Genomic DNA, 115,343 nt, shown 5'->3' with positions numbered 1-115,343 from the left:
GCGCCGTGGGGTCGGTGGGCGACTGGCCGTGCTTGGCGGACAGGATGATCGTGGTGCGGTCGGTGAGGTGCTGCTTGGCCAGCTCGGCGGTCAGCGAGCCGATCTCACTGTTGACCGAGTCGAGGGCGCTGGACAGCAGCGGACCCGGCGTGCCGTCGGCGAGGTAGCCACCGGCCGGCAGCTTCTGCGCGGTGGACACGGTCTGGAAGTTCAGACCGAAGACCGCCGGCGTGCCGACGCGGGTCGCTCCACTGTGGTCGTAGCCGTCGATCTCGTTGCGCACGGCCAATACCTTGTAGTGGTCGTACTGCCGGGTGGCGTTGTTGTCGGTGGTCCAGTCGCCGGACCCGACGTTGCTGTTGATCTCCGGCGTGAACAGGTCCTGGATGCCGGTGCCGGACGGGCCGTTCAGGATCGCGTAGGCCGGGTGCTTGTCCGACCACGCGGTGCGCAGACCGGCGGCGCGGGCGACCTCGAAGACGGTGTTGACCTTGAGATACTGGTTGGGCTGCACCGGTTTGCACGTCGCCGGGTCCACCGGCAGCGCGGACGGCTGGATCAACGCCTGCGGCTGGCCGGTCATGCCGAGGATGGAGTTCGGCAGGCCGGCCAGCCCCTGCCCGGCGTCCAGCGCGGTCTTGTCCTTGTCCAGGTCCTCGGTCAGGTCGACCTCGGCCCCCGGCTTCGCGCCCGCGCAGGTGGTGGTGCCGGCCGGCAGCAGCGCGTGGTTGTACGTGGCGTCGTAGTAGATGCCGGTGGTGGCCGGGTCGCCGCCGGTGAGCTGGCCGACCATGCCTGGGAAGGAGTCGGACGGCACCGGGGTCTTCGCATGCGAGTAGTCGACACCGTCCCGCGTCAGCTTGGCCAACGCGGAATTCGGGTGTTGACGCACATACCAGGCCAGATCGGTGGCGTGCAGGCCGTCCACGGAGATCAGCAGCACGTGCCGGTCCCGGGGCGCCGCCGTCGCCGGCGCGACCGAGGCCGCGAGCAGGCTGACCGCCGCCGCGACCACCAAGGGCGTTCTGTGCATACGTCGCACTCCCATCGTCAACTACTACAGTGGCGTAGAAGTTCTAGACGACGATGGTGTCCCCGAGCTGAACGCGACGTGAACCGGCCCTGGCTGTCCTCAGCGCTGGACATCTCGCTTGGTGACGGCCAGATACCCGACGATGGCCACGATGAGGGCGGTCAGCACCAGGCTCACCGGTCCGCTGCCCAGACCCGCGCCGCCGACGTCGGTGGGCTTGCCCAGCCAGTCGGCCACCGAAGCGCCCAGCGGCCGGGTGACCACGTAGGCGAACCAGAAGCAGAAGATCGGGTTCCAGTGCCCCCAGCGGTAACCGGCGGCGGGGATGGCGATCACCACCGCGAACAGGGCGATCGACCCCGCGTAGCCCAGGTTCAGGGTGACGGCCGTCAGGTCGCCGGCGGCGGTGCCCAGCGCGAAGGTGGCCACCACGGCGGCCCAATAGAACATCTCGCGACGCCACGTGTCGATGGTGTGCACCGACAACGTGCGCTCCACCCGGAACCACACCACATACACCACAAGCAGGGCGATTCCGTACAGCGCGGTGGAAAGCACATAGGGCACGCCAAATCCCACATGCAGCACGTCGGCGGCCATCGTGCCGAACACACCCACCATCGCCACCGCGAACCAGTAGGCCCAGGCCCGGTAACGCCGCATCGCGAACTGCACCACCAGCGACGCCACGAAGGCGACGAAGCCCAACAGCACGGCGGGCACCGGCGCGAGCGTGTTCACCAGGTAGTCCGAAGAGGATTCGCCCAACGCGGTCGACAGCGCCTTGGCGATCCAGAAGAACGCGGTGAGCTCCGGCACGCGCAGGGCGCGGACCGATCTGCCGTGTGGCGCGAGGTCGCCCGACACGGTGGAATTCTGTGACATACCGTTCCTTTTCGACTGGTTCAGGCCTGACGCTGCCTGGAACGCCACAGTTCCAGGCCGATCGGGACGAGCGACACCACGACGATCAGCGCGATGACCGGCAGCAGGTACTGGTCGATGCCGGGGATGACGGCCCCGAGGGCGTAGCCGGCGAGGGTCACGCCGACCGTCCACAGCAGACCGCCGAGCACCTGCCACAGCGTGAACGTCCTGGTGGGCACGGAAAGGATGCCAGCCAGCGGGTTCAGCACGGTGCGGACGATCGGGATGAACCGGGCCAACACGATGGCCCGGCCGTGGCCGTAGCGCTGGAACAGCTCCTCCGCGCGCACGACTCCCTTGGCCAGGTGCGGATTGCGGCTGCGGGCCAACAGCGCTCGGCCGCCACGCCGGCCGATCTCGAAGCCGACCTGAGCCCCGGCCAGCGCGCCGACGACGGCGGCGAGCAACGACAGCGGTAGCGACAGGTGCCCGGTGGCGCACAGCACTCCGGCGGTGAACAGCAGCGAGTCGCCGGGCAGGAAGAACCCGACTAGCAGGCCGGTTTCGGCGAAGGTGACGATCAGAATGCCCAGCACGCCGAGGCTGCTCAGCCAGAACGAGGCGGACAGGAACTCCAGACTCACGAGCGACTCCACTGTGGACGGACGTGTTCACGGGCGAGGAGGACCACTCCGACGACGGCCACGATTCCGCACGCGGCAAGGGTGATCGCGGTGGAGCGGTGCAGGCTGCTGGCCTCGCCGAGCAGGCCGAGCCCGACACCGACGCCGAGCATGGGGTCGACCACGGTCTGGCAGGCGATCACGACTTGCGGCGGCCCGGCGGCGTAGGCGTGCTGCACGAACCACAGGCCGACCGGCAGCGCGGCGAGCAGTCCGACCACCGCGATCGGGTGTAGGTAGCCGACGGCGATGGTGTGCACGTACACGGAAACCAGTCCGTAGGCCATGCCGGCCGCCGCCGCGTAGGCAAGGCAGCGGACCCGACCGCCGGTGACCGCGCCGATCGCTCCGAGCGCGGCAACGCCGACCGCGGTCACCATGCCGGCCCGCACATCGGCGGCCGCCGACAGGGGCGGCATCGCGGTTCGCTGTGCCGCCAACAGCACGAAGATCCCGACGCCAAGGGTGCTGGCGGCCACCGCGAGCCAGGTCGACGGGGTCAGCCGGCCGCCGGTGGAACGGACGGCGAGCACGGTGGTCAGGGCGATCGCGACCGTGCCGACCGGCTGGATCACGGTCAGCGGCGCGAGCCCCAGGGCGCAGGCGTGCAGGCCGGCGCCGAGCCCGGTGAGGCCGAAACCGGACAGCCAGCGCGGGGCCCGCACCATCCGCAGCCAGCCGGACAGGCGCAGGCCGTCGGCGTCCACAGCGGTGCGGACGGCCGCCTGCTGCAGCCAGGCGGCGAGCGCGAAGCAGCACGCGCCGGCCGCGGCGAGGGCGATGGCCAGCCAGGTCACGGAGAGGTTCCTCTACAGTCGTGTAGTAGACGGCGTCAATCTACTACAATGGTGTAGGAGGTGAGTGATGTCCCGTCGGACCAAGGGTGGCCTGGAACGAGAGATCCACGCCGTGCTCGCGGCGGCCGGGGAGTCGATGACCCCGGCGCGGGTGCGGGACGTCCTCGGCGGCGACCTCGCCTACACCACGGTGCTGACCGTGCTCTCCCGGCTGTACGACAAGGGGGAGATCACCCGCGAGCCGTCCGGCCGCGGCTACGCGTACTCCGCGCCGTACGACGCGGCCGGGCTCACCGCCCGTCGCATGGCCGTGCTCCTCGGTGACGAGGACGTGGACCGGGCCACGGTGCTGACCCGGTTCGTCGACGGGCTCAGCCCCGGCGACGAGGACCTGCTCCGCAGTCTGCTGGAACGATGACGGTCTCGGCCCTGGCCGCGCTCGCGGCGATGTTGGTGTTCACGGCGGTCGCCCCGTGGCTCGGCGACCGCCTGCCGCCGGCGATCGGCGCGTGGGCGCTGGTGGCCGGGAGCGTCATCGTGGCCGGCTCGACCGGGCTCGTGCTGGCGGTGCTCGCCCTGACCTGGCTCGGACAGGCGCCCGTGGTTGCCTGGCTGGCCGAATGGTCGCCGAGTGAGCTCGGTGCCACCAACCCGGTGCCGGACTTCGTCGGTGTCGGCTGTTCGGTGCTGCTGGTTGTCGTCGGACTCCGGCTGCTGGTCCGGGTGATCCGCCGTGGCCGGGCGATGGTCGATGTCCGCCGGGCCAATCGCGGTGCGGCGGCCACGGTGGTCGTGGTGGACAGCGACCGGCCCGATGCCTTCGCCACGCCCTCGCCGGGCGGGCTGATCGTGGTGACCTCGGCGCTGTTGGCGGCGCTGACGCCGGCCGAGCAACGGGTGGTGATCGCCCACGAGCGGGCGCACCTGCGGCACGGGCACGCCTGGCTGTTGCTGCTGGCCGACCTGGCCGAGGCGGTGAACCCCCTGCTGCGAAACACTTTCGACGTCGTCCGGCACGCCGTCGAACGCTGGGCCGACGAGGATGCCGCCCAGCGGACCGGGGACCGCCGCCTCGTCGCCCGGACCGTCGCCCGCGTCGCATTGCTGAGGCACGACAACAAAAACCGGCCGCTGACTCCGGCGGCGACCGGCGGTCAGGTGCCCCGCCGGGTCCGTGCGTTGCTGTCGCCAAGCCCCGGATCTCGCCCCTGGCTGGTCGCGGTGATCGCGATGGTGGTGGTGTGCAGCGCCGTGGCCACGGTCGCCGTGGAGCGGACCGGCGACAGTCTCTTCGATCAGGTGGCCACGGTCCAGGACCACTGATCCTCGCCACGGTGGGCGGATCAGGCAAGGACCGGCCCGGATGATTCTATTGTTTCCGCAGGTCAACGTGGTTTTGTTGAGTGGTCGACAGATCGCCGCTGAGGAGAATCCACGATGATCGCCACCCACGGTTTCAGTGCCACCATCACCGCTCACCCCGGCCAGGGCGACGCCCTGGTCAAGCTGTTGCTCGGCGCACCCTCCCTGCCGCACGAGGACTGCGTCGTCTTCCTGGTCAGCCGCTCGGCCGGCAACCCGGACCTGATCCACGTCGTCGAGGGCTGGACCAGCCAGGAGGCGCACAGCCGGTTCTTCGCCACCGAGCCCGCTCAGGAGTTGGTCGCGCGGCTCCAGCCGCTGGTCGCCGACTCGTCCCCGTACACCGACTTCGTGCCCGTCGGCGGCAAGGCCGCGTTCTGAGACCGGCCCCAGCGAAAAGGAATCCGCCGATGTCCCGTCCCGCCCTCGACCCCGAGCTGAGCGCGCTGCTCGCCACCATTCCGCTCCGGTCGGAGCTCAGCCGCGAGGTGCTGCCCGAGATCCGCCCGTACTCGTCGATGCCGGTCGCCGCCGTGCTCGACGGCCGGGAGGTCGACCACCGCGAACTGACCATCGCCACCCCGGACAACCCGCGACTGCCGCTGTCGGTCTTCACGCCCGCTCAAGCCACGGGCACGGCAGCCCCATGCGTCTACTGGATTCACGGCGGCGGCATGGTCATGGGCGATCGCTTCGCGCAGATCGACATTCCGTTCGACTGGCTCGATGCGTTCGGCGCGATCGTCGTCTCCGTGGACTACCGGCTGGCGCCGGAGTTCAGCGGCGCCAGCCTGGTCGAGGACTGCTACCACGGTCTGGTCTGGATCGCCGAGCACGCCGACGAGTTGGGCATCGATCCAGATCGCGTCATCGTCGCCGGCACCAGCGCCGGCGGTGGCCTCGCCGCCGGGACAGTCCTGTTGGCCCGCGACCGCGGCGGCCCGGCCATCGCCGCCCAGGTGTTGGTCTGCCCGATGCTCGACCACCGCAACAACAGCGCCTCAAGTCGCCAGTATTCCGGCGATCCTGGCGTCTGGACGCGGGAGATGAACGAATTCGGCTGGCGGTCGGTGCTCGGCGACACGAGCGACACGGACGTCTCCGGCTACGTCTCGCCGGCCAGGGCCGAGGATGTCTCGGGTCTGCCCACCACGTACATCGACGTCGGCACGGCCGAGGTCTTCCGGGACGAGGACGTCGCGTACGCCAGCCGGATCTGGGCCGCCGGCGGTCAGGCCGAACTGCACGTGTGGGCCGGCGGCTGCCACGGATTCGACGCAATGTACCCGAAAGCGCGGCTGTCCGAGGCGGCCCGGCGCACGCGCACCGAATGGCTGGGCCGAGTGCTCGGGGCAGTTGCCGACACACGGCTGACGTGAACGCTCGCGGATGGCGGTTCACCCGTGCGCCGCAGCCCGATCGCTTCTGGAACCGTGACTGTTGCGGCACACTCGATGGGGTTCGGCCGCTCTCGAAGGGGAACGGGCGGCTGTGACGGGGCGTTCGGGGGACGGACGCCTGACCTCGCCAACGGGGGTTGGGGGAAGCGTCACATGCGCGTGGAGTCACGAAGACCGGCAGCGCCGGAACTGTTGCGCCTGTTCGTGGTGACGGGCATCCGGCTGTACCGGGAGGGATTGGCCGAGATCCTGGCCCGGCTGCCGGACATCGAGGAGGTCGGCACCGCGCAGGACGGCCGCGAGGGGCTGGCCGGCGTGTCCCGGTTCCGGCCGCACATCGTGCTGCTGGACATGTCGCTGCTGGACAGCCTGGAGACGGCGCGGGCGATGGCCCGCGGCACACCGTCGGTGAAGGTGGTCGCGCTGGCCGTGCCGGAGACCCAGTCGCACGTGCTGGCCTGCGCGGAGGCGGGAATCGCCGGCTACGTCCCGCGTGAGGGCTCGCTGGGCGACCTGGTGACGACGGTTCGGCACGTCGCCAAGGGCGAGGCGGTGTGCTCGCCGCTCATCGTCGCCGGGCTGCTGCGCCGGGTCGCCGTGCTGTCGGATCGCGAGCACGTGCGGCCGACCGCGCGGCTGACCGAGCGTGAACGGGAGATCGTCGACCTGATCGCCCTGGGCATGGCCAACCGCGAGATCGCCCGGCAGTTGGGCATCGAGCTGTGCACGGTCAAGAACCACGTGCACAACATCCTGGAGAAGCTCGGCGCGCGGCACCGCAAGGAGGTGGCCGCGCTGACCCATTCCTGGGTCTAGAAGATCCGGACACCGCAGCGGCCCGCGTCCACCGGACGCGGGCCGCTGCCTTGTGTTTCGCCCGTTGGGGCAGGTCCGGATCCCCGGCGACGGCAGGGGATCCGGCGCGGGAGGATCCGGATCCCCTGATCCCCGAACGGATCCCGGTGTTCATTGCCGCCGGCCCGGCCCGTCGGGCTCACTGGGTGGACACACCTGGGGAAGGGGCGGGATGGCGAGAGGGTCGCGCGTTGCGCTGATGTCCTGTTCCGGCGTGCTGGGCGGGGTGATCCGGGAGCTGCTGGCCCGGCAGCCCGACGTCGAGGTGGTCCGGGACCTGCCGCCCGGCCAGGAGCACCGGCTGGCCGAGGAGCTGCGGCGGTCCCGGCCGGACGTCGTGGTGTGGCACCTGGACGACGACCGGATGCTGGCCGAGCACCCCGAGTACTTCGGCGTGGACCACACCACCTCGGTGCTCGCGGTCTACGGCGACAGCGGCACCGGCTCCCTGTGGCAGCTCCGACCGCAGCGCGCCGAGCTGGGCGAGCTCGGCCCGAGCACGTTGGTCGCCGCGGTCCGGGCGGCGGGCCGGGCATGAGCGAGCTTGCGAGCGAATCATTCAGCACTGTGTGGTCGCGAATGCGGCCGCCGAGCGCCAGCGAGGCGACGTCATGAGTGGGTATCTGGCGCTGAACACCGTGAGCCGGTCGCTGCGCCGGATCCTGGCCGCCGCCTACGAGGCCGATCCGATGGTGAACTCGTTGGTCAACGGCGAGAACGGGATCGTGTTCAGCAATCCGACCGAGACCGCGCGCGACCCGTCCAAGCACCTGTCGCTGTGGCTGTACCGGATCACCGAGAACGAGTTCATGAAGAACATCCCGGCGGTCGCCGAGCCCAACCGCAACCAGAGCCGGCCGTCGCCGCTCGCGCTGGACCTGTCCTACCTGGTCACGCCGTTCACCAGCTCCGGCGAGAACGACCAGGTGCTGATCGGCAAGACGATGCAGGTGTTGCACGACAACAGCAGCGTGTACGTCCGCGACCAGCTCAACGCGGTGATCGACGAGGTGCGGGTGGTGTTCTGCCGGCTGCCGCTGGAGGAGGTCACCCGGATCTGGGAGGCGTTGCAGGAGCCGTACCGGCTGTCGGTCTGCTACCTGGTGCGGGTGTTCCGGGTCGACAGCACGACGCTGGACGAGAGCGCGCCGGTGCTGGACATCACCACCGGTGAGGCGGCGGTGGCCGGATGACCGAGTACCGGACCCTCACCGCGGCCAGGGTGTTCGACGTCGTCGACGGCTTCGCGCGGCAGCGGGGCCTGGCCGGGGCCCGTCCCCGGCTGATCAGCCCGGTGCGCATCTTCCTGCTGGCCGACCACACTCCCGGCGCGCAGCGCACTTTCGCCGAGCCGCCGGAGCTGGTGCTGGCCAGCACCGCGCACGGCTACACCGTCAACTTCGGGCTGTTGAGCCAGCCTGACGGCCGTCAGCAGAAGACGGCGTTCGGCGCCGGTCCGTACCTGCTGCGGGTGCGCGCGGACCACTACCAGGTCGCCGACTTCGACAACGTGTTCCTGCCGGCGACCCACGACCAGCCCGAGCCGTTCGAGATGGTGCTGGAGGCCGGTTACAGCTACCCGTTCCCGACCGCGAGCACACCGCCGCCGGTGCAGATCGGCGGCACGGTGAGCACCGCCTTGGCGTTGTTGCGCGGAGCCACCCTGCACCCGGACGGCTCCGGTGTCGTGGACGCCGTGGTGACGGCCCCGGGCGCGACCTCGTACCGCACGGACACGGACGGGCAGTGGGTGCTGGTGTTCGCCGACGGCGTGCCCGCCACCGACCTGGTCACCGTCACGATCACCGCCCCCGGCGCGGATCCCGTTGCCATACCGGATGTTCCCGTCACGCCGGCGGGCGAGGCGGTGCTGCCGCAGACCGCGGTGCGCGGGCGGATCCGGGCCGCCGGGGTCGATCCGCGCAAGGTCGTCGTCTCGGTCGGCGGCGTGGCGGCCGGCGTCCGGGCCGACGGCGTGTGGGCCTTCTACTTCCCGCCGACGCAGCCGGCGACGACGGTGACCGTCACCGCGACCCTGCCCGACGGCCGCACCCAGTCCGCCACGGGCGTGGCCGTCGCGCCCCGGACCACCACGACCGTGCCCGACTTCAGCTTTCCCAGACCCGACCACAGCCTGAGGAGTACCGATGCCTGAGTACCTCGCTCCCGGCATTTATGTCGAGGAGGTCCGCGGCGACGTCGTGCCCATCCAGGGGGTGAGCACGAGCACGGCCGGTTTCGTCGGGCTGACCCAGCGGGGTCCGACCCAGGCGGTGCTGATCACCTCCTGGCCGGAGTTCCTGCGCTGGTACGGAGATCCGCTCGACCCGGCGCAGTCCGCGCTCCCGCTGTCGGCGCAGGGCTTCTTCGCCAACGGCGGCCAGCGGGTGTTCGTCGCGCGGATCACCCGCTCCGACGCCACCTCGGCGAGCCTGGAACTGGCCGCCGCGGGCGCGCGGCCGACGATCACCGTACTCGGCCCGGGCGCCTGGGCCAACACCGTGCAGGTGCAGGTCAGCGCGGCGACCCGGGACCCGAACCGGTTCCGGCTGCGGATCAGCTACGGCACGGTGACCGAGGACTTCGACGAGCTCTCGGCCGACCCCAAGGACTCCCGCTTCGCGCGCAGCGTCGTGAACACCGGCTCGCACGCGGTGAAACTGTCCTGGCCGGCCGGCGAGACGCCGTCGGCGCCGACTCACGTGGCCGCGACCCCGTTGGCCGGCGGCAGCGACGGGACCGCCGACCTGACCGCGGACTCCTTCATCGGCGACCCCGCCGTCCCGCCGGACCAGCTCAAGGGGCTGTCGGCGCTGGCCGCGGTGGACGACGTGGCGATCCTGGCCGTGCCGGACGCGGTCAACGGCGCGCTGCTGGGCGCGGCCGAGCAGAACCTGTTGCAGTCGGCGATCATCGAGCAGTGCGAGACGCTGCGTGACCGCGTCGCGGTGCTGGACGTGCCGGCCGGCGCCGGCAACATCGAGACCAATCCCGGCGCCTACCTGACGCAGCGGTCCAACTACGCCGCCATCTACTACCCGCACCTGCGGGTGATCGACCCGCGCAGCCGGGTCACCGTGCTGGTGCCGCCCAGCGGCTTCGTCGCCGGCATCTACGCGTTCAACGACGTCACCCGCGGCGTGCACAAGGCCCCGGCCAACTACGAGGTGCAGGGCATCCTCACCGCGGACCTGACGCCGACCGAGGGGCCGCTGGAGTTCCCGGTCACCAAGGGCGCACAGGACGTGCTCAACCCGTTCGGCATCAACGCCTTCCGGGACTTCCGCTCGGCCGGGCGGGGCATCCGGCTGTGGGGCGCGCGGACCATCTCGGACGACCCCGAGTGGGTCTACGTGAACGTGCGGCGGCTGTTCAACTTCGTCGAGAAGTCGGTCGACCGCGGCCTGCAGTGGCTGGTCTTCGAGCCCAACGCCGAGCCGACCTGGGCCCGGGTCCGCCGCACCATCGAGACCTTCCTGGAGCAGGTCTGGCGGGACGGCGCGCTGATGGGCGCCACCCGCGAGGAGGCGTTCTTCGTGCGCTGCGACCGCACCACGATGTCCACCGACGACATCCTCAACGGCCGGCTGATCTGCCTGATCGGGCTGGCCGCGGTGCGTCCGGCCGAGTTCGTGATCCTGCGCTTCTCCCAGTTCACCGCCGAGGCCACCAGCTGATCCAGGAGACGTGACCGATGCCCAACACCGGCGTGCGGCAGGATCCCTTCGCCGCGTTCAACTTCACCCTCGACATCGACGGCCTGGACGGTGTGCACGGCTTCTCCGAGTGCACCGGGGCCAACACCGAGCAGGACGTCATCGAGTACCGCGAGGGCTCGATGGACATCACCGTGACCAAGATCCCCGGGCTGAAGAAGTTCGGCGACATCACGCTCAAGCGCGGCTACACCACCAGCCGCGACCTGTGGGAGTGGCGCAAGACCGCGATGGACGGCAAGGTGGTGCGCCGCGGCGGGCACCTCATCCTCAACGACGAGGCCGGCAAGCCGGCGCTGCGCTGGACGTTCACCAACGCCTGGGCCAAGAAGTACTCGGCGCCGACGTTCAACGCCAAGACCAACGAGGTCGCCGTCGAGGAGCTGGTGTTGGCCGTGGAGGGCCTCACCCTGGACCAGCAGGCGTCGTGACCTCGCCGCGCACCGCCCCGCTCAGCTCCTACCGGACCCCCGGGGTCCGGCTGGAGTGGCTGGACGCCGCCCCGCAGGCGCGCACCCTGGTGCGCACCGACATCGCCGGCTTCGTCGGGGTCGCCGAGCGCGGCCCGCTGCACCAGGCGGTCGCCGTCGAGGGCTGGGACCAGTTCCGGGGCGTGTTCGGCGAACACCTGCCGGCCGCCTACCTGGCGTATGCCGTGGAAGGGTTCTACGCCAACGGGGGCAGCCGCTGCTGGGTCGTCCGCGTCGCGGACCCGGCCACGGCCGGCACGGCGACGGTGACGCTGCTGGACGCCCAGGGCGGTCCGGTGCTGGCGCTGGCCGCGACCAGCCCGGGGATGTGGGGCGAGCAGGTGAGCTGCCGGGTGGACAACGCCGGCGGCGGCCTGTTCACGCTGACGCTGCGGCTCGGCGCCGTGACCGAGGTGTGGCGCAACCTCGCGCCGGTGCCGAACCCGGTGGTGGGCCGCGATCCGGTGGCGCTGCTGGACGATCCGAACGCCGGCTCCCGGCTCGTCACGGTGTCCTGGCCGCCGAACGCGTCGGGCCACTCGCCGGTGCCGGGTCCGCTGGTGCTGACCGGTGGGGCGGATGGGTTGGCCACGCTGACCACCGAGCACTTCATCGGCGCCGACCATCCGTGGGGACTGTCCGCATTGGACACGATCGACGAGGTCGCGCTGGTGGTGCAGCCGGATCTGTGGGCACGGCCGGTGTCAGTGACACGGCGTCCGACCACGCCCACGCCGCCGTGCGGTGATCTGTCGGCCACCACTGGGGATTCGCCGCCGGTGGTGGACCCGACGGCCCGGCCGCCCTTCACTCCGGACGAGGTTGCCGAGGTCCAGGCGGCGATGATCGCGCACTGCGAGCGGCACCACGACCGGGTCACGCTGCTGGACTCCCCGCAGGATCCGCTGACCAGCCCGGCCGACGCAGTGGCGTGGCGCAACCAGTTCGACTCGTCCTTCGGGGCGCTGTACTACCCGTGGCTGCTGGTGGTCGACCCGCTCTCGCCGGACGCCGACGTGACGGCCGTCCCGCCCAGCGGGCACGTCGCCGGCGTCTGCGCGCGGGTCGACACGACGGTCGGCGTGCACAAGCCGCCGGCCAACGAGCTGGTCGAGCTACCGGTGGACACGGTGTCCACTGTGGACGACATCGCGCACGGTGATCTCAACGACGGCGGGGTGAACGCGATCCGGGTCCAGCGCGGCATCCGGGTGCTGGGCGACCGGACCGTGACCCGGTCCGACCCGGAATGGCTCTACCTCAACGTTCGGCGGCTGGTGCTGGCGCTGGAGGAGCAGATCCTCAGCGACACGGCCTGGACGGTGTTCGAGCCCAACGGCCCGGCGTTGCAGACCGAGCTGGACCGGGTGATCCGCAGTCTGCTGGAACAGGTGTGGCGCAACGGGATGCTGGCCGGGGCGACCAAGGACCAGGCGTTCTCGGTGCGGTGCGACGCCTCGGTCAACCCGCCGGCCGACCTCGCCGTCGGCAAGTTCACCTGCCTGATCGGGCTGAACCCGCCGCCACCGGCGGAGTTCGTGGTGATCCGGGTGATCCGCACGCCGACCGGGATGTCGGTGGACACGGAGTCGGGAGGCTGACATGGCGGAGGTGGCGCGGCGGACCGACCCGTTCCTCGGGTTCCGGTTCGAGGTGCGGGTGGACGACCTGCCGCTCGGCGGGTTCAGCGAGATCGGCGGACTTCAGTTGGAGACCGAGGTGTTCGACTATCCCGAGGGCGGCCTGAACACCGTGCTGCACAAGCTTCCGGTGCGCACCAAGCAGACCAACCTCCAGCTGAAGCGGGGCCTCGCCGACCGCTCGCTGTGGGCCTGGCACGCGGAGCTGGCCGGCGGGACCGTCAACCGCCGCAGCGGGTCCATCCTGCTGCACGACCCGAGCGGCGAGCAGGTGGTGGCTCAGTGGCAGTTCCGCCGGGCCTACCCGGTGAAGTGGGTGGGGCCGGCGCTGAACGCGACCCAGAACCAGGTCGCGGTGGAGACGATCGAACTGGTCCACGAGGGCCTCGAGATGATGGGGTGAGCCGGCAGTGCCGATGCACATCGACAATCTCACCAGCCGCGTGCACGTCAACACCGGCGAGCTGCCGTTCACCGAGGAGCAGCTGACCCGGCTGGTGGAGCTGGTGGCCGCCCGGCTGGCCACCGCCCGCCGGCAGGCCGAGTCCACGGCCGCGGCGACCGAGCTGCGCCGTTCCGCCACCCCGCCGAGCCCGATCGTGGAGTGACGATGGCGCTGACCAAGATCCGCATCGAGATCCTCGACAAGTCCACTGTGGACGTCGGCAAGGGTCTGCTGGACCACTTCGAGGTCCAGTTCAACCCGACCGAGTACACGCGGACCAAGGGCGCGCAGATCGCCGAGATCGGCATTCCCGGGATCGACTCGCCGGTGCTGCAGTTCGTCCGCGGCCAGGACGAGCGGCTGACCCTGGACCTGCTGTTCGACACCACCGACGGCGGCATGGGGGAGGACGCCCCGGACGTCACCACCCAGACCCGGCAGGTGTACCAGCTGGTCAAGATCCAGCCGGCCACGCACGCCCCGCCGCGGTTCCGGGTGAGCTGGGGCTCGCTGTCGTTCACCGCGATCGCCGAGCAGATCCAGCAGAAGTTCACCCTGTTCAGCCCGGCCGGAACCCCGTTGCGGGCCACGGTTTCGCTCACCCTGCGCGAGTACAAGACGCTGGAGGAGCAGCTCCAGGAGCTCAAGCTCCAGTCGCCCGACCACACCAAGGCCCGCGTCGTGCGGCGCGGCGACACGCTGTCGGACATCGCCGCCGCCGAGTACGGCGACCCGGCCAAGTGGCGGGTGTTGGCCGACCGCAACCACGTCTCCGACCCGCGCCGGCCCCGGCCGGGCAGCACGCTGGAGATCCCGCCGCTCACCCCGGGCGGGAGCGCGCCATGACCCAGGCCGTGCCGATCTACCCGGGCCAGGACTTCTACGTGCCGGCGTTCGAGGTGAACCCGCCCAACCGGCGGCTGCCGCAGGACGTGCTGCACGACGTGATCAGCGTGACCTACACCGACGACATCACCAAGATCGACAGCTTCGAGCTGACCGTGAACAACTGGGACGCCGCCGCCCGGGACTTCAAGTACAGCAACGGATCCACCTTCCTGCCCGGGCAGCAGCTGGAGCTGTGGCTCGGCTACCGTGGCAAGAACCCGCTGCGCCGGCTGATGACCGGCGAGATCACCTCGCTGCAGCCCAACTTCCCGTCCGAGGGCCAGCCGACGCTGGTGGTCAGCGCGCTCAACGTGCTGCACCGCTTCCGCGGCAAGCAGCGCACCCAGGCCTACCAGAACCTGACCGACAGCCAGATCGCCCAGCAGATCGGCGGCCTGCTGCACGTGGACGTGCACACCCAGCCGCTGGGCGAACGGCCCTACCCGTACCTGTTGCAGGACAACCAGTACGACATCATCTTCCTGGCCGAGCGGGCCCGGCGGATCGGCTACGAGCTGTGGGTCGAGGAGGACCAGACCACCGGCAAACCGGTGCTGCACTTCGAGCCGTCGGAGAACCTCAAGCGGGTCACCTATCGGCTGAGCTGGGGCAAGTCGCTGGTGGAGTTCCAGCCGACGCTGACCACCGCGCAGCAGGTCGGCACGGTGACCGTGCGGGCCTGGGACCGCCGCCAGAAGAAGATGATCACCGGCTCCGCCACCCGGCCCGGCGGCGGCCAGGACGCCGACGTGGACCAGGCGTTCAACCAGCGCGAGGAGATCACCAGCGTGGTCGTGGCCGACCAGGCCGAGGCCGACCGGATCGCCCGCGACCGGCTGCGCGACATCACCCACGAGATGGTCACCGGCACCGGCTCCACGGTCGGGCTGCCCGACCTGCGCGCCGGCCGCCGGGTGACCATCGACGGCCTGGGCCGCCGGTTCGACGGCGACTACTTCGTCACCGGCACCAAGCACACCTTCGACGACTCGGGCTACGTGACCACGTTCGACTGCCGGCGTGACGACTAGGAGCCACCGCGATGACCGCTGATTCCGCCACCTCGACCCGCACCGGGCTGCTGGTCGGCGTCGTGACCGACCTCGACGACCCGGACAAGCTGGCCCGGGTCCGGGTCAGCTTTCCCGAACTCGGCGGGGTGCAGAGCGACTGGGCCGGCCTGGTCACGCTGATGGCCGGCGACAAGCGGGGGTCGCTGTTCCGCCCGGAGAAGGGCGACGAGGTGATCGTCGGCTTCCTCCAGGGCGACATGCGGGCCCCGTACGTGCTCGGCGGTGTCTGGAACCAGCCCGAGCCGCCGCCGCCCGACGACGGCAAGCCGACCGAGAACAACTGGCGGTTCTTCACCTCGCGCAGCGGACACGTGCTCCGGTTCGACGACACCAAGGGCGCGGAGAAGATCGAGGTGATCGACAAGGACGGCAAGCGCAGAGTCGTGCTGGACAGCGCCAACAGCAAGATCACCGTCAGCGCCGACGAAGGCGATGTGGAAGTCGACGCGCCGAACGGGACGATCAAGTTGTCCGGCCGCAGCATCGAGCTGCACGCCACCACGACCCTGTCGCTGACCGCGGACCAGGGCCTGACCATCAGCGGCAAGACCGTGGACATCAACTAGGGGAAGGCGATGGGACAGCCAGCAGCCAAGCAGGGCGACCGGATCACCGCCACGGACACGCACCTGGTCCAGACCGGCAACGTGACCACGCCGACGCCGTTCCCGTTCAACGGGATCCTCGACGGCGCCCTGTCCACGAACGTCCGGATCAACGGGCGGTTCGCGGCGACGGTCGACAGCACGGCGACGAACACGCCGCCGCACATTCCGGCGAGCGGCACCTTCGTCAAGCCGCCGAGCAACCAGGGGCGCGTGATCACCGGCAGCCTCACCGTGCGGATCAACGGCAAACCGGCCGCCCGTAACGGGGACACCGCGTTGACCTGTAACGACCCCGTCGACCTCCCGGTCGGCACGGTGGTCGCCACCGGCCTGGTCAGGATCGGGGGATAGCCGTGACGGATCCCGCTTTTCTGGGCACCGGCCTGGCTTTCCCGGTGCGGCCGGACCCGACCCGGGCGCTGCCGACCGCGTCCGGCGCGGAGAAGGTGCGGCAGAGTATCTGGCTGATCCTGGCCACCGCGCCGGGGGAGCGGCGGATGCGGCCGGACTTCGGCTGCGGCATCCACGACCTGGTGTTCCAGGCCAACACACAGGCCCTGCACACCACCGTCACCGAGCGGGTCCGCACGGCACTGCTGACCTGGGAGCCGCGCATCGACGTGCTCGACGTGACGGTCGAGGCGCCCGCCGACGCCACCAACTTCCTGCTGATCCGCATCTCCTACCGGATCAGGGCCAACAACACCGCGGACAACCTGGTCTACCCGTTCTTCCTGACCGAGGGCACAGGGGGCTGAGATGGCACTGGAAGTCCCGAACCTGGACAGCCGCACGTTCGACCAGCTGGTGGCCGAGGCGCGCCGGCGGATCATCCGCTTCACGCCGGACTGGACCGACTTCAACCCCAGCGATCCCGGCGTCACCCTGGTCGAACTGTTCGCCTGGCTGACCGAGATCATGCTGTACGAGCTCAACCGCGTGCCCGACCTCACCTACGTGAAGTTCCTGGACCTGTTGGGGCTGACCCAGAGCCCGGCCAGTCCCGCCGTCGCGGACGTGACGTTCAAGCCCACCTCCACGGCGGTCGGCGTGGTCGTGCCCGCGCTCTCCCAGGTCTCCGCCACCGGCCCGACCGGCGCGCCGCTGATCTTCGAGACCGACCAGGCGGTGGCGCTCGTCCCGTACCAGCTGACCGACATCGTGGTGGACGACGGCTCGACCTTCACCCCGGTCGCGGCCGGCCAGCCGTTCCGGCCACTGGGCTGGATTCCCCAGCCGGGCAACGCGTTGTACCTCGGGTTCACGCCGACCAAGCCGGAGCTGCCGGGCCAGTTCCCGGACCAGCTGCGCCTGTTGGCCACCCTGCCCGCGGCCGCGCTGGCCGGCGTGCCGCAGGAGGCTGGCAAGGCGGTACGGCCGCCGCTGCCGCCGGTGAGCCTGGTCTGGGAGTACCTGCCGCGCGACGACGCCCCGCGCTGGGCGCGGCTCAACGTCTTCGCTGACGACAGTGCTTCCTTTACGGCGCAGGGTTACATCACATTCGCCGGCCCTACCCAGATCGCCGCCGCGCACGCCGCCGATGTCGCCGATCCGCGGTACTGGCTGCGGGTGCGCCTGGTCAGCGGCCGGTACGCCGCCGGCCACGAACCGGAGATCGACGCCATCACCCCGAACACCACCACGGCCCGCAATCTCGCCACGGTCACCGACGAACTGCTCGGCATCAGCGAGGCCCACCCGGACCAGACCTTCCAACTCCGGCAGACGCCGGTCGCGGTCGGGAGCCTGAATCTGGAGGTGCGCGAGGACACCGGGCAGCCCACGAGCGCACAGTGGACAGAGGTGTCGGACTTCCTGTCGTCCGGGCCGGCGGACACTGTGTACACAGTGGACAGCAGCACCGGCACGGTGACCTTCGGCGACGGGGTTCGTGGCCTGATCCCGGCTGTGGACGCGGAGATCGTCGCGGTGTCGTACCGCTTCGGCGGTGGCGCGGCCGGCAACGTGCCGGCCGGGGCGATCTCGACGTTGCTGGGGACGCTGCCGGGCGTGGACTCGGTCACCAACAACCGGGCGGCCGCCGGCGGAAGCGAGCAGCAGAGCCTGGACGATCTGAAGCGGGACGCGCCGGCGCTGTTGCGGCACCAGCAGCGGGCCGTGACCGCCGCCGACTACGCGGCGCTGGCCAAGCAGGTCGGCGGCGTGGCCGATGCGATCGCGCTCCCGTTGACCCATCCCGACCACCCCGGCGTGCAGGTCGCGGGCACCGTCACCGTGGTTATCGTGGCCGACACCGACGACGATCCGCCGGCGCCGAGTGGCGAGCTGATCGCCGGCGTGTGCCGTTACCTCGACCAGTTCCGCCTGATCGCCACGGAGTTGTTCGTCGCCGGGCCGGTGTTCGTGCCGATCTCCGTGCACGCGGCGGTGACCGCCGACCCGTACGCGGCCGCCGACGCGGTGGCGGCCGGTGCGCAGCAGGCCCTGAAGGATTTCCTTGCGCCGCTGCACGTCGCCGCCGACGGCTCCCGGTTCGCGCAGTTCACCGACCAGTTCCGGCCCACCAGCTTGTACGGGGTGCTGCTCGCCGTGCCCGGGGTGCTCGCGGTGACGGAGTTGGAGATCACGGTGAACGGTCGCGTGCAGGACGACCCGCGTGTGGCGGTGGATCTGCCGGCCGGCGGCCTCACCACCTCCGGCACGCACCGCATCGACGTGACGCCGGACAGCGGCTCGTCGGCGCAGGAGGGACGGTAGTGGTGCGACCCCAGGGACCGACCCATTGGCTGCTCGACAGCCGAACTGGTTGGCGGACAACGACTGCGGACGGCGTGGCCGTCGGCACTGACCTGCGGCTGGCCACGACGCCGTCCGGTCCGCTCGGGCTCGCCGCCGAGGACGGCAGCCTCGGCGGACTCGTGCTGCCGACCGGATTCGCTCTGTCGGCCGACGACATCCTCTACCTGCTCGACCCCAACGGCGTTGTCGTGCGGCGGTTCGACCCGCGGCGGCAGGAGTTCGTGGCGGTGCTGGGGGATGCGCCGGCACACGACGTCACGGCGCTCGGCGAGGTGGTCAACATCGCCATCACCGGCCGCTTGCTGTACGTGGCCGACCGTCGGCACCGCCGCGTGCTCGTCTACGGCCTCCCGCAACTGAATCTCACCTACGTCTGGCACCGCGACTGGGACCTGGCCGACGTTCGTTCCGACGGCACCGCAACATATCTGCTGGACCGCAAACACGGGGCCGTGTGGCGGCACTGCCCGCACGAGGACGAGCCGCAGCTCGTGCTCACCAACGCCGAGTTGGCCGGGCAGGCCACCAAGGTTTCCGTGGACACCTCCGGGCTGATCTACCTGTACGCGCCGGAGGTTCTGCACCGCAGCGACGGTGCCGAGTTCACCGATCCCGGCCAGCTGCGGAGCCGCTTCGTCGCGCCGGCGCTGCGGCTGGTTTCGGGTGTGTTCGTGCTGCCAGAGGGGTTGACACTCCAGTGTGGACGCCACGCCGAGCCGGACCGTGAAGGAGACGTGGCCGAGCCGGCCTCTGTCGCGCCGACCGGACCGGCGTTCGACCGCACAGGGCAGCCGGTGCCACCGCCGAGGGCGAGCCGAGGCCCGGTGCCGTACGTGAAGACCGGCGAGTGGACCAGCGCGGTGCTGGACAGCCGGATCTACCGCTGCGTCTGGGATCGCGTGCGGCTGGACCTGTCGGCGCTGCCGGCCGGCACGTCCGTCGAGGCGGAAACCACGACCTCGGACGACCCGACGCCGGCCGACTGGACGTCGCTCGGCTCGGAGACCGGTCAGGCACACGCGCCGGGCACGCCACCCGAGGCCGAAGTCGTGGACTGGCCGGTGCGCAGCCGGCCCGGCCGCTACCTGACGGTCCGGCTCCGGCTGTCCGGCCCCGGCCGCGCGACTCCCATGGTGAGCGCGCTGCGGGTGCACTACCCGCGATCGTCCTATCTGGAGTTCCTGCCCGCGATCTACGGCGCCGACCAGGACAGCAAGGACTTCCTGGAACGATTCCTGGGCTCGATGCAGGTCGAGTGGGACGGGCTGGCGGCCCGGATCGCCGACCTGCCGGCGTTCGCGGACCCGAAGGCGGTCCCGGCCGGTGCGGCGCTGCGGTTCCTGGCCGGCTGGCTGGGCGTGCCGCTGGACCAACGCTGGACCGCCGACCAGCAGCGTTCCTGGCTGCTGGCCAGCCTTTCCGTGCTGCGCCGGCGGGGCACGCCCGAGGCGCTGCGGGCCATGCTGTCCGCGCTGATGGCCATCCTGACCGGGATCGACCCCAGTGCGGTCGGCCTTCCCGCGCTGGTGGAGGGATTCCGCACCCGTGACCGGTTGGAGCTGGGCCAGCCCGACAACGCACCGGCCCCGTTGTGGAGCCCGGACGTGGTGGCCCGGCTGCGGCTCGGCTCGTACGCGCGGGTCGGCCAGGCGCGGCTGGTGTCCACCGGCGACCCGGCCCACGACTTCTTCACCACCACGGCCGACAGCTTCCGGGTGTACCTGCCGTCCAGTTGGGTGCGCACCGCCGAGGACGAGCGGGCCGTGCACCGGCTGCTGACCGCGGAGCGGCCGGCCACCAGCCAGTACCAGTTGTGCCTCGTCGAGCCCCGGCTGCGGGTGGCCGCGCAGGCCACGGTGGGGCTGGACACCGTCGTCGGCGCGGTGCCCAGCGCGCGACTGGCCTGCCGGCACGACGACACCACGCCGCCAAGCCGCCCGCCGCGCCACCGGCTCGGCCTGGACACGGTGCTGGCGTCCGCACAGCCGCATCGCCCCGTCCGGGTCGGACCCGGGACCCGCATCGGGGCCGGAACCGGGATCAGGTGAGGAGCCAACGGATGTCAGCACAAACGTGCGGGTGCCGGGACCACTGTGGACACGTGGTGGTGGAACGCAACCGCTACTTCACCGGGAAGTTCATGGCCGCGCGGGACTTCGCGGCCGACACGGAGTACCTGCTCGACCGGCACCGGCTGCACAACCGGCTGCTGCACGGCTGGGGCATCGTGTGCGGGCTGGAGGTGTGCCGGCACCCGCGCCCGGAGTGCGCCAAGACCTGGGTGGTGGTCACGCCCGGCCTGGCGCTGGACTGCCACGGGCGGGAACTGGTGCTGCAGCGGGAGATCGCCTTCGAGCTCCCGCAGCGGTCGGACCCGTTCCTGCTGTGCGTCCGGTTCCACGAGGAGCAGATCGAGCCGGTGCCGTCGCTGTTCGCCGAGGGCGCCTGCGACCCGCACCACCGGGAGTTCAACCGGTTCCGCGACGGGGTGGAGCTGGTCGTCGCCGACGTGACGCCCGGGTGCTGGCCGGTCGACGACTGCGGCTGTCACCACTCCGACTCCGACGAGGAATCGGGGTCGGAGGAAGCCGAGCAGCACCACCACGGTCACGGTTGCGGTTGCCACCAGTGCCACGAGCAGTGCCTGGAGCCCCGCTGCCCGTGCGGTGACCTGGTGCCGCTGGCCAGGGTGATTCCCTTGGAGGGCGGTGGATTCGAGCTCGACTTCGACGGCCGCCGGGTGCAGCCGCCGCCACCGGCGCTGCTCACCCACATCACCCACGTGAACTGGAAGCACGGCGGTTGCCTGACGCTGAAGGAGATCCGCGAGGAACTGCACGGCGAGTTGCGGATTTGCTTCGACCGCCCGCTGCGGGAGTCCCACGGTCTCGCCCGCGGAGTGAACCCGCAGACCTTCGTGGTCCAGTACTCGACCGGTCCGGCCGAAGGCATGGAGTTCCTGCCCTATCCCGAGGATTCGCCGCCGCGGCTGGAGGATCCCTGCACGGCCGTGTTCACCATCGACGAGGCCTACATCGCCGAGCACGGCCGGCGCAGCCTGCACGACGTGGTGATCTCCGTGTCGCTGCGCTGCGACTTCATCCAGGACTGCCGCGGCGTGCCGGTCGACGGCAACCACCTGCGCGGCCGGCTGCCCTCGGGCGACGGTGTCCAAGGTGGACTGTTCGAGAGCTGGTTCGAGGTCCGCGACGAGGACCACGACGACCGGAAGGCGGAGTCATGACCGGCACCCTCAGCAAGCCGTGCTGCTGCCCGCAGCCGTGCGGCCAGCAGTCGTGCGAGCTGCGGGCCCTGGTCCGGCCGCGGTTCTTCTGCGGCCAGCTGCTCACCGACCAGGACCTGTCCGAGCTCACCGCTTGGGTGCTGGACCGCCGCCGGCTCGGCCGGTACCGGGACGGCTGGGGCGTGGTGTGCGGCCTCGATGTGGACATCGACACCTCGGCCACGGGCAGCGTGGTCGTCCAGCCCGGCTACGCGGTCAGCTCGTGCGGCGAGGACATCGTGCTGCCGACGGCGACCTCGTTCGACGTGACCTCGTGCTGCCCCGAGCTGAGCACGCCGTGTGGCACACCGTCGGGCCAGCCGCCGACCGCGTGCGTCGTCGATCTCGGTGTCTCCTACCGGGAAGTGGGCGAGGACCCGGTGCTGGCGCTGGGCCGGAGCGCCTGCGGCGAGACCGGCGAGTGCGAGGACAGCCGCACGCTGGAGTCGTTCCAGTTGGTGTGCAAGGAAGTCGTCGACGGCGCCGAGCCGCCCACGCCCGGCTGGACGCAGTGGGAGTCGGCCTATCGCGACGCTGTCGACATCGTGACCCAGGCCATCGCCGAGGGCCTGCCCGGCCAGGCCACTGCGGCGGCTCTCGCCTCGTGGCTGCGGGATCGGCTGCGCGAGCGTCCCCTTCGCCACTTCGGCTTCGTCGCCGACTGGCTGGGCCAGTGCGACGGCCCCCACCCGCCGCGCTTCGAGGAACTGGTGTTCTGGATCGCACAGGACCGGATCCTGTCCGTGCTGGACGGCGGCTGCCCGCCCGGCTGCGCCGGGGATGCCGTGCCGCTCGCCCGGATCTGGCTCTCCGCCGTGCCGGACGCGACCGGGGTGCCGCGCTGGGTGGTCAAGACCATCGACCCGGTCTCGCCGTTCCGGCACGAGTTCGGGCCGACCGCCTGGCCCGCCCCGTTCGCCCAGCTCAACCTCGGCCGGGTGGTCTGGCACCGGCTGGAGCAGGCCCGGCTCGACCTGCGCGGGCTCGGCGTGCCGGTGACCGGCGTGCAGGAGTGGAGTCCGTCCAGTGTGGACGATGTCCGGGCGATGATCGGCGACCCGCCGCTGGTGGACGGCGACAGCTCGGTGTGGCTGCGCTACGTCATGACGCCGTCGGACACCCATCTGCCGGGATGGCGGGTGGTGGGCTTCGCACCGCCGAAGGGCGGCGACACCAAGTCCGCGGACCAGGCCTCGACCACCCAGGCGGCGGAGCCCAGCAGCGCTCCCACCACCGAGCCGGCTGGCCAGAGCGCGACTCCCACCAGTGAGCCCACGACCTCGGACAACGCCCCGACCAGCCCCGCTCCGACCAGCCCTGCTCCGACCAGCCCTGCGGCGATCGTTGGCCGTCGGCCTGCGACGGTGCGCGTCCGACCGGCCCCCAAGCCGGTGGCGCGGCGTGTGGTGACGTCGTCGTGAGCCAGCCGGACCTGGTCCGCCCGCGCTACCGGGAAGGCCAACAACTCAGCGTCGACGACCTGGTGGCCGAGCAGGACCACCTGATCGCCACCCGCCGCCGGCACGACATCACCAGCCACAGCTGGGGAATCGCCCACGGCCTGACGCTGTCCGCCCAGGCCTCGGGTCTGGTCATCGCGCCGGGCTACGCGGTCGACTCCCTCGGCCGGCCGCTGGTGGTGCCGGATCCACTGCGGCTGCGGTGGACCGACCTGCCGAGCGGTCCGGACAGTCTGGACATCTCGCTGCAATACGAGGAAGAGGAGGTCGCGGACCGCGTCACCGAGGGCGTCGGCGTGCTGGTGGTGGCCGGCGGCGTCGGCCCGACGGCGGCGGTGTTCCTTGGCCGGCTGGTCCGCAGCTCGGGCACACCGCCATACGTGCCAGCGGAAAGCCAACTGACCTACCTCGACGCCGAAGGCGGATCGGTAACCGCGCAGACCGGAACCGAACTCGCACTCGGCGCCGATCCGCTGCTGTCCGTGCGGATCCCCGATGACACCGGGACTCCGGTTCAGCGGCTGGCCGTCACGGCGGCCGGACGCACGGTCGTCGACGGCACGCTGGAAACGCCGGACGTGAACCTGACCGAGGACCAGGCGTTGCGATTCGGCAACCCGGTGCCCGAGCCGCAACAGGCGTGGCCATGGCGTTGGTACCAAACGGAGCTGCTGGCCGACGGCGTGGTGACCGGCCGGCAGCTGCGCGTCGAGGTCGGCGCGCCGAAGCCGACGGACGTGCCGGACTGGTACCGCTTCGCCGTCAGCAACGGAACCGGGCTCCCGCCGCTCGCCGTCGACGCGGGCGGCACGGCCACGGTCGGCGGCGACCTCAAGGTGCAGGGGCCGCTGGTGCTCGGGCCGCTGAGCGCCGACCCCGACGACCCGCGCCTGAACAGCGCCCTGCTGGGCACCTGGCTGAACGCCGTCGACCAGGGCAGCCGGGCGGTGGACCAGCGGTTCAGCGGCGACCTGTTCGACACCGCCTCGCTCACCGTCACGCTGACCGCCCTCGTCTCGCCCGAGCCCCCGCCGGCCACACAACCACCGGCGACTCAGCCCGCGACCGTGCCGCCGCCGACCACGCCGACGTTCGACTACGCGGTCAAGATCGCCGACAACTCGACCCGGCAGATCAGCAACACCACCGTGGTCGCGATGACCACGGTGAACGGCGACCGGACCACCGAGGTGCTGCTCAGGATCCCGTCGCTGGCCCCCGGCGCGAGCCAGCAGCTCACCAAGAGCGTCACCCTGCCCGGCGCCGGCGCGACCGTGCGGGTCGAGGTCTTCGCGCTGGGGCTGCTGCCCGGCGGGCGGATCACGCTCGGCGCGGCCGACCTGGACTGGCAGGACACCACCACAATCCCCTGATCACCGGAGGTGACCGTGGACGCGGACCGGATCGTCCGGGTGCGGTACTTCGACCGCCAGTTCCTGCGCCCGCAGGACTTCACCGACGAGCAGTCCTACCACGTCGCGATGCGGCGGCGGCACGACATCGCCGGGCACAGCTGGGGCATCGTGCACGGGCTGGCGCTCGGCACGGCCACCGGCGCCCTCGCCGTCGAGCCCGGCCTCGCGGTCGACGGCTACGGCCGGGAGGTCGTGGTGATCCAGCGGATGAGCGTGCCCGCGCTGCCGCCCGCGCCGGTGACGGGGGAGACCGCGTACGACGTCTGGCTGGTCTACGACCGGATCGGCTCGGATGTCGCGCCCGCCGGCTACGCGGCCTGCGGCGCCGATGCGACGGCCTTCTACCGCTGGCAGGAGCTGCCGCGGCTGATCGTCAGCGAGGCTGACGATGCCGTCGACGCGACCCACCCGCCGGGCGTGCCGGACGGTGATCTCGCGTTCGGGCCGGAGCGCACCGCGCCCGAGGAGGACCATCCGTGGCCGGTGCTGCTCGGGCGGGTTCGCCGAACCGGGGCGGCCGGCTCGGTCACCGTGGACGGGTCGGGACGGCGATACGCGGGCCTGGTCGCGTCGTCGGTGGCCCATCCGAACGGCACGGTCCATCTCGATCTCGGTCCGACCGCCGTCGGCGACCAGAACCGGTTGGCGCTGCGCGGGCCGGGTGACCTTTTCGACATTGCCGCAGACGGCACGACCACCACGCACGGCGGCCTCACCGTGCAGGGGGAGTTGCGCATCGACGACGGAGCGCTGAGCTTCCCGGCCGCGTCCTCGGCCCCGGTCGCCAACCCACAGCCGTGGCAGCTCTACGGGACGAAGGAGGGCGACCAGCGCGAGCTGCGGGTGGAACTGCCGCCGGGCAAGGAGAACTCGCTGGTCGTCGGGACCTGGTCGGACCAGAACGTGTTCACGCCGTGCCTGACCGTCGGCGGCGACAACACGGTGACCGTGCACGGCACGCTGAACGTCGTCGGCAAGATCATCACGTCCGGCGCCGTGCAGGCGCAGGCCGCGGACCAGGCCACACGGTCGCTGACCACCGGCACCATGCTGAGCGGCTTCAGCAGCGCCGCCGGCGTGGCGGCCCGGCTGTACCGGCCGCAGTCGACGTCGACGGCCGGCGCGGTCGCGGTGGCCCTGGCCGCCGACCCGGATCTGTTGCAGGAGGTGGCGAACCTGCTGCGGCAGAACTTCCCGCCGGCCGCGACCACGCTCACCCAGCACCTGACCGCGGAGGGCTGAGCCATGGACGGCAGCATCGCCGAGCTGAGTTGCGAGTACCTCACGCGCGGTGTCGCGGCGACAGCCGCCGCCGGGCGCCTGGACACGGTGGCCCGTCTGGAACTGCCGGCGCTGCTCGGCACGATGCTCGATGCCGTCTACGGCGATGCCGAAACAGTGTGGGTGCTGCGCGACGTGCGGGCCGAGTTCGCCTTGCGTGCCGACAGCCCGGATGCCGCGCGGCACTGGGCTGCGGCGCTGGCGACCGCTGTCGTCACCGCTGTCGCCGAAGATCCCGGCGACGGCGTGAATCTCGTGCAGTTCGACGACGAAGCCGATTATGTGGCCCGCTACCTCGCCGATCACGTTCGCGGGGAAGCCGCACGGCACTGGTATTTCCGCGCGTTCGAACCGTGGCACGAGCGGCCGTCCGGCGAGGCTGTGCTGGGGCTGCTCCTCGATCGGCCGATGATGCCGGTGTTGGCGGCGCTGTGTCGGCACGAGCGGCTGCTGGAGGTGTTGAACGCGGTGTCCGACGACGAACTGGCCGAGCTGGTCGCCCGGGCCACGGTGGTCCCGTCGGCCGGCGACGACGTTTCCGGCTTGTGGCCGCTGATCGTCGCTGCGGTGCATGTCGCCGACACCTGGTCGCTGTGGGCCGCCGACCCGATGTCCACTGTGGACGTGGCTCGGGTGTGGCGTTCGCGACCAGTGCCCGACTGGCGGAGTCCGGCCGCGTTGACCGTGGTGGTCGTGGACATCCTGCGCTACCTGACCGGACGGGGCGAACTTCTCCGTCCGTCCGGACCGCCCCCGGCGGAACTGCGCGCACACTTCGACTGGCTGGACCTCCCACTGCTGGCCAGCGGTCTGACCGTCGGTATCGTCGCGAACGGCCGTGAGCGCGTGATCTCGGATGCGGTGCAGGAAATGCTGGCCGGCACTCAGTGGCTGCGTGCCGCGGTGTTGACCGCCGGACCGGGGCCGCGGGCGGCGCTCCTGGTCCGCGCCGCGCTCGCCGCGGAACGTCCGGAATGGACGGATGACCGCCTGGTCGAGTCCGTGGTGGCCCGTCTGACCGGGACTGGAGCTCTGGATCGGGAGCCGGTGGAGTTCGAGGAAAGCCCTTGTGCCGGACTGTTGTTGCTGCTCCGTGCGGTCGCCGATCTGCGGCTGCCGGCGGTGCTCGCCCGGGCCGGCCAGTCCGACGCGTTGCCGGCGGCATTGCTGGCGGTGGCGTCGTGGTTGACCGGTGCGTCGCCCGATGACCCGGCCGTGCGGGCGTTTGCCGGCCTGCGAACGACCGCTCCCCACGAGGAATTGGCCTGGACGGCCGTCGAGTGTGATGCCGTGCGTGCCGAACTGGTGGCGGCCGTGCAGGCACAGCGCATGGACGAATTGGACCCGTGTGAGGATGTGGTGGAGTTGATGGCCGTCGCGGTGCTGCGGGCCTGGGCCCGCTGGCTCGGCCGGTTCGCCGCGTCCAGCACCGGCTACCTGCTGGCCAACTTCGTCCAGCGACCGGGCCGAATCCGTTGGACGGACCGGGAAATCACCGTCGAGCTGGTGCCACGGCCACTGGACGTGGTCGTGACGATGGCCGGTTACGACCGCCCGCTGGAGGCCGTGTCGTGGCTGGGCGGCCGGACCGTGACGTATCGGATGGACTTCTCATGACCGGATACCCAGACAGCGCCGCCCACCTCACCGACGAACTCGCCCGGGTGGACCTGTTGGTGCGTGCCCAGGTCGAGTGGTTCCGCGCGGACATCGGGGCCACCAAGCCGGGTGACCAATGGGGGCTGCCGAGCATCGCGGAGACGGAGATCGACCGTTACCTCGCCTTGCCGTTCGGTGTGGTGGAAGTGCCGGCCGTTGTGCAGGAGCACATCGAGGCCGCCGCGCGGGCGCTGGAGCTCATCGACGCGACCGTCGACGAGAGCGCGGTTCCCTTGCGGTTACCAGCGTTCTGCGCACGTTTCGGGCTGGATCGCCGTGAGCTGGACGTGCTGCTGCTCTGTCTGTTGTCGCATGTGGACTCCCGTCGTCGGCGGCTGTTCGGCTACCTGCTCGACAACGCCACCGCGTCCGCGCCGACTGTCGATCTCGCGTTGCGGATCGTGGAGTCATCCCACCGAGACGGAATCTTCGCCGCCTCGGCGCCGCTGATCCGGCACCACCTCGTGGACATCGGCCCGGCGGGGGAGTTGCGGATCGATCCCCGGATCGTCGGGCACCTGCTCGGCGACGACACCGTCGACGACCGGCTGGCCGGCATGCTGACCGTCGACGAACCCTTTGCCGGGCTGGACGAACTGGTACTCGCCGCCGACCATCGCGACGAACTCCGTGGACTCGCCGGCTGGCTGCGCTCGCGCCCCGAAGGCGCGGTGGTTTTCCTGCACGGACCATACGGATCGGGTCGGCGCAGCATCGCGACCGCGCTCTGCGCCGACGCCCGGCTGCCCATGATGCTGGTCGACGTACGGGCCGCGCTGCGTGGTTCATGGCCGCTCGTGGTCGACCTGTGTCACCGTGAGGCCCTGCTGCGCAACGCCGTGGTCTGCTGGCTCGGTGCGGACCGGTTGCTGGAGGACGAACACGCCGAACAGTGGACGACCCTGGTCGAGGCCATCGACCGGTTCCCCGGCCGCACGCTGATCACCAGCTCGACCCCGTGGGATCCGGCCGGTGTCGTGTCGAGCGGCCGTTTCGTGCGCATAGACCTCGCCGCGCCGAATTTCGCGCAGCGGCAGCGATTGTGGCTGGCCCTGCTGCCGCCGGACGCCGCGTTCGAGCCGCCCCGGCCGCGCCGCGAGCACCTCGCCGACCTACTCGCCAACACGTTTCAGCTGACCGCCGGTCAGCTGGTGGACTCCATCGGCAGCGCCATCGGCGTGGCCCGGCTGCGTGATCCAGCCGTGCCGAGGCTGCGCGCCGACGACCTGTTCGAGGGCTGCCGGCGGCAGTCCGGTCGGCGGCTGGTGGCGTTCGCCCGGCGTATCGAGCCGCGCACCGAACTGGGCTTCGACGACCTCGTGCTGCCCGACCCGAACCGTCGGCAGCTGGAGGAGTTGCGGGCCCGGATCGGCTTGCGCGGCAAGGTGTACGGGGAGCTCGGCTTCGACCGTCGGCTCAGCCTCGGGCGTGGTGTGGTGGCGATGTTCACCGGCGGGTCCGGCACCGGCAAGACGATGGCCGCCGAGCTGCTGGCCCGCGAGCAGGGCGCCGATCTGTACAAAGTGGACCTGTCCGCGGTGGCCAGCAAGTACGTGGGGGAGACCGAGAAGAACCTGGACCGGGTGTTCGCCGACGCCGAGCGGTCCAACGCCATGGTGTTCTTCGACGAGGCCGACGCCCTGTTCGCCAAGCGCGGTGAGGTCAAGGAGGCGCGGGACCGCTGGGCCAACGTCGAGATGGCGTTCCTGCTGCAACGCGTCGAGGAGTTCCGCGGCGTCGTCGTGCTCGCGTCCAATCTGCGGCAGAACATTGACACCGCGTTCCTGCGCCGGCTGCACGCCGTGGTCGACTTCCCCGCGCCCGACGCCGACGCCCGCCTGCGGATCTGGCAGGGCATGTTCCCCGCCGGCATGCGCTATCCCGACGGCGACGAGCTCGCCGAACTGGCCGCCCGGTTCCCGATGTCCGGCGGCAGCATCAAGAACATCGTGCTCGACGCCGCCTTCCGCGCCCTGCGCTCCGATCCCGCCGCCTCCGCCGTGGGCGTGCGCGACCTGGTGATCTCCGTCGGCCGCGAGTACCAGAAACTCGGCCTGCCCGTCACTCCCGGCGAGTTCGGCCGGCCCTTCTACGGCTGGGTGGAGCGCGAACTGCTCGCCGGCAACGGAGGTTGGTGAGAGGTCATGGGTGACGAGAAGACTCAGGTCCAGGCCGGCGACAAGAAGCAGGACAAGCCCCCCGCCCCGACCGTCCAGCCGCCCGCCCCCGAACAGCACACCGGCCCCGCCCGCGACCACGCTGGTGACAAGAAGTCCGCTGACGACAAGAAACCCACCGACAAGTCCGCGACCCCCGCCGGCCAGGCCGCCGCCCTCCAACAGTCCGTCGGCAACCAGCAGACCAACCGCCTGCTACGGGCCACCCGCGACCCCGCCGCCGACAAGCACCCCGCCGGTGTCCCCGTCAGCCACCCCGAGGACGCCGCCGAGAAGGAGGCCGAGGCCGTCGCCAAGAAGGTCACCGGCGACCAGCCCGCCCACCCCCACGACCACGCCGGTCCCGCCCCCGGCGACCCCACCAAGATCGTCGGCGACCCCAGCACCGTGCACGGCGACCCCGACGTCGTCCACCGCACCATCGCCGCCCACGACCAGCCCACCAAGCCCCCGGCCGCCACCCCGCACACCGCCGCCGCGCCGAACACCACGACTGCGCCTCACACCACCAACACGCCGAACACTGCCACCGCCCCACACACCGCCACCGCCCCACACACCGCTGCCGCCCCGCACACCACCGGCACCGCCCCGCACACCACGAGCGCGCCGCATCCCGTCGCGCCCACCCACCCCCCCCCCGCCGGCCCCGCTGCCGCGTCGATCCTCGACCACCCCGGCCCCGGGCAGCCCATTCCCCAGCCCACCCGTGGCACCCTCGAAGCCAGGCTCAAGGCCGACCTCAGCCACGTCGTCGTGCACCACGACGCCCAGTCCGACACCGCAGTCCGCGCCCTGCACGCCCGTGCTGTCACCCGTGGCGACCACATCTTCCTGGCCAGCGACGCCTCCCCGTACGACCTGGCCCTGATGGCCCACGAGGTCACCCACGTCCTCAAGCACCAGGGCCACACCGTGCACCGCCAGGCCCGCGCCGGGACCGCCGCGACCGGCAAACTCGAGCCGCCGCAGTCCGGTTCGACGAAGCCGACGCTGGTCATCGACAGCATCCCGGTGCCGGACATCAAGTTCGCCTGGACCAGAGCGCAGAAGCCGCTGACCACACGCACCGGCGAAGCGCGCAGCACGCAGCAGCTCTCGGCTTGGCGCGGCAGTGTCAAGACCGGCGCCGAGGCCAGGGTCAAGGACACGCTCAAGCCGCTCAAGGCGCTCGTCGTCGACGGCAAGGAGGTCTACTACTTCAAGCTGAAGAGGGCGCCGGACCTGTACGTCTTCGGCGACGAGCGGAGCCTGACCGAGGACGCGATCCGCCCGCACTGGAGCAAGGACGGCGCGTACGCCGTCTTCCAGATCGACCACAAGCTGGAGTACCAGCTCGGCGGGGACGACAAGACCCCGGCCGACAACCTGTGGCTGCTGGAGGCGGCGGCCAACGGCAGTTCCGGCTCGTCCATCAAGGCCGCCATCAACGCCGCGGTGGAGTCGGTGCTCGCGATCGAACGGGCACGCGGCACCGCGGTGGCCGCCAATGTGGACGAGGCCCGCAGCCAGTACGTGGTGAAGATCAACGACGTCACCGGCGGCCTGGCGATCTCCGGCCAGCCCAACGTGAGCTGGGACGTCGACCAGGTCTCGGTGAAGGGGGAGCAGCTCAAGGCGCTGGAACCGATGACCGCCGAGGACGTCACCAAGGCCGGGCTGCGCGGCTCGCCCGCGGAACTGGTGATCTACCTGTCCGGCACCGGCAAGGGCATCCGACGGGTGCCCTGGGGTGTCGCCAGCGGGGAGAAGACGTACTCGACGCCGGATCCGAACTTCTTCTACCGGACTCCGTTCCTGCTCACCAGGATCCAGTGGGATCGGGCCAAGGGCGGCAAGATCTTCGGCCACGGCTTCCGCAACAACAACTTCGTGACCTCCGAGGAACTGGACTTCGCCATCACGCCGCGCATCGGCATCGAGTTCGGCGGCCAGATCTCGGAGGAGGCGGTGCTGCAGGGCGTCAGCAAGAAGCTGAAGGCACGCGGCTTCAGCCCGCTGGAGTTCGACACCGCCGAAATGGTCGACAACGTCGGCATCGTCGCCCGCGGGCGGCTGCTGCCGACCGTGCCGCTGATCGCCAAGCTGGCCATCGACACCGTGCTGTCGGGCGACGAGCTGCGGCTGGAGCGGACGTTCGCGCCCAACGACCTGCCGGCCCCGGCGCCGTTCGTGATCACCGGGTCGAGCCTGACCATCTTCGCCGGCACCAAGGGCCTCGGCGCCCGCGGCGACCTCCGGTTCCAGCTCGCGCAGCTGGCCCACGGCCAGGTGACCGGGAAGGTCTCCGGCGAGGGCTTCGCGCTGGACGGCAAGCTGGACTTCGACACGTCCCTGTTCGACCCGGCGGCCCTGGACTTCCACTACCACAAGCTCGGCGCGGACTACGAGTGGGGCATCGGGGGAGTGCTGGGCATCGGCGGCAACAAGGTGCCCGGCGTGCAGCGGGCCACCATCCAGGCCAGCTACCAGAACGGCCGGTTCGCCGCCGCGGGCGACGCCAAGCTGAGCGTGCCCGGCCTGGAGAGCGGCACGCTCCAGGTCAGCTACGGCGATCGGGAAGGCATCTCGATCGGCGGCACGTTCGGCCTGTCGCCGACGATCCCGGGCATCGCCGGCGGCAGCGTGTCCGCGACGGTCAGCAAGCAACCGCCGACCAACAAGTGGCAGCTCACCGCCAGCGGCACCGCCCGGCCGAAGATCCCCGGCGTGGACACGACGTTGACCGCCTCCTACGCGGACGGCGTGTTCACCATCGAGGGCCAGGCCGCCTACGCCCGTGGCATGCTGTCCGGCTCGGTCCTGGTCGGCGCCACCAACCGGCCCATCGACCCACAGGGCCGGCCGTCCGGTTCGCCGCGGCCGAACGCGCCGCTGCGGCTGTACGGCGGCGGCACGCTGGCCCTCCGCATCACGCCATGGCTGCAGGGCACCGTCGGTGTGCGCCTGCAACCCGACGGCAGCGTCCAGCTCATGGGCAAGGTCGCCCTGCCGGACTCGATCAACCTGTTCGACGCCAAGGAGGTCAACAAGCAGCTGTTCTCGATCGGGTTGGACATCCCGATCGTCGGCGTCGCCGTCGCCGGGCAGCGGATCGGCATCTTCGCCACCATCCAGGGTGGGCTGGAGGCGTCCGCCGGTGTCGGTCCCGGCCAGCTGCGCCAGCTCGGCCTGGAGGTGCAGTACAACCCGGAGCACGAGGACCAGACCTCGATCACCGGCGGGGCCCAGCTCTACATCCCGGCGCACGCGGGCCTGCGGCTGTTCGTGCGCGGCGCGCTCGGCGCGGGCATCCCGGTGGTCAGCGCCGAGGCCGGTCTCGAGGTCGGCGGCCAGCTCGGGATCGAGGGCGCGGTGCAGGCCTCGGTCACGGTGAACTGGACCCCGAAGCGCGGCTTGGTGATCGACGCCGAGGCGTCCCTGTCGGCCGAGCCGAAGTTCCGCTTCGACATCAACGGCTACGTCAAGGTCAGCGCGGACCTGTTCATCACCACCATCAACCTGTACGAGAAGCACTGGCAGCTGGCCGCCGTGGAGTACGGCTCCGGCCTGCGGCTCGGGATTCGCGCACCGATCCACTACGAGCAGGGCAAACCGTTCACGTTCTCGCTGTCCGACGTGCAGTTCGACCTGCCCAAGGTGGATCCCAAGCAGATCCTCACCGACCTGGTGCACAAGATCGCCTGAGCCCGAGGAGGCCAGCCATGGAAGCGTCCACTCTCGACCTCGCCGTGCTGCAACACCTGCGTGGTGACCTGGACGGGGCCGAGGAGGGCTACCGGTCCGTGCTCGCGGAGTCGCCGGACAACCCGACCGCGCTGAACAACCTCGGCTTCGTGGCCGCGCAGTCGGGTCGGTACGCCGAGGCCGCGGGGCTGTACGAGCGGTCCATCGCGATCGAGGACCGCGCCACCGCTCGCCTCAATCTGGGCAACGTCCGGGCGGCGATGGGCGACTTGGAGGGCGGGATCGCCGAGCTCACCCGGGCCACCGAACTCGCGCCCAGTGACGCCACCGCGTTCGACAATCTCGGGCAGCTGTTGCTGTTGCAGGGACGGCCCGGGGAGGCGGAAGCCGCCTGGCGGCAGGCCGTCGCGTTGGACGACACCGTCAGGCTGCGCACGGCACTCGGCACCGCCGTCGCCGCGGCCGGACGGCTCGGCGAGGCGGCTGCCGCCCTGCACCACGCACTGGAGCTGGACGACAGTTACGCGCCGGCCTGGTCGCAGCTCGGGGCGGTGTTGTTGCTGCGTGGCGATCTCGCCTCCGCGTGTGGCGCTCTCGGCAACGCCAAGCAGCTCGACCCCGAGGACGTCGGGACCAGGCGTCACCTCGCGCTGGCGCTGATGTCGTTGGGCCACAACGATGACGCCGCGGCAGAACTCGCCGAACTGGTCCGGCTCGCGCCATCCGACGCCAACGCCCGAGTGGACCTGGCCGTGCTGCACCTGGCCGGCCGCCGGCCCGCGCCGGCCCTCACACAGCTCGACCGCGCGCTCGAACTCGACGCCACCGACCGGCGCGCGTCACTGCACCGCGCCCTTGCGTTGCGGGAGCTGGGACGGGAGACCGAGGCCGACGAGCTGTTGGGGCTGATCGCGGGCGGCGATGACGAGTACGGCGACCGTGCGCGGAGCCTGTTGCCAGGGTCGACCGATGCCTAGGAGAAGTGGCCGATCAGGTGGTAGGTCGACTGGGCGGCCAGCTCGCCCAGTCGTTCGATCCGCTCGCGGTGCGCCGCCTCGGAGAAGTCCACCATGATCGGGATCGGGCCCTCGTGCAGCGCCCGGGCCACCTGCACGCCGTAGATCGCGTCGTACTGCGGTTCCTGGCTCATCATGTTGCCGCGCACGATCTCCAGTCCCGGGGTGATCGCCGCGGCGCCGTCCGGGTCGTCGAGGAAGTTCTGCTCGTCGTCCTCGTCCCAGTACATGTCCTCCTCCTCGCGGAGCGTGACCACCACTCCGTAGCCGACCATACCGCCGGCGAGCGGGCCGCAGGCCGTCAGATGCATGGCGACCTCGTCGGCGAGCTCGTGATGGGGCGCGGCCAGATCGCTGATGGCCGCCCACGGCAGCGTTCGGGCGTTTTCCAACGCCGCCACCACGTCCTCGCGGCGGAACGGCTCCGACCCGTAGGTGTCCGCCCGCCGGACCAACAGGCCTACCGCGCACGGGGCGGTGGCCTGCTCCGCGATCGGCACCCCCGTGTCGGTGAAGTCGCCCGCGGGCAGCACGACCAGCGGCTGCTGCAGCTCGGCCGCCAGTTGGTCCACAGCGGCACAGAGCCGTTCGAACGCGCCGTCCGGGAACGCGCCGTTCAACCGTCTCCCGGCGACCAGGAAAGCCTCGCTGTCACTGGTGAACGTCAGATCCTTGGAGTTCATCCCCAACTCCTTCGGCTTGGCGGGCGGCCCATCGTAGTCATGCCGGCACGGTCCGTGGGTCGATCGGACAAGTCCACAGTGGATGCTGTCGGACCCGGACCGTCCAGGTAGTTTCCCCAGCTCGTGGCGCTAACGGAACTGGGCGGTGCCGCGACTAGCAGGGTGCCGGGATTCCCACCGCAAGGCCCGGTGGCCCGTGTGGTCCCTCCGTCATCCCCGCACGGAGGGACCACACGGCGCAAGGGGTGGACGCCGTCGGCCAGGCGGCGTCAGGGGCCTTCCGGGTCGGTGAGGTCGCGGTCGGCCCAGAACGGGGCGACCAGCGTACGCAGGTCGTCGGCGCCGACGCGGTCAAGCAGGCCGACGGCGGCGAGGTTCTGGTCCAGCTGCTCGACGCTGGTGGCGCCGAACAGCGTGGTGGTGTTGGCGGGGTGGGTGAGGGTGAAGGCCAAACACAGCTGGGCCGGGGTGGCGCCGATGCTGTCGGCGGCCTTGCGGATGTCGTCGGCGGAGTCGACGATGCGGCGCAGCACCGGGTCGATCGAGTCGGGCAGCGGAGCCCGGCCCTTGCCGAGCAGGCGGCCGCCCTCGAACACGTCGGAGGACTCCAGGGAAACGCCGAGCTCGTCGAAGACCTTGGCGAAGGGCGCACCATCCACAACGGACCGGCGCGCCACGTTGTGCACCAACTGGGCCAGCGCCGGCCCGGGCAGGCCAGTGGCGGCGGCGTGGCCGTGCACCTCGCGGATGGTGGTCGCGGACCAGTTGTTCACACCCCAGTGCCGGATCAGCCCGGCGGCCCGCAGCTCGGCCAGCTCCGACACGATGGCGCGCAGGTCGACGGCGTGCCGGATCTCGCCGAGGACAACCAGGTCGGCGTGCTCGACGCCGGCCCGGAACAGGGCGTTCTCCAGCTGGGCGCGCAAGCTTTCCGCCGGGTATTCCTCCAGCCACAGTTTGGCCGAGAACAGATAGTCGTCCCGGCGCAGGCCGGCCGCGCGGACCATCGCGGAGAACAGGACGTCGGTGAACACCGGCGGTCGTTCGGGAGTGCCGTACACGCCGACGTCGAACAGGGTGATGCCGGCGTCGATGGCCCGGCGCAGCAAACGCACCGCATCCGGGAAGTGCATTCGGTCGTAGGTGTGCCACGAGCCGAGCGCGAGGATGCCGGTGGTCGGGCCGTCGCGGCCGATTCGGCGGCGGGGCAGGTCGGTCAAGGAATGCCTCCAGTCGGGTGAGCGGCGGTGCGCCACCGTCCATCGAACCACGTGTCGTTGGCCACGTCCTGAGCGGAGTTTCCGATTATGTCATTGACGGCGCGGCGCGACGGAAGACACACCCCTAGCGCGTTGGGGCAAACAATAGGGGTGTGTTGCGTGCAGGATTGTCGGTTGGGTCACGAAAACAATCGATCGCAGGTGATGTGAGAACTTTCAACAATTCGCGTGACAACAACCGGCGGGTGGCGACTGGGGAAATTCTCACGGTGATCGCTGGTAGATTTCCCGGGGCTTTTGGGGGAACCAATCAACGGGAAAGGTGACGAGGTGACGCGTGTTCGCACGGGCCGAGCTGGCTGATATCAGCGATCTGCTCCAGCTGTACCGCAGGGTGTACGGGCGGAGCTACGCGTTGCCGCTGGGCACCGATCCCGAGGTGATGGCGGCCGAGATCCGGTCGGACAGCACGATCTGGTTGGTGGCACGGGATCCGGCGACCAACCACCTGATGGCCTCGATCATGGCCACGGTCGACCCCGCCGACCGGATGGGCAAGCTGCAGGGCCTGGTCGTCGACCCCGAGCACCGGCGCGGCGGCGTCGCCCACGACGCGGTCGGCACGCTCGCCGACATGGTGCTGGACCAGGGGCTGGCCGACTCGGTGTACGGGACCGCCCGCACCACGTCGACCGCGCCACAGCGGATCTGCCAGCGCAACGGCTTCCACGCCATGGGCATCTTTCCCAACCTGCGCAAGGCCGACCGGCACGAGACCATGGTGCTGCTCACCCGTTACCGCGACGGCGTGCTCGACCAGCGGCACTCGGTCGAGCGGGTGCCGGCCGAACTGGCCGGCCTGATCGAAGCCGTCGACCAGCAGATCCCTTGGCCACGCCGGCCGGTGATCGCCGACGGGCCGGCGACCCGGCCGGTCCCCGGATCGACGCGCTCGGTGGTGGAACTGGTGGACGCGCCGCGGTTCGTGCTCGGCCGGTTCGACGAGATGGTCACCGACCCGGTGCGCCGGTTCTACCCGTTCCACACGCCCAACGTGATGCTCACCGACACCGAGGCCGGCTACGAGCTCTACGCCCACCTGAGCCGCGGCGACGGCTACTGCACGCTGGTCGGCGCCGCGCCGACGCCGATGGCGGTGGCCGCGCACCTGGACCAGATCATCGCGCAGCTCAACAACTTCGGCGCGTACTACGTCGAGTCGCTGGTGCCGATGGACGCGTTCGAGGAGCTGACCGCGTTGCTGGGCAACGGTTTCCTGCCGGTGGCGGCCTATCCGGCGATGCGCCGCGACGGCGAGCTGTTCCGCGACTACGTGGTGATGGCGCGGACCATGCAGCCGCTGGACTTCCGCGGCCTGGCCATCGACAACGCGTTCCGGCCGTTCACCGAGCAGTACATCGACCTCTGGAAACAGCAGTACCTCAACACACACGGAGTTTTCCGGTGAACCGCTTCCTCGGGCCGGTCACGGTGCCCGATCCGACCGCCCTGGCCGACGTGCAGCGACTGTGCGACGTCGCCGACGGCTACACCCATGACGACGAGCTGTTCCTGCGCGCCATGAACGAGTCGAACGCCTGGCACGCCGAGCGTTCGCCGTTCTTCGCCTCGCTGTACGGCGACCGCGGGCCGATCGGCGACCTGCGCGAGCAGCCGTTCGTGCACGCCAACTTCTTCAAGATGCACCAGGCGGCGTCGATCGCCGACGCCGACGTTCGGGCACATATGACCTCCTCCGGCACCACCGGCCAGAAGTCGCAGATGTCCTTCGACGACTGGACTCTCGGCGCGGGCCGGCGCATGGTCGCCCGGCTGTTCGAGCACAACGGCTGGATCAGCGACGAGCCGGTGAACTACCTGCTCTACTACTACCAGCCGCAACCAGACCTGAACTTGGGCACCGCCGCGACCGGCCAGCTGACCTGCCAGTTCGCGCCGGCCAACACGACCGAGTACGGCCTGCCCAACACTGGGTCCGGCCACGAGTTCGACCCGTTCGGCGCCATCCGCGCGCTGCTGCGCTACGCCGCCGAGGGCCTGCCCGTGCGGATCTTCGGCTTCCCCTCGTTCCTGGCCTTCACCCTGGATCGGATGCGGGCCACCGGCGTACCCACGATCGAGCTGCCGCCGGGCTCGTTGGTGATGCTGGGCGGCGGCTGGAAGGGCAACACGGACAAGCAGATCGGCAAGCCCGAGCTGTACAGGCGGATCCACGAGCAGCTGGGCATCGCCGAAGACCGGATCCGGGACAGCTTCGGGTCGGTCGAGCACTCGGTGCCCTACTTCGAGTGCGCCAACCACAGCATGCACGTGCCGAGTTGGTCGCGGGTGCTGATCCGGTCGGTGCGCACGCTGGAACCGTTGCCGTACGGGAAGAAGGGCTACCTCCAGTTCCTCTCGCCCTACATCACCTCGGCGCCGGCGCAGAGCGTGCTGATGGGTGACCTGGCTTCGCTGCACCCGGCCGACGAGTGCGGCTGCGGCCTGGCCACGCCGTGGTTCGCGGTGCACGGACGGGCCGGGGTCAGCCGCAACCGCAGCTGCGCGATCGCCGCGGCCGAGATGCTCAAGGGACGGTCGTAATGCATTACTGGCAGGGTGAATGGGTCGACGACGAGGCGGCCGACAAGCGGCTGGACACACTGGCCGACTGCGCGCAGCGGGTGCTGGCCGGTCCGCCGCCCGGCCCGCTGGCCGTGCTGAACGCCTGTGACCGGCTCGGCCGTGAGCTGCGGGATCCGGCATCGCCGGTGCGGGAGCGGCTGATGGCGCGGCTGCGCGAGTGGGATCTGCCCGAGGACGAGGTGCAGCGCACCTTCACCGATCTCGCGGCCGCACTGGACCGGGAAGCCTTGGAGCGCAAGGTGTTGCGCGAGCTGGGCGATCTGGATCCGGCCCGGCTGGTCCGGTTCGACCTGCGTGAGCCGGTGTTCGAGGCGTGGGTGCCGGTCGGGCTGCTGGTCCACTTCGCGCCGGGCAACGCCCCGGCCGCTGGGGCTTTGAGCGCGCTGGAGGGTCTGCTGGCCGGCAACCTCAACGTGGTCAAGGCCAGTGGCGACGACTCGTCGTTCACCGGCGAGCTGTTGGCGGCGCTGGCCGAACAGGACGTGACCGGCACGCTCGCCGAGCGGCTGATCGTGCTGCGCTGTCCGTCGAGCCGGCGGGACTGGCTGCTCAGGATGTGCGAGCCGGCCGACGCCGCCGCCGCGTGGGGCGGTGAGGAGGCGATCGCCGCCGTCGCCGAACTGCTGCCCGCCGGCTGCCGGTTGGTTGACTGGGGTCCGAAGCTCTCCTTCGCCTACCTGACCGCCGACACCTGGTCCGACGGCGAGACGCTGGCGGCCGTCGCCGCCGACGTGTGCCGGCTGGACCAGCAGGCGTGCTCCAGTCCGCAGGTCGTGTACCTGGACACCGCCGACGAGGCCGAGGTTTTCGCCGTCGCCGAGCGGTTCGCGGCCGTGCTGGCCGAGGTCGGGGCGAAGACGCAGCCGCGTGAGCCCAGCCAGCAGGAGTGGGCGGAGATCACCAACACCGTTGTGGTGACCGACCTTGAGCAGCATCTGGGACTGACCAAGGTGATTGTGGATCCGGACGGTGGCTGGCGGGTGCTCGCCGACACCCGGTCGGCGCTGCGGGCCTCGCCGCTGTACCGGACGGTGTGGGTGAAGCCGTTGCCACGCGAGAAGATCGCCGCAGTGCTGCGGCCCATGCGGCGGTATCTCCAGACGGTCGGCCTGGCGGCGAATAGGCCGGACACCGCGGCGTTGGCGCGGCTGCTGGTCGGGGTCGGCGCGCAGCGGATCACCGTGCCCGGCGAGATGCTGTCCAGCTACCACGGTGAGCCGCATGACGGCGTGTACGCGTTGCAGCGCTACAGCCGCCGGGTCGATGTCCAGCTGGACGAGCGGTTCCATACCGACGCATGTCTCGACGACCTGATCGGTGCGCGCGAACTGCTCGCGCCACGGGTTCCGATCACCGGCAAGGGCGAGTTCGAGCAACTGCAAGGTGATCTGAGCCGCGCCGACGTGTTCTTCCACAGCGGTGGCAGCTCCGGCGCGCCGAAGCTGTCCGCGTTCAGTTGGGACGACTACCACGAGCACATGCGGTTCGGGGCCGAAGGGCTGCTGGCCGCCGGCCTGGACCCACGGACCGACCGCGTGATGAACCTGTTCTACGCCGGTCACCTCTACGGCGGGTTCACCAGCTTCTTCTCCACGCTGGAGGTCATGGGGGCCAAGCAGTTCCCGATGGGCGCCCAGCCGGCCGCCCAGCTGGAGGTCGCCCGGTCCATTGTGGACCACAGGGTGGACACTCTGGTCGGTATGCCCAGCAACCTGTTCGGATTGTTCATCGAGGGGGCCGAGATCCTGGGCGCCTACCGGGGCGTGCGCAAGATATTCTACGGCGGCGAGCACTTCAGCCAGCGGCAGCGCGAGGTGCTGACCGAGCAGTTCGGCGTCGAGGTGATCCGCTCCGCGGTCTACGGCAGCGTTGACGGCGGGCCGCTGGGCTATCAGTGCGAGCACTCGCCCAACCGGGTGCACCACCTGTTCACCGGCGTGCACACGCTGGAGATCGTGGACGCCGAACGGGACGAGCCGGTCGGGCCGGGCCAGACCGGGCGACTGGTGTTCACCGCGCACACCCGGCGCGGGCAGCGGCTGGACCGCTACGAGATCGGCGACCTTGGCCGCTGGCTGGCCGAGCCCTGCCCGTGCGGGCGGCGCACACCCCGGTTCGAGCTGCTGGGCCGGACTGGCGACGTGTTCCGGATCGGCCCGAACTTCCTGAACTACCGCCGGTTTGTCGCGGTGGCCGAGGACTTCGGCTACACCGGCGCCTTGCAGATCGTGCTCGGCGAGAACGGGGGCCGCGAGCGCCTGACCATCCGGCTGGAGCAGGGCCACGCGCCCGAGGACGCCGTCGACCGGTTCTTCGCCGGCTACGAGGACCTGCGCACGATGCTCGACCTGACCGACGTGGTGTCGGTGCACGTGCAACCGTTGCCGGTCAACGAGTTCGACCACGCCGCCAGCAGTGGAAAGCTGCGCGCGGTCGTCGACACCAGAACGAGGAACATCTGATGGCCCACCAGTCGTTGTCCGAACTCGTCGCGTTCGCGCGGGCGAACTCCCCGTTCTACCGGGAGCTCTACGCCGGGCTGCCGGCGGACGTGGACGACCTGACCGAGCTGCCGCTGATCGACCACGGGGCGTTCTGGGCCGCGAACACCGTGCACGGCAACACCTTGCGGACCGGGCCGCACACCGACGGCATCGTGTTCAAGACCGGCGGGACCACCAGCGCGCCGCGGATCTCGGTCTACACCAGGCCGGAGTGGCGCGAGATGGCCACCACCTTCGCCAGCGGCCTGCCCGCAGCCGGCGTCCGGTCCGGTGACCGCGTGGCCAACCTGTTCTACGCCGGCGAGCTGTACTCCAGCTTCGTCTTCACCCTCAACCTGTTCCAGGTCGCGCCGGTCGACACCGTGCAGCTGCCCATCGCCGGCGGGGCGGCCCCGGAGTTCGTCGTGCTGGCCCTGACCGAGTTCCGCGCCACCGTGCTCGCCGCCCCACCCACCTCGCTCTGCCAGTTGGCCCAACACGTTCGGGACACCGTCGGCTGGCTGCCCGATGTCCGGGTCGTCCTGTTCAGTGGCGAGGCCTTCTACGGCGACCAGCGGGCCCTGCTGGCGGCGGCGTTCCCCAACTCCTCCGTCCGGTCCATCGGCTACGCCAGTGTTGACGGCGGCATCCTCGCCGCCCCCGTCACCAACGAGCCCGATTCCCGCGTGCACCAGGCTTTCGCCCCGTCCCGCCTGCTGGAGATCCTCGACCTCCAGACCGGCGCGCCGATCACCACCCCCGGCCGGGCCGGCCGTGTCGTCGTCACCGACCTCGTCCGCCGCCTCCAGCCCGTCATCCGTTACCCCGTCGGCGATCTTGCCGAGTGGGTGGACCCCGCGGCCGGCACCTTCCGTCTCCTCGGCCGCTCCGACGAGGGCGCCCGCGTCGGCCCCGTCACCCTCTACCTCGACGACCTCCGCTCCATCGTCGAGCAGGCCGTCGGCCCCGTCAGCGGCATGCAGGTCGTCCTGCGCCGCCGGGACTCCAAGGACCAGCTCGTCCTCCGCCTCGCCGGCACCGGCTCCCGCGACTCCATCGCCTCGCGGTTGTCCGAGGTGCGGCCGATGTTCGCCGACCACGTCCGGCGCGGCCTCATCCAGCCGCTGGCCGTCGAGTGGGTCAAGACCACCGACCTGCACACCAACCCCCGCACCGGAAAGCTGGTGCGGCTGCTCGACGAACGTGGCGCCTAGCCTCCTCGATACGACCGGCCCGGCTCTCCCTGCGGCGATCGGAACATCGGGTCGGGGCCGGGCCGGTGCCAGACCGGGTCGCCGCAGTCGATTCCCTGGGCGGCGAGGGTGCGCTTGACGACCTTGTAGGTGGCGGTGCGCGGCAGGGTGGTGGTGACGCGGACGTAGCGGGGGAGTTGCTTGGGGCCGAGGTCGGGTTGGGCGGCGAGGAAGGTGGCGAAGGCGGCGGGATCCAGGACGGTGCCGGGGCGGGGAACGATGGCGGCCATGACCTGGTCGCCGACGGTGGGGTCGGGCACGCCGTAGACGGCGACCTCGGCGATGTCGGGGTGACGGGCGATGATCCGCTCGATGGGGGCGGTGCCCAGGTTCTCGCCGTCGACCCGCAGCCAGTCGCCGGTGCGGCCGACGAAGTGGCAGTAGCCCTGCTGGTCGAGGTAGGCGAGGTCGCCGCTGTGGTAGCGGCCGTCGCGCAGCCGGGAGGCGTCGGCGTCGGGATCGCCGTAGTAGCCGGCGAACCAGCCGGCCCCGGCGGTGTTGACCAGCTCGCCGATCGCCTGGTCGGCGTTGGTGAGCCGGCCGTCGAGGTCGAATTCGGCTGGCGGGCAGGGTTTTCCGGTGTCCTGGTCGAGGATCACGGTGCCGTCAGCCAGTTTGCCGAGTGCGCCGGACGGGGTGTCGGGGCTGCGGGCGATGGCGATGCCGCCCTCGGTCGAGCCGAAGCCGTCGACCACCCGGCAGTCGAACCGCTCGGCGAAGCGGGTGAGGTCGGCCTCGGCGCCCTCGTTGCCGTAGACGATGCGCAGCGGATTGTCGTTGTCGTCGGCGGCTTCGGGAGTGGCCAGCACGTACGACAGCGGGCGGCCGACGTAGTTGGCGTAGGTGGCGCCGAAGGCCCGCACGTCGGTCAGGAAGCCTGAGGCGGAGAACCGGCGGCGTAGCGCCAGGGTCGCGCCGGCCGCGAGGCCGACCGACCAGCCGGCCATGATCGCGTTGGAGTGGAACATCGGCATCGACAGGTACACGGTGTCCGATGTGGACAGTCCGAACCGGTCGGCCAGCATCCGGCCGGGAAAGGCGATCTTGCCGTGGGTGCAGCGCACCGCCTTGGGATCGCCGCTGGTGCCGGAGGTGAAGATCAGCATCAGCAGGTCGTCCGGGACGGCCGGCACCGGCGCCAGCGGCGCGTCGGCGTGCGCGGCGACGATCTCCTGCCAGACGGGGGAGTGCAGGTCGATCACCCGGTCCGGGCCGACGCCGAGGTCCAGCCCGGCCAGCAAGTCGGCGTGCCGGGGCTCGGTGAGGATCAGCTGGCAGTCGGCCAGCCGGACGTCCCGGGCCAGGCCCGGGCCCCGCCGGGTCGGATTCAGCCCGACCAGCACGGCCCCGCCCAGCGCCGCGCCACCGAGCGAGAAGGAGAACTCCGGCACGTTGTCGGCCAGAATGCCGATGTGGAACGGAACACCGGGACGGCGTAACGCGGTGAAGGCGGCCGCGTAGGCCGCTGAGCGCCGGATGTGGGCGGACCAGGACCACGTGGCGTCCTCGAACCGCAGGCCCGGGTGCTCGTCGGCCGCCCTGGCCAGCAGTAACTCGGTGACGGTCGGGGTGTCAGGACTTGCCATGGCGGGGAACCGCGTCGTTGAGGTTGGCCAGCACAGCTCGCACCTTACCGAAGATCACAAGGTGGTGGCGGCCGTCGCCATCGCCTGTTTTCACGTCATGGTGCGGCCTTCGCCGAACAACGCGTCGTACGCGTCGGCTCCGATCTCGGCACCGGGATCGATGCTGGTCTGAGACAACTGCTCTCGGAGCACCCTCACGTGGGCAGGTTGCGGTCCACCACCGCGGCGGTCTCGCGGAGCACGGCAGTTATGGGGCGTCCGAGTTCCTGCCCTGGGTCGCTGCTGTATATGTCGACGGTAGCGATCTGCGCGGGGCTCACGATGATTACCACCCCGATCCTGTGGCCGTCCTTCCAGTCCAGCGCGGTCCCGTGATGGCGGTCACCGGTCCACGGGGACATCGCGGGCTCCGGGGTGGGGGGCTCTCCCACCCGTTCGCTGTCCACGAACTGCTCCACGGTGTGTGCTTGTTCCTCCAGGCTGACCGAGACAGCGCTGCCAAACAGGGTCGACCACGAGCACTCCGCATAATGGCCCGGGGAGTCCGACCTGTGCGGCGCGTTCAGCCGCAGTTCCTTCGCCTGGTCCAGCGAGATCAGCGCGCACGGGTCGATGCCGGCGACCAGTTCTGGCGGCGTGGTGCTCGTTGCCGCTGGGCGCGGCGCCGTTGCCGGGTCAGAGCAAGCCACCAGCGCTGTGACCAACAGGGCAACCACAGCGCCGACCACGACAGACCTCATCCCCGTCCGATCCCCCTTCGTCCCGCCACGCTACGTGGCACGGGAGCCTAACGGGCGAACCGCGTGACTGGGCGTCGAACGGGCAGAGAGGCACTGGCCCAACGCTTCCGTGCACTCATGGACTTCGGCTGAGGCAGGTTGCCGCGATGTTGTGGAACGCGGCCGCCAGCGGGTTGGGGTCGTTGGCGCGGGTGGCGAGGACGACCCGGCACGGGTCGATGCCCTCGACGGGAACTGTGGCGAGATCCGCGCGTAGCGTGCTGCGTCGGTCACCGGCGGGCAGAATGGCGATGGCGCGACCGTCGGCGACGAGTTCGAGCTTGTCCTCGAAGGCGTCGTCGGGGCTCGAATCGAGCGGCCCGCTCCAGATCGTGGGCGAGCTCGCGCAGGCGACGAACTGGTCGTCGGCCAGGTCGTCGAGCGTGACGGATTCCTTGCCCGCGAAGCGATGCGACCTCGGCACGACCAGCACCCTCGGCTCGTCGTAGAGGACGGTCACGCGCAGCTGGTCCGTCGGGAACGGCAGCGGCATCCGCGCCACGAGCGCGTCCACCCGAAGCTCGGGCAGGGCATGCGTGTCCTGCCAGTTCAGGTGGCGGGTGCTGACTTGAGCGTCGGGATGCCGACGGCGTAGTTCCCGCACCGCCGCTGTGATCACCAGGTCCGCGACATATCCGACCGTGATCGCCTGCCGAGGTGCGGCCGAGCGCGCGGTGAGCCCGGCCTGGCGGGCGGTGTGCAGCAACGCCTGCGCCTGCGGGAGGAATGCCCGGCCGGCTTCGGTGAGATGGCTGCCCTGCGGGGTGCGGTCGAACAGCCGCACCCCCAGCTCGTGCTCCAAACGCTGGATCTGGCGGCTGAGCGACGGTTGGGCGAGATGCAGGGCGGCCGCGGCACGCCCGAAGTTCAGGTGCTCCGCGACCACCGTGAAATACCGCACCAGCCGCAAGTCGAGGTCCACGCATGTCAAGTCTACTCGCCATGCGTCTGCGGTATGACGACGTGCGGAACAGGTCTTGGACGGTGAACCGGGAGGGGTTCTTGACTTGACGTCATGGCCGACTACGAAGGCAGGAATGTCGTGATCACCGGTGGCAGCAGCGGTGTCGGTTTCGCCACGGCGAAGTTGTTCGCCGGTGGCGGAGCGCGGGTTCTGATCACCGGTCGCACCCAGGCCACGCTCGATGCCGCGCACGAACAGTTGGGGGACAGCGCGGTGGCTGTCCGCGGCGACGTGGCGTCGCTCGGCGATGTGGCCGCTCTCGCCGGCCGGGCGAAGGCGGAGTTCGGCCTTGTGGACGCGCTGTTCGTGAACGCCGGTGCAACCCGGTCCGTGCCCTTCGAATCGATGTCCGAGCAGGTGTACGACGATCTGTTCGCGATCAACGCCAAGGGCGCGTACTTCACCGTGCAGAAGTTCGTCCCGCTGCTGCGGAAGGGCGGTGGCGTCGTGGTCACCACCTCCGTCGCGAACGTCAAGGGCCTGCCGATGGTCAGCGCGTACGCGGCCAGCAAAGCGGCACTGCGCTCGATGACCCGTAGTCTGGCCCGGGAGTTGCTGCCGCGACGGATCCGTGTCAACGCGATCAGCCCCGGCCCGATCGACACCGGCATCCTGGAGAAGTCGATGCCGAAGGACGCCGCCGAGCAGACGCGGGCGCGGATGACCGCGAACAACCCCATGCTGCGGTTCGGCGACTCCGACGAGGTTGCGAAGGCGGTGGCCTTCCTGGCTTTCGATGCCACCTACACCACCGGCGCCGAGTTCCCGGTCGACGGTGGCGCCTCCCAGCTCTGATCCTGTTCGAGTGCGCTGCTGACCCACCTCCGCACATCAGCATGACCGTGCAGTAGAAACCGGCCCGGCGGACCGGCAGCGTGTCTCGACCAGGCGTGCGGCGGAAACAGCGAGGGCAAGGGCCGCGAGGCGCGAACCTTGCGCCACGCCGGAGCCGACTTCAGCGCCTCATGTGATCGAATCGGTCGTATGACGATCGAGCACGTCCCTGTCTCCGGCGAGGGCCGCCTGTGGACGGAGAAGTCCGGCGACGGAGCGCCCATGATCCTGCTCCACGGCTCAGTCCATGACAGCCGCCTGTGGGACGGCATGTTCCCTGAACTCGGGCTCCACCACACCGCGATCACCGTCGTCGTCGGCGATCATGACCATCCGGAGATCGGTGTGATCGCCCGCCGACTCGCTGAGGGCATCCCCGGCGGGCGCCTGGAGATCGTGGCTGGGGCTGACCACTATCTGCCGCTACGTGCGCCGGAACGGCTCACGGAAATCCTTGTCTGTCAGTGAGCTGTTCGCAGGTCCGGTTCGCGACGCGAATCGACTACATGTTGGCGAGCCCGCGCAGTTGACCACAGGGGCGCCATGTGCGGGGTTTCGTCAAGATCGGCTGGGTCGGGCCTGAACGCTGTAGCGCCCGACAGAGATCGGTGCTGTGACCGACAGCACAGCTGTCGCTGTCAGATTCGGCGTTCGTCAGATGTCCTCACTACAGCCGGGTCAGAGGGCTGGCAACGGCAGAAGGGAGCCGACACATGGAAACCGTGACCGTGCGGCGAGTGATCGCGGCGCCGATCGACGAGGTCTTTGACTGGTGCGCCACCACGACCAACTACACCCGCAGCCCGCTCGTGCTGCGCGCACGCCTGGCCCGCCATGGGCAGGGCGCGCCCTACGGTGTCGGCGCCGTCCGTCTGCACACCTGGCTCATCGGCTGGTTCCGGGAGCGCATCACCGCCTACCACCCGCCGCGCGAGTTCTCGTATGTCGTCGAGCGCAGCTTTCCCCCGGCCCGCCATGAGCTCGGCCGGATGACCTTCACCGAGGTACCTGGAGGCACCCAGGTCGTGTGGACCACCCGCGTCGGACTTCCCGTCCCGTTCGGCGACGCGCTCATCCGCAGGGTCGCCGGGCCCGTGGTGGCCCGCGTCTTCGGCAGGATCCTCGACGCGGCCAGCACCGCGCTCACCGGCAGGCCGGGCGGCCGCGCCTGACCCGGAAGAACCCAGGCAGCCGAAAACACCGCTTCCGCGCGGTCGGCGACACCCTGATGGACGCGCGCACAAGCCAGGCTGCTAAGTGTGCCGCCACGTGCGCCTCCCCCAGACCGGCGCACGAGGTCGTGACGCTGTTCTACCGGTTGCTCAGCGAGCACGTGGAGGAGATGCTGCTGATTGTCTACACGCCGACGGTGGGGGAGGCGTGCCGACGGTTCAGCGCGGCCAAGACGCTTGGTGAAGCCTCGCCGGCGCTGGCCGATTCGGTCGAGCCGCTGCTCCCGTCGTGGGAAGACGTGCCGGAGATCGCCGACTCGGTCCGGAATGCCCGCTGGGTTCCGCAGTACCGCTCCTGACGGTTCACGCCTTGGCGTCGCGGCGCAGGGCCGGGATGAGCACGGCGGCGACGGCGGTGTGCACCAGCACGAGAGCGATCTTGGTCCCGGTGGTGGCGTCCTCCAGGAAGATCGGCGGCAGCGAGAGCGCCAGCACGGCGGCGGCGATGATCGTCCAGACCGCGCGGGACCGGCGGGTGAAGCGTTCGAGCACGGCCAGGCTGGCCCAGCCGAGCACACCGAAGACGGCGCTGAAGATGAGCACGACGGGGAGGCTGATCGTGACCGCGCCCATCGAGTCGCTGAGCAGGAAGTCCACGCCGGCGGCGCTGGCGATCAGCCAGACGACGGCGGCCCCGAGCGCGGCGGCGACCACCGAGCCGGCGCGGCGCAGTCGCCGCGTGCCGACGGTGGTGGGCTGGGCAGTGGTGGTCATGGCGGGCTCCGTTCGACTGGTTGGCCCCTCGGCGGGGCCACTGCCACTGCGTCGGAAGGGGCTGGCCGTTCTCGACATCACCCGCCAGGATTTTTCGAGAGGGTCGACCCGCCGCACTGGAAAGGCAGGAAGCGATGTGCCGCCTCTTCGGCCTGACGGCCGCCCCGGACCGGGTGCGCGCCACGTTCTGGCTCCTGGAAGCGCCGGACAGCCTGGCCCGGCAGAGCCGCCGCAATCCCGACGGCACCGGGCTCGGCACGTTCTCGCCCGACGGCACGCCCCGGGTGGAGAAGCAGCCGCTGGCCGCCTTCGAGGACCAGGAGTTCGCCCAGGAGGCCAGGGACCGTGAGTCGAGCACGTTCGTGGCGCACGTCCGCCACGCCACGACCGGCGAGCTCGTGCCCCGCAACACCCATCCCTTCGAGCAACACGGCCGCCTGTTCGCGCACAACGGCGTGCTCGCCGGACTGGATCAACTGGAGGCCGAGCTCGGCGACCACCGGGACCTGGTCGCCGGCGACACGGACTCGGAGCGCCTGTTCGCGCTGATCACGAAGCGCGTGGACGAAGCGGGCGGCAACGTCACCGCCGGCATCACCGCCGCCGTCCGCTGGATCGCCGACACCCTGCCGCTGTACGCGATCAACCTGGTGCTGACCACGCCGACCGACCTCTGGGCGTTGCGCTATCCCCGGACCCACAGCCTGTTCGTGCTCGACCGCGGCGCCGGCGGCCCGCACGGCGGCCGGCACCTGGAGCACGCCAGCCCGACGGGCCGGCTGCGGGTGCGGTCCGGCGACCTGGCGACCCGGCCCGCCGTGATCGTCGCCAGCGAGCGGATGGACGAGGACGCCGGCTGGCGGCCGCTGGCGTCCGGTGAGCTGCTGCACGTCGACAGCGAGCTCACCGTCCACCGCGAGGTGATCATCGACCACACGCCGGCGCACCCGTTGGAGCTGCGCCACCTGGACGCCCGCGCGCGGGCGGCCCAGGAGGCGACCTGAACCGGGATCAGCCCCTGGGCAGCACGTCACCCAGCACGGAAGGCACGCCCCACCAGTCGGTCGACACCACGCTGGCGTGGTGCGCCGCCAACAGCGCCACCCTCGCCTGGGCGGCGTCGACCGGTGGGTTGTTGGCGTCCAGTGTCGGCGCGACGCTCTGCGCGTCGGTCATGATCAGGATGTAGTGGTTGGTGTCGTACCAGGAGGTGTCGATGCTGGTGACGTAGGTGTTGGCGTCGCCGTCGAAGACCACGAACCAGGGCCGCAGGCTGGTGTCGGTGAACTTCACGCGGGGATCGCCGGCCACCGCGCCCAGCACGGAGGGGAACATCGTGGCCTGGCCGAGCGTGCCGGCGGCGCGCAGGCTGTTGAGGTAGGTGGCGTACTCGACGTCGCTTTTGGGGTTGTGGAGCGGATTCTGCTGCTCGACGGTGCCGGTGATGAGGTACATGACCAGCTTGCCGGCCAGCGCGGAGCGGGTCGGCCACGCGTTGGCCTTTGCGGCGTCGTCGAGGGAACTGTGGCTGCCCAACAGATCCGACGGCCGGTAGAGGATGTCGCCGACGTGGCTGGCGACGTAGGCGTCGAACTGGCTGGGGCCCATGCCCACACCCGCGCCGAAGCCGTCCTTCATCTCGATCTTGACGTAGACCGGGCCCGCGGTGGGGTGCGCGGCCAGCCAGTACTTGATGTCGTCCAGGCAGGACCCGAGGTCCTTGTTGGCGCTGCCGGTGTAGATCTGGCTCGGCGAGGTGGCGTCGACGCAGTTGTTGGCGTTGCCGAACGGGTTGCTGTGGCTGACTTTCCACTCGTTGGTGAAGAAGTCGTCCCACACGTCCAGTTCGAGCAGTTTCGCGCCGGCGTCCAGCGACTGGGCCAGATACGGGTAGGTGGCGCCGTCGTCGTAGGTGTTGTGCAGGCCCACGACGGTGGACTGGGACAGCGGCAGGTCACCGGTGGTGTCGGCGCCGGCCGGGGCGGCGGAGGCGATCAGGGCGACGGCGACGGCCAGGGCGCCGCCGAAAACGCGAATGCGCTTCATGTCTGAGCACCGTAGTGCGGACGGCCCTCGGCCCGCAGCGCCCAGATGGACGCCGCGGCGGGCTTGTCCCGGTCAGGCGCGGGGTGTCGGCTCTGGTGGCAGGCCCGCTTCGGCGAGCAGGGCCTCGTGGATCAGTTGCAGGTGCGACGGTTGCGTGGCCAGCGCGTGCGGAATCGCCGTCGAGGACGGCGCGGAGACGCCGGCCAGCGGATCGTCCGTGCGCGGCGTCGTGAGCGTGAGGACCCCGCCCAGGTCCGGGGCCACCGCGTCGCGATGAGTGAGCGCGGGCAGCGACCACCGGTGCTCGACGGTGGCCAGGATGCTGGTGTGGTCCAGCGGAACAGTGCCCGGCGCGCGGAACACCGTGCCGGCCTTGATCAACGGACTGATCAGGACGGTCGGCACCCGCGGGCCGAACCGGGTGAAGTCGAAGCCGAACTCGCCCGGCGCGGCGTCCGGCGGCGTCGCGCCCCAGGGCGGCGACACGTGGTCGTAGCAGCCGCCGTGCTCGTCGTAAGTGATGATCAGCAGGGTGGAGTTCCACGCAGGCCCGCCGCGCACGGCGTGGTAGACGTCGAGGATCAGCTGCTCGCCGCGGGCGACGTCGTAGTTGGGATGCTGGCTGTTGCCGGTGGAGCTCCAGCTCGGCTCCAGGAACGCGTACGCGGGCAGCTTTCCGGACGCGCAGTCGGCCTGAAAGTCGGTGAACAGCCCGGTGTTCGCCTTCGGCGCGGTGGCCGTGTCCGGAAAGTCCAGCTTGGTCAGCGGCGCGCGGGTGTAGCCGTAGATCCGCCAGCTGAGCTTGTGCTTGCCCAGCAGGCCGAAGACGCTGGGCACGGTGAACTTCTTCGTCTTGTCGTCCAGGTGCCCCTGGCTGGTGCCGGCGCAGACGAACGCCCGGTTGGGCATGGTCATCGTGGGCGCGGAGCAGTACCAGTGGTCGCACACGGCGAATCCCCGCGCCAGGCCGCTCAGCACCGGCAGCGTGGTCGGCGTGTGGCAGGACATGATCATGTCCTCGGTGGTGCCGGGGACCACGTACCAGCCCTTCGCCTGGTTCTCCTTGATGGCGGCGGCGTAGTCGGTGACGAACCCGGTCATCGGCGCCACCGCACCGGCCGGCGGCGGGGCCTGCGAGCCGTACAGCTGATTGTTGGTGGCTGAGTAACCCTCACCAGGGTCGGCGCCCGGCAGCAGATAGGCGTTCGGCGTAGACGGGGTGATCTGGCGGACCGGCGTCGCCGTGCCGTCGCTGCCGGGACAGCTCTCCTTGCCGGTCAGCCCCTCGAAGGGCTGGCCGAGCGGCGAGGTGTTGCCGGCGTCGTGGTAGAGGTAGCCGAGCATGTGGTCGAACGAGCGGTTCTCCAGCATCAGCACCACGATGTGATTGATCGCCTTCAGCCCTGCTGTGCTCATTGGACACTCCTCGGCGACGGTGTGGTCTTCCACCGTCCCGCCGCGTCCGTGACCGCGGCAAGCACGCTGACTCGGATGGCCGCAGGGGCCATCGTGCGAGTCGGCTGACACGGTCGCGTGACTGCGCCGGGCCTGTCGCCGTGATGGGCGGCCGTGGCGTCTGAAGAGCAAAAGCGCTGCGGCGAGACGGGACCGCTGCTAGGATTCTACCGTGCGGTCAGTTAACCAACCGAGCGGTAAGCAGGAGCGGACGTTCGTCGAGCAGGCGCGTCGGGCCCAGCTGGTGCGATGCGCCATCGAGGCGATCGCGGAGCTGGGGCTGCCACGAGCGTCGTTGGCCGAGATCGGCCGGCGGGCGGGGGTCAGCAAGGCGGCGATCTTCTACCACTTCGCCAATCGCGACGAGCTGGTCCAGGAGGTCCTGGTCGCCGCGGTGACCGAGGGCGCGGAGTTCATGGCCGAGCGGACACGGCGGCAACCCACCCCGGCCGGCGAGTTGCGGGCCTACATCGAGGCGAACGTCGAATACATCGCCACTCATCGCGACGCGGTCAAGGCGCTGGTGACCATCGCGATGAACTTCACCGACGAAGACGGACGTTCCCGGTTGCTGCCCGACGCCTCCGTGTACGGCGAGAGCCTCGAGCCATTGCGGGACATCCTGCGGCGTGGCCAGCAGGCGGGCCAGTTCGGGGAGTTCAACACCCGCACCATGGCCATGACCATCCGTGCGGCCATCGATGCGATCGGCCCACAGCTGACCGCCCTGCCCGACCTGGATCTGGACGGCTACACCACCGATCTGGTGGCCCTGTTCGACCGAGCGACCAGGAAGGACGGCGAATGAACACCGAACACGACACCTCACCGAACACGGCTACGGCCACCGATCCCGCCGCCGGACAGGAAGGGAGCGCCTGGGGCCCCGCGGTCCTGGCCCTGGCGTTGGACGTCGGAGCTCCCCTGGCGATCTTCTACGGAGCCCGGGCGGCCGGCGTTGATCCCTGGCTGGCGGTGCTGCTGGGCGCTGTCGGTCCGGTGGTGGGCAACGTGATCAGCTGGCTGCGGCAGCGACATCTGGACACCACCGCGGTCTTTGTCATCGTGGCCATGGTCCTGTCACTGGTGGTCGCGCTGTTCACCGGCGACGCGCGGGCGCTGCTGGCCCGGGAGAGCTGGATCACCGGGGCGCTGGGCCTGTGGATGCTGGTGTCGCTGGCGATGGCGCGACCGTTCATGCTCGACATCGCCATCAAGATCAGCCCGCCGGCCACGGCGCGACGCTACGACCGGTTGTGGCGGGGCAATCCGGTGTTCCACCGGTGGATCCGCGTGGCGAGCCTGGCCTGGGGAGCCGCGTTCGTCCTCGACGCCCTGGCTCGGGTGGTCATGTCCTATGTGCTGCCGATCGACGTCGTGCCGATGCTCAGTGTGCTGCTGTTGGTCGGGATGCTCGTCGTCGCGCAGGGCGGCGTGATGTTGCTCGGTTGGCGCAGTGGCGCACTGGCCTTGATCAAGCGAGACGCTCATGACTGATCTCGCGGTGGGAACGCGCACCGTGCTCGTCACGGGTGGAGCGCACGGCATCGGGGCGGCGATCGTGCGCCGCTTCGCCACGGCCGGGCATCAAGTGCTGATCGCCGACACGGACGCGGTCGCGGGCGCCGAGCTGGCCGAGGCGACGGGTGCCAGGTTCCACCAGGCCGACGTGAGCGGTTTCGCCGACAACGAGGCGGTCGTCGCCGACGCGGTCGCGCACTTCGGCGGCCTCGACGTGGTGTGCCTCAACGCGGGTGTGCCGGGAGGCGCCGGGATCGGTGAGGACTTCGACTCCGACCGGTATCGCCGCGGCATCCAGGTCAACCTCGACGGAGTGGTCTACGGGGCGAACGCGGCGCTGCCGGCGCTTCGCGGCGGCGGCGGAGCCATCGTCGTCACCTCCAGCCTCGCCGGCGTCGCGCCATCGGCCGACCTCTACTACTCGGCCGCCAAACACGCCCTGATCGGGTTCGTGCGATCCCTTGCGTTGTTGGTGGCAGGGGACGGCATCACGGTCAATGCGATCTGTCCGGGCTTCATCGACACCCGGATGGTGGCGGCGTATCGCGACGCCCTCGTCGGTCACGGACTGGCCGTCGGCCAGCCCGACCACGTCGCCGAGGCGGTGTCGAGCATCCTTGCCGGTGGCGGGAATGGCCAGGCATGGCAGGTGCAAGGCGGGCGGCCTCCGACCGCCATCAGCTTCCCGGACATCACGCTCAGTCGGCGCGCCGTCGAGCGGCCCTGATCGCCCGACCTCGGGTATGAACGGATTTTATCGACGCCAGACCAACTACTTGTTGGACACGGATCGCACCGCCGATGAGGATGGACGCGTCACGGAAAGACAATTCCCGACCGTGAATTCTCCGATCCCGCAAGTGAAGGAAGAATCGGCATGATCCGCGCCAAAGCTGTCAAGGCCGCCGTTGTCGTGGTCGGCCTGGGCCTGGCCATGACCGCGGCCACCACGTCGGCCGTGGCTGACTCCGCCCGTCCGCCGGCGGGTGTGCAGGTCGGCATCGACCTGCGTGGTCGCCCGAATCCGTACCAGTTCCTACCCAGGGTGCGGTCGTTCTCGCTGACCAGCAAAACGGTTCGCGACGGCCAGCCGATGCCCCTCGACCAGAAGTCGGGAATCTTCGGCGTGCCGGGTGGCAAGGACATCTCCCCGCAGCTGTCCTGGTCGGGATTCCCAGCCGACACCAAGAGCTTCGTGGTGTCGATGTACGACCCAGAGGCGCCGACCGGCAGCGGCTTCTGGCACTGGGTGGTGGCGAACATTCCCGCCACCACCACCTCGCTGCCGCTGGGCGCGGGCACACCGGACAGCCACCTGCTGCCCGCCGGCGCCCTCCAGCTCAACGGCGACGCCGGCACGCCACGCTACATCGGCGCCGCCCCGCCGGCCGGTTCGGGCGTGCACGACTACTACCTGACCGTCACCGCATTGAACGTGCCCAGTGTCGACGTCACCGCGAACACCAGCGGAGCCCTGCTCGGTTTCACCATCGACAGCCACACGGTCGGCCGGGCCACCCTGATCAGCCCGACCCGCGGCTGACCGCCACTCCTGGCCGGCGGCGCGAACGCCGCCGGCCAGCGGTGTCCGTTTTCATCGCCAGTGGATGGTAATCGATTGCCACATTGCGGTCAACGCTTGCCATCTGACCTGCGGAATCTACTATGAATTCGGTTTCATCGTTCACGACGAGAGGTGGGGATCTTGTCCGAACGGTCCTTTCGACGCCCGCGCGCACTGCTCGCCTTCGGCTCGGACGCGTGCGACCAGGTCTTTCCGCCCGATCTCCGGGCCGCTCTGGCCGGCTTGGCGAGTGTCCGCCGTGTCGCGGAGTTCAGCCCCGGCCCGACGTTGGCCGCCGCGGAGGTGATCATCACCGGCTGGGGCGGCCCGGCGCTGGACGCCGGCTGCCTGGAGCACACGCCCAGGCTGCGGTTGGTGGTGCACACCGGCGGCAGCGTGAAGGAAGCCCGGATCACTCCGCTGGTCTGGCAGCGTGGGATCGAGGTCAGCTCCGCCGCCGCGGTGAACGCGGTGCCGGTCGCCCAGTACACCGTCGCGGCCGTGCTGCTGGCCGGCAAGCGCGCGTTCCGGCTGGCCGCCGACTACGCCGGCGGCCGGTACCGGCACGTGCCGCCGGACCTGGCCACCGGCAACGCCGGCCGCACCGTCGGAGTGGTCGGCGCGTCCCGGATCGGCCGGCTGGTGCTCGCCCAGCTGCGCGAGCACGGTTTCCGGCTGCTGGTCAGCGATCCCTATCTGACCGCGACGGCGGCCGACCAGCTCGGCGCCGAGCTGGTGGCGTTGGACGACCTGCTCGCCGCCAGCGACGTCGTCACGCTGCACGCCCCGCTGCTGGCGCAGACCCGCCTGCTCATCGACGACCGCCGGCTCGGGTTGATGCGTGACGGCGCGGTGCTGGTCAACACCGCCCGCGGCGGGCTGGTCGACACCGAGGCGCTGGTCCGCCACTGCGCCCGCATCGACGCGGTGCTGGACGTGACCGAACCGGAGCCGTTGCCGCCCGGGCATCCGCTGCTGCGACTGCCGAACGTCCTCGTGACGCCACACATCGCCGGCGCGCTCGGCACGGAGGTCCGCCGCCTCGGCGAGTTCGCCGTCGCCGAGATCAGGCGGTGGCTCGCGGGGGAGCCACTGGCCGGGGCCGTGCGCGTCGAGGACCTGGCGCGCATCGCCTGAGGGTAACGTCCACCTGATCACGTTCAGGTGCGACAGGACGGAACGATGCCCCGCAGCAGTGGCAGTGCGAAGGCGACGGTCAGCGACGTGGCGCGGCACGCCGGCGTCTCGGCGGCGACCGTGTCCCGGGTGCTCAGCGGCAACCACCCCGTCTCCGGCGCGACCAGGACGAAGGTGCTGAGGGCCATCCGCGAGCTGGACTACGTGGTCAACGCGGCCGCGCGGGCGCTGTCGGGCAGCCAGCCGCGGACAGTGGCGATCATCCTGACCGACGTGTCGGCGCCGTTCTTCAACACGGTGGCGCGGGGCATCGAGCGGCAGGCCGCCGTGGAGCAGCGGCTGTGCCTGATCAGCTCCACCGACGGGGATCCCGACCGCGAGCTGGCGATCGTGTCCATGCTGCGGGAGCAGAACACCGGCGCGGTGTGCCTGATCGGCGGCGTGCGGGACACGCCCGAGTACCGGTCGCGGATGGCGGCGCTGGCCTACGCCCTGCACGAGGCCGACTCCCGCCTGGTGCTGTGCGGGCGGCCGTCGCCGGGGACGGACCTGCCGGTCACGGTGGTGGAGTACGACAACGAGGGCGGCGCGTTCGCGGCGGCCAGCCACCTGTTGTCGGCCGGCCACCGCGAGATCGTCTTCCTCGGTGGGGCCGAGGGCAACACGACCACCACCGAGCGGCTGGCCGGGCTGCGCCGGGCGATGGCCGCCTACGGGCTGGAGCTCGCGCCGGAGATGGTCGTGCCCGGCGCGCTGGTGCGGCGGTTCGGCTACCAGGCGACCAAGCGGTTGCTGGCCGAGGGCCGGGAGTTCACCGCGATCTTCGGCTGTGACGACCTGGTGGCGGCCGGCGCGGTGGCGGCGCTGCGCGATGCCGGCGTGGACGTGCCGGGGCAGGTGTCGGTGATCGGCTACGACGACCTGAGCCCGGCTGAGGACGTCTATCCGGCGTTGACCACCGTGCACATCCCGCACGACGAGATCGGCCGCACGGCGCTGCGGCTGGCCCTGCACCGGGACGACCCCGACCTGCCCGACCAGCACGTCGTCCTGGGCACGCACATCGTGGTGCGGCAGTCCGTCGCGCCCCGGCTGCCCTGACGGAAACGGATTCCCACCACCTTTTCGCGGCTTGGACGCATATCGGGTCGGCCGTTGACGGCAATCCATGAAACCGCTTACCGTAGGTGCCCCCTGACAGTCGGGAGACACCGATGGCACTCTCCGGGCGACCCCTCACCAGACGTCTCGTGCTCGGCACGGCCGCCGCGTCGGCGATCACCGCCCTCGGCGTGGCCCCGGCGACGGCCGCGGGCCGGTCTCCGGCCGCCGACGACGAGTTCGACACGCTGCGCACCCGCTGGCGAAACCTGTTGACCGGCACCGGATTCGACGCCACCGCGCAGCCGTACCGCAACGCTCTGGCCGCGCTCGGCACGCAGGCCGGCGGCTTCGCCAAGGCGATGACCGCGACCCTGTGGGCCGACCTGCCGCTGGGCAAGGTCTCCAACAACATCACCCAGAGCTACAAGCGGCTGGCGACGATGGCCCTGGCCTACGCGCAGCCCGGCACCGGCTTCACCGGCGACGCCGCGCTCGGCGCGCAGGTCACCGCCGGCCTCGACCAGTTGGCGACGACCGCGTACACCCCGAACACCGCGACCTACGACAACTGGTGGGACTGGCAGATCGGCGCGCCCCAGGCCATGCTCGACGCCTGCGTGCTGGTGTTCCCGCTGCTCAGCGATGCCCAGCTGGGTCGCTACAACGCCGCCGTCGACCATTTCGTGCCGGACTCGGCCGTCGCCGTCTACACCGGCACCAGCACCGGCGCCAACCGGGCCGACCTGTGTCGGGTGATCGCGCTGCGCGGGGTGCTCGGGCGGTCCTCGGCCAAGATCGCCACGGCGTCGTCAGCGCTGTCGCCGATCTTCCCGTACGTCACCACCGGGGACGGCCTGTACGCCGACGGCTCGTTCATCCAGCACACCTGGGTGCCGTACACGAACTCCTACGGCGAGGTCATGCTCGGCGACTTCAGCCGCCTGTTCACGCTGCTGGCCGGCTCCACCTGGGCGGTGACCGATCCACAGCGCGGCACCGTGCTGGATGCCGTGCAGCACGCGTTCGCGCCGTTCATCGTGAACGGGCTGGCCATGGACGGCCTGTCCGGGCGGGCGATCAGCCGCGGTCTCCAGGGGGCGAGCCCGACGCCGCAGAGCGATCACACCCGCGGGCACCTGCTGATCTCCGACATCCTTCGGCTGGCCGAGTCCGGCGTCGGCACGGCAGGGCAGACCGCGGCCTGGCGGGCGATGGTGAAGGGCTGGTTGCAGCGCGAGAAGTTCCAGCCCTGTCTGGAAGATCCGGGTGTCGGCGTGCCGGAGCTGGCGCGGGCGCAGGCGCTGCTCGCCGACGGCACGGTCGCCGGCACGCCGGAACCGGTGGGGCACCGGGTGTTCGGCATGGACCGATCGGTGCATCGGCGTCCACAGTGGACAGCGGCGATCAGCATGTGCTCGGCGCGCACCACGTACTACGAGAACGGCAACGGCGAGAACCTGCGCGGCTGGCACACGAACGCCGGCATGCTCTACTGGTGGGGCTCCGACGACCAGTACTCCGACGCCTTCTGGCCGACGGTCGACCCGTACCGGCTGCCCGGAACCACCGTCTCCACCAGGAAACTCGCCGACGGCTACGGTGGCGCCTGGGGTGCGCCGAAGCCGGCCGCGACCTTCGCCGGCGGCGCCACCGACGGCGTGTTCGCCGCGGTGGGGCAGGACGTTCGCGGGCTGGGCAGCACGCTGGTGGCCAAGAAGTCGTGGTTCTGCCTGGACGATATCGTGGTCTGCCTCGGCGCGGGCATCACCGCCACCGACGGCGTGCCGGTGGAGACGATCGTGGACAACCGGCGGGTCAGCACCGAGGCGCTGGTCGTGGATGGGCAGAAGCAGCCGCGCACCGACGGCTGGTCCCGGCAGTTGCGCCGGGCGCGCATCGCCACCGTCGACGACACCGCCAGCTACCTGTTCCCCGGCGGGGCCACTGTGAACGCCGCCCGAATCAGCCGCACCGGGGCGTGGCACGACATCAACACGTCCAGCAGCACCCAGCCGATCACCCGGGACTACCTGACGCTGTGGTTCGACCACGGCGTGGACCCGGTCAACGCCACCTACAGCTACGTGCTCATGCCCGGCGGCGGACGGCCGCAACTGCGTCTGCTGCCAAGGATCATCGCGAACACCGCGACGGTGCAGGCGATCGAGGACCCGGCCACCAACACCATCGCCGCCACCTTCTTCGCCGCCGGCACCGCCAGTCCGCTCCACGTGGACGCCCCCTGCTCGGTGCTGATCCGCCGCCAGGGCCGGACCCTCACCGTCGCGGTGAGCGATCCGACCCAGACCGCCAGTTCGATCACCGTGACCTACGAGGGAAGGACCTTGGTCAAGGCCGACGTCGCGGGCGCTCGCGGCGCCAGCCAGGTGCAGACGATCCGGAAGTGGTGAGCAACCATGTGGCGCATCCCCACCCTGCTGGCCGCCGCGGCCCTGACCCTCGCGCCGGCCCCGAAGATCACCGTGCTCGACAGCACCTTCTACAGCAACGTCTCGCTCGGCGCGACCCGGGTGAACGTGGTCTACGACCCGACCGACCAGAACGACGACACCAAGATCCCGACCCTGGCCCAGATGCGCACCGCGGTCGACGCGCACGGCACCGACACCAGCCAGATCGTCGTGCTGGACTTCGAGAAGTTCTATCTCCAGGGCGACTCCGCGACCGAGCAGCGCCACCTGACGTCGATGCGCCAGGTGATCAACCTGCTCAAACAGATCCGGCCCGGTGAGCGCTACGGCATGTACGGCGTCAGCGACCACTACGACAGCAAGTATCTCGCCGACGTGCAGAGCCTGGAAGCCGGCTCGTACGCGTACTTTCCGACGAACTACACGTCCACTTCGGACACTGCCGCGGCCTGGACTGCGACCACGACCACCAAGGCCGCATCCGCCCGTCGAGTCGGCGCCAAGCCCGTCTACCTCTTCGTCTGGCCGGAGTACCGCCAGGGCGGCTTCCTGCCGGCGTGGGACAGCGAGACCACCTCCGCGCATCCCAGCTTCAACCACGAGCTGTCCACTGTGGAGTCACAGGGGCTGGCTGGGGTGGTGGTGTGGAGCATGGCCAAGTCGGCGTCCAACACCGAGTGGACGAACGTCGTGCACGACTACCTGACCGGGGTGCTGTGACCCTCGGGCTCAGCGGGATTGCCGCGCCGGCCGCAGGGTGGTCGAGATCGTCTGGTGGTAGGTCTGGCCCCGGCTCATCCCGAGCGCGGCGGCGATGGGGCGGTGGGTGAGGGCGGTGGCGATCAGGTCGCCGATACGCGGGGACAGGGCTTCGCCGAGCAGCAGCATGTTGGCCATACGCGGCAGCACGACGCGTCGCCGCCGGTGTCGGACCGCGGCCACCACGGCGCGGCCGACAGCGTCGGAGGACAGGGGAGTCATGTGCCGGAACGGCGGGGGCATCTCCGCTTCGTCGACCTCTCGGAGCAGGTCGGTGGCGGTGAGGGCCGGATGGATGGCGGAGACCTGGATGTTGCCGCCGGCCACCTCCTGACGGAGGCTGTCGGAGAAGGCGGAGACGCCGTGCATCACGATGGCGTACGAGCCGAAGCGGGCGAAGGCCTTGCGGCCCATCACCGAGGACATGTTGACGATCGCGCCCGAACCCTGGGCCCGGAACACCGGAAGAACGCGCTGGGTCACGCTGATCATCCCGAACAGGCTGGCCCGCAGCGTCTGGTGGAGGTCGTCGGTGAACGTCGCCGACTCGACGTCGCCGACCTTGCCGATGCCGGCGTTGTTGACCAGCACGTCGATCCGGCCGAACCGGCTGGTCGCGGCGTCCACCAGGGCGGCGACGGCGTCGGGTGAGGTCACGTCGGTCGGCACCGACAGCGCCTCCGCGCCCAGGCGGCGAACTTCCTGCTCCACCAGGGCAAGCCGGTCGACGGAGCGGGCCGCGAGCACCAGATGGGCTCCTTCCCGGGCGAAGGCGAGGGCGACGGCCTGGCCGATGCCCCGGGACGCCCCGGTGACCACAACCACCTTGTTCTTGAAGAACGCGGGCATCTGATCCTCCTTGATGTAGATACAACATTGGGTCGTGAAAAACAGGCAGTCGTCGGGCTGGTGTGCTCAGGCGTCCGGCGCGTACCCCATGTCGGCGGCGATCGTGCGAACCGCGTCGACGCCCGTCGTGCCGAGCAGCTGCTCGGTCTGGCGCTGGGCCTGCCGCCAGTCGGGCAGCGCGGACTTGACCTTGGCTCGACCGGCGCCGGTCAGCGCCACCTCCCGCATTCCCTTCGCGTCAGCGGAAATGGCCTCGATCCAGCCGTGGTTGAGCAGCAGGTTCAGGTTCCGGCTGACCGTCGACCGCTCCAGTTGCAGCACCTCGCCCAGGCGGGCCGGCGGGCACGGGCCGGTCTTGCCCAGCGCGGCGAGCAGGTTGACCTGGGCGATGGTCAGTCCGTGACGGTCGAGGGCGCTGTCGTAGAGGCTGGTGAGAGCCCGGCTGATCAGCCGGATTCGCACCGCCAGGCAGTCGCCCACGATCTCGTCGATGGCAGCGGCGCTCACCTTCCCCAGTGTTGTATATGCATCAATCAGCTGTCAAGTCCGGTGCGACCGGGCGCAGGCGGGCCAGCAGCTCGCGGCGACCGGTGACAGCCAGGCCGAGCCGGCCGGCGACGTCGAGATCGATCAGGCCGTTGAGCAGGCCGAGCACGGCCCGCGGCGGTCCCTCCAGGGTGAGATCCGGGTCGTCGGCGCGGCCGATCCGGGTGTGGACCTGGCCGTCACCCAGTTCGATGACGGCCGGCTCCTCGCCCGCGACGAGCTGGATGACCGCGGGCGGGGCGTCGGGGTCGGCGTCGGTGGTGAACCACTCCGGGGCGTAGGCCAGCCACTGCGCGCGAAACGCGTCGTCCGGCCGCTCCTCGGCCATGAACCGCAGGCCCCACAGCCCGAGCGCCTTCAGCGCCGGGGCCAGGGCCAGGCCGGTCTCGGTCAGCGTGTACAGGACGGTGGCGATCGGCGGCGGCGCGTCCTCGCGGGTGATCAGCCCGGCCCCCTCGAGTTCCTTGAGGCGGGTCGACAGCAGGTTCGGGGCGATGCCGGGCAGTCCGTTGCGCAGGTCCGTGAACCGGCACGGGCCCTGCAGCAGCAGCTCTCGGACGATCAGCAGCGTCCAGCGGTCGCCGACGACGTCGAGGGCCCGGGCGATCGAGCAGTAGTGGCCATAGCTGCGCATGGGACCAGGGTAGGCGTCAAGAACTCAATCGCGAAGTAGAAAAAATCAACCAAGTGTGTGTAGTCTTCAACCATGAGCCCCGTGGGGGCTGTCACCTCGTCGCTTCGACGGCGTCCTCAAGTGCCGACCGGCGCTGGCGCGCGTCCTGACCCGAAAGAGGCAGCAATGACGAGCAAGCCTCGTATCGCCCGATTCCTGACCGCCGAAGCCCTGATGGCCGCCGCGCGGTGGCCCAACGCCTCGCCCCGCACGGTGGTCTCCCTCATCGGCCAGCTCGCGGCGACCCGCCGCTATGACGAGGCATACGCGTTTTTCGACGAACTCCCCGGGCATCCGCTGCTGCTCGCGGCGGCCGGGTTCTTCCAGGCCAGGCTGGACGGCCAGCTCACCGACGCGATCGACAAACTCGACAAGGCCGTGGCGGCCGGACCGGGCCTGCCCAACTACTTCCGTGGCACGGTCCTGGCCCAGCTTCCGGTGGAGCACGGCCGAACCGACGACGCCATCGCCGATCTCGAACTCGTGGTGGCACTGCCCGATCGCTTCCCTGTCGGCCTGCGACGGGCCGCCCTCCGCGCGCTGGCCGACGCCTACCGGCTGGCCGGCCGGACCGAGGACTCGGCGGCCGCGCTGGACAAGGCCGGCCTCCCGGACCAGCCGGCGCTGACCACCGACTACTGGATGACCGAACAGGACGGCTTCCGTTTCACGCTGCCGACGTTGCGTCAGCTCGCCGACAAGGTCTTCGTGGCGCAGGGCTACGACTTCGCCGACATCGCCTTCGTGGTCACGGAGAGCTCGCTGGTGGTCATCGACGCGGGCAGCACCGAGGAGAACACGCGGGCGGCGTTGCGGGCGGTCCGGGCCGAAACGACGCTGCCGATCAGCCACGTGATCCTCACCCATGGGCACTTCGATCACGTCGGCGGGCTGAACGCGCTGCTGGGACCCGGGGTCGAGGTGATCGCCCAGTCCGGCCTCGCCGAGGAGGTCGAGCACCAGAACGACCTGCCGTTGCAGTGGAAGCGGTTCATGCCCGCCGGGGCCGACCACCGCGTGCAGGCCGTGCCGGACCGGCTCGTCGCCGAGCCGCAGACCCTGACCATCGGTGGTGTGGACTTCCGGCTGATTCCGGTGCGCGGCGGCGAGACCGACGACGCGCTGCTGGTCCACCTGCCCGGGCGGGACGTCACCTTCGTCGGTGACGTGTTGATGCCCTACCTCGGCGCGCCGTTCTTCGCCGAGGGCTCCGCGGAAGGGCTGATCGACACGCTGCGGATCATCGAGGAGCTGCGGCCGCGGGTGCTCGTTCACGGACACCCCACCCTGACCGCGAACTTCACCGTCGACGTGATTCCCGCGCTCCGCGCGGCGTTCGACGATCTCTACCAGGTGATTCGCGCCGACATCCGTGCCGGCGCAACGGTTCTCGACATCCTGGACCGCAACCACCTGCCGGAGGTGCTGCGGGCCAACCCGGACGCGGTGCTGCCGTACCTCCTCATGCGGGACAACATGATCCGGCGGGTGCAGCGGCAGCGCACCGGCTACTGGCAGCCCGACATCGACAGCATCGACCCGGTCACGCCGACCGAGTGGGCCGGCGTCCTCGACCTGCTCACCGGCGGCGAAGAGGCCACCTACACACGGGTCATCCAGGACCTGCTCGACCGCGACGATCTGCCGCCGGCGCTGCGGCTGGCCGACCTGGCCCTGCGCAACAACCCTGCCAGCGGCCGGATCGCCGAGCTGCGCCGGGAGGCTCTGCTGCGGCTGGTCGAACGAAACCAAGCGTTGGCCCCGTTCAAGTTCATCGTCTACTCCGAACTCGCCGGCCTCACCGTGCCGGCGTTCCAGGACTGACGCACGCGGCCGATTTCCGTTGAAGGGGAACCAAGAATGAGGAAGTACCCGAGAACGTCGCGCGCGCTGGCGGCTCTCTCCCTGGCGGCGGTGTGCGCTGTGGTCGCGGCCCCGGCGCAGTCCGACGCCGCCGCTCCCCACCTCGCGGCAGCGGCCGGTCCGCCGACGACTGTCGTCAACCCTCGGCAGGGCGACGCCACGTACGCGAACTACACGTTTCGCGATGGCGAGACCCTGGCCCAGCTGCGACTCCACTACGCCCTGCTGGGAACCCCGCACGAGAACCAGTACGGCGTCGTCGACAACGCCATCCTGTTGCTGCACTGGACGGCGGCCAGCAGCCAGGACCTGCTGACACCGGAGTACCAGAGCGCCTTGTTCGCGGCGGGCGCCCCGTTCGACACCACCCGCTATTTCGTGATCATCCCCGACGACATCGGGCACGGTCAGTCCAGCAAGCCCAGCGACGGGCTGCGGGCCAGCTTCCCGCACTACGGGTACCAGGACATGGTCGACCTCCAGCACAGGCTGGTCACCCAGACCCTGGGCATCTCCCATCTGCGGGCCGTCGTCGGCATGTCGATGGGGTGCATGAACGCGTGGCAGTGGGCGGAGGCGTATCCGGACGCGATGGACGGCATCATGCCGGTGGCCTGCTTCCCGGCCCCCATCAGCGGCCGCAACCTGTTGTGGCGACGCGTCATCATCGACGGGATCACCTCCGACCCCGCCTATGACGGCGGCAACTACCAGCAGCAGCCGCCGTCCATCGCCCTGGGGGTCAACCTGGTGCAGATGATGATGGACGGGGTGCCCCACCTCCAGGACCTGATCACCTCGCCCGAGGTGGCGGACCACTATGTGCAGGCCGTGACGGCGCAGGCCGCCGCCTACGACGCGAACGACGTCATCTACGCCTTTTCCGCGTCGGCGGACTTCAACGCCGAGCCGGACCTGGGGCAGATCAAGGCCAAGGTGTTCGCGCTCAACTTCGCCGACGACGAGTTCTACCGCGACAGTCTGGGGGTCCTCGAACGGGACATGCCCAAGGTCCAGCACGGAAAGCTGGTCGTCCGGGCCACGTCGGCCGGCTCGGCCGGGCACATCTCCATGGAGCACCCCGACCTGTGGAAGAGCCAGGCCGGAGACTTCGTCAACTGGCTGAACGCGTCGATGTGACGCAGACCACTCAAATCTGAGAACCTGGACGGCGGTCGGGGCGTCTGGCTGGGTGCGTACCGGGGAGAGGCGAGGAGCCCGCGTGTTTCGACCGCGGGCTCCCGCGCCGATCCCGGCCACCGAGCGAGGAGAGTCCATGCCTTTCAGTAGGGGTGTCCGACGAGCAGTCGGGGTTGCCGGTGTCGCGCTGGCCGTCCTGGCGTCGACGGGGCTGACGGCCAACGCGGACACCACCGCGTCGCTGCGGGACCAGGTGCGCGGCGGCACGCTGGCGTGGACCCACGGCACGGTCCCGACCTGCGACCGTTGCCTGTCGCGGATGGTGGCCGCCGCGCCCGGATCCGACCAGCCGCTGTCCACGGACACGTCGGTCGGCTGGGGAGCCGACGACCTCGCGACTGCCCTGCACATGCCCGTATTAGACGCACCCAGCCGGCGCGGGGTGGTGGCGATCATCAGTGGCGGCGCTTACCCGATCGAGGAGTCCGACCTGGCCATCTACCGGGCCCGGTACGGGCTGCCGCCGTGCACGGTGGCCAGCGGCTGCCTGACGATCACCGACCTCAACGGTGGACCGCCGCTACAGCCCACCAACGCCAAGTACGACCAGGCCGGCGCGGCGGAGGCGGCGATCGACATCGACATGGCCTCCGCGAGCTGCCCGTCGTGCCGGATCATCGACGTGCAGGTGCCGGCCATTGACGGCATCCCGGGGCCGGTCGAGCAGCTGCACAAGGCGATGGGCGACTTCACCCACGCCGTCGACACCGCCATCGCGCTGGGGGCGGAGGCGGTCAGCATGAGCTTCGGCTTCCCCAACGACAACTCGCCCGAGGCCCGGGAGATCGACCGGCGGCTGATCCACCCCGGCGTGGCGGTCATGGCAGCCTCCGGCGACGCCGGTTTTCGCACCACCAACGAGATCACCTGGCCGTCCGACCTGCCGTGGGTGACCTCGGTCGGCGGCGTCACGCTCACCCAGCAGGGCAAGGACTTCAGCCAGTCGGCGTGGTTCGCGGCCGGCAGCGGGTGCGACACCAACCAGGGCGCGGCGATCGGTGCACCGGCCAAGGTGGGCGCCCTGTGCGGCGGCCATCGGGCCTCCGCCGACGTGTCGGCCGTCGCCGACGATGTCGCCGTCTACATCGGCTACGCGCCGTACAGCAACCGGCCACCCAAGTGGATCGCCGCCGGCGGCACCAGCCTGTCGTCGCCGTACCTCGCGGGTCTGTACGCCCGCGGCGGGCACACTGGGCGGGTGTTCGGCCCCAACACGATCTACCACGCGCCCAGCGGCGCCTTCAGCGACGTGACGACCGGTCAGAATGTCGGCGACCGCGTGCCGGAGCAGAGCTGCCCAGCCGACGCTCAGCCGCTGTGCATCGCCGGACCGGGCTGGGACGGCCCGACCGGCGTCGGCACGCCCAACGGGCTGTCCGCCTTCTGATGTCCACTGTGGACCCGGCCGGTGTCGACGAGGAACGCCTCGTCCGGCGCTTCGCGCGCGGCGACCGGGCGGCCTTCGAGGAGTTCTACCGCCGCACCTCGCCGTGGCTGGTCGCCCGCCTGCGCCGGCGGTGCGCCGACGACCAGATCGTCGCCGAGGTCGTCCAGGAGACCTACCTGGCGGTGTGGCGGGCGGCCGGCTCGTTCGAGGGCGCGGCCGTCGGCGGGTCCGCGGTCGGCTGGCTCTGGACGATCGCCGCCCGCCGGCTGGTCGACGCGTTCCGGCGCCGCGCCTACCACGCGCAGCCGCTGCCGCCGGCCCCGAACGTGCCCGGGGCCGAGGAGCAGGCGCTGTGGGGGACCGTCGGCGACCGGGTCGGCGACGCGCTCCAGACGCTCGCGCCGGAACTGCGCCAGGTGCTGCTGGCCCTGGTGCTGGACGGCCTGAGCGTGCGGGAGACGGCCGTGCTGCTCGGCCTGCCGGAAGGAACTGTCAAGACCCGAGCCCGCCGCGCGCGGCTCGCCATGCGAAGGGCGCTGTCGTCATGAACCACGCGTCGGATCAGCTGATCGAAGGCTACGCGAGCGGTGCGCCCATCCCGGACCAACAGACGTGGGCGCTGGAGGCGCACCTGGAGGCGTGCGGGACGTGCCGGGCCCGGCTGGCCGCCGTCCAGCCGGGCCAGCCGCTGGTGGACCTCGCGTGGGCTGCCCTGCTGCCGTCACTGGACCGGCCGCCGGCCCGAACACGCAAGCTGGTCCGGTGGCTGTCGACGTGGGTCACGCCGGTGATGCTGCCGTGGCTGGTGATGAGCGTCCTGGTGGCGTTCGTGGCGGTGTTCCTCGACACGGTCGTCCGGCTGGACGCGATCGGGGTGACGGGGGTGCAGCTGGTCGCACCGGTGCTGCCGGTGCTGGGCGTCGCGGCGTCGTGGGCACGTGGACTGGACCCCGCCTACGAGATCGTCGCCGCGTCCGCGCGGGCCGGCCTGTACCTGGTCTTCCGCCGTACGGCCGCCGTGCTCGCCGTGGTCATGCCGGCGTTGCTGGTCGCCGGCTGGCTCACCGACACCGAGCTGGTGCTGTGGCTGCTGCCCAGCCTGGCGTTCACCGCCGGCACGCTCGCGTTCGGCGGGCTGGTCGGGGTGAGCCGGGCCGCCTACGGGCTCATCGCCGTCTGGGTCCTGGCGCTGGTGCTGCCGACGGTGGCCGTCGGACAGCGGTCATTCGCCTTCACTGCCAACGCGTTGCCCGTATGGGCCGTGATCTTCGTGCTGGCCACCGTGGTCGTCGCCCTTCGCCGGGGCGCGTTCACCCGGCTCGGCGCACACCGATGAACAAGGGAGACAAGAGCATGCGTGCTCTGGGAGCGGTCGATCTCGCACCCGACACCTACGCCTGGGAGATCCAGGCGACCGGGCTGAAGGTGTTGGTGGGACGCAAGCGAATGGCCGTGAACGGCCTGGACCTGACGCTGGGCCGGGGAGTGCACGGCCTGCTCGGCCCGAACGGGGCCGGCAAGTCCACGCTGATCAGGACGATGGCCACCGTGCTGCGGCCGACCGAGGGCAGCCTGTCGCTGCTGGGCACCCCGGCCGGACACGGCGACCAGCGGGCGCTGCGCCGCCGGATCGGCTACCTGCCGCAGAACTTCGGCTACTACAAGCGGTTCACCGTGCGGGAGTTCGTGGAGTACCTGGCCTGGCTGCGGGAGATGCCCAAGCGGGACATCCCGGGCGCGGTGCAGCGGGCGATCGAGCGGGTCGGGCTGGCCGATCGGGCCGACGACCAGATGAAGACGCTGTCTGGCGGCATGGTCCGCCGGGTCGGCATCGCGCAGGCCATCGTCAACGACCCGGAGGTGCTGCTGCTGGACGAGCCGACGGTCGGGCTGGACCCGGCGCAGCGGGTGCGGTTCCGGGAACTGATGCAGCAGCTGGGCCAGGACTCGTGCGTGCTGATCTCCACGCACCTGGTCGAGGACGTTGCCACGGCCTGCTCGGACGTGGTGCTGTTCGACCAGGGCCGGCTGGTGTTCCAGGGCACCCCGGCGGAGCTGGCCGCGGCCGGCACGCCCGAGCACGTCGGCGACAGCCCCATCGAGCGTGGCTACACCGCGCTGCTCAACCACCAAGCAGACAGGGCGAACTGGTGACGAGGATCTTCCGCATCGAACTGCGCCGCTCCGTCGCGCCCTGGGCAGGGCTCGCGATCGCCGTGGTGGCGCTGGGTTATCTGTTCCTGATGTCGGGGCCGTGGTGGAAGGAGCCGGCGCCGTGGTACGGACAGACCACGACCACCGTGCTGTGGCTGCGGTCCATGATGATGTTCCTGTGGCCGATCGTGCTCGGCCTGGGCGTGATCCAGGGCATGCGAGACGGCCGCTCCGGCGTGACGGAGCTGTTCTCGACGACGTCGCGGCCGGGGTGGCAGCGTGCGGCGAAGCTGGCCGGCGCGGTCGGTCTGCTGGTGGCGCTGGGAATCCTGGTGGTGTTCCTGGCCGGCGCGGCCGAAGTGGCCTCGTACGGCGGGTTCTTCTCGTGGAGCTTCGTGCCGGTGCTTGTGGTCAGCGTGCTGGTGGTGGTCGCCGGGGCGTCGATCGGTCTCGCGGTCGGCCGGCTGCTGCCACATCCGTTGACCGCGCCCGCGCTCGCTGTGGTGGGCTTCGTGCTCTCGCTGATGTGCTGGGCGGCGACGGAGAACGGCATCAGTTCGCCATTGGGCACAGTCGTGCCCCCGAGGCTCGCGCTGCTGGGACCGGCGTTCGCCGAGCCACGCAGCGTGTTCACGACCCTGACCGCCTCGGTCGACCTCGGGCAGGCGGCCTGGCTCATCGGTCTGGCCGCGACGGGTTTCCTGTTGCTGGCGGCCAGGTCCGTGCGGGCCAAGCTGCTCGGCCTGCTGCCGGTGGTGGCCGGCGTGGCGGTCGCGCTGCCGCTGCTCCCGGCGACCGCCGCCGACGCCCTGACCACGGACACCGTTGCCGCGCAACAGGTCTGTGATGGTCCGGTCTGTGTGGCCCAGGTGCACCAGGCCCAGCTGGCGACGTTTTCCGCTGTGGGCAAGGATGTACTGGCCAAGCTCGGCACGCTGCCCAATGCTCCGACCCGGATCGAGGAGTCCACGGCGACGATGGTGCCGGACCGTGACCCTGCTGTGGTGTACGCGGACATCCAGACGCACAGCGAACTCGCGACGGTCAGCGCGGATGGTCTGCGTCGCTTCCTGCTCGCCGGCGCGGGCACACCGGTCTGCACGCCGTACTACGAGGTGCGTCCGCCGGCAACCCTGGCCCGGATGATCTCGGCGGCGTACTTCACCGGCGACTTCTCGCTGCTGCCCGGCGACTACTGGTTCGACCTCGGCCCCGATCGCGATCTCGGTGCGGCCCAGGCCATGTGGGCGAAGTTCCATGCGCTGCCGGCGGACGTCCAGCGGACGCGGATCATCGCGATGCGCCAGGTCTTCCTCACCTGCCAGGGCAACCCGCTCGACGCGCTGCTGCCGGGAGATGGCCGGTGAGGTGGGCCGTGCTCTACGCGCGGTCGCGGCAGGTGCCCGTCGCGGCCGCCGGACTGGTGGCGGTCGTCGTCGGGGTATGGCTCCTGTACCGGAACTCCTGGTCGGTGCTGCCCGCGTCGCTGGCGATCACGGGCGGGGTCGCGATCGCCGCGATCGGGCTCAGCGGCCAGGACGTCGACCTGGACCGGACCGCCGCCATCCGGTGGCCGGTCCGTCGGCTGGCGCATCTGTTGCTGATCGGGGTGGTCACCGGCGTCCTAGTGCTGGCCGCCCAGCAGTTGGGCGGCTCCCCGGTCGACACCTGGCTGGTGGTGCGCAACAGCGCCGGCGTGCTCGGCCTGGCCGGGCTCGCCGCCACCCTCGCCGGCGGCCACTTCGGCTGGACCCTGCCGCTGTTCTGGTTCGCGGTGGCGGTTGTCGTCCCGGAGTCGGCGGATCCACCGGTCCGGACCCAGGTCGTGGCCTGGATGCTCCAGCCCGGCGACTCAGCGCCGGCGAACTGGACGGCCATGGTGGCCGCGATGGTCGGGCTCGTGGCCTACACGTGGTCCGGCGGACGGAAATAACCCGGTCACTTGCGGCTGCCCTCTCCACCTGCCACTCCCGTGCCAGTGCATCCCTCACATACCGGTTGCTTGCATGCGTACCCGTGAGCGTTCCAGGAAAACGCCGGTGTGACCGCGAGTGTGCCGGGTAGCCCATGGGGGAGCGGCCCGTGCACTCGGCGTCGCGAGCCACGCGTCGTGAGCCACGTAGGGAAGGAGACACCATGGTCATCACCGGTCTCGTGCTGCTGATCATCGGCTTCGCGCTCAGCATTCCCGTGCTGTGGGCGATCGGCGTGTTCGTCGCCGCAATCGGTGTGGTGCTGGCGTTTCTCGGCAGCTACGGGCACCTGGTCGGCGGCCGCGCCCACTGGTTCTGACGCGACAATCCGAGAGAGGCAGTGATGTCCGAGCAGTTGCGCGGCCGCACGGTCGCGATCCTGGCCACGCACGGCGTCGAGCAGGTGGAACTGGAGGAGCCGAAGGCCGCGGTGGAGCGGGCCGGCGGCACGACGAAGCTGGTGTCGCTCGACGAGGGCGAGATCCAGGCGATGAAAGCTGACGTGAACAAGTCCGACACGTTCCCGGTGGACCTGGTCGTGGACACGGCCTCGGCGCACGACTTCGACGCGCTGATCCTGCCCGGCGGCACCACGAATCCGGACCAGTTGCGGCAGAACCGCCGGGCGGTGGAGCTGGTGCAGGACTTCTTCGAGGAGGGCAAGCCGGTGGCGGCGATCTGCCACGGCCCGTGGCTGCTGGTGGAGGCGGACGTGGTGCGCGGCCGGACGCTGACGTCCTATCCGAGCGTGCGCACCGACATTCGCAACGCCGGCGGCGCGGTGGTGGACAAGGAAGTTGTCATCGACGACGGCCTGGTCACCAGCCGCAACCCGAACGACCTGCCGGCGTTCTGCGCGGCTCTGGTGCACGAATTCGCCGCGGCGAAGCCATGAGCGACGGACGGAACGGGAGGACGAACATGGCCGACACGACGCGGCCGTTCACGACGACCGACGCCGGCATTCCGGTCGAAAGTGACGAGCACTCACTCACGGCCGGGCCGGGCGGGCCGGTTCTGCTCCAGGACGCCTACCTGATCGAGCAGATGGCGCAGTTCAACCGGGAGCGGATCCCGGAGCGGCAGCCGCACGCCAAGGGCAGCGGGGCCTTCGGCCGGTTCGAGGTGACCAACGACGTCAGCCGGTACACACGGGCCGCGCTGTTCCAGCCGGGCGCGACGACGGAGCTGGTGGCGCGGTTCTCGACCGTCGCCGGCGAGCGCGGCAGCCCCGACACCTGGCGCGACCCCCGCGGCTTCGCGCTGAAGTTCTACACCTCCGAGGGCAACTACGACATGGTCGGCAACAACACGCCGGTCTTCTTCATCAAGGACCCGATGAAGTTCCAGCACTTCATCCGGTCGCAGAAGCGGCGGGCCGACAACAACCTGCGCGACCACGACATGCAGTGGGACTTCTGGACGCTGTCGCCGGAGTCGGCGCACCAGGTGACGTGGTTGATGGGGGACCGGGGCGTGCCGCGGACCTGGCGGCACATGAACGGCTACACCTCCCACACCTACATGTGGGTCAACGCCGCCGGCGAGCGGTTCTGGGTGAAGTACACCTTCAAGACCGACCAGGGCGTGGAGTTCCTCACCCAGCACGAGGCCGACCAGATGGCCGCGGTGGACACCGACTACCACATCCGGGACCTGTTCGAGCACATCGCCGCCGGCGACTTCCCGAGCTGGACGCTGTACGTGCAGGTGATGCCGTACGAGGACGCGGCGGGCTACCGGTTCAACCCGTTCGACCTGACCAAGGTGTGGCCGCACCGCGACTATCCGCTGATCGAGGTCGGCCGGATGACCCTGGACCGCAACCCCACCGACAACCACGCCGAGATCGAGCAGGCCGCGTTCCAGCCCAACAACCTGGTTCCCGGCATCGGCCCCAGCCCGGACCGGATGCTGCTGGCCCGGCTGTTCTCCTACGCCGACGCGCACCGGCACCGTGTCGGCGCCAACTACCAGCAGTTGCCGGTGAACGCGCCGATCGTGCCCGTGCACACGTACGCCAAGGACGGCGCGATGGCGTACCGCAAGACCACCGATCCGGTGTACGCGCCCAATTCCAAGGGGGGCCCGGTGGCCGACGCCGACCGCGTCGGCAGTCCGCCGAGCTGGTCGGTCGACGGCCGGATCACCAGGTCCGCGTACGTCTCGCACGCCGAGGACGACGACTGGGGCCAGCCCGGCACCCTGGTCCGCGACGTGATGGACGACGAGGCCCGCACGCGCCTGGTGGACAACGTGGCCGGCCATCTGCTCAACGGCGTCAGCGAGCCCGTGCTGAAGCGGGCCTTCGAGTACTGGCACAACGTCGACAAGAACATCGGCGATCGTGTCGAGCAGGCCGTGCGCGCCAAGCAACACGACAAGGACCCGCAGCCGGCCCGCCGCGGCATGCGGGCCAAGGCGTGACGACCGTCGCGAGGCAGTGACAACGCCCGTCATCCTGCTGTCACGTCACTGCCTTCCCGGCCCGGTCATCGTGATCACCGTGCCACGAGCGCCACAGCTTGCCGTAGACGCCGCCGGCGGCGACGAGGTCGTCGTGAGTGCCGATCTCGATCAGTCGGCCGGCGTCGAGCACCGCTACGCGGTCCGCGTCATGCGCGGTCTGCAACCGGTGGGCGATCGCGATGACCGTGCGCCCTCGCAGCACGGCCGCGAGGGCCTGCTCCGCCTCCCGTGCCGTCGTCGGGTCGAGCAGCGCCGTGGCCTCGTCCAGGATCAGCGTGTGAGGGTCGGCCAGCACGACGCGCGCCAGCGACAGCTGCTGGGCGCGGGCGCTGTCGAGTTGGCCGTCCGCGGTGATCTCCGTGGCCAGTCCCGCCGGCAACTCGGCCACCCAGTGCGCGCCGACCACGGCCAGCGCCGTGCGCAGCTCCTGATCGCTGGCAGCCGGCTTCACCATCAGCAGGTTGTCCCGGATCGTGTCCTGGAAGACGTGGTGGTCCTGGGTCACCAGCACCACCTGCTCCCGCAGCCGGTCCGGCGGCAGGTCCGCCACGGGCACCCCGCCCACGGTCACCGACCCGGCCCGTGGCCGGTCGAGGCCCGCCAGCAAGCGGGCGAGGGTGGACTTGCCGGCCCCGGAGGCGCCGACGACCGCCAGCCGCTCACCGGCCCGCACCACCAGGTCGACGCCGCTGAGCGCGTCTCGACCGCCGTCGTAGGCGAAGTGGAGGCCGCGCACCTCGATGCGGTCATCCTCGGGTTCGGCCGCCGACCGGGGCTGTTCGAGCGGCACCTCGGCCAGTCCCTCGACCCGTGCGTAGGACGCCGTGGCGGCTTGCAACTGCTCCACCCACAGCGTCAGTGTGTCGAGCGGACCCATCAGTTGCCGCAGGTACACCGTCGCCGCCACCACCGTGCCGACGCTGACCAGACCGCCCACCGCCAAACCCCCACCCACCAGCAGAACGCCGACCACGGGCAACGTGGCGGAGACGTCCAGCGATGGGAACAGCACCGTGCGCAGCCAGAGCGTCCGCAGGCGGGCTGCCCGCGCCCCGGCGATCACGGTTTCCGCGGCGTCGGCCCGCCGGGCCGCCAACGCCAGTGCCTCGATCGTGCGGGCGCCCTTGGCTGTGCTGGTGACCACGTCGGCCAGCCGCGCGCCGGCGGCCGCCTCGGCGAGATAGGCCGGCCGGGCCCGCCGCAGGTACCAGCGCAGCGCGGCTGCGACACCGATCAGGCACAGCAGTCCGCACAGCCCGAGCCGCGGGTCCAGCACCAGCACCGCGGCGATCAGGAACAGCGCCTGGACGATGGCGATGAGCACCTCGGGCATGGCGCGGCGCAGCGTCCCGGCCACCATCGAGGCGTCTGAGCTGCCGCGGGCGATCAGGTCGCCCGCGGGCACGTGCTCGGCGACCGACGGGGGCAGCGCGAGGGCACGCCCCAGGAACCGCTCACGGATCCGGCTCGCGGTCCGTTCGCCGAACCGGTACCCCACCGCGAACGCCCACCGGGCAAGCAGCGTCTGCACGACGGTGAACACCAGCACGCCCAGAGCCAGCCGGTCCACGACGCTCACCGCGTCCCCACGGCCCAACCGGACCGTGTCGACTATCTGGCCGAGCAGCCACGGCGCGACCAGCCCAGCGGCGGAAGCGAGGCCGTTGAGCAGCAACAGTCCCGCGACTGCGCCGCGTTCGGCGCGCACGTCGCGCCACATCGCGGCGCGCACCCGCGCCGTGCCGGCCGCGGGCAGCGTCGCGCTCACGCTTGCACCGTCCCTTCCTGGGTGCGCGACACCAGGTCGCGATAAGCGCGGTTGTCGCGCAGCAGCTGTTCGTGGGTGCCAGCCGCCGCCACGCGACCGTCGGCGAGGAACACGACCTCGTCGGCTTGATCCAGCAGCAGCGGCGAGGTCGTCGTGATCACCGTGGTGAGGCCGCGCCGCGCGGCGCGCAGCCGGTCGACGATGACGGCCTCGGTGTTCGCGTCGACCGCCGAGGTCGGTTCCACGGCCAACAGCACATCCGGTCGGGCGTAGACGGCGCGCGCCAGGCGAAGCCGCTGTCGTTGGCCGCCGGACAGCGTGCTGCCGCCCGGGGCGACCGGCGCGTCGAGGTGGCCCGGCAGCGCGTCGACGATGTCCTCGGCCACGGCTACCCGCACAGCCGCGTGGATCCTGTTGTCGTCAGGGGCGTGCCGGCCCGCGACGGTGTCCCGCACCGTGCCCGCGAACAGCTCGGCATTGGTGTCGGCCACGAGCAGCCGTTCCCGCAACTGGTCCGGCGCCACCGCGTCCACACGGACGTCCGCCCAGGTGGCGTCGGTGTCGGTGAACCGGCCGAGCCGGTCCACCACGGCGATTGCTTCCTTGGGGCGTGCGCTCACCAGTGCCGTGAGCAGTCCCGGGCGCACCAGGACGCCTGAGACCGGGTCGGCCAGCGGGCCCTGCCCGCTCGGCGGTTCGACCGGCGCGCCGAAACCGTCGTGTTCGGGCCGCAGGGCGAGCAGGGTGATGATGCGCCGCGCGGCGACCAGCGCGCTGGTGATGTCGCCGCCGCCCTCGATGAAGGCCGACACGGGCACGACCAACATGGCGACATAGCCGTACACCGCGACCAGGTCGCCGACGGTGATCTCGCCCTGTGCGGCCATCCGTGCCGACAGCCACACCACCGCGGCCAGGAACAGCGCGGGCAGCCCGCCTGCCAGCGACGTCACCCAACTCGCCGGGCTGCCGACCTGGTAGCCGCGCACCACCAGCTCCCGTGACTGCCGCCCGTAGCGCTCGGCCGCGATCTGCTTGCCACCGAGGCCATTGAGCACGCGTAGTCCACTGAGGACATCCACCAGCCGCGTCGTCAGCCTCCCCTGGTGCGCGCGGTAGTCGGTGCCGGTGCGCTCGATGCGCCGCAGCAGCGGTCCGATGGAGACGGCCAGCAGCGGGACACCGGCCAGCACGATCAGGGCCAGCACCGGCGAGATGGTGGACAGCACCACGGCTACCGCGGCGTAAGCCACGACGGCGCCGAATCCCGGTCCGGTCACCGTCATGGACCGGGCGACGATCTGCACGTCGGCGATGCCGATCGTGACGACCTCGCCGGCGCCGACGCGCTTGGACAGGCTGGCGCCCAGCCGTGCCGTGTGCCGCACGACCGCGCGCACCGTCCGGAACGACGCGTCCATGCGGATCTTCGTCATGGTGCGGTGCCGGGAGATCGCCAGGACGGCGTTGAGCACACCCACCGCCAGCAGTGTCATGGACCAGCCGACCAGCGCCGTGGTGTCGCCCGCGACGAGTCCGTCGTCAACCACATGGGACAGCACCCAGGGGGGCACGGTCAGGCCGATCATCCACAAGCTGCCCAGGGCCGCGCCGACCGCGATGCGCCGCGGCTGCGAGCGGACGAGCCACCAGAGGAAACGGGCGGGACTGCTCAGGTCACGGGGCCCGGGAGCGACCCAGCCCCCGACCGCTGACGCGTCGTTCTCCGGCACCACGCCAGCCTATGAGGCCATGCCCTCACTCCGACGGTCGTTCGGAACGTTCGTCGACGGCGTAGTCGTGCATCGCCTCGATGACCGAGTCCAGGAAGCCGAGCACTGTTCGCACCTGGTCGTCGTCGAGTTGTCCGGCGATCTCCTCGACGCGGTCCACCAGCGGTGTCAGGGCGGCTCTGACTTCCTTCCGCGCATGGTCGGTGGCCTGGAGCGCGATCCGTCGGCCGTCCCGCGGATCGGGGGTGCGGGTGAGATGGCCGGCCGCGACCAGCCGGTCGACCAGGACGGTCGCGGACGCCGAGCGGATGCCCAGCCGGGTGCCCAGTTCGACCGGGCCGAGCGGGTCGGCGCTGGAGACCACGTGGTCGACCGCCTGCACGTCGGTCACCCGGACCCCGAGCCGTCTGGCCAGCGCGGCCTGCATCTCCCGGCCGGCCTGCAGAATCCGGCGCAGCGCGAGGTTGATCTCCCGCCCGGCCACGTGATCGTCGGACATGCCTCGATGGTAGCTAGGAATCCTAGCTAGGTGTACGGTGCCGGACATGGCTAGAAGTTCTAGTGACATGGCGGACGGCCCGAGCCTGGACGAGATCCGGGCGATCAACGCGCGCATGGTCGCGCAGTTGCTGGCCGAGCAGCCGCAGCCGTTGGCGGAGGGGCAGCACGCGGTGCGGGTGCTGGAGAGCAGCGGCCGGGCCAGTGGCCAGCCACGGCGAACGCCGCTGGGCGTGACCCAGGTCGAGGGGTGCCACTACCTGGTCTCACCGGATCGTGGCCGTGACTGGGTGCGTAACCTGGCCGCCGAGCCTCGCTGCGCCCTGGTCACCCTCGACGGGCCGCAGCCGCAGATCGCCGTGCCGGTGACCGGACCCGAGGCAGCCGCGGCGATCGGCACGTACCTGTCGACGATGCGCGTGCCGTGGGCGGTGCGGGCGTTCCCGGTGGCACCGGACTCGACGCGCGAACAGATCCTCGCGCACCTGGACACGATCGCGGTGTTCCGCCTGGACCCGACGAACGGCGACGGGCGATGACCGGTCGCGGCTGCGTGGTTGCCGGCGGCGGGCCCGGCGGGGTCATGCTGGCCTACCTGCTGGGACGGGCCGGCGTGCCGGTGACGCTGCTGGAGGCGCGCCGTGACTTCGACCGCGACTTCCGCGGCGACTCGCTGCACCCCTACACCCTCGAACTGCTCGACCAACTCGGCCTGGCCGTCGGATTGCTGGCGTTGCCGCACCACAAGGCGCGCTACTTCCGGTTCCACACGCCGGCCGGATCGCTGACCACAGCGGACTACGGGCGACTGCGCAACGCGTTCAACTACGTCGCCCTCATGCCGCAGGCACGATTCCTGGACTTCCTGGCCGCGCGCTTCGCCGCACTGCCCGGGTGTCGGCTTCTCCTTGGCGCCAAGGTCTCCGACCTGGTGCGCGAGGGCGATCGGGTGGTCGGCGTGCGCTACCGGGACGAGCACGACACCCATGAGCTGCGTGCGGCAGTGGTGGTGGGCAGTGACGGGCGGTTCTCCAAGCTGCGCCGCCTGGCCGACCTGCCCGCGCGGTCCCTCGGCGCGACCAGCGACCTGCTGTGGTTTCGGTTGCCCCAGCACGAAACCGACCCGCCCGACGCCGATGTCGACCTGTTCTTCGGCCGTGACCACTACGTCGGCCTGCTCGCCGGTCCCCAGGGTTGGCAGGTCGGGTACAGCCTGCCCAAGGGCGGCTATCCGGCCGCCCGTGCGGCCGGGGTCGCCCCGATCCGGGAGTTCGTCGACCGGCATGTCCCGTGGCTGGCCGACCGCACCCACCTGCTCACGGATTTCGCCCAGACAACGCTGCTGTCGGTGGACATCTCCCGCGTGGACACCTGGTGGCGGCCCGGCCTGCTGCTGATCGGCGACGCCGCGCACGTGATCTCCCCGGTCGGCGGCAACGGCATCCTGATGGCCGTCCAGGATGCCGTGGCCGCCGCCAATCACCTCGCGCCCGCGCTGCTCGGGTCCGGTGTCTCTGACGCGGTGCTCCAGGCCGTGCAGGACGAGCGTGAGCCCGCCATCCGAAGCGTGCAGGCCCAACAGGTCCAGATCGAACAGCGCGCGGCCCATGCCCGGCACACCGGTCGGCCGGTCGCGCCGCCGGCCCTGCTCAAGGTGATCACCGCGATCCCCGGGATGCGGGCCAGGGCGGCGAAGGCCAACGCCTACGGCCCGTTCCCACCGCGGCTCAACAGCTTGCGGTGAACCGGGATCAGTCGGCCTCGACCTTGGGCATGATCTCCTCCCTGAGGCGCTTGAGGTCGTCGAGCGTCTTGGCCACCGGCACGTCCTGGAACGGCGGCCACAGGAAGGGCATCGTCAGGCCGGCGTCCCGGTAGCGCTTGAGCATGTCGGTGATCTGCGCGGCCGTGCCGGCCAACAGGTTGGTGCCCTTGCCCATCGGGGACTGGTCCAGCTCCACGTCGGTGATGACGAACCAGATCATGCTGCAGATCTCCAGGTCGTCGATCGAGCGGGAGGTGTCCAGCTCACCGAGTTCGCGGGCGATCTCCGCGCGCCAGGTGCGGATGTCCTCCGGCGAGTCCTGGATGCCGATCCAGCCGGACAGGCCGTACTTGGCGATGCGGCTGGCCGAGCGCTTCGGGTCCTTGAGACCGCTGAAGAAGATCGGCGGATGCGGCTGCTGCACCGGCTTCGCGCCGAAGCCGCTCGGGCCGAAGTCGGCGAACTCGCCGTGGTACTCGAACAGCTCGTTGGTCCAGATGCCCTGCATGATCTCCAGCGTCTCGCGGACATGCTTGTGCCGCTTGGGAAAGATGTGCGCGGCGCTGGCCGCGGCGAACTCCTCGGGCATCCAGCCGGACCCGACGGCCACGTTGAGCCGGCCGTTGGATAGGTGGTCGATGGTGGCCAGTTCGGCGGCTAGCACCCCGGGCGCGCGATAGGGCGTGTCGATGATGCTCATGCCGATCCGCACCTTCGACGTCCTCGCCGCCAGCCACGGGATCAGCGGCATGCCCTGGAGGAACTCGCCCCGCGAGGACACCGGTAGGCCCTTGGGGAACCCGTCGATCATGCCGAAGGAATACTGCATCTCCCCGCGGTCGGACACCTCCGGCACGATGATCCGGTCCAGCGTCCACACGGAGTCGAAGTCGAGCTCCTCGGCCAGGCCGGCGAGGTCGCCGAGCTCTCCGACGGTCACCTTGTCGCGGAAATTCGGCAGGTAGAGGGCGAGCTTCATGGTCTGCGGCCTCCTAGCGGCTGGTGGTGAGGGTGGCGCGGATCTCGGTCTTGAGGACCTTGCCGACGCTGGAGCGGGGCAGGTCCGGCCAGACCTCGATCTGCTTGGGCGCCTTGACGCCGCCGATCCGCTCCTTGACGAACGCGATCAGCTCGGCCGGGTCGAGCTCGGCGCCGGGCTGGAGTTGGAGCACGGCGGTGACCCGCTCGCCCCACTTGTCGTCGGGCAGGCCGACCACGGCGCAGTCGCGCACGGCGTCGTGGGCCATCAGGGCCTGCTCGACCTCGGCCGAATAGACGTTGAAGCCGCCGGTGATCACCATGTCCTTGGCCCGGTCGACGATGTGCAGATAGCCGTCGGGGTCGAGGAAGCCGATGTCGCCGGTGTGGTGCCAGCCGTGCGCGGACACCTCGGCCGTGGCCTCCGGGTTGCGGTAGTAGCCGGCCATCACCAGGGAGCCGCGCACGCAGATCTCGCCGCGTTCCCCGGTGGGAACCGACTTTCCGGCCGGGTCCAGGATCGCCACCGTGACCAGCGGCGACGGCCGGCCGGCGCTGGAGAGCCGGTCGGGATTGACGGTGCCGTCCGGGTTCCGGTGTTCGGCCGGCGCCATCGTGGAGATCATCATCGGCGCCTCGGACTGCCCGAACAGCTGGGCCATCGGGCCGATCCGGTCCAGCGCCTCGGCCAGCCGGGCCGCCGACATCGGCGCCGCGCCGTACCAGAAGCACCGCAGCGACGAGAGATCCGTGTCCTTCAGCGCCGGGTGCGCGAGCACCATGTAGATCAGCGTCGGCGGCAGGAACGTGTGGGTCACCCGGTGCCGCTCGATCAGCTCCAGGAAGCGGCCGACGTCCGGCTTGGCCATGATCACGACCTCGCCGCCACGGGCCAGCACCGGGAAACACAGCACACCGGCGGCGTGGGTCAGCGGGGCCAGGGCCAGGTACACCGGTCGCCCCGGGAACGGGTAGCTCATCAGCGTGATCGCCGACATCGCCTCGATGTTGCGGTCGGTGAGCATGACGCCCTTGGGACGGCCGGTGGTTCCACCCGTGCCGACCAGGGCGACCACGTCCCCGGGCGGCGCGGCCTCGGCCGACGGGTCGTCCCGAGCTGCGGCCAGCCACTCGGCGAACCCGACCGCGAGGTCGTCGCCCTCGCCCAGCCGGACCAGGGTGGTCAGCTTGGGCAGCCGCGGTGCGATCTGCGCGACCAGGTCGTCGAACGCGGGTTGGAAGACCAGCGCGACGCAGTCGAACAGGTCCAGCAGTTCGGCGTTCTCCCCGGCCGCGTTGCGGGGGTTGATCGGGCACCACACCGCGCCGGCCCGGGCGATGCCGAACACGCAGCTGAACGCGGTCGGGTCGTTGGCCGACAGGACGCCGACCTTGTCGCCCGGCGCCACTCCGGAGCGGCGCAGCGCCCGGGCGACGGCGTGGGAGAGGTCGACGACCTCGGCGTAGGAGCGGGACTCGCCGTCCAGAGTCAGGCAGGGGGCCTGTGGGTCGAGCGAGGCGCCCTTGTCGAGATAGAAGGTCAGGGACATCGTCGTCACCCCGGGCGGTGCGTCACATGCCCATGCCGCCGTCGACCGGCAGCCCGACGCCGTTGACGAAGCGGGCCCGGTCCGAGGCCAGGAAGGTCACGGCGTCGGCGATGTCGGAGGGTTCGGCCAGCCGGCCGGACGGGGTGAGTGCGACGACCTGGTTCACCGCGTCCTGCGGGTCCTGGAACAGGCCGAGCGCTGCGGTCTCCACGGCCAGCTTCATGCCCATGTCGGTGGGGCACAGGCCGGGGTAGACACAGTTGACCCGCACGCCGTAGCCCAGCTTGCCGGACTCCGCGGCCGCGATCCGGGTCAGCCGGTCGATGCCGGACTTGGTGGCCGAGTAGCCGGCGATGGCCGGGAAGGCGATGGTGGCCGCGACCGAGGCGATGTTGATCACCACGCCGCCCTGGCCGGCCGGGCCGCCGGGGCGCATCGCGCGGAACGCGTGCTTGATGCCCAGCAGCGTGCCGAGCAGGTTCACCTCGAACATCCGCCGGTGGTCGTCGGGTTCGGCGTCGGCGATCAGCGAGGTGACCTCCAGCCCGGCGTTGTTCACCACGATGTCCAGCCCGCCCATGGTGGACACGGTGTGCGCCATCGCCGTCTCCCACGCGGCGTCGTCGGTCACGTCCAGCTCGACGAACTCGCCACCGGCCAGCGAACTGGCCGTCTGCTCGCCCACGTCCTTGAGGATGTCGGCCACCACCACCCGTGCGCCGGCGGTGGTCAGCGCCTGCGCCATGGCCGCGCCCAGTCCGCGCGCACCCCCGGTGACCAGGGCGATCCGGCCGGTCAGCTCTGCCTGAGACATCGTCGTCCCTCACTTCCGCTCGGCGTTCGTGTGTGCCCGGTCACAACCCTGTGGCATAATTTGGCCAGTTGTCAAGATTTTCCTGGACGACTGTCAAGACGATCCCCGCGGCGGCGTGGGACCGGTTACAGTGCTGGGGTGAGCAGTTCACGAACCCGGTCCAGACGTCCGGTCGACAAGTTCGAGGACCGCCGCCGCGAGCTGGCCGACGCGACGCTGCTGACCCTGGCCGAGCTCGGCTACGCGCGGACCAGCCTGCGCACGATCGCGCAGAACACCACGTTCTCCCATGGCGTTCTGCACTACTACTTCGCCGACAAGGCCGAGCTGATCACCTACTGCGTGCGTCAGTTCAAGACCGCCTGCGTGCTGCGCTACGACGGCATCGTCGCGGGCGCCGGCAACCCCGAGGAGCTGGCCGCGGCCTGCGGCGACGGGCTGGCCGCCACGCTGACCGAGGACGCCGCCCTGCACCGGCTCTGGTACGACCTGCGTGCCCAGTCGATGTTCGAGGAGGCTCTGCGGCCCGAGGTCGCCGAGATCGACACCAGCCTCCAGGACATGATCTGGCGCGTGGTGACCGCCTACGCCGAGCTGTCCGGCCGCACCCCTGTCTGCTCGCCGTCGCTGGCCTACGCCCTGTTCGACGGCCTCTTCGAGCAGGCCCTGATCCGGCACCTCGCCGGCGCCCCCGACGCCCTCGCCGACCTACGCGCCGGCGTCCGAACCCTGCTGCCCCAACTGTTCCCGGCCCCCTGATCAACTGGGTGCCTAGCGCTTTGCCGCCCCGGGGATGAACGCGGCGATGGCCAGGGCGGTGAGCGCGGTCGCGCAGCCGAGCGCCATGATCAGGCGGAAGGCGGTCTCGGAGGGAACGGCCGAGGGACCGAACGGCACGATCAGTTGGGCGAGGATCGCCCCGGCGACGGCGCTGGAGACCGAGGTGCCGATGGCGCGCATCAGGGTGTTGAGGCTGTTGGCGGCGGCGGTTTCGGACACCGGCACGGCACCCATGATCAGGGCGGGCATGGCGCCGTAGGCGAGGCCGATGCCGGCGCCGATCACGGCCGACACCAGCAGGAGCTGCCAGACGGCCGACATGAGGACGACTCCGATGCCGTAGCCGGCGGCGACGACGAGGACGCCGAGCATGAGGGTGACCTTGGGCCCGGCGGTCGCCGTGATGCGCGCGGACAGCGGGGCGATCATGAGCATGACGAGCCCGGAGGGCACGAGCACGAGACCGGTGACGAGCAGGCTCTGGCCGAGGCCGTGCCCGGTGGCCACCGGCAGTTGCAGGATCTGGGGCAGCACCAACTGCATCGCGAACATGGCGAAGGCGAACACGGCTGAGGTGAGGTTGGTCAGCAGGACCTGACGGCGGGCGGTGGTGCGCAGGTCCACCAGCGGCGACCCGCTGCGCAGCTCCCACCAGCCCCACAACAGCAGCACTGCCGCCGAGACGCCGAACAGGCCGAGGGTGGCGCCGCTCGTCCAACCCCAGGCCGCCCCCTTGGAGATGGCCAGCAGCAGACACACGAGCGCGACCGACAATCCCGCGGCGCCAACGAAATCGAACCGTCCACGGGCTTGCACGTTCGACTCCGGCACGAAGATCAGCACCAGCGCGGTCACCAGCACGCCGAGCCCGGCCGCGGTCCAGAACAGCACGTGCCAGTCGGTGTTCTCGGCCAGGAACGCCGCCGCCGGCAGGCCGAGCGCGCCGCCGACGCCCAGCGAGGCGCTCATCGTCGCGGTCGCGGAGCCGAGCCGGTCGGCCGGCAGTTCGTCGCGCATGATGCTGATCCCGAGCGGGATGACGCCGGCGGCGAGGCCCTGCAGCGCCCGCCCGACGATCATCGGCGTCAGCGTGTCGCTGAGCGCGGCGACGACCGCGCCCGCGACCAGCAGCACCAGGCTGACCAGCAGCAGCCGTCGCTTGCCGTACATGTCGCCGAGCCGGCCGACCACCGGCGTCGCGACCGCGCTGGCCAGCAGGGTCGCGGTGATCACCCAGGTGGCGTCGGCGGGAGTGGCGCCCAGCAGTGCGGGCAGCTTCGGGATCAGCGGCACGACCAGGGTCTGCATCAGCGAAACCACGATGCCGCCCAGGGCCAGCACCAGCACGACGAGGTTGGGACGGGTGGTCGTGCGCGGCGGCGCGGCCAGGGTTGCGGACATGGGGACCTCCGGTCGGTGATGTCGCCGCAGATTAAGTCAGTCACTTGACTTAATACAAGTCCGCGGCCATGATCGGTGACACACGGCATCACGAAAAGGAGTTCTGCGATGACCCGGAGCGACGCCGAGCAGTTGCCGCGCTTCCCGTTCGAGACGCCCACCGCGCTGGAGCCGCCGGCACAGTGGGCCGAGTTCCGCACCCAGTGCCCGGTCGGGCGAGTCGCCCTGGCCAGCGGTGACGAGGCGGCCCTGATCACCCGCTACGACGACGTCAAGACCGTGCTGACCGACCCGCGCTTCACCCGGCCCAAGCCCGGCGACAACGCCGCCCGGGTCGCCGACACCGAGTCCGGCGGCGTGTTCAACAGCGAGATGGCCACCGTGATCCCGCAGCACGGCGAGGGGCACCTGAACTGGCGCCGGATGATCGGCAAGTGGTTCACCGCCAAGCGGATGAACGCGCTGCGGCCGGCGATCGCGGCGATGGCCGAGCAGCTGATCGACGAGATGACCACCAAGGGCGCGCCGGCCGATCTCAAGGCCGGGCTGGCCTTTCCGCTGCCGGTGTGGGTGATCTGCGACATGCTCGGCGTGCCGGACGCCGACCGTGACCGGTTCGCCCACTGGTCCGACGTCATGCTCAGCATGACCCGCTACACCCAGGAGGAGTTCGACGCCGCGCAGTTGGAGTTCGGCCGGTACATGGGCGGCCACATCGCGGCCAAGCGGGCGGAGCCGGGGGAGGACATCCTCAGCGCGCTGATCGCCGACACCGACGCCGCCGGCGAGCACTGGTCCGACGCGCTGCTCACCGCCACCGGCATCGGCCTGCTCATCGCCGGGCACGAGACCACCGCCAACATGATCGCCAAGATGGTCGCGATGCTGCTGGCCGACCGCGGCCGCTGGGAGCAGCTGCTGGCCGACCCGGCGCTGGTGCGCACCGCCGTGGAGGAGGCGCTGCGGATGGACGCCAACGCGGGCGTCGGCATGTCGCGGTACATCACCGAGGACTTCGAGGTCGCCGGCACGGTGCTGCCGAGCGGCACGACCGCCATGTGCAGCATGGCCGCGGCCAACCGGGACGAGAACGCGTTCGCCGACGCCGCCGAGATGGACCTGAGCCGCAGCCCCAACCCGCACCTTGCCTTCGGCGCCGGCGCGCACGCGTGCCTCGGCCAGCCGCTGGCCCGCACCGAGCTCCAGGTGACGCTGGAAGTGTTGCTGCGCAAGCTGCCCACGTTGGAGCTGGCCGTCACGCCGGACGAACTCCGTCGGGTCGAGGGCCTCGCCGTCGGCGGGCTGCGGGAACTTCCCGTGCGGTGGTGACGAGATGACGGGCAGGGCCGCCGACCACGACGTGAGCGGGCACCGGCGGGCGCGGGCGACACAGGAGTTGATCGTGACCGCGGCGGAGCGGCTGTTCGCCGAACACGGGGTGCTCGCGGTGTCCAACCGGCAGATCAGCGAGGCCGCCGGGCAGGGCAACAACACCGCCGTCGGCTACCACTTCGGCACCAAGGCCGACCTGGTGCGGGCCATCGCCCGCCGGCACTCCGCGGCGGTCGAGGAGATCCGCCAGCGGATGCTGGCCGGCGTCGGCGAGAGCCCGGACCTGCGGGACTGGATCGGCTGCCTGATCCTGCCGATGGCCGAGCACCTGGCCGTGCTGGGCAGTCCCACCTGGTACGCCCGGTTCACCGAACAGGTCGTCACCGATCCCACGCTCCGGCGGATCGTCACCGAGGAGTCCCAGTCCTCGCCGGCGATGGTGCGGATCGTGGACGGCCTGCGGCGGCGCCTGCCCGACCTGCCGGCGGCCGTGGTCGCCGAGCGCGGCGACATGACCCGAATGCTGTTGCTGCACCAGATGGCCGAGCGCGAACGCGCCCTGGCCGACCGAACCGCCACGCCACGGTCCAGCTGGCACGAGGCCGCGACCGGCCTGATCGACGCGCTGATCGGGCTGTGGCAGGCGCCGGTAACCAACCACTCCAAGGAAAGGAAACAACCATGAAGGTCACCGTTGACGAGGACAAGTGCTGCGGCGCCGGCACCTGCGTGCTGCTCGCGCCGGCGGTGTTCGACCAGCGTGACGACGACGGCATCGTGATCCTGCTCGACTCGCAGCCGAGCGCGGAGCTGCACGCGGTCGTCCGCGAGGCCGCGAGCGTCTGCCCCGGCGCCGCGATCGCGGTGAGCGAGGACGCGTGAGCATGCCCGCCGACGTGCTGGTCGTCGGCGCCTCGGCCGCCGGACTCGCGACCGTGGAAGCTCTGCGCCGCAAGGGGTATTCCGGCCGGGTGACCGTGCTCGGGGCTGAGACCCACCTGCCCTACGACCGGCCGCCACTGTCCAAACAGGTCCTGTCCGGCGACTGGGAGCCCGCCCGGGCTCAGCTGCGCGAACTCGACACACTGTCCGCATTGGACGCCAACTTCATCCTTGGCGACCCGGCGGTCGGGATGGACGCCGCCGCGCGGTCCGTGCGCACGACCAGCGGGCTCGTGCTGACGGCCGAGGCCGTGGTGATCGCGACCGGCCTGCGGCCGCGAACGCTGGCTGGGCAAGAGCAATTGACCGGTGTCCACGTCCTGCGCACCGTCGACGACACGCTGGCCCTGCGCGCGGACGTGAAGCCGGGCGTGCGGGTGGTGGTTGTCGGGGACGGCGTGCTCGGCTCCGAGATCGCGGCCACCGTGTCTGCCATGGGTGGACACGTGACGCTGACCGGTCCGCAGCCCGCGCCGATGGCGATGCAGTTCGGCCCGCTCGCCGCCAACCTGTTGGCCCAGCTGCACACCGAGCGTGGCGTGAAACTGCGGCTGGGCCTGGCGGCCATCGGGCTGGTCGGACAGGACGGGCGGGCGGCCGGCGTGCAGCTGGCTGACGGCGATGTCCTGCCGGCCGACGTTGTCGTGGTGGCCTTCGGCGCCGCCCCGGCTACGGACTGGTTGTCGGGCAGCGGCTTGCTGTGCGACAACGGAGTGGTGTGCGACTCCCGCTGCCGTGCGGCGGACGGGATCTACGCCGCCGGCGACGTGGCCCGCTGGCACCACGAGACGTTCGACGCGTTGCTGCGTCTGGAGAACCGGACCAACGCCACCGAGCAGGCCGTCGCCGTGGCCGAGAACATCCTCGGCGCCGACCGGCCCTACACCCCGATCCCGTACTTCTGGACCAACCAGTTCGACGCCCGGATCCACGTGCACGGCACGCTGTCCACGGATGCGGAGACGTCCATTGTGGACGGATCGCTGGCCGATCGCCGGTTCGTCGCGGAGTACCGCCGGCACGGCGAGGTCGTCGGCGTGCTCGGCTGGAACATGCCCAAGCAGGCCCGCCAGCGCCGGGCGGACATCGTGGCGGTGCCCGTACTCGTAGGAGGAAAGTCTTGACCAGCACCATTCCGGTCTTCCCGGCGGCCAGGGCGGCCGGCTGCCCGTTCGACCCGCCGCCGACCATCCAGGCGTTGCAGGAGCAGGCCCCGCTGGCCCGGGTGCGGCTGTGGGACGACAGCACGCCGTGGCTGGTCACCCGCTACGACGAGCAGCGGGCGGTGCTGGCCGACCCCCGGGTCAGCGCCGACGTCACCCGCCCCGGCTACCCCAGTCCCACCGCGATCCGCAACGCCTCCATCAGCTTCATCCTGATGGACGACCCCGAGCACGCCCGGCTGCGCCGGATGGTGACCGGGCCGTTCACCATCAAGCGGGTGGAGGCCATGCGGGCGGGCGTGCAGAAGATCGTGGACGACCTGATCGACGCCATGCTGGCCGGGCCGAAGCCGGTCGACCTGGTCCAGGCGTTCGCGCTGCCGGTGCCGTCGCTGGTGATCTGCGACCTGCTCGGCGTGCCCTACACCGATCACGACTTCTTCCAGGACAACAGCAACGTGCTGATCAACCGGGAGACCAGCCCCGAGCAGAAGTCGGCCGCCGCCGGCCAGCTGGCCGGCTACCTGGACCAGTTGATCGGGGAGAAGCTGGACCGGCCCGGCGACGACCTGCTGTCCGGGCTGACCAAGCGGATCCACGACGGCGAGCTGACCCGGTCCGAGGCGGCGCAGATGGGCGTGCTCATGCTCATCGCCGGGCACGAGACCACCGCCAACATGATCGCGCTCGGCACCCTCGCCCTGCTGGAGCACCCCGACCAGCTCGCCCTGCTCCGCGACTCCGACGACCCCGCCCTGGTCGCCTCGGCCGTCGAGGAACTGCTGCGGTACCTGAACATCACCCACAACGGCCGCCGCCGGGTGGCCCTGGCCGACATCGAGATCGCCGGCCAACTGATCCGCGCCGGCGAGGGCATCATCCTGGCCAACGACATCGCCAACCGGGATCCGGACACCTTCGCCGACCCCGACCGCCTCGACCTGCGCCGCAATCCCCGCAACCACGTGGCCTTCGGCTTCGGCGTGCACCAGTGCCTCGGCCAGCCGCTGGCCCGGGTCGAGCTGCAGGTCGTCTACGGCACCCTCTATCGCCGCATCCCCACCCTGCGGCTGGCCGCCGGCCTGGACGAGATCCCGTTCAAGCACGACGGTTCGGTGTACGGGGTCTACGAGCTTCCCGTGACCTGGTAACCGAGTGACAATCGCGGCATGCGCGATGCGGACACGTCGGTGCGACTTCCGGCCAACCGCCGGAGCGTGACCAGCGCGGCACTGCTGACCCAACTCGCCCGCGAGCACGGCCTGCCCGCGGACCGGTGCCTGCGCGGCACCGGGCTGCGGCCGGCGGACCTGTCCGACCCGGCCGTCGAGATCGACGCCGGGCAGGAACTGGCCCTGATCGGCAACCTCGTGCGCGGGCTGGCCCACGTGCCCGGCCTGGGGCTGGTGGCCGGCCGGCGCTACCACCTGACCTCGTACGGGCTGCTCGGCCTGGCCGCCATCAGCAGCCCGACGCTGGGCCAGGCGATCGAGACCGGCCTGCGGTTTCTCGACCTGACGTTCATGTTCGTGCCGTTCGTGGTGGAACGCAGCCGGTTCGGGCTGACCGCCGTGCTGGACGAGCGGGCCCTGCCGACCGGGATCGCGCCGGACATCGCACGGTTCCTGGCCGAGCGGGAGACGGCCGCGGTGGTCACCTACATCCGCGACCTGGTCGGGACCGGTCAGCCCGTCTCCCATCTCGAGTTCCGCCATCCGGAGCCGGCGTACGCCCCGGTCTACGCGCAGATCCTCGGTGTACGCCCGGTTTTCGGCCAGCCCGTGACCTGCGGCGTCGTCCCGGCCAAGACCCTGGGCACGCCATTGCCGCAGGCCGAGCCGCGGACCGCGGAGCTGTCCCGCCGGCACTGCGAACAGCGCCGGGACGAGCTGCGACGGCCGGCGCCGGCGAGCGTCGCCGAGGCGGTGCGCGACCGGCTGCGGCGGGATCTGGAACTCGGCGCGGGGCTGCCGGCTCAGGGGCAGACCGCCGCCGGTCTCAACCTGAGCGAGCGGTCGTTGCGGCGGGCCCTGGCGGCCGAGGGGACCTCGTTCGGTGCGCTGGTCGCCGAGGTCGCGGGCGGTTTCGCCGGCCGTATGCTGGCCGACGGTCACTCGGTCGAAGCCGTCGCCGACGCCCTGGGCTACGCCGCGACGTCGGCGTTCCGACACGCCTTCAAGCGATGGACCGGCGTCCCGCCCGGCTCGTGTTCGAAGAATTCGCCGTAACCGACACCAATGTCGGTTACGCTGCTGCGATGACGGGGACGGAGCGGCGGTCGCGCCTGCGGGGGCCGCAGCGGCGGGCGAAGATCGTCCAGGCGGCCCTGGAGGTCCTGGCCGCCGCCGGCTACCACGCGACCGGCATGGGCGCGATCGCCACCGCGGCCGGCGTGACCAGGTCCGTGCTGTACGACCACTTCCCCAACAAGCGGGTGCTGCTGCTGGCCGTGCTCCAGGAGCAGAACGCCGCGTTGATCGAGCACGTCGGCGGGCGCATCACCGGCACCGGGTCGCCCGAGGAACGCATGCGGGCCACGGTCGACGCCTACTTCAGCTTCGCCGAGAGCCGCCCGGCCGCTCGGAAGCTGCTGTTCGACCGCACCGACGAGGACGACGTCGAGATCCAGACCGTTCGTTGGGGCATCAGGGAGTCCAGGACCCGCGCGGTCGCCGCCCTGCTGGCCGACGACCTGCGGCGGATGGGCGTGGACCCGGACTCGCCGGCGGCCGAGGCCATGGTCGAGTTGCTCATCACCGGACTCGACGGGATGGCCCAGTGGTGGGCTCGTCGACCCGAGACGCCCCGCGCCGAACTGGTCGCCGCGGCCATGCGACTGCTCTGGGACGGACTCGGCCCGCGCCGCTGAAACGCCCGTTTCGCCGCCCTCGGCGAGGGTTGACGCCGCGTCGGCGGAACCGCATCCTCCTCAGCACCGTAACCGACACCGACGTCGGTTAGCGTCCCTGCAGAGGAGTCTCCAATGGCGGATGACGTCCACTCGTCGAACAACCATCTCGATCGACGGAAGTTCCTGGGCACGCTGGCGGCCGGCGCGGCCGTGGCCGGCCTGGGCATCGGCGCCGGCGTCGGAGCCGGGCCGGCCGCGGCCCAGTCCCGGTCGGCCCGCCCGGCCGCCGCCGGCCGCCGGGTCGCGGTGTTCGGCGGCGGCATGGGCGGCCTGACCGTCGCGCACGAGCTGATCGAACGCGGTTTCCAGGTGACCGTCTACGAACGCAAGGCGTGGGGCGGCAAGTGCCGCAGCATTCCCGTCGCCGGCACGGGCACCGGCGGCCGCGCCGACTTACCGGGTGAACACGGTTTCCGGTTCTTCCCCGGCTTCTACCAGAACCTGCCGGACACGATGAGCCGCATCCCGCTGCCCGGCGGCGGCACCGCCCGCGACAACCTCGTCTCCGGGACCGAGGAGGTCGCCTACTACCGGGGCAGCACCATTCGCCTGCCGGCGCAGGGCAGCATCGCCGGCACGCTCAGCCCGCAGTCGCTGCTCACGTTCCTGTCGAGCGCGGTCCAGGTCGGCACGCTGGTGCCGGTCAACGAGGTCGCCTACTTCCTGCAGAAGATCATCGTCTTCGTCACCAGCGGCCCCAAGCGCCGGCTCGGCCAGTGGGAGAAGACCAGCTTCGCCGACTTCGTCAAGTCGGCACAGATGTCCCAGAACTACCAGGAGCTGCTGGTCGACATGTTCACCAGCACGCTGGTGGCGGCCAAGCCGGACAAGGCCAACACGCGCACGATGGGGCTGATGGCCGAGGCGTGGGCGTACAGCACGCTCGGCCTCGGCGGCTACGGCACACCGGACCGGGTGCTCAACGCCCCGACCAACGATGCGCTGATCGACCCGTGGCTGGCATACCTGCGCAGCCGCGGCGTCGACTTCCAGATGGGCGCCACGCTCACTGAATTGCAGGTCGCCGGCCGTCAGATCAGCGGCGCCCGGGTGAGCACCGCCACCGGGACAGCCACCGTGGACGCCGACCACTACGTGCTGGCCGTCCCGGTCGAGCGGGCGGTTCCGTTGCTCAACAACGACATCCTGGCCATCGATCCCGGCCTGGCCGGTCTGTCCAAGCTGACCACCGACTGGATGAACGGCATCATGCTGTACCTCAAGCAGCCGCTCAACCTCAGCAACGGGCACGTCACGTTCCCCGGGCAGCCGTGGGCGCTGACGTCGATCAACCAGGGCCAGTTCTGGCGTAAGAACTTCGCCGCGACCTACGGCGACGGCACGGTCCAGGACTGCCTCTCGCTCGACCTGTCCGCCTGGGACAAACCCGGTGTGCTGTACGGGAAGCCGGCCAAGGCCTGCACCCCGACCGAGATCGTCGCCGAGATCAAGGAGCAGCTGCGCCGCTCCATCCCACTGGGGCCGGTCGCGCTGCCCGACTCCAACATCCACTCCTACTTCATCGACCCCGCGATCACCGGGCTGGCCACCGCCGGTGTGACCAACGACGAGCCGCTGCTGATCAACACCCCGAACTCGTGGGACAGCCGGCCGGAGGCCGTCACCGCGCTGCCCAACCTGTACCTGGCCGCCGACTACGTCCGCAACGACATCAACCTGGCCACCATGGAGGGCGCGAACGAAGCCGCCCGCAAGGCCGTCAACGCGATCATCGACAACTCCGGCTCCGGGCAGCCGCACGCGCAGCTCTTCCCGCTCTACCAGCCGCCCGAGTTCGCGCCGCTCTACCTCGACGACGACGTGCGCTACTCGCTGCACCTGCCCAACTCCTTCGACATCATCGACCCGACCTGGCCCTGACCTAGGAGCTCCCGTGCACCCCGACTCCCGGCCGTCGATCGCCATCGTCGGCAGCGGCTTCAGCGGCATCGGCCTGGCGATCCGGCTCACCCGGGCCGGCTGCGCCGACGTGACGATCTTCGAGAAGGCCGGCGACCTCGGTGGTGTGTGGCGGGACAACACCTATCCCGGCGCCGCCTGCGACGCCCCGTCCCATCTGTACTCGTACTCGTTCGAACCCAACCCCGGCTGGTCCCGCCGGTACGCCGAGCAACCGGAGATCCTGTCCTACCTGCGCCGCTGCGCCACCAGGAACGGCGTCATCGGCCGCATCCGGTACGGCACGGATATCACCCACGCCGAGTTCGACGCCGGCCGTGCGCGCTGGATCCTTCGCACCGCAACGGGTTCCGAGCACACCGCCGACATCCTGGTGGCCGCGTGCGGGCAGCTCAGCCGGCCGGCTCGGCCGGCCGTTCCCGGCCTGGACGGCGTCTTCGCGGGCACGGTGTTCCACTCCGCCGAGTGGGATCACGACCACGATCTCCGTGGCCGGACCGTGGCAGTGATCGGCAACGGCGCCAGCGCCGTGCAACTCGTCCCGCATGTCGCCGCCCAGGCCCGGAAACTGACCGTCTTCCAACGCCAATCCCACTGGATCAGCCCCAAACCCGACCGCCTCTACCCGACCTCGCGCAAGATCCTCAACCGCCGGTTCCCGCTGGTGCAACGGCTTTCACGGCTGGGCGTCTTCCTGTGCTTCGAACTCGTGCTCAACCCGATGCTCGTCTCCCGACGGGGGCGGCGGGTCCTGTCGTGGCCGTTGCGGATGTTGTGCCGGCACAACATCCGCAACGGTGTCCACAGTGGACTGGTGGACGTTCTGACGCCGGACTACGAAATCGGCTGCAAACGCATCCTGCAGTCCAACGACTATCACCAGTCCCTCAACCGCCCCAATGTCCGCCTGCGCACCAGTCCGATCAAGGAAATCAGCCGGGACGCGGTGATCACCGCCGACGGCCGTCACCATCCCGTCGACACCATCATCCTGGCCACCGGCTTCCGCTCCCACGACTTCGTCGCCCCCATGCGGGTCACCGGTCTGGGCGGCCAGGACCTGAACACCGCCTGGCAGCACCGCCCGCGGGCCCACCTCGGCCTGACCGTGCCCGGGTTCCCGAACTTCTTCCTCATGTACGGTCCCAACACCAACGTCGGCTCCGGCTCCATCGTGCACATGCTGGAAAGCCAGATGAACTACATCGCCGACGCGGCGGGCATCGTCGCCTCCGGCGGCTATCTGGACCTGCGCCCGGAGGTGCTAGACCGCTTCGACACCGTGACCCAGCAGCAGCTGTCCACCACCGTGTGGAACACCGGTGGCTGCGACAGCTGGTACCTGGCCGGCGGCCCCGACGGATCTCCGGTCAACACCAACAACTGGCCCGGCTCCATGACCGGCTACCGCCGCCGAACCCGCCGGCTGGACCTCGGCGACTACCACTTCGTGCCGGCCCGGCAAAGCACGCCGAGCCGAACCGGCCGTCGGGACGGGCCTGAGGCCGCCGACCAGTAAGACCTGCCGTCGCACCTCGTTTCGCCTGATCGGGCGAAGGCCCGAAACGTTTCCCCGCCCGGACGCGACCTATGTCGCACGCGCACATCCGAGGAGGCCGGGCGGCAGTGATCATCCAATGGTGCGTCAAGGGCCTGCACCTACCGGACGACGGGACGGCCAGATCGCTGATCGACACGCGCGCCGGCCTCGTGTGCAACTGGTGGCGGGAAGTGCACAAGATCAGTCCGCGGGAGATTCGCGACCGGCTGACGCCGGGCAACATCGACCGCCACGTCAACCACTTCACCGAGAACGATCCCGCCACCGGGCTGCCGTTCTCCAGGCACAGCCCGTTCATCTCGCTGTCGGCGGGAACGGTGGAACGGGACACGCTCGCGGCCACGAACCATGTGCACCGGGCCCGAAAGACCGCGCTGTGGTTCGGCACGGAGTTCGGCAAGCACGAATTCGCCTACCTGTACACCTGCTGGGTGCTCCTCGCGCCGCGCGCGGCCGTCCGCATCGAGGGCGTCGCCGAGGAGGTTCGGGATCTCAACGCCTACCGGCGCTACTCGGCCTACCAGACCGAAGGGGAAGTGGCCGCCAAGGTCATCGTGCCGGACAACCAGATCGCCGCGTGTGAGAAGTGGGTGTTGGACCCGCCGGCCAACCAGTTCCGCAAGGTCTGGACCCAGCAGAACCCGCGCTTCAACCCGCCGGAGATCCTGAGCAACGTGCGGGAGCTGATCTGACATGGCCACCCAGCACCTGGAATCGCTCGGTCTCGACCCGGGGCAGGTCCGCAACGCGATCCGGTTCCACCGGGCCTACGCCGAAACCGCGTTGGCGGAACTCGAATCGGCCGGCTCCGACGACGCCGATCTGGCATTCACCCTGCGCGCCGACGCCGCGAGCGCGCTGCGCGAAGCCGCGCAGTGGGCGCTGCTCCTCGACCCGGTCCCGGCGACCCGGCTGCTCCGGCGCGCCGGCGACCAGTTTCTCCAGCTGGGGCAGGCGTTCGGCGCCTATCTCGAAGTGCTGGCCGGTGGGGGCAAGCGCGGTGCGGACCCCGTGGTGCTGGCGCAGGCGTTGCGCGACATGTCGGACCGTCCGCGGGACGACGTCGAGGACGAGTACCAGCCGATGCCGGAAATCCGCTTCCAGCAGCAACAACAGGCCTACCTCGTGGTGGCGGCGAGTGCGGTCGCCACGCAAGCCGACGGCCGGGCTGACGCGGACCGTGCCTATTCGAGCAGGGACGTTCTCGGCTCGGCGCTGGGCGAAAACCTGGAGACCTCGGCGCACAGCACGGGCGTCCTCCCGGTCGGCAGCCTCGGCACGCCGATCCACCGCTTCTGGTCGGTGGCCCGCAACCTGCTCGGCGACAGCGGTCAGGACGTCTTCGAGATCGCGAGGCATCTCGTCGCCATGTGCCAGGCCTACGAGGAGGCCATCAGTCTGGCCCGCGCCAACGACTACCTGTGGCGCAACGGTGCGGCTCCCGTCGACATCGCCGATCTGGACATCGCCGGGATCTCCGCGCTGACCGTCCGCCGGTTCGACGGTGACCGCCTGGAAGCGGCGCTCGCCGACGCGACGCTGGGCCGAGGGCTCAGCCCGATCGCCCGGGTTCCGTTCGAGCTGGGCATCTCACTGGCCGGGAGGTGACGGTGGACACGCAACTGGTCGTCCTGATCCTCGGCGCCATGGTGATCGTCGGCGCCGTGGTTCTGTTGTGGCGCGGGCAGAACCGTCGCGGCGCCGGCGGCCTGGAGGTCTCGCTCGCGGACATCTTCAAGCTGAAGCTGACGCTCTCACCGCAGAACGTCGACAGCGCGCGGGAAGCCGTCCGCGAAGCCGGCCGCGAGCGTGGCCGGGGTGCGGTCGAGCTGACCAGCCTGGGCCAGACCGGCGTCCTTGCCCGCGTCCTGTGGGTGGACGACGAACCGGACAACAACGTCTACGAGACGCTCGCGCTCGTGGAACTCGGCAAGTTCGTCACGACGGCGACCTCGACCGAGGCCGCTCACGAGTACCTGAGCCAGTTGGACTTCGCCGCGATCATCACCGACCTCAACCGCGACGGCGACCGGGACGCGGGTCTGAACTTCATCCGCGAGGTTCGCGCGAGTGGCAGCCGGACGCCCATCGTCGTCTACACCGGCGACGTCTCAACTGTGTCGGCGGCGGTCGGCGAGGCGGGTGCCGACGCCATTGTCGACCTGCCGAACGACCTGGTCGACGAAATCGTGCGCCGGACCGCGTAACGTGCTCGAAACTGCGCGTTGACGGCCTTGATCGCGCACAATCGAGCGTCTAAGGTCGGCGGAATGCTGCGCATCGGAGTAGTCGGCGTCGGGCAGCGGGCGCGCATGGCCACCCTGGCCAACCAGGCCGGGGTGGCTGAGGTCGTCGCCTGCGCGGACACCGACCCGCGCGGCCGGGCCGACGCGCGCGAGCTGTTCGGGCCGGCGGTGGTGGTCCGAGAGCGGTACGAGGACCTGGTCAAGGACGACCTGGACGCCGTGTTCGTGTTGACCCCTGACCATCTGCACGCCCGGCCGGCGAGGTACTTCCTCGAAGCCGGCGTCGCGGTGTTCGTGGACAAGCCGCTGGCGATCAGTCTGGCCGACTGCGACGAGGTGCTGGCCACGGCGGCCCGCACCGGCAGCCGCCTGTACGTGGGGCACAACCTGCGGCACCTGCCGATGCTGCGGCGGATGCGGGAGCTGATCGACGAGGGGGCCATCGGCCGGGTGAAGTCGGTGTGGTGCCGGCACTTCGTCGGCCACGGCGGCGACTTCTACTTCAAGGACTGGCACGCCGAACGGGCCAAGACCACCGGTCTGCTGTTGCAGAAGGGCGCGCACGACATCGACGTGATCCACTGGCTGGCCGGCGGCTACTCCCGGGACGTGGTCGCCATGGGCGGGCTGACGGTGTACGGGGACAACCCCCACCGCCGCGCGGACGACCCGGACGGCCGGCGGATGGGGGACTGGTACGACCCGGCGGTCTGGCCGCCGTCCCGGCTGCGCGACCTGCACCTGGTGATCGACGTCGAGGACCTGAGCATGATGCTCACCCGGCTCGACAACGGCGTGTTCACCAGCTACCAGCAGTGTCACTTCACCCCGGACTACTGGCGCAACTACACGGTGATCGGCGACGAGGGCCGGCTGGAGAACTTCGGCGACGGCCTCGACGGCGACGACGCGACGATCAACGTCTGGAACCGGCGAAGGTCCGGCTACCGGCGGGACGCCGACCTCGCGGTGCCCATCGCGCGGCAGGACCTGCACGGCGGCGCGGACCAGGCGCTGGTGGCCGAGTTCCTCCGCTTCGCCGCCGACGGCGGCCCGACCGATACGTCGCCGGTCGCCGCCCGGGAAGCGGTTGCCGCGGCGGCCGCCGCCACGACCTCGCTGCGGTCCGGGGCGACACCGGTCGCCGTGCCGGTGCTCGATCCGGCAGTGGCCCGGCACTTCGAGGCTGTGTCATGACCGGACGAATCTCGTTGCGACGCTTGACAAGCAACCGGCCAGGCCCTTTACTCGGGTGCACCCCGACGGGCCACGGCCCGCGGCGGCAGATGACACGCCCAGCCGGTATGCCTTGTGCGAGCCCGGACTGAGTCGCCAGGACGCCCGGCGTCCGAGGCGGGGACGTGTCCGCCAGCAGTCGGAGTTGGACGATGGCCCTGACTTCCCTGCCAGCCCTGGGTTTTGTCGCGACACTGGTCGGCGGCATGCTGTGCGCGTCCACTTCGGACGCGAGTGCGGCGGTGACCACACCGCCGGTGCATGCCGGGTTCGACTACCAGATCGGCAGCGCCTACACCCCGCCGTCCGGTGTCAAGGTGGTCAGTCGCGACCACGATGCCAGCCCGGCCACCGGGCTCTACAACATCTGCTACGTCAACGCTTTCCAGGCGCAGACCGGCGCCGACGGCGACTGGGACGCCGACCTGCTGCTGCGGGACGCCAGCGGCACAGTGGTCAAGGATCCCGACTGGAACGAGGCCCTGCTGGACCTGCGCACCGCCGACAAGCGCAGCCGGGTGGCGGCCAAGGTCGACTCCTGGATCGACCAGTGCGCCGACAAGGGGTTCAACGGCGTCGAGCCGGACAACTACGACAGCTACACCCGTTCGCAGAAGCTGCTGACGGCTGACCAGGCGCAGGCCTACATCCGACTGCTCTCGTCGCACGCGCACAGCCGCGGGCTGGCGATCGCGCAGAAGAACACCAGCGAGCTCGCCGGCAACGCCAAGGCCAACGGCCTCGACTTCGCCGTCGCCGAGGAGTGCGCCGAGTACGGCGAGTGCGGCGACTACGCCTCGGCGTTCGACAACAAGGTCGAGGTCATCGAGTACAGCGACAGCGGCCTGGCCAAGGCGTGCTCGAAGTGGGGGAGCACCCTCAGCGTCGTGGAGCGGGACGTCGACGTCACCGCGCCCGGCAGCGGCAGCTACGTCCGCCGAACCTGCTGATCATGGGAGCGCACCTCTCCCGCCGGGATGTGCTGCGCGGCCTGGGCATCACGGCGCTGGCCGGCGTCGTGGCCGGGTGCGGCGGCCCGGACGACGGCGTCGGCCCGGACGGCCGGGTGACCATCGAGCTGTGGCACGGGCAGAACGACTCCGGCCGCAAGGTCATCGAGGCGCTGATCGCCGACTTCCAGCGCGGCCACCCGGACATCGTGGTCGACACCAGCGGCGGCGCGCTGGCCGACGGGCTGCTGGAGAAGGTGATGACCGCGCTGGCCTCCGGCTCGCACCCGGACATCGCCTACATCTTCGGCGCCGACCTGCCGAGTGTGGCGCGCAGCCCGCAGGTGGTGGACATGACCGACGAGGTGCGCTCCTGGTCCGTGCCGTGGACCGACTACTGGCAGCCCGCACGCGACGCCGTCACGGTCAACGGCCGCGTGCGGGCGGTGCCGGCGGTGGTCGACACGCTGGCCGTGGTGTGCAACAAGACCCTGTTCGACCAGGCCGGCCTCCCGCTGCCGAAGCCGGGCTGGTCCTGGTCGGACTTCCTGGCCACGGCCAAGAAACTGACCGACCCGGCCGGTGGGGTGTTCGGCACCGGCTGGCCGGGCACCGGCGACGAGGACACGGTGTGGCGGCTGTGGCCTATGGTCTGGGACCTGGGCGGACAGATCATCGACGCCGACGGCACCGGCATCGGCTTCCGCCAGGAAGGGGAACGGGCGCTGGGCGTGGTTCGGCGACTGGCCACGGACAAGAGCGTCTACATCGACCCCAAAGCCGGCAGCGAGCAGCTGTACCAGGTGTTCGAGTCGGGCCGGATGGGCATGGTGATGACCGGGCCGTGGCAGCTGCCGGACATCATCCAGTCCGGTGTGGACTATCACGTGGCGCCGCTGCCGACGTTCGGCGGCAAGCCGGTGACCATCTCCGGCCCGGACACCTGGACGCTGTTCGACAACGGCCCGGCCCGGGTGCGGGCGGCCCGCACGTTCGTGCGCTGGCTGACCGATCCGGCCCAGGACGTGCGCTGGGACGTGGCCGCGGGCAGCCTGCCGCTGAGCAAGGACGCGGAGAACCGCAAGGAGTGGCATGACAACGCCGCCCAGACCGAGGGACTCTCGGTTTTCGTGGACGCGCTGACCTCGGCGCGGGTGCGGCCCGCCCACCCGGCCTATCCGCAGGTCTCGCAGGCCGTGGGCACGGCGATCGTGTCGATGCTGCTCAACCGGAGCACGCCGGCGCAGGCGATGCGGGCCTGCGCCGACGAGGCCGACGCGGCCCTGATCATTCCCCGCTGAGGAGGTGTGGCCATGCCCCAGGGTCTGCCGAAGCCGATCACCCTCGCGGGGGTCGACCGCCGTCCGTCCCGCCGCGCCCGTGGCGAGGCCGCCACCGCATGGGTGTACCTGTCCCCGGCGGTGGTGGTGATCATCGGCCTGAGCGTCGTGCCGGTGGTCTGGTCGCTGTTGTTGTCGTTGCAGGCCAGCGATCTGGTGACGCCCAGCCGGTTCGTCGGCCTGGACAACTACGCGGCGCTGGCCAAGGACCCGCACTTCGCCCAGGCCGTCGGCAACACGGTGCTGTACACGGCCTGCTACGTGCCGCTGAGCATCGTGCTCGGGCTGCTGCTGGCTTTGGCGCTCAACCGGCGGATCCGGTTCGTCGGCCTGTACCGCACCATGTTCGTGGTGCCGTTCGTGATCTCCGCGACCGCGCAGGGCGTGCTGTTCTCGTTCGTGCTGGACCCGCAGTTCGGTGTGGCCAACTCCGTGCTGCACCACCTCGGCGTCTCGCCGCAGGGCTTCCTCACCGATCCGTCCCAGGCGCTGGCGGTGCTGGTCGCGATCACCTTGTGGAGCGGCACCGGGTTCTGCGTGGTGATCTACCTGGCCGCGCTCCAGGACGTGCCGCCGTCGCTGATCGAGGCCGGCCGGCTGGACGGGGCCGGTCGCTGGCAGCTGCTGCGGCACATCACGCTGCCGGCCGTCGCGCCGGTGACGGTGTTCCTGCTGCTGTGGCAGGTGATCAACTCGTTGCAGGTGTTCGACCTGGTCTACGTGACGACCAGGGGCGGCCCGCTCGGCTCCACCACCGTGATCGTCTACTTCATCTGGGAGCAGGCGTTCAAGAACTTTACCGCCGGCTACGGCGCCGCGGCCGCGTACGTGCTGGCGGTCGTGCTGCTGGTCGCCGCGGTCGTGCTGCGGCTGGCCCGGCGGCGCACCCCGGAAGGAGCGGCGCGATGACCGCCACGATCGCCGTGAGCACCGTCGAGACCAGGGCGAAACGCCCGTGGCGGCTGCCGTTCAGCCCCTGGCACCTGCTGCTGGCGCCGCTGGCGCTGCTGTTCGTGATCCCGCTGGTGTGGCTGGTGCTCAGCTCGGTGATGAGCGACGCGGAGATCAACCGGTTCCCGCCGGCCCTGTGGCCGGCCGGCATCGACCTCGGCGGCTTCCGGTACGTGCTGGCCAACGCGCTGTTCCCGACCTGGTTCGGCAACTCGCTGATCGTGTCGGCCGTGACCGTGGTGGCCAACCTGCTGTTCGGGGCGCTCGGCGGCTACGCGTTCGCCCGGATGCGGTTCACCGGCTCGCGGGCGCTGCTGGCCACCATGCTGGCCACGATGGCGATTCCCTTCCAGCTCACCATGATCCCGACCTTCCTGGTGATGAAGTGGCTGGGCCTGATCGACTCGTTGGGCGCGCTGATCGTGCCGTCACTGGTCACGCCGCTGTCGGTGTTCCTGCTGCGGCAGTTCTTCCTGTCGCTGCCCCGCGAGCTGGAGGAGGCCGCCTGGATCGACGGCTGTTCCCGGCTGCGGGTGCTGTTCCGGATCGTGCTGCCGCTGTCCCGCCCGGCGCTGAGCACCGTGGCCGTGCTGACCTTTCTGAGCACGTGGAACGATCTGACCTGGCCGCTGATCGCGATCAACCACGACAGCCACTACACGCTCCAGTTGGGGCTGACGACGTTCCAGGGCCTGCACCACACCCAGTGGTCGGCGGTGATGGCCGGCAACCTGATCACCGTGCTGCCGGTGCTGCTGGCCTTCCTGGGCGCGCAGCGGGCCTTCATCCAGTCCATCACCTCCAGCGGTCTCAAGGGTTGAGCCATGCACCACGACTTCGACCTGCTCGTCGTCGGCGACGCCAATCCGGACGTCGTCATCGGCCCGGTGCCCGACCCGATCGAGTTCGGCCAGCGCGAGGTGCTGGTGCCGGCGGGGTCGATCGTGCTCGGCGGGTCCGGCGCGATCACCGCCTGCGGCGCGGCCCGGCTCGGCCTGCGGGTCGCGTTCGCCGGTCGGGTCGGCCGCGACCATGCCGGTGGCCTGGTTCGGGATCTGCTGACGGCCGCCGGCGTGGCGTGCTTCCTGGTCACGGACGACGAGGCCGGCACGCCGCTCACGACCGTGCTGACGCGGGGAAGTGACCGGGCGATCCTGACCGCGGCCGGCACGCTGGCCCGCACCGTGGCCGCCGACGTGCCGCCGGAGGTGCTGGCGACGAGCCGGCACGTGCACAGCTCGTCGTACTTCCTGTTGCCCAGGCTGGATGTTCCGGCGCTGTTCCGCGAGGCCCACCGGCATGGCGCCACGACTTCGCTGGACACCAACGACGATCCGGCCGGGCGGTGGGACACCGGGGACGTGTTGGCCGAGACCGATGTGGTGCTGCCCAACGCCGCCGAGGCGCGCAAACTCAGTCGGCGGGCCGATCTGGTCGAGGCCGCCGCCGCACTGGCCGAGGGCGGCCGGCTCGTCGCCGTGAAGAACGGCGCCGACGGCGGGTTGTCCCATGACGGCCACGAACTCGTTCAATGCCCGACCATCACGGTGTCCACTGTGGACGCTGTGGGGGCCGGGGACAGCTTCAACGCCGGTTTCATCACGGGACTGTTGAGCGAGCTGCCGGCCCACCGCCGGCTCGCGCTCGCCGTCGCGTGCGGCGCGCTCTCCACCCGGGCCGCCGGCGGCACCGCCGCCCAGCCCATCCTCGCCGAGGCGCTCGCGCACCTCCCGAGTCACGGAACGGACCAGACATGAAGATCGCCTTCGTCGGCGCCGGCAGCGTGGTGTTCACCCAGGGGCTGCTCGCCGACCTGTTCGCCTTTCCCGAGCTGACCGACGTGCGGGTCGCGCTGCACGACATCGACCGGGACCGGCTGGACACCGCGCTGGCCGCGGCCCGGCACATCGCCCGGGTCCGCGGGGCCAAGCCGGAGATCACCGCGCACCTGGAGCGTCGTCCCGCGCTGGACGGCGCCGACTTCGTGATTAACATCGTGCAGGTCGGCATGGGCGGGGCCACCCGCACCGACTTCGAGGTGCCGGGCCGGTTCGGCCTGCGCCAGACCATCGGCGACACCCTCGGCGTCGGCGGCATCTTCCGTGCCCTGCGGACGTTTCCGCTGCTGCGCGGCCTCGGCGCCGACATGGCCGCGGTGTGCCCCGACGCGTGGCTGCTCAACTACACCAACCCGATGGCGATGAACGTGCAGTACCTGGTCGAGGCCACCGGGCTGACCCGGGTGGTCGGCCTGTGCCACTCGGTGTACTGGACCGTGCGCGGGCTGGCCGACCTCGTCGACGTGCCGTACGAGGAGATCGTCTACCGCGCCGCCGGCGTCAACCACCAGGCGTGGATCCTCCGTTTCGAGCACGAGGGCGCGGACCTCTACCCGCGACTGGCCGAACTCGCCGAGCGGGACCCCCAGTTGCGGCGGCGGGTGCGGTTCGACATGTTCCGGCGGCTGGGTTTCTACCCCACGGAGACCAGCGAGCACTCGTGCGAGTACGTGCCCTGGTACCTGCACCACGACCGGGAGGTCGAGCGCCTGCGGCTGCCGATCGGCGAGTACCTGCGCATCGTGGCCGGGAACGAGGCCAGCTACGAGCAGACCCGGGCCGCGCTGGCCGAGGGCGAGCCGCTGCCGGTCGAGGGCACCATGGAGTACGCGCCGCAGATCATCCACAGCATCGCCACCGGCACGCCTCGGACCGTGTACGGGAACGTGCCCAATCACGGGCTGATTCCCAACCTGCCGGCGGGTGGGGCGGTGGAGGTGCCCTGTCTGGTGGACGCCACCGGGGTGCTGCCGACGCGGGCCGAAGCGCTGCCGCCGCAGCTGGCCGCGTTGAACCGGGCTTATCTGAGCATGACCGACCTGGTCGTGCGGGCCGCCGTCGAGGACGACCCGCGGCATGTCCGGCACGCGGCGATGGTGGATCCGGCGACCGCGGCGACGTTGTCCGTTGAGGACATCTGGCGGCTGTGCGACGACATGGTGACCGCGCACCGGGAACGGTTGCAGCCGGGGCTGCGCGCGGTGCTGGGGTATGGGTATCAAGGGGCCGGCGCCGGTGCTCTTGGGTAGATGGGTGGCGCCTGAGGCCGCGGGAGGGGGCGCGTGCCCCCTCCCGCGTGGACTCAGGCCGAGGTCGCCAGGGACAGGCCGAACTGCGCGAGGATCGGGTTGACCGGCTGGAACCACGTCTGGCCGCCGGAAGTGCAGTCGCCCCAACCACCGGAGGTCACGCCCTGGGCCTGGTCGCCGGTGATGAAGGAACCGCCGGAGTCACCGGGCTCGGCGCACACGTCCGTGCCGGTCAGCCCGTACACCGCGCCCTGGGCGTAGTTCACGGTCTGGTTCTGGGTCTGGACCGTGCCGCAGTGCCAGTGCGTCGTGGACCCGGATCGGCAGACCGAGGTTCCCGGCGGCGCCTCCCACGAGCCGCGCACCAGAGCGTCGCTCACCGTGCCCCAGCCGAGCACGACCGGCGCGTTCCACCAGCCGTTCTCGGTGTGGATGAAGGAGTAGTCGTTGCCGGGGAAGGTGGAGCCGACGAAGTACCCCATGTACGAGCCGTCCCAGCCGACGACGGTGCTGCCCGGCGTGCCGCAGTGGCCGGCGCTGACGAAGCCGCCCTGCACGGAGAAGCCGATGGAGCAGCGCACGTTGCCGTTGATGTAGTACGGGTCGCCGCCCACCGTGCCGGCGGAGAACGTCTGCGGCACGGCGTGCGTGTTCTGTTGCACCACAACGGGTCCGAGCTTCGCGGCGGCGGCGACGTACCGCTGGACCGAGGCGTCCGACCGGCTGACGGTGATCACCACGGAGTTGCGCCGGGGGTCGATGCCCCAGCTGGCGACGCCGGCTGGGGCCGGACCGGCGTCGAGCTTGTCCTTGGTGGCGGCCAGTTCGGCCCAGCTGTGGGTCGCGCGGACGACTTGGGCCCCGGTCGTGGTGACCGCGGCGTCGGTGCTGTGGTCGGTCAGGGCCACGGTCAGTCTGCCGCTGGCCGGGTCGAACCAGGATCCGGCGTAGGCCGCGCCGGCCGCCTGCTGGGCGGTGGGCGCGGTCCTGAGGGCCAGCTCTTCTTGCTGGACGCGGGTGCGTGCCTGCTGAGCGGTCAGGCCGAAGTCGTGTTGCATCGCGGTGAGCAGGTCGGGCGCCGCGACCGCGGGCGCTGTCGTCACGGCGACGCAGGCGCTTGCCGCGACCAGAGTGGCTAGGCCGAGATGGATCGGCTTCACAGGGGCCTCCTCGGTGAGGGGTGCTGTCACCGTGGAGGCGCGTGCCACCGACGGCCCGGCTCAACCGCGATTGCCGCTCGCGGTGCAGGTGGAGCCGGCCCGGCGGCCGTGGAACGTCGAGCCCCCAACGGTTTTTGATCGTTTCAACAGCCCTCTTGTTCGTACCTGGGGCCACCGTGTCGGGGCAATCCCGGCAAACGGTTTCTGTCCGGGACCGGCCAATATCGCTGCCTGAACTTCGAGGGTCAGTTGACTTCGACGCCGGCCGGATATCCCTGGTCCCGGCGCCACATGTCCGGGCCCTTGCCGGCGAACTGGTGCACGTAGCCGCACGAATCGCAGATCAGGGCGAGTGCCGACTGGTTCGCCCAGCCCAGGCCGAGGAGCTCCGCGCCGGTGCTGTTGAGCTTGACCTCGCGAGACCAGAACTCCCGGCCCCCGCAGACCAGGCACAGCAGCGCCCGACCGTGCACGGTGGCGAGCCGAGGATTCGAGTTGAACAAGCCCATGCCCCACATCATGCCAGGCAGCGGGCCCTCGTCCGCGCGAGACGGCCACCCCGCAGCACAAATCCTCGCGGCAGGACCGTTCGGCCGAAAGGGTGAACATGTGCGTATTCGATCTTTTCGACACAGCTGAATGCGTTGGCGGGCATAGAGTTTGCTTGATCAACAAGTCAGGGCTTCCCCAGGAGGCGATCGCCCTTCGTCGCCCCAGGGAAGGTTCTCGTGCCCGACTCCGCCACCGCCTTTCTGACGATCAGGGGCGAACTGGCCCCATCGCGGAGAAAGCGGACGTCGCTGCTGGTCGCGTTGGCCTCGGCGACCGCGCTGCACGGGCTGTCCTCGGCGTTGATCGCCGCGTTGCTTCCCGTGCTGCAGCAGCAGTATCCGGGTCGCGCGACCACGACCTGGATCACCGGCGCGTTCTTTCTCGCGGCGGCGCTCGCCGCGCCGACCGGTGGCCGGCTGGCGGATCTGCTGGGCGCCCGCCGAGTGGCGGTCAGCGGATTGGTGCTGGTCGCCGCCGGCTCGGTGCTGGCCGCCCTCGCCCTCACGCCGGTGTGGCTCGTCGCCGCGCGGGCGCTGACCGGTGTCGGCACCGCTGTGCAGTACCCGGCCGCGCTCGGCCTGCTGCGACGACGTGCGTCCACTGTCGACGCCACCGCCGGTCTCGCGCTTGTCGCCGTGGTCAGCGAGGTGGCCTTCGCCGCCGCGCCGAGCGTGGGCGCGGCGGTCATGCAGTGGGCGGGCTGGCGGGTGGCGATCGCCGTGCCGAGCCTGTGCGCGGTCGTCGCGGCGGTGCTCCTGCTGCTTGCCACGGGTCGGGAAAGGACGGTGTGGACGGGCTGGCGGAGCCTGGTGATCGCACTCGACCTGCCGGGCATGGCGTTGTTCTGCGCCGCGGTGATCATGGTGGTGACGTTCCTGATCACGGTGCCGCAGCCGCAGTGGCTCCTGCTCGCGGTGTTTCCGGTGCTGGCAGTGGCGTTCGGGGTGTGGGAGCGCCGGTTCGCGCCGGTGCCGTTCCTGTCGCCGCGCGTGGTGGCCGATCGCCATCTGGTGCTCACACTTGCTCGGACACTGGTGTTCTACAGCTGCTTCTACGCCGCCTTCTACGCGTTGCCGCTGTGGTTGGCCGCGCACGCCGTGCCGGCGGGCCGGATCGCCCTGGCGATGCTGTCGCTGCCGGTCGCCGTCGGCGGTGCCTGCCTGCTCGCGCACCGCGTCATACGCCGCGTCGGCGTGCGGGTGGCACTGGGCATCGGGGCGTTCGGTCTGTTGCTGGCCGCGGCGGTGCCGCTGGTGCCGAACCTCTCTCGGCTCCAGGTCGCGGTCGGGGTCGCCGTGTTGCTCGCGGTGCCGGCGGGTCTGGTCAACATCGCCAACCAGAGCGTGTTGTTGCAGGCCGCGCCGGTCGCCCACACCGCGGCGGTCGGCGGGATGTACCGGGTCGCGCAGTTCGTCGGCGGAGGTGTCGCGGCGGCCGTGCTCCAGGTGACCGGGGGCGAGGACGTGCTGCCCCGACTGTCCCCGCTCATCATGGCCGGCGCCGCGATTCTGATCGTGGCCAGCGTGCTCGCGCCGTCACGAGCCGGCGGTCGCTGACCGGGACCGGGTGCGCTGATCCGTCTACGCTGGCCATCGCCATCATCCGGACTGTTGTCCGGTCGTGCCCGCGAGAGGTGTGCCATGCCTGCCCGTCCCGACACCGGACCCGACTTCATCGAGGCGCTGGCCCGCGGGCTCGACGTGATCCGCTCCTTCCAGCCGTTGCGGCCGGTGATGACGCTCAGCGACGTGGCCACGGCGACCGGGCTGGCCCGGCCGACGGCCCGGCGGATCCTGCTCACCCTGGCCGAGCTGGGGTATGTGCGGCAGGACGAGCAGGGCTTCGCCCTCACGCCGCGGGTGCTGGACCTGGGCGTGGCCTACGTGCGGTCGACGGGGCTGTGGGACGTCGCCCGGCCGCACATGGAACGCCTGGTCGCGAGCACCAACGAGTCGAGTTCGGTGGCGCAGTTGGACGGCTCGGACATCGTCTACGTGGCGCGGGTCGCGGTGCCCAAACTGGTGGCGCTGGCCGTGCAGATCGGCACCCGGTTCCCGGCGCTGCAGACGTCGCTGGGCAAGGTGCTGTTGGCCGCGTTGCCCGAGGCGGAGGTGGAGGCCACGCTCGCGCAGCCGACCCGGTCGGGGCTGGTGGCGCGCTGGCAGCCGGACGCGGCCGAGCGCGACGCGGTGCTGCGAGACGTGCGGGCTCGTGGCTGGGCGATGACCGACGAGCAGTTGGCCCTGGGCATCCGGTCGATCGCCGCGCCGCTGCGGGACGGCGCCGGCCGGGTGGTCGCCGCGCTGAACGTGAACTGCCACGCGGCCGAGACCTCGGTGGACCGCATGGTGGAGCACCACCTGCCGTTGCTCCTCAAGGCGGCGGGGGAGATCAGCGCGGACTTCGCCCGGCTCGACACCGTGCCGCACGTCGTGGTCGCGTCCTGACCGGTCGGGGATTGACTCGCCGCGGGCGGCGTTGAAAGATGCTGGCGGACAGTCGTCCGCAGAGCGGACGAGTGCTGAGTCAAGGAGGCCGCCCGTGGCCACGCCCGCCGATGACCGCCGGCCCGTCGTGCTGCGTGGCGGCACCGTGCTCACCATGGACGGTCGGCGGCGGGTGCTCACCGACCACGACGTGCTCGCGGTCGACGACCGGATCGCCGCGATCGGCCCGGCGCTGGCCGTGCCCGAGGGGACGGTGGAGATCGACGCCGCCGGCGGCGTCGTCCTGCCGGGCATGATCGACACCCACCGCCACCTGTGGCAGACGGCCATGCGCGGCTACGGCGCGGACTGGACGCTGACGCAGTACTTCGTCTGGTACTACTTGGAATGGGGCAAGACCTTCCGCCCGCGGGACGTGCACGCCGGTAACCTGCTCGGCGCGGTCGAGGCGCTCGACGCCGGCGTCACCACCACCGTCGACTGGTCGCACGGGCTGCGCACCATCGAGCACGCCGAGGCCGCGGTGGACGCGCTGCGCTCGGTGCCGGGACGCTTCGTGTTGGCGTACGGCAACATTCAGGACAGCCCGGCGAACTGGACCGGCACGCCGGAGTTCCGGGCTTTCGCCGACCATCTCGCCGGCGACGACATGCTCGGCTTCCAGATCGCCTTCGACGTCACCGGCGACCCGGAGTTCCCGGAGAAGGCGGCCTTCGAGGTCGCTCGCGACCTGGACGTGCCGGTCACCACGCACGCCGGCGTCTGGGGCGCGACCAACGACGACGGCATCCGGCTGATGCACGACCACGGCTTCATGACGCCGCGCACGGTCTACGTGCACTCCGCGTCGCTGTCCACCGACTCGTACCACCGTATTGCCGCGACCGGCGGCTCGGTGTCGGTGTCCACGGAGAGCGAGCAGAGCGCCGGCCAGGGCTATCCGCCGACCTGGGTGATCCGCGCGCACGGCATCCCGGTGTCGCTGTCGATGGACACTTCCGTGTGGTGGAGCGGCGACCTGTTCTCGGCGATGCGCGCCACGCTGAGCGCGGACCGCGCGCGGGAGCACATGGCCGCGCACACCAAGGGGGACACCGTGACGCACTCCGCGTTGCGGGCCGAGCAGGTCGTGGAGTGGGCGACCATGGGTGGCGCCCGCGCGCTGGGTCGGGAGTCGGACCTGGGCAGCGTCGAGGTGGGCAAGAAGGCCGACCTGGTGTTGATCCGCAACGAGCACTCGCCGGCGATGTTCCCGCTGCTCAACCCGTACGGGCACGTGGTGTTCCAGGCGCAGCGCGGCGACGTCGACACGGTGTTGGTCAACGGCCGGATCGTCAAGCGCGACCACAAGCTGGTCGGCGTGGACCTGGCCGCGGTGCGTGCCGAGGTCGAGCGGACGGTGGAGTACCTGCGCGCGGAGCTGGGCGAACAGGAGTGGCAGAAGGGCATGAACCCGGACGTCCCGGCCGCCGAGGTGCTGGACAACCCGTACACCTACACCGAGTACCGCGGCGACACCCGGCCGGGCGGACAGTCGTCCGATGGGCGGACGCAGTGACGGACGCGGCGACGGGCGGCGGGCCGCTGTCCGGCCTGCTGGTGGCCGACTTCTCCCGCGTGCTGGCCGGCCCGTACGCGACCATGCTGCTGGCCGACCTGGGCGCCGAGGTGATCAAGGTGGAGGGCCCGCACGGCGACGAGACCCGCACCTGGACGCCGCCGGTCCGGGACGACGTGTCCACCTACTACCTCGGCGTCAACCGGGGCAAGCGGTCGGTGGCGCTGGACCTGCGGGACGACGCCGACGCGGCGCTCGGCCGGGAACTGGCCCGCCGGGCCGACGTGGTCATCGAGAACTTCAAGCCGGGCGGGCTGGCCAAGTACGGCCTGGACCACGCCACCGTCAGCCGGACCAACCCGGCCGTGGTCTACGCGTCCATCACCGGCTTCGGCGCCGGGGCCGGCCGCCACGTGCCTGGCTACGACCTGATGGTGCAGGCCATCTCCGGCCTGATGAGCCTGACCGGCGACCCGGACGGCCCGCCGTACCGGGCCGGCATCTCCGTGTTCGACGTGATGGCCGGAAACCACGCCGCCATCGGCATCCTGGCCGCGCTGCGGCACCGCGACGCGACCGGGCGGGGCCAGCACGTGGAGGTCAACCTGCTGTCCTCGGCGCTGACCGGCCTGGTCAACCACAGCTCGGCCTACGTCGCCGGGGGCACCGTGCCGTTCCGGATGGGCAACGCGCACCCGAGCGTGTTCCCGTACGAGCCGCTGCCCACCGCGGACCACGATCTGATCGTCGCGGCCGCCAACGACGGGCAGTTCCGCCGGCTCTGCGAAGTCCTGGGCCTGCCCGCGGTGCCCGACGACCCGCGCTTCGCCCGCAACGCCGACCGCACGCGCAACCGTGAGCAGTTGCGGCCGATCCTGACCGAACGGCTGGCGACCAAAGGCGCGCTCGAATGGTTCGACCTGCTCGTGACCGCCGGTGTCCCCTGTGGACCGATCAACACCATCGACGGCGGTTTCGCCATGGCCGAGCGCTTCGGCCTGGATCCGGTTGTGGTGGTGGGGGAGGGGGACCGCGCGGTGCCGACGACCCGGCACCCGATCCGGTTCTCGGCCACGCCCGCGGTCTACCGGCTGCCGCCGCCCGAGCTGGACGAGCACGGCGACGAACTGCGCCGATGGCTGAGCACCCAGACGGAGGCGGACCGTGTCTGACCGGCCGGTGTACGAGACGGCGCTCGGCGCGTCGACCAAAGACACGATCACCTTGCTGGGCAAGGATCTCGCCGAGGATGTGATGGGCAACGTCGGGTTCGGGGAGCTGGCGTTCTGGCTGGCGACCCAGCGCCGGCCCACCCCTGGCGAGACCCGGGTGTTCGAGGCCGTGCTGGCGGCGCTGGCCGACCACGGCTTCACTCCGACGGCGATCGTCACGAGGCTGACCTACCTGTCCGCCCCGGACTCGGTGCAGGGTGCGCTGGCCGCCGGACTGCTCGGCGGCGGCTCGCGTTTCCTCGGCGTCACCGAGGACTGCGGCCGGTTCCTGCACGACGTGCTGTCCACGGTGGAGCTTCCGGTCGACGAGTCCGGGTGGGACGCGCTGGCGTTGGCCACGGTTCGGGAACGGCGCGCCGCCGGCCAGTTCATCCCGGGCCTGGGTCACCACGTGCACAAGGACGGCGACCCGCGCACGCCCCGGCTGATGCGGATCGCCGCCGAGGAGAACCTGTTCGGCCCGCACCTGTCGCTGTTCGCGGCAATCGGTCGCGTGCACCCGGAGGTGCTGGGCCGCACCTTGCCGCTCAACGGCGCCGGGGTCTGCGGCGCGGCGCTGGCCGACCTCGGACTGCCGCTGGAGCTGTTGCGGGGCTTCGCTTTGCTGGCCCGCACCGCCGGGCTGATCGGGCAGCTGGCCGAGGAGCTGCGACGCCCGGTCGGCAACGACATCTTCCTGTCGGTGGACCTGAACAACCGGTCGGTGCCGCCGGAGCCGTACCAATCCTGATGGAGGCAGCCATGGAGCTGGTGACCGAGGACAACATCACCGAGCTGGCGGCGCGGCGCTGGGCGACCGCCCGGGATCCGCGCACCCGCGAGCTGCTCACCGCGCTGGTGCGGCACCTGCACGCGTTCGCCCGTGAGGTGCGGCTGACCGAGGACGAGTGGATGGCGGCCATCCAGTGGCTGACCGCGACGGGCCAGATCAGCGACGAGAAGCGGGAGGAATTCATCCTCACCTCCGACGTGCTCGGGCTGAGCATGCTCGTGGTGCAGATGAACCGCCGCTTCGACGAGGCCGCCACGCCGGCCACCGTGCTCGGACCGTTCCACATCGACGGCTCGCCCGAACTGGCCTTTGGTGGCGACATGTCCGACGGCGTGCCCGGGATTCCGCTCTACCTCAGCGGAATCGTGCGCTCGCTGGACGGCACACCGGTCGGCGGCGCGGTGCTGGACGTGTGGCAGGCCGACGCCGACGGCAACTACGAGTCGCAGTTGGAGGTCGACGAGGCGCGGCTGCGGGCCAAGTACACCACCCGCGCGGACGGCTCGTACTGCCTGCGCACGATCGCGCCGAAGGGCTACTCGATCCCGATGGACGGCCCGGTCGGCGACCTGATCCGGCAGACGGAGATCAGCCACTTCCGGCCCGCCCACGTGCACTTCCTGCTGAACGTCGACGGCTACCAGCCACTGATCACCCACCTGTTCGAGCAGGGCGCCCAGTACCTGGACAGCGACGTCGTGTTCGGCACCAAGGAAGAGCTCGTGGTGGCGTTCGAGCCGCGGGAACCCGGCCCCACGCCGGACGGCGGCGTGTCGGACGTGCCATGGGTCGAGGCGCGCTACGACTTCGTCCTCCAACCGGCCTGAGGTCGCACCGACCGGCTCGTCACGTTCGCGGTTTTTGTCGCGATGCCAACGGTTCGACGGGTTTTCATCGTCAACCTCCGAACCTGAGAGCCCGTCGGGAGCTGAGCTCCGTTCACACCGCGGGCCCGCGTAGACCGGACGAACGTAGGTGCCGCGGTCCGGCCGCCATCCTCTACCGTCGGCAACTGCTTGGGCATGATCCCTGCTCTGCACCAAGGAGTTAGTCGATGACCCTGCGCTCCCGTGCCCTGATTCTGGCCACGGTGCCACTGCCACTGCTCACCGCGGTCGCACTGGCCGGCACCGCCACGGCCGCCTCGTCGCTGGTCGCCATCCCCGGCAGCACCCTGTCGGCGGTGGCGCACAGTCCGCGCGTAGGCGCCCTCGACACCGAGCGGAAGCTGTCGGTCTCGGTGGCGTTGAAGCTGCACCACACCGACGAATTGACCAGATTCCTCGCCGATGTCGGGAACCGGCGTTCCGCGAACTACCACCACTACCTGACGCCGGCGCAGTTCACCGCGCGGTTCGGCCCGACCGAGTCCGACGTGCGCACGGTGTCGAACTTCCTGCGGGCCAACGGATTGAGCGTCAACTCGGTCAGCGGCAACCGCCAGGTCGTCACCGCCAGCGGCACCGCGGCCCAACTGCAGCACACCTTCAGCACCTCGATCGGCCTGTACCGGGACCCCGTCCAGAAGCGGACGTTCTACGCCAACGACACGGCGCCACAACTGCCTCATGATGTGGCCGCCGTGGTGCAGGGCGTCATCGGCCTGGACAACCACGCTGTCATGCACAAGCACTCCACCTCGCACGCGACCGCGGATCCCTCCGGATACGGGCCCGCCGAACTCCGTGGCGCCTACAACACCGGTTCGCTGGGCACCGGGTCTGGCCAGTCGGTGGCGTTGTGGGAATTCGACGGCTACCAGCAGTCCAACATCGCCGGCTACGACAGCCAGTACGGGTTGAACTCCTCGGCGCCGCAGACGGTCTCGGTGGACGGGGCGAACTACGACGCCAGCCCCGGCGACGGCCAGGGCGAGGTCGAACTGGACATCGAGATCGTGCAGGCGATCGCGCCGGCCGCGGCCACGTTCGTCTACGAGGCGCCGAACTCGGACCAGGGCGAGATCGACATGGCCAACCAGATCGCCACCGACAACCAGGTCTCGGTCGTGTCCATCTCGTGGGGCTCCTGCGAGCAGGACACCACCCCTTCGGCGATGACCAGCACCAGCAACGCGCTCGCCCAGGGCGCGGCCGAAGGCATCAGCTTCTTCTCGGCCTCCGGTGACGACGGGTCGGCCGACTGCACGCGCAGCCAGACCGGTTCCGGCGTGGACGCCGTGGACTACCCCGCCTCCGACCCGAACGTGACCGGCGTCGGCGGCACCACGCTGTCCGTCGACGGCACCAGCTACGGCTCGGAGACCGCCTGGAACGGCTCCGGCGGCGGCACCTCCACCGTGTTCCAGGCGCCGAGCTGGCAGACCGGCAACAGCATGCGGACCGTGCCCGACGTGTCCTCGGACGCCGACCCGAGCAGCGGCTACGCGATCTACTCGGCCGGCTCGTGGCAGGTCTACGGCGGCACCAGCTGTGCCGCGCCGATGTGGGCCGGGTTCGCCGCGCTGTACGACGCGCAGTCCGGCGGCAAGCTCGGCGCCGTGAACCAGGCGCTCTACCAGGTCGGCAACGGGGCCAACTACGGGTCGGCGTTCCAGGACGTGACCTCGGGCAGCAACGGCACGTTCTCGGCCG

The 115,343-nt window shown here is 70.7% G+C and carries 109 protein-coding genes (2 of these 109 running past the window's edge); 85 read left to right on the top strand and 24 right to left on the bottom strand.

What is annotated here, in order from left to right:
• The 4 genes from JJ691_RS16940 to JJ691_RS16925 form a co-directional block, all read right to left on the bottom strand.
• Positions 1-1,033 carry the 5' portion of an alkaline phosphatase family protein gene (locus JJ691_RS16940; protein ID WP_211769717.1) on the bottom strand. Its footprint begins 551 nt before the window's first position, so 1,033 of the gene's 1,584 nt are visible here — the first part of the coding sequence; the start codon lies at positions 1,031-1,033; its stop codon lies beyond the left edge, outside the window.
• A 99-nt stretch (positions 1,034-1,132) separates the two neighbouring features.
• Positions 1,133-1,918 (bottom strand): COG4705 family protein, encoded by a 786-nt coding sequence (locus tag JJ691_RS16935; protein ID WP_211769716.1) that lies wholly within the window; start codon positions 1,916-1,918, stop codon positions 1,133-1,135.
• 20 nt (positions 1,919-1,938) lie between these two features.
• Positions 1,939-2,538, bottom strand: a complete 600-nt coding sequence (locus tag JJ691_RS16930; protein WP_211771527.1) for a DedA family protein — start codon at positions 2,536-2,538, stop codon at positions 1,939-1,941.
• 2 nt (positions 2,539-2,540) lie between these two features.
• A complete protein-coding gene (locus JJ691_RS16925; RefSeq protein ID WP_211769715.1) occupies positions 2,541-3,380 on the bottom strand; it encodes a hypothetical protein in 840 nt (279 codons plus the stop codon).
• A gap of 67 nt (positions 3,381-3,447) precedes the next feature.
• On the opposite strand from JJ691_RS16925, the gene JJ691_RS16920 reads away from it, so the two are divergent.
• From JJ691_RS16920 to JJ691_RS16785, 28 genes are all read left to right on the top strand, one after another.
• The gene (locus JJ691_RS16920) at positions 3,448-3,798 is read left to right on the top strand and encodes a BlaI/MecI/CopY family transcriptional regulator (protein ID WP_211769714.1); all 351 of its coding nucleotides are present in this window, start codon (positions 3,448-3,450) and stop codon (positions 3,796-3,798) included.
• On the top strand, positions 3,795-4,703 hold the full coding sequence (locus tag JJ691_RS16915) for a M56 family metallopeptidase (protein WP_211769713.1): 909 nt from the start codon (positions 3,795-3,797) through the stop codon (positions 4,701-4,703). The genes JJ691_RS16920 and JJ691_RS16915 overlap by 4 nt, the downstream gene beginning before the upstream one ends.
• A 114-nt stretch (positions 4,704-4,817) precedes the next feature.
• Complete coding sequence (locus JJ691_RS16910; RefSeq protein WP_211769712.1) at positions 4,818-5,123, top strand: putative quinol monooxygenase; 306 nt, start codon at positions 4,818-4,820, stop codon at positions 5,121-5,123.
• A 29-nt stretch (positions 5,124-5,152) separates the two neighbouring features.
• On the top strand, positions 5,153-6,121 hold the full coding sequence (locus JJ691_RS16905; RefSeq protein WP_211769711.1) for an alpha/beta hydrolase: 969 nt from the start codon (positions 5,153-5,155) through the stop codon (positions 6,119-6,121).
• A 174-nt stretch (positions 6,122-6,295) separates the two neighbouring features.
• Positions 6,296-6,958 (top strand): LuxR C-terminal-related transcriptional regulator, encoded by a 663-nt coding sequence (locus JJ691_RS16900; RefSeq protein WP_211769710.1) that lies wholly within the window; start codon positions 6,296-6,298, stop codon positions 6,956-6,958.
• A 211-nt stretch (positions 6,959-7,169) separates the two neighbouring features.
• Positions 7,170-7,535 (top strand): hypothetical protein, encoded by a 366-nt coding sequence (locus JJ691_RS16895; RefSeq protein WP_211769709.1) that lies wholly within the window; start codon positions 7,170-7,172, stop codon positions 7,533-7,535.
• A 73-nt stretch (positions 7,536-7,608) separates the two neighbouring features.
• Entirely contained in the window at positions 7,609-8,190 is a 582-nt protein-coding gene (locus JJ691_RS16890; RefSeq protein ID WP_211769708.1) for a DUF4255 domain-containing protein, read from the top strand.
• Positions 8,187-9,152, top strand: coding sequence for a hypothetical protein (locus JJ691_RS16885; RefSeq protein ID WP_211769707.1), 966 nt, complete (start codon positions 8,187-8,189; stop codon positions 9,150-9,152). The genes JJ691_RS16890 and JJ691_RS16885 overlap by 4 nt, the downstream gene beginning before the upstream one ends.
• Positions 9,145-10,674, top strand: coding sequence for a phage tail sheath C-terminal domain-containing protein (locus JJ691_RS16880; protein ID WP_211769706.1), 1,530 nt, complete (start codon positions 9,145-9,147; stop codon positions 10,672-10,674). The genes JJ691_RS16885 and JJ691_RS16880 overlap by 8 nt, the downstream gene beginning before the upstream one ends.
• A gap of 17 nt (positions 10,675-10,691) precedes the next feature.
• On the top strand, positions 10,692-11,144 hold the full coding sequence (locus tag JJ691_RS16875) for a phage tail protein (protein ID WP_211769705.1): 453 nt from the start codon (positions 10,692-10,694) through the stop codon (positions 11,142-11,144).
• Positions 11,141-12,784 carry a phage tail sheath family protein gene (locus JJ691_RS16870; protein ID WP_211769704.1) on the top strand — a complete coding sequence of 548 codons (1,644 nt, stop codon included), beginning with the start codon at positions 11,141-11,143 and terminating at the stop codon, positions 12,782-12,784. Before JJ691_RS16875 ends, JJ691_RS16870 begins: the two co-directional genes overlap by 4 nt.
• A 1-nt stretch (position 12,785) precedes the next feature.
• The gene (locus JJ691_RS16865; RefSeq protein WP_211769703.1) at positions 12,786-13,226 is read left to right on the top strand and encodes a phage tail protein; all 441 of its coding nucleotides are present in this window, start codon (positions 12,786-12,788) and stop codon (positions 13,224-13,226) included.
• Positions 13,227-13,233: 7 nt separating this feature from the next.
• The gene (locus JJ691_RS16860; protein ID WP_211769702.1) at positions 13,234-13,431 is read left to right on the top strand and encodes a hypothetical protein; all 198 of its coding nucleotides are present in this window, start codon (positions 13,234-13,236) and stop codon (positions 13,429-13,431) included.
• A 2-nt stretch (positions 13,432-13,433) separates the two neighbouring features.
• Positions 13,434-14,114, top strand: coding sequence for a CIS tube protein (locus JJ691_RS16855; RefSeq protein WP_211769701.1), 681 nt, complete (start codon positions 13,434-13,436; stop codon positions 14,112-14,114).
• Positions 14,111-15,187 (top strand): phage late control D family protein, encoded by a 1,077-nt coding sequence (locus tag JJ691_RS16850; RefSeq protein WP_211769700.1) that lies wholly within the window; start codon positions 14,111-14,113, stop codon positions 15,185-15,187. Before JJ691_RS16855 ends, JJ691_RS16850 begins: the two co-directional genes overlap by 4 nt.
• A gap of 11 nt (positions 15,188-15,198) precedes the next feature.
• Positions 15,199-15,795, top strand: coding sequence for a phage baseplate assembly protein V (locus tag JJ691_RS16845; protein WP_211769699.1), 597 nt, complete (start codon positions 15,199-15,201; stop codon positions 15,793-15,795).
• Between the two features lie 9 nt (positions 15,796-15,804).
• A complete protein-coding gene (locus tag JJ691_RS16840) occupies positions 15,805-16,188 on the top strand; it encodes a PAAR domain-containing protein (protein ID WP_211769698.1) in 384 nt (127 codons plus the stop codon).
• Between the two features lie 2 nt (positions 16,189-16,190).
• On the top strand, positions 16,191-16,595 hold the full coding sequence (locus JJ691_RS16835) for a GPW/gp25 family protein (protein WP_249227984.1): 405 nt from the start codon (positions 16,191-16,193) through the stop codon (positions 16,593-16,595).
• 1 nt (position 16,596) lies between these two features.
• Positions 16,597-18,555 (top strand): putative baseplate assembly protein, encoded by a 1,959-nt coding sequence (locus JJ691_RS16830; RefSeq protein ID WP_211769697.1) that lies wholly within the window; start codon positions 16,597-16,599, stop codon positions 18,553-18,555.
• Positions 18,556-18,629: 74 nt separating this feature from the next.
• Positions 18,630-20,645 (top strand): phage tail protein, encoded by a 2,016-nt coding sequence (locus tag JJ691_RS16825; RefSeq protein WP_211769696.1) that lies wholly within the window; start codon positions 18,630-18,632, stop codon positions 20,643-20,645.
• An 11-nt stretch (positions 20,646-20,656) separates the two neighbouring features.
• Entirely contained in the window at positions 20,657-21,841 is a 1,185-nt protein-coding gene (locus JJ691_RS16820) for a hypothetical protein (protein ID WP_211769695.1), read from the top strand.
• A complete protein-coding gene (locus tag JJ691_RS16815) occupies positions 21,838-23,301 on the top strand; it encodes a hypothetical protein (protein WP_211769694.1) in 1,464 nt (487 codons plus the stop codon). Before JJ691_RS16820 ends, JJ691_RS16815 begins: the two co-directional genes overlap by 4 nt.
• A complete protein-coding gene (locus JJ691_RS16810) occupies positions 23,298-24,713 on the top strand; it encodes a hypothetical protein (RefSeq protein ID WP_211769693.1) in 1,416 nt (471 codons plus the stop codon). The genes JJ691_RS16815 and JJ691_RS16810 overlap by 4 nt, the downstream gene beginning before the upstream one ends.
• A 15-nt stretch (positions 24,714-24,728) precedes the next feature.
• Positions 24,729-25,997, top strand: a complete 1,269-nt coding sequence (locus tag JJ691_RS16805; RefSeq protein WP_211769692.1) for a hypothetical protein — start codon at positions 24,729-24,731, stop codon at positions 25,995-25,997.
• Between the two features lie 3 nt (positions 25,998-26,000).
• Positions 26,001-27,653: a hypothetical protein gene (locus JJ691_RS16800; RefSeq protein WP_211769691.1), complete on the top strand. Its 1,653-nt coding sequence runs from the start codon at positions 26,001-26,003 to the stop codon at positions 27,651-27,653.
• Positions 27,650-29,833: an ATP-binding protein gene (locus tag JJ691_RS16795; protein ID WP_211769690.1), complete on the top strand. Its 2,184-nt coding sequence runs from the start codon at positions 27,650-27,652 to the stop codon at positions 29,831-29,833. Before JJ691_RS16800 ends, JJ691_RS16795 begins: the two co-directional genes overlap by 4 nt.
• Positions 29,834-29,839: 6 nt before the next feature.
• Positions 29,840-33,559 carry an eCIS core domain-containing protein gene (locus JJ691_RS16790; protein ID WP_211769689.1) on the top strand — a complete coding sequence of 1,240 codons (3,720 nt, stop codon included), beginning with the start codon at positions 29,840-29,842 and terminating at the stop codon, positions 33,557-33,559.
• A gap of 17 nt (positions 33,560-33,576) precedes the next feature.
• Entirely contained in the window at positions 33,577-34,536 is a 960-nt protein-coding gene (locus JJ691_RS16785) for a tetratricopeptide repeat protein (RefSeq protein ID WP_211769688.1), read from the top strand.
• On the opposite strand, the gene JJ691_RS16780 is transcribed toward JJ691_RS16785, so the two are convergent.
• Entirely contained in the window at positions 34,533-35,258 is a 726-nt protein-coding gene (locus tag JJ691_RS16780) for a hypothetical protein (protein ID WP_211769687.1), read from the bottom strand. The two genes, JJ691_RS16785 and JJ691_RS16780, sit on opposite strands and share 4 nt — an antisense overlap.
• 269 nt (positions 35,259-35,527) lie before the next feature.
• Positions 35,528-36,478: an aldo/keto reductase gene (locus JJ691_RS16775; RefSeq protein WP_211769686.1), complete on the bottom strand. Its 951-nt coding sequence runs from the start codon at positions 36,476-36,478 to the stop codon at positions 35,528-35,530.
• 337 nt (positions 36,479-36,815) lie between these two features.
• Here JJ691_RS16775 and JJ691_RS16770 point away from each other — a divergent pair, with 337 nt between their 5' ends.
• From JJ691_RS16770 to JJ691_RS16755, 4 genes are read left to right on the top strand one after another with little or no spacing between them, the layout of a single operon-like run.
• Positions 36,816-37,946: a GNAT family N-acetyltransferase gene (locus JJ691_RS16770; protein ID WP_211769685.1), complete on the top strand. Its 1,131-nt coding sequence runs from the start codon at positions 36,816-36,818 to the stop codon at positions 37,944-37,946.
• Positions 37,943-39,082 carry a LuxE/PaaK family acyltransferase gene (locus tag JJ691_RS16765; protein ID WP_211769684.1) on the top strand — a complete coding sequence of 380 codons (1,140 nt, stop codon included), beginning with the start codon at positions 37,943-37,945 and terminating at the stop codon, positions 39,080-39,082. Before JJ691_RS16770 ends, JJ691_RS16765 begins: the two co-directional genes overlap by 4 nt.
• On the top strand, positions 39,082-41,586 hold the full coding sequence (locus JJ691_RS16760; protein ID WP_211769683.1) for an acyl-CoA reductase: 2,505 nt from the start codon (positions 39,082-39,084) through the stop codon (positions 41,584-41,586). Before JJ691_RS16765 ends, JJ691_RS16760 begins: the two co-directional genes overlap by 1 nt.
• On the top strand, positions 41,586-42,821 hold the full coding sequence (locus JJ691_RS16755) for a phenylacetate--CoA ligase family protein (protein WP_211769682.1): 1,236 nt from the start codon (positions 41,586-41,588) through the stop codon (positions 42,819-42,821). The genes JJ691_RS16760 and JJ691_RS16755 overlap by 1 nt, the downstream gene beginning before the upstream one ends.
• Here JJ691_RS16755 and JJ691_RS16750 read toward each other — a convergent pair.
• From JJ691_RS16750 to JJ691_RS16740, 3 genes are all read right to left on the bottom strand, one after another.
• A complete protein-coding gene (locus JJ691_RS16750; RefSeq protein ID WP_211769681.1) occupies positions 42,818-44,446 on the bottom strand; it encodes a long-chain-fatty-acid--CoA ligase in 1,629 nt (542 codons plus the stop codon). The two genes, JJ691_RS16755 and JJ691_RS16750, sit on opposite strands and share 4 nt — an antisense overlap.
• Before the next feature lie 194 nt (positions 44,447-44,640).
• Positions 44,641-45,174 (bottom strand): hypothetical protein, encoded by a 534-nt coding sequence (locus JJ691_RS16745; protein ID WP_211769680.1) that lies wholly within the window; start codon positions 45,172-45,174, stop codon positions 44,641-44,643.
• Between the two features lie 127 nt (positions 45,175-45,301).
• The gene (locus JJ691_RS16740) at positions 45,302-46,147 is read right to left on the bottom strand and encodes a LysR family transcriptional regulator (RefSeq protein WP_211769679.1); all 846 of its coding nucleotides are present in this window, start codon (positions 46,145-46,147) and stop codon (positions 45,302-45,304) included.
• Positions 46,148-46,240: 93 nt separating this feature from the next.
• Here JJ691_RS16740 and JJ691_RS16735 point away from each other — a divergent pair, with 93 nt between their 5' ends.
• From JJ691_RS16735 to JJ691_RS16720, 4 genes are all read left to right on the top strand, one after another.
• Positions 46,241-46,984 carry an SDR family oxidoreductase gene (locus tag JJ691_RS16735; RefSeq protein WP_211769678.1) on the top strand — a complete coding sequence of 248 codons (744 nt, stop codon included), beginning with the start codon at positions 46,241-46,243 and terminating at the stop codon, positions 46,982-46,984.
• 189 nt (positions 46,985-47,173) lie between these two features.
• Complete coding sequence (locus JJ691_RS16730; protein ID WP_211769677.1) at positions 47,174-47,491, top strand: alpha/beta fold hydrolase; 318 nt, start codon at positions 47,174-47,176, stop codon at positions 47,489-47,491.
• Positions 47,492-47,736: 245 nt separating this feature from the next.
• A complete protein-coding gene (locus JJ691_RS16725; RefSeq protein ID WP_211769676.1) occupies positions 47,737-48,195 on the top strand; it encodes an SRPBCC family protein in 459 nt (152 codons plus the stop codon).
• A 128-nt stretch (positions 48,196-48,323) separates the two neighbouring features.
• On the top strand, positions 48,324-48,554 hold the full coding sequence (locus JJ691_RS16720) for a hypothetical protein (RefSeq protein WP_211769675.1): 231 nt from the start codon (positions 48,324-48,326) through the stop codon (positions 48,552-48,554).
• Positions 48,555-48,558: 4 nt separating this feature from the next.
• Here JJ691_RS16720 and JJ691_RS16715 read toward each other — a convergent pair whose 3' ends face one another.
• Positions 48,559-48,969: a DUF6069 family protein gene (locus JJ691_RS16715; protein ID WP_211769674.1), complete on the bottom strand. Its 411-nt coding sequence runs from the start codon at positions 48,967-48,969 to the stop codon at positions 48,559-48,561.
• 134 nt (positions 48,970-49,103) lie between these two features.
• Here JJ691_RS16715 and JJ691_RS16710 point away from each other — a divergent pair, with 134 nt between their 5' ends.
• Positions 49,104-49,973, top strand: coding sequence for a class II glutamine amidotransferase (locus JJ691_RS16710; protein WP_211769673.1), 870 nt, complete (start codon positions 49,104-49,106; stop codon positions 49,971-49,973).
• Positions 49,974-49,980: 7 nt separating this feature from the next.
• Here the strand turns inward: JJ691_RS16710 and JJ691_RS16705 are convergent, their stop codons facing one another.
• Together JJ691_RS16705 and JJ691_RS16700 are read right to left on the bottom strand one after the other, a co-directional pair.
• A complete protein-coding gene (locus JJ691_RS16705; protein WP_211769672.1) occupies positions 49,981-51,015 on the bottom strand; it encodes a phosphatidylinositol-specific phospholipase C domain-containing protein in 1,035 nt (344 codons plus the stop codon).
• A gap of 72 nt (positions 51,016-51,087) precedes the next feature.
• Positions 51,088-52,431: an alkaline phosphatase family protein gene (locus tag JJ691_RS16700; protein ID WP_211769671.1), complete on the bottom strand. Its 1,344-nt coding sequence runs from the start codon at positions 52,429-52,431 to the stop codon at positions 51,088-51,090.
• A gap of 211 nt (positions 52,432-52,642) precedes the next feature.
• Between JJ691_RS16700 and JJ691_RS16695 the strand changes: the two genes are divergently transcribed.
• The 8 genes from JJ691_RS16695 (at position 52,643) to JJ691_RS16660 (ending at position 60,948) form a co-directional block, all read left to right on the top strand.
• Entirely contained in the window at positions 52,643-53,278 is a 636-nt protein-coding gene (locus JJ691_RS16695; protein ID WP_211769670.1) for a TetR/AcrR family transcriptional regulator, read from the top strand.
• The gene (locus tag JJ691_RS16690; protein WP_211769669.1) at positions 53,275-53,967 is read left to right on the top strand and encodes a VC0807 family protein; all 693 of its coding nucleotides are present in this window, start codon (positions 53,275-53,277) and stop codon (positions 53,965-53,967) included. The genes JJ691_RS16695 and JJ691_RS16690 overlap by 4 nt, the downstream gene beginning before the upstream one ends.
• Positions 53,960-54,718 (top strand): SDR family NAD(P)-dependent oxidoreductase, encoded by a 759-nt coding sequence (locus JJ691_RS16685; RefSeq protein WP_211769668.1) that lies wholly within the window; start codon positions 53,960-53,962, stop codon positions 54,716-54,718. Before JJ691_RS16690 ends, JJ691_RS16685 begins: the two co-directional genes overlap by 8 nt.
• A 150-nt stretch (positions 54,719-54,868) precedes the next feature.
• Positions 54,869-55,534 (top strand): YbhB/YbcL family Raf kinase inhibitor-like protein, encoded by a 666-nt coding sequence (locus tag JJ691_RS16680; protein ID WP_306291374.1) that lies wholly within the window; start codon positions 54,869-54,871, stop codon positions 55,532-55,534.
• Positions 55,535-55,696: 162 nt separating this feature from the next.
• The gene (locus JJ691_RS16675; protein WP_211769667.1) at positions 55,697-56,692 is read left to right on the top strand and encodes a hydroxyacid dehydrogenase; all 996 of its coding nucleotides are present in this window, start codon (positions 55,697-55,699) and stop codon (positions 56,690-56,692) included.
• 45 nt (positions 56,693-56,737) lie between these two features.
• A complete protein-coding gene (locus JJ691_RS16670; protein ID WP_211769666.1) occupies positions 56,738-57,793 on the top strand; it encodes a LacI family DNA-binding transcriptional regulator in 1,056 nt (351 codons plus the stop codon).
• A 113-nt stretch (positions 57,794-57,906) separates the two neighbouring features.
• Entirely contained in the window at positions 57,907-60,207 is a 2,301-nt protein-coding gene (locus JJ691_RS16665; RefSeq protein ID WP_211769665.1) for a polysaccharide lyase 8 family protein, read from the top strand.
• A gap of 6 nt (positions 60,208-60,213) precedes the next feature.
• Positions 60,214-60,948: a hypothetical protein gene (locus tag JJ691_RS16660; protein WP_211769664.1), complete on the top strand. Its 735-nt coding sequence runs from the start codon at positions 60,214-60,216 to the stop codon at positions 60,946-60,948.
• Positions 60,949-60,957: 9 nt separating this feature from the next.
• Here the strand turns inward: JJ691_RS16660 and JJ691_RS16655 are convergent, their stop codons facing one another.
• The 3 genes from JJ691_RS16655 to JJ691_RS16645 all read right to left on the bottom strand — a co-directional run bounded on the left by JJ691_RS16655 (position 60,958) and on the right by JJ691_RS16645 (position 63,016).
• Positions 60,958-61,836: an SDR family NAD(P)-dependent oxidoreductase gene (locus tag JJ691_RS16655; protein ID WP_211769663.1), complete on the bottom strand. Its 879-nt coding sequence runs from the start codon at positions 61,834-61,836 to the stop codon at positions 60,958-60,960.
• A 66-nt stretch (positions 61,837-61,902) separates the two neighbouring features.
• Positions 61,903-62,343, bottom strand: coding sequence for a MarR family winged helix-turn-helix transcriptional regulator (locus tag JJ691_RS16650; RefSeq protein WP_249227983.1), 441 nt, complete (start codon positions 62,341-62,343; stop codon positions 61,903-61,905).
• 22 nt (positions 62,344-62,365) lie between these two features.
• A complete protein-coding gene (locus tag JJ691_RS16645) occupies positions 62,366-63,016 on the bottom strand; it encodes a winged helix-turn-helix transcriptional regulator (RefSeq protein ID WP_211769662.1) in 651 nt (216 codons plus the stop codon).
• 165 nt (positions 63,017-63,181) lie between these two features.
• On the opposite strand from JJ691_RS16645, the gene JJ691_RS16640 reads away from it, so the two are divergent.
• From JJ691_RS16640 to JJ691_RS16590, 11 genes are all read left to right on the top strand, one after another.
• Positions 63,182-64,879, top strand: a complete 1,698-nt coding sequence (locus JJ691_RS16640) for an MBL fold metallo-hydrolase (RefSeq protein ID WP_211769661.1) — start codon at positions 63,182-63,184, stop codon at positions 64,877-64,879.
• Between the two features lie 36 nt (positions 64,880-64,915).
• A complete protein-coding gene (locus tag JJ691_RS16635) occupies positions 64,916-66,058 on the top strand; it encodes an alpha/beta fold hydrolase (protein WP_211769660.1) in 1,143 nt (380 codons plus the stop codon).
• Between the two features lie 445 nt (positions 66,059-66,503).
• Entirely contained in the window at positions 66,504-67,505 is a 1,002-nt protein-coding gene (locus tag JJ691_RS16630) for a S8 family serine peptidase (RefSeq protein WP_211769659.1), read from the top strand.
• Complete coding sequence (locus JJ691_RS16625; RefSeq protein ID WP_211769658.1) at positions 67,505-68,053, top strand: RNA polymerase sigma factor; 549 nt, start codon at positions 67,505-67,507, stop codon at positions 68,051-68,053. Before JJ691_RS16630 ends, JJ691_RS16625 begins: the two co-directional genes overlap by 1 nt.
• On the top strand, positions 68,050-68,841 hold the full coding sequence (locus JJ691_RS16620) for a zf-HC2 domain-containing protein (protein ID WP_211769657.1): 792 nt from the start codon (positions 68,050-68,052) through the stop codon (positions 68,839-68,841). The genes JJ691_RS16625 and JJ691_RS16620 overlap by 4 nt, the downstream gene beginning before the upstream one ends.
• A 17-nt stretch (positions 68,842-68,858) precedes the next feature.
• Positions 68,859-69,659, top strand: a complete 801-nt coding sequence (locus JJ691_RS16615; protein ID WP_211769656.1) for an ABC transporter ATP-binding protein — start codon at positions 68,859-68,861, stop codon at positions 69,657-69,659.
• The gene (locus JJ691_RS16610) at positions 69,656-71,026 is read left to right on the top strand and encodes an ABC transporter permease (RefSeq protein ID WP_249227982.1); all 1,371 of its coding nucleotides are present in this window, start codon (positions 69,656-69,658) and stop codon (positions 71,024-71,026) included. Before JJ691_RS16615 ends, JJ691_RS16610 begins: the two co-directional genes overlap by 4 nt.
• Entirely contained in the window at positions 71,023-71,592 is a 570-nt protein-coding gene (locus JJ691_RS16605) for a hypothetical protein (RefSeq protein WP_211769655.1), read from the top strand. The genes JJ691_RS16610 and JJ691_RS16605 overlap by 4 nt, the downstream gene beginning before the upstream one ends.
• 203 nt (positions 71,593-71,795) lie before the next feature.
• Positions 71,796-71,951 carry a hypothetical protein gene (locus JJ691_RS16600; RefSeq protein ID WP_249227981.1) on the top strand — a complete coding sequence of 52 codons (156 nt, stop codon included), beginning with the start codon at positions 71,796-71,798 and terminating at the stop codon, positions 71,949-71,951.
• Between the two features lie 24 nt (positions 71,952-71,975).
• Entirely contained in the window at positions 71,976-72,527 is a 552-nt protein-coding gene (locus tag JJ691_RS16595) for a type 1 glutamine amidotransferase domain-containing protein (RefSeq protein WP_211769653.1), read from the top strand.
• 26 nt (positions 72,528-72,553) lie between these two features.
• Entirely contained in the window at positions 72,554-74,059 is a 1,506-nt protein-coding gene (locus JJ691_RS16590) for a catalase (RefSeq protein ID WP_211769652.1), read from the top strand.
• Positions 74,060-74,099: 40 nt separating this feature from the next.
• On the opposite strand, the gene JJ691_RS16585 is transcribed toward JJ691_RS16590, so the two are convergent.
• The 3 genes from JJ691_RS16585 to JJ691_RS16575 are packed head-to-tail and all read right to left on the bottom strand — an operon-like array spanning position 74,100 to position 78,101.
• Complete coding sequence (locus tag JJ691_RS16585) at positions 74,100-75,869, bottom strand: ABC transporter ATP-binding protein (protein ID WP_249227980.1); 1,770 nt, start codon at positions 75,867-75,869, stop codon at positions 74,100-74,102.
• Positions 75,866-77,602: an ABC transporter ATP-binding protein gene (locus tag JJ691_RS16580; RefSeq protein WP_211769651.1), complete on the bottom strand. Its 1,737-nt coding sequence runs from the start codon at positions 77,600-77,602 to the stop codon at positions 75,866-75,868. Before JJ691_RS16580 ends, JJ691_RS16585 begins: the two co-directional genes overlap by 4 nt.
• A gap of 25 nt (positions 77,603-77,627) precedes the next feature.
• The gene (locus JJ691_RS16575) at positions 77,628-78,101 is read right to left on the bottom strand and encodes a MarR family winged helix-turn-helix transcriptional regulator (protein WP_211769650.1); all 474 of its coding nucleotides are present in this window, start codon (positions 78,099-78,101) and stop codon (positions 77,628-77,630) included.
• 46 nt (positions 78,102-78,147) lie between these two features.
• Here JJ691_RS16575 and JJ691_RS16570 point away from each other — a divergent pair, with 46 nt between their 5' ends.
• Both JJ691_RS16570 and JJ691_RS16565 read left to right on the top strand, forming a co-directional pair.
• A complete protein-coding gene (locus tag JJ691_RS16570) occupies positions 78,148-78,639 on the top strand; it encodes a nitroreductase/quinone reductase family protein (protein WP_249227979.1) in 492 nt (163 codons plus the stop codon).
• Positions 78,636-79,844: an FAD-dependent oxidoreductase gene (locus JJ691_RS16565; RefSeq protein WP_211769649.1), complete on the top strand. Its 1,209-nt coding sequence runs from the start codon at positions 78,636-78,638 to the stop codon at positions 79,842-79,844. Before JJ691_RS16570 ends, JJ691_RS16565 begins: the two co-directional genes overlap by 4 nt.
• Before the next feature lie 7 nt (positions 79,845-79,851).
• Here JJ691_RS16565 and JJ691_RS16560 read toward each other — a convergent pair whose 3' ends face one another.
• The 3 genes from JJ691_RS16560 to JJ691_RS16550 are packed head-to-tail and all read right to left on the bottom strand — an operon-like array spanning position 79,852 to position 83,207.
• The gene (locus tag JJ691_RS16560) at positions 79,852-80,844 is read right to left on the bottom strand and encodes an LLM class flavin-dependent oxidoreductase (RefSeq protein WP_211769648.1); all 993 of its coding nucleotides are present in this window, start codon (positions 80,842-80,844) and stop codon (positions 79,852-79,854) included.
• Positions 80,845-80,857: 13 nt separating this feature from the next.
• Positions 80,858-82,393: an acyl-CoA synthetase gene (locus JJ691_RS16555; RefSeq protein WP_211769647.1), complete on the bottom strand. Its 1,536-nt coding sequence runs from the start codon at positions 82,391-82,393 to the stop codon at positions 80,858-80,860.
• A 22-nt stretch (positions 82,394-82,415) separates the two neighbouring features.
• On the bottom strand, positions 82,416-83,207 hold the full coding sequence (locus JJ691_RS16550; protein ID WP_211769646.1) for an SDR family NAD(P)-dependent oxidoreductase: 792 nt from the start codon (positions 83,205-83,207) through the stop codon (positions 82,416-82,418).
• A 138-nt stretch (positions 83,208-83,345) separates the two neighbouring features.
• Between JJ691_RS16550 and JJ691_RS16545 the strand changes: the two genes are divergently transcribed.
• The gene (locus JJ691_RS16545) at positions 83,346-83,966 is read left to right on the top strand and encodes a TetR/AcrR family transcriptional regulator (RefSeq protein ID WP_211769645.1); all 621 of its coding nucleotides are present in this window, start codon (positions 83,346-83,348) and stop codon (positions 83,964-83,966) included.
• A gap of 12 nt (positions 83,967-83,978) precedes the next feature.
• On the opposite strand, the gene JJ691_RS16540 is transcribed toward JJ691_RS16545, so the two are convergent.
• On the bottom strand, positions 83,979-85,388 hold the full coding sequence (locus JJ691_RS16540) for an MFS transporter (protein WP_211769644.1): 1,410 nt from the start codon (positions 85,386-85,388) through the stop codon (positions 83,979-83,981).
• A gap of 108 nt (positions 85,389-85,496) precedes the next feature.
• On the opposite strand from JJ691_RS16540, the gene JJ691_RS16535 reads away from it, so the two are divergent.
• The 19 genes from JJ691_RS16535 (at position 85,497) to JJ691_RS16445 (ending at position 105,028) form a co-directional block, all read left to right on the top strand.
• Positions 85,497-86,717, top strand: coding sequence for a cytochrome P450 (locus JJ691_RS16535; protein ID WP_211769643.1), 1,221 nt, complete (start codon positions 85,497-85,499; stop codon positions 86,715-86,717).
• A 4-nt stretch (positions 86,718-86,721) separates the two neighbouring features.
• On the top strand, positions 86,722-87,405 hold the full coding sequence (locus JJ691_RS16530; RefSeq protein WP_211769642.1) for a TetR/AcrR family transcriptional regulator: 684 nt from the start codon (positions 86,722-86,724) through the stop codon (positions 87,403-87,405).
• A complete protein-coding gene (locus JJ691_RS16525; protein ID WP_211769641.1) occupies positions 87,402-87,602 on the top strand; it encodes a ferredoxin in 201 nt (66 codons plus the stop codon). Before JJ691_RS16530 ends, JJ691_RS16525 begins: the two co-directional genes overlap by 4 nt.
• On the top strand, positions 87,599-88,786 hold the full coding sequence (locus JJ691_RS16520; RefSeq protein WP_211769640.1) for an NAD(P)/FAD-dependent oxidoreductase: 1,188 nt from the start codon (positions 87,599-87,601) through the stop codon (positions 88,784-88,786). Before JJ691_RS16525 ends, JJ691_RS16520 begins: the two co-directional genes overlap by 4 nt.
• Positions 88,783-89,976 (top strand): cytochrome P450, encoded by a 1,194-nt coding sequence (locus tag JJ691_RS16515; protein WP_211769639.1) that lies wholly within the window; start codon positions 88,783-88,785, stop codon positions 89,974-89,976. The genes JJ691_RS16520 and JJ691_RS16515 overlap by 4 nt, the downstream gene beginning before the upstream one ends.
• Before the next feature lie 18 nt (positions 89,977-89,994).
• Positions 89,995-91,053, top strand: a complete 1,059-nt coding sequence (locus JJ691_RS53055) for an AraC family transcriptional regulator (RefSeq protein ID WP_211769638.1) — start codon at positions 89,995-89,997, stop codon at positions 91,051-91,053.
• Between the two features lie 29 nt (positions 91,054-91,082).
• Positions 91,083-91,694, top strand: coding sequence for a TetR/AcrR family transcriptional regulator (locus JJ691_RS16505; RefSeq protein ID WP_211769637.1), 612 nt, complete (start codon positions 91,083-91,085; stop codon positions 91,692-91,694).
• A gap of 114 nt (positions 91,695-91,808) precedes the next feature.
• Entirely contained in the window at positions 91,809-93,617 is a 1,809-nt protein-coding gene (locus JJ691_RS16500; RefSeq protein WP_249227978.1) for a hydroxysqualene dehydroxylase, read from the top strand.
• 13 nt (positions 93,618-93,630) lie between these two features.
• Positions 93,631-95,175, top strand: a complete 1,545-nt coding sequence (locus tag JJ691_RS16495) for a flavin-containing monooxygenase (protein ID WP_211769636.1) — start codon at positions 93,631-93,633, stop codon at positions 95,173-95,175.
• Positions 95,176-95,282: 107 nt separating this feature from the next.
• Positions 95,283-95,909 carry a hypothetical protein gene (locus tag JJ691_RS16490; protein WP_211769635.1) on the top strand — a complete coding sequence of 209 codons (627 nt, stop codon included), beginning with the start codon at positions 95,283-95,285 and terminating at the stop codon, positions 95,907-95,909.
• A gap of 1 nt (position 95,910) precedes the next feature.
• Entirely contained in the window at positions 95,911-96,825 is a 915-nt protein-coding gene (locus JJ691_RS16485; protein WP_211769634.1) for a hypothetical protein, read from the top strand.
• Between the two features lie 2 nt (positions 96,826-96,827).
• Entirely contained in the window at positions 96,828-97,424 is a 597-nt protein-coding gene (locus JJ691_RS16480) for a response regulator (RefSeq protein WP_211769633.1), read from the top strand.
• Between the two features lie 63 nt (positions 97,425-97,487).
• Positions 97,488-98,660 (top strand): Gfo/Idh/MocA family protein, encoded by a 1,173-nt coding sequence (locus tag JJ691_RS16475; protein ID WP_211769632.1) that lies wholly within the window; start codon positions 97,488-97,490, stop codon positions 98,658-98,660.
• A gap of 191 nt (positions 98,661-98,851) precedes the next feature.
• Positions 98,852-99,649, top strand: coding sequence for an endo alpha-1,4 polygalactosaminidase (locus JJ691_RS16470; RefSeq protein WP_211769631.1), 798 nt, complete (start codon positions 98,852-98,854; stop codon positions 99,647-99,649).
• A 2-nt stretch (positions 99,650-99,651) separates the two neighbouring features.
• On the top strand, positions 99,652-100,950 hold the full coding sequence (locus JJ691_RS16465; protein WP_211769630.1) for an ABC transporter substrate-binding protein: 1,299 nt from the start codon (positions 99,652-99,654) through the stop codon (positions 100,948-100,950).
• Positions 100,951-100,962: 12 nt separating this feature from the next.
• The gene (locus tag JJ691_RS16460) at positions 100,963-101,898 is read left to right on the top strand and encodes a carbohydrate ABC transporter permease (protein ID WP_211769629.1); all 936 of its coding nucleotides are present in this window, start codon (positions 100,963-100,965) and stop codon (positions 101,896-101,898) included.
• On the top strand, positions 101,895-102,761 hold the full coding sequence (locus JJ691_RS16455) for a carbohydrate ABC transporter permease (protein ID WP_211769628.1): 867 nt from the start codon (positions 101,895-101,897) through the stop codon (positions 102,759-102,761). The genes JJ691_RS16460 and JJ691_RS16455 overlap by 4 nt, the downstream gene beginning before the upstream one ends.
• Before the next feature lie 3 nt (positions 102,762-102,764).
• A complete protein-coding gene (locus JJ691_RS16450; protein WP_211769627.1) occupies positions 102,765-103,697 on the top strand; it encodes a carbohydrate kinase family protein in 933 nt (310 codons plus the stop codon).
• The gene (locus JJ691_RS16445) at positions 103,694-105,028 is read left to right on the top strand and encodes an alpha-glucosidase/alpha-galactosidase (protein WP_211769626.1); all 1,335 of its coding nucleotides are present in this window, start codon (positions 103,694-103,696) and stop codon (positions 105,026-105,028) included. Before JJ691_RS16450 ends, JJ691_RS16445 begins: the two co-directional genes overlap by 4 nt.
• Positions 105,029-105,081: 53 nt before the next feature.
• On the opposite strand, the gene JJ691_RS16440 is transcribed toward JJ691_RS16445, so the two are convergent.
• Entirely contained in the window at positions 105,082-106,188 is a 1,107-nt protein-coding gene (locus JJ691_RS16440) for a S1 family peptidase (RefSeq protein WP_442912728.1), read from the bottom strand.
• 245 nt (positions 106,189-106,433) lie between these two features.
• Positions 106,434-106,697 (bottom strand): hypothetical protein, encoded by a 264-nt coding sequence (locus JJ691_RS16435; RefSeq protein WP_211769625.1) that lies wholly within the window; start codon positions 106,695-106,697, stop codon positions 106,434-106,436.
• A 219-nt stretch (positions 106,698-106,916) separates the two neighbouring features.
• Between JJ691_RS16435 and JJ691_RS16430 the strand changes: the two genes are divergently transcribed.
• The 7 genes from JJ691_RS16430 to JJ691_RS16400 form a co-directional block, all read left to right on the top strand.
• A complete protein-coding gene (locus tag JJ691_RS16430) occupies positions 106,917-108,296 on the top strand; it encodes an MFS transporter (protein ID WP_211769624.1) in 1,380 nt (459 codons plus the stop codon).
• 84 nt (positions 108,297-108,380) lie between these two features.
• Positions 108,381-109,187 (top strand): IclR family transcriptional regulator domain-containing protein, encoded by an 807-nt coding sequence (locus JJ691_RS16425; RefSeq protein ID WP_211769623.1) that lies wholly within the window; start codon positions 108,381-108,383, stop codon positions 109,185-109,187.
• Positions 109,188-109,341: 154 nt separating this feature from the next.
• A complete protein-coding gene (locus JJ691_RS16420) occupies positions 109,342-110,745 on the top strand; it encodes an amidohydrolase family protein (protein WP_211771518.1) in 1,404 nt (467 codons plus the stop codon).
• The gene (locus JJ691_RS16415) at positions 110,742-111,917 is read left to right on the top strand and encodes a CaiB/BaiF CoA transferase family protein (RefSeq protein WP_211769622.1); all 1,176 of its coding nucleotides are present in this window, start codon (positions 110,742-110,744) and stop codon (positions 111,915-111,917) included. Before JJ691_RS16420 ends, JJ691_RS16415 begins: the two co-directional genes overlap by 4 nt.
• Positions 111,910-112,707: a citryl-CoA lyase gene (locus JJ691_RS16410; RefSeq protein WP_211769621.1), complete on the top strand. Its 798-nt coding sequence runs from the start codon at positions 111,910-111,912 to the stop codon at positions 112,705-112,707. The genes JJ691_RS16415 and JJ691_RS16410 overlap by 8 nt, the downstream gene beginning before the upstream one ends.
• 11 nt (positions 112,708-112,718) lie before the next feature.
• On the top strand, positions 112,719-113,576 hold the full coding sequence (locus JJ691_RS16405) for a dioxygenase family protein (protein WP_211769620.1): 858 nt from the start codon (positions 112,719-112,721) through the stop codon (positions 113,574-113,576).
• Positions 113,577-113,803: 227 nt separating this feature from the next.
• Positions 113,804-115,343: the 5' portion of a S53 family peptidase gene (locus JJ691_RS16400; protein ID WP_249227977.1), read on the top strand. Its footprint extends 74 nt past the window's final position; the window shows 1,540 of its 1,614 coding nt (coding positions 1-1,540); it begins with the start codon at positions 113,804-113,806; its stop codon lies off the right edge, out of view.

Origin of the sequence: Kutzneria sp. CA-103260 (assembly GCF_018263855.1) — a bacterium.
Taxonomy (GTDB): Bacteria; Actinomycetota; Actinomycetes; order Mycobacteriales; family Pseudonocardiaceae; genus Kutzneria.
Note: the sequence above shows the minus strand (reverse complement) of the source record. Positions and strands in the feature narration are given on the sequence as shown.

Excerpts from the sequence above, each read along its gene's own strand:
- JJ691_RS16935 (WP_211769716.1), bottom strand. The coding sequence starts at position 1,918 with ATGTCACAGAATTCCACCGTGTCGGGCGACCTCGCGCCACACGGCAGA.
- JJ691_RS16920 (WP_211769714.1), top strand. The coding sequence starts at position 3,448 with ATGTCCCGTCGGACCAAGGGTGGCCTGGAACGAGAGATCCACGCCGTG.
- JJ691_RS16915 (WP_211769713.1), top strand. The coding sequence starts at position 3,795 with ATGACGGTCTCGGCCCTGGCCGCGCTCGCGGCGATGTTGGTGTTCACG.
- JJ691_RS16910 (WP_211769712.1), top strand. The coding sequence starts at position 4,818 with ATGATCGCCACCCACGGTTTCAGTGCCACCATCACCGCTCACCCCGGC.
- JJ691_RS16905 (WP_211769711.1), top strand. The coding sequence starts at position 5,153 with ATGTCCCGTCCCGCCCTCGACCCCGAGCTGAGCGCGCTGCTCGCCACC.
- JJ691_RS16900 (WP_211769710.1), top strand. The coding sequence starts at position 6,296 with ATGCGCGTGGAGTCACGAAGACCGGCAGCGCCGGAACTGTTGCGCCTG.
- JJ691_RS16895 (WP_211769709.1), top strand. The coding sequence starts at position 7,170 with ATGGCGAGAGGGTCGCGCGTTGCGCTGATGTCCTGTTCCGGCGTGCTG.
- JJ691_RS16890 (WP_211769708.1), top strand. The coding sequence starts at position 7,609 with ATGAGTGGGTATCTGGCGCTGAACACCGTGAGCCGGTCGCTGCGCCGG.
- JJ691_RS16885 (WP_211769707.1), top strand. The coding sequence starts at position 8,187 with ATGACCGAGTACCGGACCCTCACCGCGGCCAGGGTGTTCGACGTCGTC.
- JJ691_RS16880 (WP_211769706.1), top strand. The coding sequence starts at position 9,145 with ATGCCTGAGTACCTCGCTCCCGGCATTTATGTCGAGGAGGTCCGCGGC.
- JJ691_RS16875 (WP_211769705.1), top strand. The coding sequence starts at position 10,692 with ATGCCCAACACCGGCGTGCGGCAGGATCCCTTCGCCGCGTTCAACTTC.
- JJ691_RS16865 (WP_211769703.1), top strand. The coding sequence starts at position 12,786 with ATGGCGGAGGTGGCGCGGCGGACCGACCCGTTCCTCGGGTTCCGGTTC.
- JJ691_RS16855 (WP_211769701.1), top strand. The coding sequence starts at position 13,434 with ATGGCGCTGACCAAGATCCGCATCGAGATCCTCGACAAGTCCACTGTG.
- JJ691_RS16850 (WP_211769700.1), top strand. The coding sequence starts at position 14,111 with ATGACCCAGGCCGTGCCGATCTACCCGGGCCAGGACTTCTACGTGCCG.
- JJ691_RS16845 (WP_211769699.1), top strand. The coding sequence starts at position 15,199 with ATGACCGCTGATTCCGCCACCTCGACCCGCACCGGGCTGCTGGTCGGC.
- JJ691_RS16840 (WP_211769698.1), top strand. The coding sequence starts at position 15,805 with ATGGGACAGCCAGCAGCCAAGCAGGGCGACCGGATCACCGCCACGGAC.
- JJ691_RS16830 (WP_211769697.1), top strand. The coding sequence starts at position 16,597 with ATGGCACTGGAAGTCCCGAACCTGGACAGCCGCACGTTCGACCAGCTG.
- JJ691_RS16820 (WP_211769695.1), top strand. The coding sequence starts at position 20,657 with ATGTCAGCACAAACGTGCGGGTGCCGGGACCACTGTGGACACGTGGTG.
- JJ691_RS16815 (WP_211769694.1), top strand. The coding sequence starts at position 21,838 with ATGACCGGCACCCTCAGCAAGCCGTGCTGCTGCCCGCAGCCGTGCGGC.
- JJ691_RS16800 (WP_211769691.1), top strand. The coding sequence starts at position 26,001 with ATGGACGGCAGCATCGCCGAGCTGAGTTGCGAGTACCTCACGCGCGGT.
- JJ691_RS16795 (WP_211769690.1), top strand. The coding sequence starts at position 27,650 with ATGACCGGATACCCAGACAGCGCCGCCCACCTCACCGACGAACTCGCC.
- JJ691_RS16790 (WP_211769689.1), top strand. The coding sequence starts at position 29,840 with ATGGGTGACGAGAAGACTCAGGTCCAGGCCGGCGACAAGAAGCAGGAC.
- JJ691_RS16785 (WP_211769688.1), top strand. The coding sequence starts at position 33,577 with ATGGAAGCGTCCACTCTCGACCTCGCCGTGCTGCAACACCTGCGTGGT.
- JJ691_RS16780 (WP_211769687.1), bottom strand. The coding sequence starts at position 35,258 with ATGAACTCCAAGGATCTGACGTTCACCAGTGACAGCGAGGCTTTCCTG.
- JJ691_RS16760 (WP_211769683.1), top strand. The coding sequence starts at position 39,082 with ATGCATTACTGGCAGGGTGAATGGGTCGACGACGAGGCGGCCGACAAG.
- JJ691_RS16755 (WP_211769682.1), top strand. The coding sequence starts at position 41,586 with ATGGCCCACCAGTCGTTGTCCGAACTCGTCGCGTTCGCGCGGGCGAAC.
- JJ691_RS16750 (WP_211769681.1), bottom strand. The coding sequence starts at position 44,446 with ATGGCAAGTCCTGACACCCCGACCGTCACCGAGTTACTGCTGGCCAGG.
- JJ691_RS16735 (WP_211769678.1), top strand. The coding sequence starts at position 46,241 with ATGGCCGACTACGAAGGCAGGAATGTCGTGATCACCGGTGGCAGCAGC.
- JJ691_RS16730 (WP_211769677.1), top strand. The coding sequence starts at position 47,174 with ATGACGATCGAGCACGTCCCTGTCTCCGGCGAGGGCCGCCTGTGGACG.
- JJ691_RS16725 (WP_211769676.1), top strand. The coding sequence starts at position 47,737 with ATGGAAACCGTGACCGTGCGGCGAGTGATCGCGGCGCCGATCGACGAG.
- JJ691_RS16715 (WP_211769674.1), bottom strand. The coding sequence starts at position 48,969 with ATGACCACCACTGCCCAGCCCACCACCGTCGGCACGCGGCGACTGCGC.
- JJ691_RS16710 (WP_211769673.1), top strand. The coding sequence starts at position 49,104 with ATGTGCCGCCTCTTCGGCCTGACGGCCGCCCCGGACCGGGTGCGCGCC.
- JJ691_RS16705 (WP_211769672.1), bottom strand. The coding sequence starts at position 51,015 with ATGAAGCGCATTCGCGTTTTCGGCGGCGCCCTGGCCGTCGCCGTCGCC.
- JJ691_RS16700 (WP_211769671.1), bottom strand. The coding sequence starts at position 52,431 with ATGAGCACAGCAGGGCTGAAGGCGATCAATCACATCGTGGTGCTGATG.
- JJ691_RS16690 (WP_211769669.1), top strand. The coding sequence starts at position 53,275 with ATGAACACCGAACACGACACCTCACCGAACACGGCTACGGCCACCGAT.
- JJ691_RS16685 (WP_211769668.1), top strand. The coding sequence starts at position 53,960 with ATGACTGATCTCGCGGTGGGAACGCGCACCGTGCTCGTCACGGGTGGA.
- JJ691_RS16680 (WP_306291374.1), top strand. The coding sequence starts at position 54,869 with ATGATCCGCGCCAAAGCTGTCAAGGCCGCCGTTGTCGTGGTCGGCCTG.
- JJ691_RS16670 (WP_211769666.1), top strand. The coding sequence starts at position 56,738 with ATGCCCCGCAGCAGTGGCAGTGCGAAGGCGACGGTCAGCGACGTGGCG.
- JJ691_RS16665 (WP_211769665.1), top strand. The coding sequence starts at position 57,907 with ATGGCACTCTCCGGGCGACCCCTCACCAGACGTCTCGTGCTCGGCACG.
- JJ691_RS16660 (WP_211769664.1), top strand. The coding sequence starts at position 60,214 with ATGTGGCGCATCCCCACCCTGCTGGCCGCCGCGGCCCTGACCCTCGCG.
- JJ691_RS16655 (WP_211769663.1), bottom strand. The coding sequence starts at position 61,836 with ATGCCCGCGTTCTTCAAGAACAAGGTGGTTGTGGTCACCGGGGCGTCC.
- JJ691_RS16645 (WP_211769662.1), bottom strand. The coding sequence starts at position 63,016 with ATGCGCAGCTATGGCCACTACTGCTCGATCGCCCGGGCCCTCGACGTC.
- JJ691_RS16640 (WP_211769661.1), top strand. The coding sequence starts at position 63,182 with ATGACGAGCAAGCCTCGTATCGCCCGATTCCTGACCGCCGAAGCCCTG.
- JJ691_RS16635 (WP_211769660.1), top strand. The coding sequence starts at position 64,916 with ATGAGGAAGTACCCGAGAACGTCGCGCGCGCTGGCGGCTCTCTCCCTG.
- JJ691_RS16625 (WP_211769658.1), top strand. The coding sequence starts at position 67,505 with ATGTCCACTGTGGACCCGGCCGGTGTCGACGAGGAACGCCTCGTCCGG.
- JJ691_RS16620 (WP_211769657.1), top strand. The coding sequence starts at position 68,050 with ATGAACCACGCGTCGGATCAGCTGATCGAAGGCTACGCGAGCGGTGCG.
- JJ691_RS16615 (WP_211769656.1), top strand. The coding sequence starts at position 68,859 with ATGCGTGCTCTGGGAGCGGTCGATCTCGCACCCGACACCTACGCCTGG.
- JJ691_RS16600 (WP_249227981.1), top strand. The coding sequence starts at position 71,796 with ATGGTCATCACCGGTCTCGTGCTGCTGATCATCGGCTTCGCGCTCAGC.
- JJ691_RS16595 (WP_211769653.1), top strand. The coding sequence starts at position 71,976 with ATGTCCGAGCAGTTGCGCGGCCGCACGGTCGCGATCCTGGCCACGCAC.
- JJ691_RS16590 (WP_211769652.1), top strand. The coding sequence starts at position 72,554 with ATGGCCGACACGACGCGGCCGTTCACGACGACCGACGCCGGCATTCCG.
- JJ691_RS16575 (WP_211769650.1), bottom strand. The coding sequence starts at position 78,101 with ATGTCCGACGATCACGTGGCCGGGCGGGAGATCAACCTCGCGCTGCGC.
- JJ691_RS16570 (WP_249227979.1), top strand. The coding sequence starts at position 78,148 with ATGGCTAGAAGTTCTAGTGACATGGCGGACGGCCCGAGCCTGGACGAG.
- JJ691_RS16565 (WP_211769649.1), top strand. The coding sequence starts at position 78,636 with ATGACCGGTCGCGGCTGCGTGGTTGCCGGCGGCGGGCCCGGCGGGGTC.
- JJ691_RS16560 (WP_211769648.1), bottom strand. The coding sequence starts at position 80,844 with ATGAAGCTCGCCCTCTACCTGCCGAATTTCCGCGACAAGGTGACCGTC.
- JJ691_RS16555 (WP_211769647.1), bottom strand. The coding sequence starts at position 82,393 with ATGTCCCTGACCTTCTATCTCGACAAGGGCGCCTCGCTCGACCCACAG.
- JJ691_RS16550 (WP_211769646.1), bottom strand. The coding sequence starts at position 83,207 with ATGTCTCAGGCAGAGCTGACCGGCCGGATCGCCCTGGTCACCGGGGGT.
- JJ691_RS16540 (WP_211769644.1), bottom strand. The coding sequence starts at position 85,388 with ATGTCCGCAACCCTGGCCGCGCCGCCGCGCACGACCACCCGTCCCAAC.
- JJ691_RS16535 (WP_211769643.1), top strand. The coding sequence starts at position 85,497 with ATGACCCGGAGCGACGCCGAGCAGTTGCCGCGCTTCCCGTTCGAGACG.
- JJ691_RS16530 (WP_211769642.1), top strand. The coding sequence starts at position 86,722 with ATGACGGGCAGGGCCGCCGACCACGACGTGAGCGGGCACCGGCGGGCG.
- JJ691_RS16525 (WP_211769641.1), top strand. The coding sequence starts at position 87,402 with ATGAAGGTCACCGTTGACGAGGACAAGTGCTGCGGCGCCGGCACCTGC.
- JJ691_RS53055 (WP_211769638.1), top strand. The coding sequence starts at position 89,995 with ATGCGCGATGCGGACACGTCGGTGCGACTTCCGGCCAACCGCCGGAGC.
- JJ691_RS16505 (WP_211769637.1), top strand. The coding sequence starts at position 91,083 with ATGACGGGGACGGAGCGGCGGTCGCGCCTGCGGGGGCCGCAGCGGCGG.
- JJ691_RS16500 (WP_249227978.1), top strand. The coding sequence starts at position 91,809 with ATGGCGGATGACGTCCACTCGTCGAACAACCATCTCGATCGACGGAAG.
- JJ691_RS16485 (WP_211769634.1), top strand. The coding sequence starts at position 95,911 with ATGGCCACCCAGCACCTGGAATCGCTCGGTCTCGACCCGGGGCAGGTC.
- JJ691_RS16475 (WP_211769632.1), top strand. The coding sequence starts at position 97,488 with ATGCTGCGCATCGGAGTAGTCGGCGTCGGGCAGCGGGCGCGCATGGCC.
- JJ691_RS16470 (WP_211769631.1), top strand. The coding sequence starts at position 98,852 with ATGGCCCTGACTTCCCTGCCAGCCCTGGGTTTTGTCGCGACACTGGTC.
- JJ691_RS16465 (WP_211769630.1), top strand. The coding sequence starts at position 99,652 with ATGGGAGCGCACCTCTCCCGCCGGGATGTGCTGCGCGGCCTGGGCATC.
- JJ691_RS16460 (WP_211769629.1), top strand. The coding sequence starts at position 100,963 with ATGCCCCAGGGTCTGCCGAAGCCGATCACCCTCGCGGGGGTCGACCGC.
- JJ691_RS16455 (WP_211769628.1), top strand. The coding sequence starts at position 101,895 with ATGACCGCCACGATCGCCGTGAGCACCGTCGAGACCAGGGCGAAACGC.
- JJ691_RS16450 (WP_211769627.1), top strand. The coding sequence starts at position 102,765 with ATGCACCACGACTTCGACCTGCTCGTCGTCGGCGACGCCAATCCGGAC.
- JJ691_RS16445 (WP_211769626.1), top strand. The coding sequence starts at position 103,694 with ATGAAGATCGCCTTCGTCGGCGCCGGCAGCGTGGTGTTCACCCAGGGG.
- JJ691_RS16435 (WP_211769625.1), bottom strand. The coding sequence starts at position 106,697 with ATGGGCTTGTTCAACTCGAATCCTCGGCTCGCCACCGTGCACGGTCGG.
- JJ691_RS16425 (WP_211769623.1), top strand. The coding sequence starts at position 108,381 with ATGCCTGCCCGTCCCGACACCGGACCCGACTTCATCGAGGCGCTGGCC.
- JJ691_RS16420 (WP_211771518.1), top strand. The coding sequence starts at position 109,342 with ATGGACGGTCGGCGGCGGGTGCTCACCGACCACGACGTGCTCGCGGTC.
- JJ691_RS16405 (WP_211769620.1), top strand. The coding sequence starts at position 112,719 with ATGGAGCTGGTGACCGAGGACAACATCACCGAGCTGGCGGCGCGGCGC.